Here is a 115,343-nt window from a genome sequence, read left to right as displayed (position 1 = left end):
GGAGCCCGGTGGGCCGACCATGAGCAGGTTGTGGCCCCCCGCTGCGGCGATAAGCAGTGCGCGCTTGGCGAGCTCATGCCCGGCAACGTCCCCAAAGTCGAGACCGTCACCGACGGTGGCAGCGGGGCGGTGTTTGGCGGGAGGAACGGACCGCAGCGGTGCCTTGAGTTGGGAGATGTGGTGAACTGGGCGGTAGTCGAGTCCCGGTAGCTCCAGTGCCCACTCGAACTCCGCAGGGCCGAGAAGCGGCCTGCCCTGCGACCGTGCAGCGAGGGCATGAGCCAGCATCCCGTGAACGCTTCGCACGCTACCGTCGAGCGATAGCTCGCCGACAACCGCGCAGTCTCGTGCGATCGCTGCGCTGATTTGGCCTGTTGCGGTCAGAAGCCCCACGGCGAGGGCCAGGTCGAAACCTGTCCCATGCTTTCGCAGGGGTCCCGGTGCGAGGTTGATCACCACGCGCGCGTTGGGCACATCAAAGCCAGCTGCGCGTATGGCGGAGCGGACCCGCTCACGCGCTTCCTGCACCGCGAGGTCCGGAAGTCCGACGATCGCGAATGTGGGGAGCCCTGCGCCTACGTCGACCTCGGCATCGACGGCAACCGCCTCGACGCCCACAAGCGTAGCGGTGCGCACTGTGCACTGGCCCATGTCTACTCCACCACAAACGCGGCGCGGTGGTGTCTCAGGAGAGCCCGGTCCGGTGCTATCACGAGAATTGAGATGACATCGAATCGAACCGACACCGGCTCAACCCCGGCCTCCTGCACGTAGGCAGCAGCAAGCCGTGCATACTTGCGCTGCTTAGCCGGCGTGACCGCCTCCTCGGGCAGCCCCTTTGCTGGGGTGCGCCGGGTCTTGACCTCGCAGAGAACGAGCGTCTCGTCCTCGAGCGCCACCACATCGATTTCGCCCGACTGAATCCGCCAGTTGCGCTCCACGACGGTGAATCCGCACCGCTCCAGATATGCGATCGCGGCATCCTCACCGCGCTCACCAAGCTTCCTGCGTCGCTGTGTCACGACGACCACCTCCTTGGAGGCGATCATGTCGCGGGCCCCTTCTCAGAACCTGACGAGAACCCAACCCTGCACAGCTAGAACAGCGTCATATCTCCCCCGCCGCCTGAGAAGCTGCGGCGGTGGTGCGGTGTGGGTCCGAGACGGCGCACAGCGTCCATGTGCTCGGCGGTGCCGTAGCCCTTGTTCACGGCGAACTCGAACTCAGGATAGAGCGGACCGAGTTCTCTCATGAGGTTGTCACGCGCGACCTTGGCAACAATGGATGCAGCAGCGATGGCGGCGACCTTGGAGTCGCCCTTCACGACGGCGGTCTCGGGGTCTGCGACACCCATGGGACGGCCGTCGATGATGACGTGGTCCGGAAGGCACGCAAGGCCATCGATCGCACGACGCATCGCAAGCCGCAACGCCGCTGTCATGCCGAGCACATCGATCTCGGCCGCCTCGACGTGCGCAATCGAGACCGCGACCGCCTCGGCATGTATTCGCACGGCGATCTCATCGCGTCTCGCGGGCGTCAGCCGCTTGCTGTCATCGAGCCCGGCTACCATCGGCGCCGCGTGCAGCACCACCGCGCCAACCGTGAGTGGGCCTGCAAGGGCGCCTCGGCCGACCTCGTCGACTCCGGCGACGAAACGGCACCCTGACTCGCGAAGCGAGTGCTCGAGCGCGTAGAGCGCCTCCATACGCGCCGCTTCACGGGTGATCGCCTCTTGGCGCCGAAGCGCGCCGGCCAGAGCCGAGACCACGCCGGAGCGCGGGTCATCTGCGAGGCGTTTGCACAGAGCGTCGAACTCGGCTCCGTTCGCGGTGGCTAGGAGCAAGCGAACCTCGGCTACGGAGAGTTCACTCATTGGCGTCCCTAAGAAACGCAACGAGCGAGGCGCCGCTTTCGCGACCCTCGCCCGTAGTGTGCGTGACTGCCGTCGTCATGGTGTGACGGCGAAGGGGGCCTAGTAGCCCTTCTCCTTGAGGCGGGCGGCCTTGCCGACCTTGTCGCGGAGGAAGTACAGCTTGCTGCGGCGGACCTTGCCGTGGCTCAGGATCTCGATTTTGTCGATCTTGGGCGAGTGGACCGGGAAGGTCCGCTCGACGCCGACCGCGAACGAGATCTTGCGGACGGTGAAGGTCTCACGGTTGCCTGCGCCGTGACGGCGGATGACGACACCCTGGAAGACCTGGGTACGCTCGCGGGTACCCTCGATGATCTTGTAGTGAACCTTGACTGAGTCACCGACGGCGACCTGAGGAAGGTCCTCGCGGATCTGCTGCTGCTCGATGGCGCGAATGATATCCATTGTTCCTACGGTTCCTGTTCTTCAGCGTGTAGGTCTTCTAAGGCCCACTGGGAAGTGGGCGCGAGTGGGTAGTATAGAGCACCGCACAGGGCGCGGCAATGCCGAGAATCCGCGCCATCGCGCGCGGTGCTCGACGGAGCCCGATCGAGACTACTGCAGCGCGCCGAACTTATCGGCAGGCCAGTAGGTCCACACCGCGTGTCCGATGATCATGCTGCGGTCCACGGGGCCGAACTCTCGGCTGTCTCCGCTGTTGGTGCGGTTGTCGCCCATCATCCAGAACTGGCCGTCAGGCACCTTGAACGGGTACTGAATCGCAGGATTGAGCGGATAGGTGGGCTTGCCGTGCGTGTACGGCTCCTCGATCTGCTCACCGTCGATGAGCACTTTGCCGTCCTTCAGGTCGATCGTCTGTCCTCCCACGGCGATGCAGCGCTTGATGAGGATCGGCGCGGCGGGGTCGTTGGTGGGGTTGTTGAACACGACGATCTCACCGTAGGCGGGATCGCGACTGAATCGGTACGTCAGTCGCTCGGCAAGCACGTAGTTGCGCAGGCCGATCGTCGGCTGCATCGAACCGGTCGGAATCACGAAGGGCTGTACCACGAAGGCCTTGATGCCCTGAGCCAGCGCGAAGGCGAGTAGCACGAGCAGCGCGGTTTCGATGAGCCAGCGCACCAGCGATGTCTCCTCGCTCTTCTGCGGTGTGTCGTTGTCGTTGCGCTCGTCGTAGTCGGACATGAGTTCCTTTCGGGTCGAACGTGCAGCGCCCCTAGGGCGGTGGAATGCTACGGGTACGATACGCGAACCTCACCCGCCGAGCGAGCGAACACGCGTCGACGACGCGACAGCTACGTCGCCGAGTCCTCATCCGGCCCCGCCAGCGCTCGCTCCGCTTCCGTGAGCGAAGCGCGCGCCAGAAGGTCGGGACGAGTCGCAGCGGTCTTGCGGATGGCCTGCTCTCTGCGCCAGGCTGCAATCTTCCCGTGGTCGCCCGAGCGCAGTACCTCAGGCACCTCAAGGCCCCGATACTCCATCGGCCGCGTGTACTGCGGGTACTCGAGCAGCCCGTCGGAGAACGACTCGTCAGCTGAGGACTGATCGTCGCCGAGAACCCCTGGCAGCAGCCGCGCCGCCGCGTCGATGGCGACCATCGCCGGCAGTTCCCCGCCGGTCAGCACGTAGTCGCCGATTGAGAGCTCGAGCTCGGCCAGTTCAAGCACGCGCTCGTCGAAGCCCTCGTAGCGCCCACAGACCATGACGAGGCGCTCGACTTCAGAGAGACGCTGCGCGATCTCCTGCGTGAGCGTTGTGCCGGCAGGCGTGAAGAAGATCACGAGGCCAGGGTCATCCTCAAGTGCTTGAACAGCCTCGACGGACTCGAAGATGGGCTCTGGCTTCATCACAAGGCCCGGGCCACCGCCGTAAGGGTAGTCGTCGGTGGTCCGATGGCGGTCGTGGGTCCAGTCACGAAGGTCGTGAGACCGGAACTCGAGCAACCCGCGCTCACGCGCGGAGCCGAGGATCGACGTGGACATCGGGCCGTCAAACATCGCCGGGAAGATGGTGATGACATCGACGATCATCCGTCACTCCCATCGTCGATGAGACCGGGCAGCAGATTGACTCGGATGTCTCCGGACCCGTCGATGCCGAGCACCACGTCGTCGATGACCGGGATCAGGACCTGGCCGAACGGCCCCTCGTCGACCACCCAGACGTCGTTGGCGCCTGTGACGATCACCTCGGCGATGACGCCGATCTCACCGCGAACCTCATCGACGACCAACACTCCGACGACACTCTCATCGTCAGCGGGGTTCTCCTCGACGACCGGAACCGCGCCGCGCACGACGAGCATCTCGGAGCCGCACAGCGCGCGCGCTTCATCGACGTTCGAGATGCCGTCCACAGCGATCAGCGGGCCCTTCGGGCCGGGCCTGACGGAACGGATGCGTCCCGACCTCGCCGAGCTGGGTGGCGGGACGAACCAGACCTCGAGCCCGACGAGTACGTCAAAGGGGAGGTCCGTGGCAAGTGCCACAGAGACCTCCCCTTTCAGTCCGTGCGTCTTGACGACACGCCCTATGGCTACATACGGCGTGGCAGACATCATGCTAGCCGATGATCTCGACCTCGACCTGACGGCCGGCCGTGCTGCCTGCGGCGCGAGCCAACGTGCGGATCGCCTTGATGATGCGACCCTGACGGCCGATCACTTTGCCGACATCGGCAGGATCAAGCGTGATCTCGAACGTGACCGAATCCTCTTCCTCGGTCGCAGCGATGCTGACGGCATCCGGCGACTCTACCAGCGAGGTGACGAGGTAGCGGACAAGCTCTTCGGTCTCCGCGGTCGTTGCCATAGCGAGACCTACTCGTCCTCGGCGGGGGCAGCCTCCTCGGCAGCCTCCTCGGGAGCGGCTTCTTCTACGACTTCCTCAGCGGCAGGCTCGTCAGCGGCGGGCTCCTCGGGAGCAGCCTCCTCGGCAGCCTCTTCGGCAGCGGCTTCCTCGACGGGCGCCTCTTCGACGACCTCTTCGGCAGCGGCTTCGTCGGCGGCGGCCTTGGCAGCAGCAGCCTCTTCGGCGGCGGCCTTCTTGGCCTCGGCGGCGTCTGCAACGGCCTTCTCGGCGGCAGCAGCGTCGTCGATTGCCTTCTGAGCAGCCTTCTTCGAGACCTTGGCGGCCTCGACGGGGGCTTCCTTCTCACCACGAGCGATGGCGATCAGCTTGGCAGCGGCCTCAGTCGGCTGCGCACCCTTGGCGATCCAGGCGTCGATCTTCTCGAGCTCGAGCTCGACCACCGAGGGCTCGGAGCGCGGGTTATAGCGACCGACGATCTCGATGAAGCGGCCGTCGCGGCGCGAGCGCTCGTCGGCGATGACTACGCGGTAGAACGGAGCCTTCTTGGCACCGTGGCGCGCGAGACGGATCTTGACTGACACCAGGTTCACCTCCGGATAAGGCGGCCGCATTTCGGCCGCACTGCAAGCAAGCAAAGCGGTTGCATATTCTACGACAGTACCCCGAGGCGGTCAAAGACACGCCGCCGGGCGTTTCTGCCCGCCGCCGAGTCAGTCTCGGACGGGTGGCCCTGCGGCCTAGAAACCGCCGGGCAGACCGGGGAACTTCATGCGGCGCTTTCCCTTCCCCGACATCCCCTGGAATTGCTTCATGACCTTGCGCATCTCGGTGAACTGCTTGAGCAGCTGGTTGACGTCGTAGACGCGCACGCCAGCACCGTTGGCGATCCGCTCGCGGCGCGAGCCGTTGATGATGGCAGGCTTGGCGCGCTCAGCCTTGGTCATCGAGAAGATGATCGCCTCGATGGAGTCCAGCGCACCCTCGTCAACCTGGCCGTCGAGGTCCTTGACCTTCGCTGCCCCGGGCAGCGACTTCATGATCGAGCCCAGGCCCCCCATCTTGCGGACCTGCTTGATCTGTCCGAGGAAGTCGTCAAGCGTGAACTCGGCCTTGCGCAGTCGCTCCTCGGCCTCTGCGTCCATCTCGGCAGCGCCGGCCTCCTGCGCCTTCTCGATGAGCGAGATGACGTCGCCCATTCCCAAGATGCGCTTGGCCATGCGGTCGGGGTGGAACTGCTCGAGGGCGTCGGCCTTCTCGCCCAGTGAAGCGAACTTGATGGGCTTGCCGGTCACCTGCCGGATCGACAAGGCGGCGCCTCCGCGCGCATCGCCGTCGAGCTTGCTCATGATGACGCCATCGAAGTCGACCTTCTCGGCGAACGCGGCGGCGACGTTGACGGCGTCCTGACCGGTCATGGCGTCGACGACCATCAGGATCTGGTCGGGACGCACCGCCGCCTTGATCGCAGCGGCTTCATCCATCATCTCGATGTCGACGTGCAGACGCCCCGCGGTGTCGACGATGACGAGGTCGCGCAGGGTATCGACAGCGTGCCGAACCCCCGCTTTGGCGATCTCGACCGGGTCGTTGCTCTCACCCCGGTACACGGGGATATCGAGCTCCTTGCCGAGTGCCTCAAGCTGGTCGATCGCGGCCGGGCGGTACACGTCGCACGCGACCATGAGCGGTCGCTTGCCCTGCTTGCGCATGAGGTTGGCGAGCTTGGCCGTCGCGGTCGTCTTACCCGAGCCCTGCAGTCCGACGAGCATGATCACGTTGGGAATGCGCCCGGAGAGCACGAGGTTGGATGCCGTACCGCCGAGCAGTTCGGTCATTTCCTCGACCACGATTTTGACGACCATCTGCCCGGGCGTGAGCGACTTCATCACGTCGGCTCCGACGGCACGCTCGCGCACCTTGGCCACGAACTCCTTGACGACCTTGTAGTTCACGTCGGCTTCGAGCAGCGCCATGCGAATTTCGCGCATAGCGGCATCTACGTCGGCCTCGGTCAGGCGGCCCTTGCTAGTGATACCCGAGAAGATCGACTGAAGCCGTTCGGAGAGGTTCTGGAACATCCGGGTGGATCCCTTCGGTGAGAAGCCGCGCCCGTGTGGGAGCGGGGTGAAGTCACACGGTAGTGAACGCGCTCATGCGCAGTCAACCGCTACCTGACGAGCCTGATCCTCTGGAAGGGCGCGTAGATTGCGACGACCCTGCCCATGGCGCCGCTGATCGGAACCGGTCCGATGTAGCGGCTGTCTTCTGACTCGAGCCGATTGTCGCCCATGACGTAGAGATGATCGGCGGGCACCGTGTACTTGTCGACAGAGTCGGAGTGCCGAGGCGAGATGACCTGACCGCGCGCCGGTTCGGCCTGTCCGTTGATGTAGGCGACGTCGTTTCGCACCTCTATGGTGTCTCCCGGCAGCGCGATCACCCGCTTGACGACCTCGATGCGCTGACCCTGCTCGTCGACCCACGTGAAGATGATGTCGCCACGACGCGGCGTATCGTAGCCCTTTGAGACGAGAACCATGTCTTCGTTGCGCAGAGTCGGCAGCATCGACGGACCGACAACGCGCCCCCGCTGGAAGAATACGTAGAAGATCAGGATGACGGCGACCAGGATCAATGCGAGCGGAATCACCAGCAACTGCGCAATCCGGTGGCCTGTTCCGGGCCCCTCAGGCGCCCCAGGCTCGAGTGCTGTGGGGCCGATGTAGAGCTCGTTGTCAGACATCGGCGACGAGGGCGCGTGCATACTCCGAGGCGACGAACGGCCTCAGGTCATCGATGCCCTCCCCTACGCCGATGCGCAGTATCGGAAGGCCCAACTCACGGACGACAGCGACGGCAATACCGCCCTTCGCGGTTCCGTCGAGCTTTGTGAGGATCAGGGCGTCCAGCCCGAGTGCTGCGTTGAACTCACGGGCCTGCTGCAGCCCGTTCTGCCCGGTTGTCGCGTCCATCACCAGGATCTTCTTCACCGGCGGCTTGCTGCGGTTCTCGGTGACGCGTACGACCTTCTGGAGCTCGCGCATGAGGTCGGCCGACGTGTGCAGGCGGCCGGCGGTGTCGATGAGCGTGAGGTCCGCGCCGGTCTCCTCGGCTTGCACGACCGTATCGAACGCGACCGCGGCGGGATCGGCACCGCGGTCGCGGCGTACCACCGGGACGTTGGCGCGCTCGGCCCACACGTCGAGTTGCTCGGATGCTGCAGCACGGAACGTGTCCGCGCTGCCGAGAATGACGCGTCGGCCGGCGTCTGACGCTTGCTTCGCGAGTTTGCCGCACGTCGTGGTCTTGCCGGTGCCGTTGACGCCCACCATGAGGATGGTGACCGGTGAGGTTTCGAGGAAGTCGATTGCGTCGGCGGGGAACTCGGCTGCAATCTGCTCGGCCAGCAGGGAGATCACGGCGGCGGCATCCGGCAGGGCCTTCGCGGATGCGTCCCGACGAAGCCGGGTGACGATTTCGTCGGTGGCGGTGAAGCCGATGTCACCCGCGATCAATGCGTCCTCGAGATCGCTCCAGAACGCCTCGTCAAGATCGGGCCCGCGCTTGAGCAGCACGTTGAGCTGCTCGCCGAGCCGCTCGCGGCTCTTGGAGAGCCCGTCTGACAGGCGCCTATACCACGGCGTCGTCATGCTCCTCCTCCGCCTCCTTGGCTTCGGCAAGCGCCCGGTCGAGCTTCTGGCTGACGACCTTGGAGACGCCGTCGGCCTGCATCGAGACGCCGTAGAGGACGTCCGCCATCTCCATGGTGCGGCGCTGATGGGTCACGACGATGAACTGCGTGAAGTGACGCATTGAGTCGGTGAACGCGACGAAGCGGCGCAGGTTGGTGTCGTCGAGTGCGGCCTCGACCTCATCGAGCACGTAGAACGGACACGGGCGCGTCCGGTACACGGCGAACAGAAGCGCCAGTGCGGTCAGCGACTTCTCGCCTCCGGACAGCAGGCTCATCTTCGCGAGCTTCTTGCCGCGAGGCTGTGCGATGACCTCAACGCCTGTGGTCTCTGGATCATCCGGCTCCGTGAGCTGCAGCTGTGAGGTCCCACCCGGGAACAGCACGCCGAAGATCTCCTGGAAGTGCTTGTCGACCTGCTCGAACGTCTCGAGGAAGCGCTCGCGCATCTTGCGGTCGATCGCAGCAACTACCTTGTGCAGCGACTTGCGACTGCCGTCGAGGTCCTCGATCTGCGACCCCATGAACTCGCGTCGCGTCTTGAGAGCATCAAACTCCTCCATGGCGATCGGGTTGACCGGCCCAAGGTTGCTGATCTGCTTGCGCAGCCGGTGCGCACGGTCCTCTGAGATTGAACGGCTCTCGAGGGCCTCAGAGGCCAACGCCGTCTCGATGGGCACACCAAGCTCCTCGACGATGCGACGGACGGCTTGGTTGACCTGGACCTCGAGCTGCCCCTTCTCGACGCGGATGTCACCGACGGCCGCGCTCTTCTCTTCGATCTCGGTGAGAACCTCGCGCACGGCGTCTTGCGCGCCATGGATGGTCTCGCGCAGGGTCTCGGAGTCCGCCTGCTCGAAGCGAGCGCGGTCCTTGAGCATGTGTGCCCAGTGCTCGGCACGCTCCTGCAGAACGCCGTACAGGTCGTGAACCGGCTGGATGCGCTGGCGCAACAGCTCCAGAGCATGTTCGGTCTCGCGTGACGCCCGCAGAGTATCTTCGAGCTCGCGCAGTTCAGCGTGAATCGTGTTGACCTGCTTCTTGAGATGGACCTCGCGCTCAGAGACCGTGGCGATCTCGACCTGGCACGTCGAGAGACGCTCGGAAGTCGCGCTTTCCTCGCGGAACCGGGCGTCGCGCTGCTCGCGCGAGACGGCTGACGCCTCCTCGAGTCGCTCGAGCTCGGCGATGGTTTCCTCGATGCGTCCCGACAACGTCTCAAGCGACGGCCGGTCCTTCGCCGTGCGCTCCTGGATATCTGAGATTCGCCGAGCAACGCCTGCGGTCTCGGCGTCGAGCGCCGTCATCTGCTGCTCGAGGCGTCCGACTTCCTCAAGCATGGAGTCGTGTTCGCCGGTCAGCGCTGCGGCCTTCTGTGAGAGATCCAGGGCGTCCTGCTGAGCCGCATTGAGTGCTTCCTCCGCCTCGGCGTGGACCGACTCGGCCTCACCGACCGCGGCGTTGAGCGCGATGACCTGGTCGTGTAGATCGTTGATGCGCCGCTTGCGAGCGAGCACTCCCTCGGTGTCACTTACCTGGGTGCCGAGCGTGAGTTTGCCGCTTGGCCAGACGACCGCGCCGTGCGTTGTGGCGAAGCGGGCGCCCGTGTCGTCCTTGGCCGAAGCCTTGAGCGCCGCTTCGATCGAGTCGACCACGTACACGTCGCCGAGCAACGCTTCGACTGCGGGGCGCAGCTTGGCGTCGCAGTCGAGGTCGTCAAGGAGGCGCGCACCCGTCTTTGGCGTACCGATGAGGCGCGAACGCATTCCCTTGACCGGAACGAGCGCGATCTCACCTTCGGAGTGCGACGTGAGCTCGGCTGCGATGGTGGCCGCTGCGGTCGCGTCCTCCACCAGAAGCCCGAACAGGTCCGCACCCAGCAGGCGCTCAACGAGCTGCTCGTACTTCTCGGGTGCGCGAACGACCTCGGCCAGCGGGCCGATCATGCCCGGGAGCTCCTTCTGGCGTGAGAGGGCCCACGCTAGTGCGGGTGACGCGCTCTCAAACGCGCGATCAACCTCCTCGAGGCCGCGCGATTCGGCGCGAGCCTCGGTCAGGCGATCGCGGTGAGTCTCGAGCTCGCGGCGCCGCGAGTCGAGGACCCGGACGCGCTTGTCGACGTCGGAGTCGGCCAGCGAGATCTCACGGCGTGCGTGCGCGAGCTGACCGGACAGCGACTCAAGCCGTGAGCGGCGCGCGGACAGGGTGGCCATAGCCGCCTGTCGCTGCTCGGCGATCTGCGCTGCCCGGTCTGCGAGCAGGTCTTGTTCGAGCGAGAACGCTGACAGCGCCTGCTCGGCCTTGGACGACTCGGCGCGGTCGTCTTCCAGAAGCTTGCGGTGGCGTCGGATGTCGGCTGTGATGCGCGAGAGGTCCTCATCGGCCGCGACACGCGCCTTGCGCATGCCCTCCGCCTCGCGCCGCACCTCGTTGAGTTGGCCGTAGAGTGCCTTGAGCCGCGACTCGGTTTCTGAACGCTGAGCGCTCAGTGACTCGAGCTCACCGCCGCGAGAAGCACTGCGCGTCTCGGACTGGTGCAGCTTCTGCCGAAGCTCGGAGAGACGGGCGATGAGGTTCTTGCCCTTCTCTTCCAACAGGAGCAGACCGGCATCGAGCCGCTCGAGGATCGACTGCATGCGGCGGCGCTGCTCAGACAGGTCGCCAACGAACAGCCCCTTCTCCTCAAGAAGCGACTGGAACTTCGCGAGCTCCTTTTCCTTCTCGGCAAGACGGTAGCGGGACAGATCTACCGTAGCGTCGGCTTCCTTCTCCCGCTTGGCGATCTCGTCCCACTCGGCTTGCAGGCGTCGAAGGTCATCAACGGCCAATGCGAGATCGAGTTCGCGCAACTCCGCAACGAGACCGACGTGCTGCTGGGCCTTGCTCGCCTGACGCTCGAGCGGTCGGAGCTGCCGGTCGATCTCCGCTGCGATGTCGCGAGCGCGAGCCAGGTGCGCATCCATCGTCGAGAGCTTGCGCAGCGCGCGCTCTTTGCGCTTCTTGTGCTTGAGAACGCCGGCGGCCTCCTCGATGAGCGAACGGCGCTCTTCAGGCCTCGAGTTCAGGACCTCGTCGAGACGGCCTTGGCTGATGATCGAGTGTGTATCGCGGCCAAGCCCGGAGTCATGCAGCAGATCCTGCACGTCCATGAGCCGGGCAGGAGCGTTGTTGATGAGGTACTCGGACTCGCCGTTGCGATACATCCGGCGCGAAATCGTGACCTCAGTGAACTCGAGCGGAAGCGTTCCATCCGAGTTGTCGAGCACGAGATCGACTTCGGCGACACCCACAGCCTGCCTCGCCGATGAACCGGCGAAGATGACGTCTTCCATCGCCGCACCGCGCAGTTGCTTCGCGGACTGCTCGCCAAGCACCCAGAGAATGGCGTCGGAAACGTTCGACTTGCCCGAACCGTTGGGGCCGACAACGACGGTCACACCCGGTTCGAGCTGCAGAACGCTTCTATCCGCGAAGGACTTGAACCCCTTGAGTGTGAGTGATTTGAGGTGCACGTTCCCCCTACAAAAGTGCTGGTGACGGGCGCGCCCAGACGAGGTGCGCGGGCGTCGGAAAGTGTATCACAGCGCCCGGTCCTTTCAGGCTCGGATCGAGCCCTTCCCCGAGCCACGCGAGCGGCGCCGAGCGAGCTTCTTCAGCCCGGCGGCGGCAGCTGCGGCTTCTGCCTCGCGCTTCGTGCGACCGACCCCGCTGCCGATCCGCTTGTCGTCCACGAACACCTCCACCGAGAAGGTGCGATCGTGGGGAGGACCTTCCTCGCCCACCGTTCGATACTCCGGGCTCGCACCCTTGGCTTGTACGAGTTCTTGAAGGGCGGACTTGGGGTTCTCGGGCGAATCAGCGGTCTCCTCGGTGATGAGATGTCCCAGCGTCTCAAGGACCCACTCCCGAGCCGCGTCGATCCCGGCATCGAGATAGATGGCGGCGGTCAGCGCCTCGAAGGTGTTTTCGAGGGCGGACTTCAGGCCGCGTCCACCGGTACCGCGCTCGCTGCGTCCCACGATGATGGCATCGGCCAGACCTAGGTCGCGTGCAGCGGCAGACAACACGCTTCCGGCCACGAGGGAGACCTTGATGCGGGTCATTCCGCCTTCGCGCATGTCCGGAAACCGCTTGAAGGTCTCCTCGGCGATGATGAAGCCGAGCAGCGAATCACCCAGGAACTCGAGTCGCTCGTAGAACCCCTCGGCCCCGTTCTCGGCCGCGGAAGGGTGCGTGAGCGCCAGTCGCAGAAGCTCGCGATCGGCAAAACGCCTCCCGAGAATCTGCTCGGCGAGCATGAGACGCGCGTCGTCGTCACCACTGGGGTGCTGTGTGCGTTGACGCGGCACGAGACGCCCTTACGGCTTCGCGAGGATGAGCGTGGCGTTATGCCCACCGAAACCGAAGGAGTTGCTCATGGTCACGCCCAGATCGGTCGGCCGAGCCACACCCGGGACGTAGTCAAGGTCGCATGCGGGATCCGGCTCGGTGAGGTTGATGGTGGGTGGCACGAGGCTGTTCTCCATGGCGAGCACGCACACGGCGGCTTCTGCCGCACCGGCGCCCCCGAGCATGTGGCCCATCATCGACTTCGTCGAGCTGACGAGAGGCACGCTGGTGCCGAAGACAGCCTTGATGGCGTTGGTCTCGGCGATGTCACCGGCGTCGGTAGATGTGCCGTGGGCGTTGATGTAGCCGATGTCCGACGCGCTGACACCCGCCTGCGCCATGGCTTGGCGCATCGCGCGAATGGCGCCGTTGCCGTCAGGTGCAGGAGACGTGATGTGGTACGCATCCGCGGTCGCACCGTATCCGACGACCTCGGCGCGGATCTTCGCACCGCGCGCGACGGCGTGGTCCCAGTCCTCGAGCACCAGCAACCCGCCGCCCTCGGCGATGACGAATCCGTCGCGATTGACGTCCCACGGGCGCGACGCGCCCTGCGGATCGTCGTTGCGCGTGGAAAGCGCCCGTGCCGAAGCGAATCCTGCGACGCCCAGTGGCGTGACCCCGGCGTCAAAGCCTCCGGCGACGATCACATCGGCGTCACCGCGGCGAATCGCCTCGGCGGCCTCGCCGATGGCGTGGGAGCCGGTGGCGCACGCCGACACAGGCGCGTAGTTGATGCCTTTGAGGTTGTGGCGGATTGAGACGAGTCCCGCAGCAAGGTCGACGATCATCATCGGGACGACGAAGGGGCTGACGCGGCTGGGGCCTCGCTCGAGGAGGATGGAGTACTGCTCCTCCATGGTGCCGATGCCGCCTATGCCCGAGCCGATGATGCATCCGGCACGCGGAGCAAGCTCGTCGTCGATCTTAGACAGACCGGCGTCACGCAACGCCTCATCAGCCGCGACAACCGCGAACTGCTGGAATCGCGACATGCGACGCGCTTCCTTCGCAGTGACGAGGTCTCCCATGTCGAAGTCGGTGACGTACCCGGCAAACCGGGTCGTGTACTCGGATGCGTCAAAGTGCGTGATTGGTGAGATGCCGCTGCGACCGTTGGAGAGCGAGTCCCACATAGCATCACATCCCACACCCGTGGGAGTGACGACGCCGAGGCCGGTAACCGCGATGCGCTTCATCTTCTAGTCCTCCTCGGCCTGCGCGTACTCGACTTCCAGACGCTGCATGAGCTCGGCAACCGACGGCACGTCGTGAATACGGGCAGCTGCCGAGCCCGAGAACACCAGGCCCTGCTCAACATCGCCACCCTGCGCCATCTCCAGCTCGCTCATGATGCAGTACTCCTTATGGCACTCCTTGAGGCAACTGATGCACTTGGGGATAGCCGGGTAGTCCTCACGCTGCGTGCGCTCCCAGAAGGGATTCTTCAGGGCGCGACCCGGCAGTCCGACGGGGCTCTTGACCAGGACGATTTCGTCGGGTGTCGCGTCGACGTACATCTGCTTGAACGCCTCAGGGGCGGAGGATTCGACAGTAGCGGCAAAGCGGCTGCCCATCTGCACGCCGGCGGCGCCGAGTTCGAGCACTTCCTTGATATCGGAACCGGTGACAACGCCACCAGCGCCGATGACGGGGATCGTGACTGCCTCGACGATCTCCGGGAGAAGTTCCTTCATGTAGCGGTCGGTACCGAGGTGACCGCCGGCCTCGAAGCCTTCAACGACCACGGCCGATGCACCGAACTTCTCGGCGAGTTTGGCGACGCGCGCGCTGCCCACGATGGGAACCATGGGGACGCCGGCGTCCTTGCACCACGTGAACACGTCGCGCGAGAAGCCGGCTCCGGCGATGACGAGGTCGATACCCTCATCAAGCGCCGCCTGAACGAGCTCCTTGAACTTGCGAACCGCGACCATGATGTTGACGCCGACGACTCCACCCTGCGCGATGGCGCGTGCCTGCCGGATCTCCTCGCGAAGCTCGTCAACGGTCAGGCCGCTGCCGGCGATGATGCCGATGCCACCGGCGGCCGCGACAGCCCCGGCAAGAGGTGCAAGCGAGATGCGCACGGCCATACCGCCCTGCACTATGGGCAGGCGTGCCGTGCGTTCGCCGATCTTCAAGGAAGGCATATCCACGTCAGTAACGCACCTTTCGCGCGGGATCACTGGTGTGTGCGAGCACACCCGGCGACGGTCAATCCGCCGCCGGGTGGAGATTACGCACGACTAGCTGTTCGACGAGATGTAGTTCACTGCATCGCCGACGGACTTGATGTTCTCGGCTTCCTCATCGGGAATCGAGATGCCGAACTCCTCTTCAAGCGCCATGACAAGCTCAACGATGTCGAGCGAGTCCGCACCGAGGTCATCGACGAACGATGCGTCCTCGTTGACGTCATCCTCATCGACACTGAGCTGCTCGACGATGACAGCCTTTACCTTCTCAAGCAGTTCTTCACGCTCCATACAGCACACTTCCCTCCTCCGGTACCGGATCCAAACGCACAGGGGCTGCAAGGCCCCGGATGCACTATGAGAATGTCATACCACCATCGACCGCAAGCGTCTGCCCGGTCACGTATGACGCCTCGTCACTCGCGAGAAACGCGATGGCCGACGCAACGTCGTCAACGGCGCCGAATCGCTTCATCGAGATGGTCGCCAGCGCACCTTCGCGCGCGGCTTCGGGCAACTCCGCGGTCATGTCGGTCTCGATGAAGCCCGGAGCGACCGCGTTGACGCGCACTCCCCTGCCGGCAAGTTCGCGTGCGACGCTCTTGGTGAGTCCGACAACTCCGGCCTTCGCAGCCGCGTAGTTGGCTTGCCCCGCGTTGCCGACAAGCCCGACTACGCTCGTCACGTTGACGATGGAGCCGCTGCGCTGCTTCATCATGACCTTGGAAGCGGCCCGAGTGACGTTGAAGACGCCGGTGAGATTCGTTGCGATGACCGCGCCCCAGTCCTCATCGGACATGCGGACAAGCAACCCGTCGCGGGTGATCCCCGCGTTGTTGATGACGACATCGAGTGCGCCGAGCTCTGCGATCGTGGAGTCGACCAGCGCAAGCGCCGCCGCCGAGTCGCTGACGTCACCCTGCAGTGCGACTGCGCGCCCGCCCAGAGCGACGATGCTTTCGACGACCGCGTCCGCAGAGGCCTTGGAGCCCGCGTAGTTCACCGCGACTGCGGCTCCGTCGGCGGCCAGACGCAGCGCGATAGCCGCGCCGATGCCACGGGACGCGCCGGTGACCAACGCCACCTTGCCGGAAAGATCAGGCATCCGAAGCGACCTCCTCAACGACCATCTCCAGGTCGGCTGATTCTATTGCGATGGCGGTGACACCGTCCACGCGCTTCGCCAGTCCGGTGAGCACCGCGCCCGGTCCGGCCTCGATGATTGTGATCGGACCTTCGGAGGCCAAAGCGGCGACCGTCTCGGTCCAGCGTACCGGCGACGTGATCTGCATGATGAGGCGAGCCCGAATCACCTCTGCGTCCGTAGCAGGCGTCGGGTCCGTGTTCTGAAGAACCGGGATGTGGGCGTTCGAGAAGGCGGCGCCCGCCAAAATTTCGGAGAACGCCGATCGGGCGGATTCCATGAGTGGCGAGTGGAATGGCCCCGCGACGGCAAGCGGCACCACCCGACGGGCCCCTGATTCGAGGAGTGCATCAGTAGCAGCAGCGATACCGTCGGTGCTGCCGGAGATGACAACCTGACCGGGTGCATTGTCGTTGGCGACCCACACGTCGTTGATCTCGGCGATAGCCGCGGAGATGGTGGCGCCGTCAAGCCCGAGCACCGCGGACATGCCACCGGGGGTGGCAGCTGCGGTACTCGCCATCAGCTTGCTGCGCTCCACGACGAGCTCGAGTCCGGCCTCCGGAGAGAAGACGCCGGCAACGGCCAGCGCGGCGATCTCGCCAAGCGAATGTCCTGCGACGGCAGCCGGGTGGATGCCACTGGAGATCAGTGTCACGCCCCACGCCCAGTCAGCGAGGTAGAGCAGCGGTTGCGCGATGCGTGTATCGGAGAGGTCCTCCGTCTCGCCCAAGCGTGCGACGGACGAGAGCTCGATACCCGACAACGCCTCTGCGGCGTCGAGCAGACGCTCGAGAGATTCGAGCTCGGGAACGCCATCAAGCATGCCCGCGCTCTGGGAGCCTTGTCCGGGGAATACGAATGCGGTCTTAGCAGGCACGCGACTACCCCGCGTCCGACAGCGATCCGAGCCGCGACATGACGTCCTCGGCCTCTGCCAGGAGCTCTGCGACGATGTCGGCCGCAGGCAGAACGTCGCAAACGAGCGCGGCGGCCTGGCCGGCCATCAGCGACCCCATGTCGGTATCGCCCTCGCGCATGGCCAGCGCAAGCTTCCCAGCGCCGAGAGCCTCGATCTCCTCGGGCTTGTTCTCGCGATCGAGCTCCATGATGGCCCGGGAGAGTCTGTTCTTGAGTACGCGTACAGGGTGCCCGGTGGAGCGGCCCGTTACCACGGTGTCGCGGTCCTTGGCCTTGACGACCTGGGCCTTGACGTCCGGATGGATGGTGCACTCCGTTGCGCACATGAAGCGGGTACCGATCTGAACACCCTCGGCACCCAACGCGAAGGCGGCAGCGACGCCGCGTCCGTCCGCGATGCCACCGGCTGCGATGACGGGAATCGACACGGCATCAGCGAGCTGGGGAGTGAGGACCATCGTCGTCAACTCGCCGATATGCCCGCCGGCTTCCATACCCTCGCCGATGACGGCGTCTGCGCCGATGGACTCCATGCGCTTCGCAAGAGCCACCGACGGCACGACGGTAAGCACCTTGATGCCCGCACCCTTGAGCCCGGCCATGTACTTGCCGGGATTGCCGGCGCCGGTGGTGACGGCGTGAACGCGTTCCTGAATGACCATCTCGACCAGTTCGTCGATGTGAGGGGTGAGCAACATGAGGTTCACGCCGAACGGTTTGTCGGTGAGCTCCTTGGCGCGTCGTATCTCGCCGCGAAGAATCTCGGTCGGCATGTGGCCGGCACCGATGATGCCGATCCCGCCCGCGTTGCTGACCGCCGCCGCGAGTTCCGCGGTCGCGGTCCAGGCCATCCCGCCCTGAATGATGGGATGCTCGATGCCCAACAGCTCGGTGAGCCGGGTGCGCAGCGCCATGAAGCCTATGCCTCCTCGTTCGGTACAGACATCGTCCAACGAATCACGGCGGCGCCCCACGTGAGGCCCGCGCCGAATCCGACGAGCGCAAGCAGGTCGCCGGGCGCGAGTCGCCCGCTAGTATACAGGTCGTCCAGGGCCATCGGTATCGACGCAGACGAGGTGTTTCCGGTGTGTGCCAAGTTGCAGTACACACGCTCATCCTCAATCCCCAGCCGCTCCTCGATCGTCTGGATGATGCGCTGATTCGCCTGATGCGGCACGAGCCAGCGCAGGTCGTCGAGGGTGTGGCCGGAGGCTTCAAGAACCTCGTTCGTCGCGCGCGGAATCACCCGTACCGCGAACTTGAACACCTCACTGCCATTCATCTTCACGTACTGCTGATGATCGTCGATCAGTTCGTGGGTTATCGGCTGAGTCGCGCCACCGGCGGGCATGATCAAGTGCTCTGCGCCGGTCCCATCGGCCCCGAGCACGATCGACTCGATGCCCGGTTCCTCGCTGACGCCCAAGACAACCGCGCCGGCGCCATCACCGAAGAGCACGCACGTCGAACGGTCGGTGAAGTCGATATAGCGGGTGAGCGCTTCGGTCCCGATGACGAGAACCTTGTTCGCTCGGCCGGATTCGATGACCGCAGTGCCGTACTGAAGACCGTAGATCCAGCTCGAGCAAGCTGCCATCAAATCGACGGCAGGGCACGTGAGGCCGAGCTTGGCCTGCGTAACGCACGCGGTGGACGGCATGATGTAGTCGGGACTCGTGGTGCCCAAGAGCAGCAAGTCGATGTCGTCGGGGCCAACACCGGCGCGATCCATGGCAATCCGGGCTGCGCGCGCAGCAAGATCCGAACACGTGTCGCCCTCGGCAACGACCCGCCGCTCGGCGATGCCGCTGCGGCTTCGGATCCACTCGTCGGATGTGTCGACCATGGTCTCGAGCTCGGCATTGGTCATGACCCGTTCGGGCAGGTACGAGCCGGTGCCTATGATCGTCGCGTGTCGTGTCATGAGGTGCGTGGTGTCTCCTTGTATCAAGTGCGGTGCGAAGGCGTGGTTGCACGCCCTGGGCCGCAAGTATCGGGGCAGTCTACCTGTGTGTCTTCCCTCAAAGAAGTACCGCTCAGTCTAGTTTGTCGCGACTGCTTCTGCGATGCGACCGGTGAGGTTCCCGCGGACGGCCTGCGCGGCGACGCGAATGGCGTTCTCCACAGCGACCTCGCCCGACGAGCCATGACCGATGATGCACACCCCATCGACTCCGAGGAGCGGGGCGCCACCGTAGGTATCGGGGTCCAAACGGCGCTTGAGATCGACCATGGCCGGCTTGAGTGTCGCCGCTGCGAGCCTGGTGAGCATGTTCGCCATCATCGCGTCCTTGACCTGCCCGAGCAGTACCTTGCTCGTACCCTCAAGCAGCTTGAGCGCGACATTGCCGGTGAAACCGTCGGTCACTATGACGTCTGCAGCGCCGGTCAACACGTCGCGTCCCTCGATGTTTCCGATAAAGGACGGCAGTGCCGCTGCGAGGAGAGCGTGGGCATCCTGTGCCAGCACGGAGCCCTTCGTTGCCTCCTCGCCGATGTTGAGCAACGCGACCCGTGGGGACGTGATGTCGAGCACGACGTTGGCGTAGGCCTCCCCCATCTCGGCGAATTGCAGGAGGTTCTCGGGTTTGCAGTCGGCGTTGGCGCCCACGTCGAGCAACACACACGGCGGACCGACGGTCGGTAGAACCGTGGCGATGGCAGGACGACTGACACCCTTGATGCGGCCCATGATCAGCGTTGCAGCCGCCATGGCTGCGCCGGTCGATCCCGCCGAGAAGAAGGCATCGGCGGTCCGCTCACGAACGAGCCTCGCACCCACGACGATAGAGGAGTCCTTCTTGGATCGCACCGCATTCGCCGGATGCTCATCCATGCCGATGACCTCTGTGGTCGACACCGCTTCAACACGACCGGGGAATCGAGCGGCGAACGGCTCAACGACGTCTGCGGGCCCGGTGAGCACGATGACGACATCGGCGAGCGAGCCAACGGCCCGCTCAACCCCACCGAGTATGCGACCGGGGGCGAAGTCCCCACCGATGGCGTCGACTACGACGCGTACGGTCCGCTCCGACATGTGAACTCCTCAGAAATCGACGTGATGATCGCGAGCGCATTCTACCAAGTGGCCCTCTGATCATGGTGCGGCACACGAAACGGTCGGCGCACCTGTGGGCACGCCGACCGTGTCACGCGTCTAGAGGGGTGACTGCAGGCCTCGACGACCGCAGTCTCACTCGTCGGGTCCGACTAATCGGTCTCGACGACTTCCTTGCCGTTGTAGTAGCCACAGTTGCCGCATACGCGGTGCGGAAGCTTGACTTCGTGGCACTGCGGGCACGTCGACTTGGCCGGAGCCTCGAGGACGTGAGAGGAACGGCGCGAGTTGGTCTTCGACCGGCCGGTCTTTCGCTTCGGAACAGCCATCTACCTTCAGATCCTTCCGCTTGGCACGTCAGCACGGTTAAGGGCTGCGTGCGTCATCTCAATGTCATTCGCCGACCGTGTCCGGTCGCACGAGCGACGATGATACCACGGGCAAATGCGGATGTGTACAGCCGACCTAATCCTCGTCGGCTGCCGGAGCAGTGAGCAGGTCCCCCAGCGAGGCGAAGGGATTGTCGGAATCGGGCTCCTCGTCGCAGCCGCACGGCTCGGTGTTCATGTCAGCACCGCACTCCGGGCAGATTCCCGCACAGTCGTCGGCGTGCAGCGGCGCGAAGGGCGCTTCAAGAACCAGCGCGCTCATGATCTCCGGGAGGATGTCGACGAAGCCTTCAGCGCCGATCTCCGCAAAGTCCTGCTCCTCGGGGATGTTCTCAGTATCGCCGGGGTGCACGAAATAGCCGTCGACGTCGGCCTCGATGACCAGTGGGAACTCGATGAGGCATCGTGCGCACGTAGCGACGGCATTCGCCACCACAGTGCCGAGTGCAACGACGCCCGTACCGCCGTTGGTGAGGGTGACGGTGAAGGATATCGGCTCGGTCAGCGCGAAGTGCTCGTCGCCGACGTCGAGCTCCGTGAGTGTGAGCGTATCGGACACGCTGATGCTCTCACCGAGCGTGTCGAGGATGCCTGCTATCTCGACCGGGTAGGACTCCATGGTGTTGGCCTCACGACGCGGGCGGACAGGAGCGCAGGTGCGCTACTGGCGCTGCCCACCGCCGCCACCGAGCTTGCCTTGGAGCCGATCACGGCCACGCTGCACAGCGGTGAGAAGCTTGCCGAGGTTGACCTCGAGATTCGCGAGCATCTCGTCGGCGTAGTCCTCTGCGCCCAGGCGAATCTCACGTTCCTGGGTGCGGGCCTTGTCAAGGATGTCCGCAGCCTGCGCCTCGGCCAGACGAACGACCTCTGTCTCGTTGGCGAGCGCCTGCGCGCGATCTCGTGCGTCCTCGAGAACCCGGTTAGCCTCTTTCTCGGCCTCCTCGAGCATCTCCTGGCGCTCCTTGACGATCCAGCGTGCCTGCTTGAGCTCGTCCGGATACTGCGCCCGGATCTCATCGACGATCTCGTAGACCTTCTCCTGGTCGACCATGCGAGTTCCCGTACGGAACGGGACGGTCCGAGAGTTATCAACGATCTCTTCGATGCGGTCGATCAGGGCCATGATGTCCATGAAAGCTGCCTCCCTAGCGGGGTTCGTTCATCTTGCGCTCAAGCGCATCGCATACGACGTCTGGTACAAGCCCACGCGCGGAACCACCGTGCCGGGCAATCTCCTTCACCGCTGACGAGCTAAGAAACATGTACTCCGGGATGGCCATGATGAACAGTGTCTCGACCTTGGAGTCGAGTCGCCAGTTCAAGGCGGCCATCTGGAACTCGCGCTCGAAGTCGGTCATCGCCCGCAACCCTTTCACGGCCACCGACGCCCCCACCTCATGAGCGAATTCTATCAATAGCGTATCAAAAGCCCGGACTGACACGTTTGAGAGGTGGGAAGTCGCGGTTTCGATGAACCCCACACGCTCCTCAACCGGGAACAAGGGCCCACCGTTCTTGGTCTTTGAGAACGCGACCCCGACCACAATCTCATCGAACAGCCCAGCTGCACGCTCGATGATGTCGAGGTGGCCGGAGGTTACCGGGTCAAAGGTGCCGGGAACGATGGCGCGCTTCACGTGGTGTGCTGCCCCCCTCGCACTGTCGCGATATCGACGTGCGTCTTGTTGTACGTCTTGGTCTTCTCCAACACGATCTGATCAGGCCAGTCGACCGAGACGTTTGATGCGTGCTCCCACACGATCAACGCTTCCTCAGTCAGCGACCCATGCTCGAGAAGGTCTCGGATGAATCCGACAACGGAAACCGGGTCAAGTCTATATGGAGGGTCGAGCAGAAGCAACGAATACGGACCGTTCGGGAGCGCGCCCCGCTGGGCCAACACAAGCGCGTCACCAGCGATGATGGTGGTCTCACCCGTGACGCCGAGCGCCGCGACGTTGGCACGCACGGCTGCCAGCGCGGTCTTCTCATGCTCGACCATGACAGCGTGGCTACAGCCCCTCGAGAGCGCCTCGAGTGCGAGAGCGCCGCTCCCTGCGAACGGGTCGAATACCGCACCTCCGCCGAGGTCCGCACCTGCCAGGGACGTCATCGAGCTGAACGTGGCCTCACGAACCCTGTCGGTCGTCGGCCTCGTTGTCAGGCCCGCTGGTGCCTTGAGAACACGCCCTCTGAATCTGCCGGCGATGATCCTCATCCACTACTCACCCACTTCCAGGCCTCTCGATACACACGCTTGGTCTCTGCAAGCAAGGGCCGATGCTCCGGTGACGTCAGGTGCGGATCGGAATCGATGATCTCCACGGCATCGGCACGCGCCTGTGCAATGAGTTCAGCGTGGTCGAGGACCGAGGCAAGCCGGAGTGCCGGCAGGCCGTGTTGGCGGTCGCCGAGGATGTGACCCTCACCCCGAAGACGCAGGTCGTGTTCGGCGAGAGCGAAACCATCCTCCGTCGATGCGATGGCCTGCATGCGCTCCTTGCCCTCGGCCGAGCGAGGATCGGCAAGCAGGTAGACTTCGCCCGGCTCCTCTCCCCGACCGACTCGCCCTCGGAGCTGGTGGAGCTGAGCGAGCCCGAATCGATCCGCATCCTCGATGATCATGACCGTCGCATTGGGCACATCGATGCCGACTTCGATCACCGTCGTGGCCACCAGCACGTCCACGACCCCGTCCCGAAACTCGCTCATCGTGCGCAGCTTCTCCGCAGAGCGCATCCGCCCGGTGAGCAGCCCGACGCGCAGGTCCGAGAACACCTGGCTGCTAAGGCGCTCCGCTTCGCGGTTGGCGGCCTTGGTGGCTGCGGCCGACTCTGACTCGTCAACCAGTGCGCACACGACAAACGCCTGCTGACCAGCGCGCACGGCGGCCCGCACCCGCTCGTATGCGCGGTCACGCTGCGCCGGCTTCAGCACCGTCGTGCGAACCGGTGCTCGCGAATTCGGCCTCTCGCGTAGATACGAAGGCTCAAGGTCGCCGTAGAGGGTCAGCGCGAGTGAACGAGGGATGGGCGTCGCGGTCATTACCAGCAGATCCGCACTCGCACCCTTGCCTCGGAGGCCGAGCCGCTGGTTGACGCCGAATCGGTGCTGTTCATCGACGATGGCGACAGAGAGTCGCTTGAACATCACACTGTCTTCGAGGAGTGCATGGGTGCCGAACGCGACGCTGAGCTCCCCTTCAGCGAGCCGTGTGAGTGTCTCCCGACGCTGTGCTGCCGGCGTCGAACCCGTGAGCAGGGCCCACGTCACGTTGGCGGCATCGAGAAGGGGGCCCACAGCGTTCGCGTACTGCTGGGCTAGTACCTCTGTGGGAGCCATCATCGCGCCCTGAGCTCCGGCATCCGCAGCGACCGCAAGCGCATGCGCAGCGATCACTGTCTTCCCCGTGCCGACATCGCCCAACAGCAGCCGATTCATGGGTCGCGGTTCGCTCATGTCGAAGAGAACCTCATGAATCGCCGCTATCTGATCACCGGTCAGGTCGAAACGGATGGCTCCGCGAAGCGCCGCAAGCGCCGCCCCGTCGAGCCGATGGGCGATGCCCGCCTGCTCGCGCGTGACACTATGGCGACGCATCCCCATGTAGAGCTGAAGTAGTAGCAGCTCGTCGTAGGTCAGCCGAAGCCTGGCCGCATCCGAATCGTGGCGAGTTGCCGGGAAGTGCACGTCACGCAGCGCGGCATGGAGTGGCACCAGCCCACGGCGCGACCTAAGCGCTGCGGGTATGTGGTCGCAGACATCTGAGTAGTCATCGACCACAGCGGCGACAAGGCGCCTGAGCCATGCGGTCGACAGACCCTCCGTGGCCGGATGGACCGGAAGAACCCGGCCGGCCTCGGCATCGTCTTGATCAGCGGCAAGTTTCTCGACGAAGGGGGTCTTGATTTGCTTGAAGCCGTAGTCGAGTTCCACTTTGCCCGCGAAAGCAACGCGGTCTCCCGCAGCGAACCGTTGCTGAATGTAGGGCTGGTTGAACCACACGCCGAGAAGCACGCCGGTGCCATCGACGATTGCGACCTCCGTGATCGTGAGTCGTGGACGAGGCTTCTTGACGCGGACCTCGTGCACGCGTCCAACGACGGTGACCTCACTGCCGGAACGAGCGTCTCGTAGCGTGGTGACGTCGGTCAGGTCGAGGTAGCGCATCGGATAGTGCCGAAGCAGCCCCCCGATGGTCGAGATGCCGAGTCTACTCAGGGCGGCCGCACGCGTGCCGTCGACGAACCTGGCGTCGGCGACGGGGGCCTCGTGAGCGGCAAGCCGGTACGCCCGGTCGCGAGTCTGGGCGTCGGGGCACATTCGCAGTTAGCTGGCCGGGTAGTAGGTGCAGCCGAGGGTTCCGGGGCCGGTGTAGACACCGATGACCGCACCGATCTCGCCATCTGCTTCCCACGCGACGTCCGCACCTGCGGCGGTGATGGCTGCTCGTAGCTCGTCAGCCGCAGTCGGAGTGCACGCATGGAGAAGGGCGATGCGCATACGACCGTTCGCCTTCGTGTCCGAGGCGACGTGCTCGGCGAGAGCCGCGATAGCCTGCTGCCGGCCGCGTACCTTCTTGAACGGCTCGATGATCCCGTCGTCGTTCACTCGGAGAACGGGCTTGATGTTGAGCAGTGAGGCGGCGAGCCCGGCGGCCTTTCCAGCACGGCCTCCCTTGACCAGGTTGTCGAGCGTGTCCAGGAGGAAGAACAGTCTGCACTCTGCGGACACAGCGAGCGCGCGAGCTTCGATAGCTGCAGCCTCCCCACCAGCGTCACGGACCTCGACTGCGGCCTTGACCATCAGCGCTGTGGCCTGGGACGCCTTCTTGCCGTCCACGACGCGAACCGGAACCGGCGAGGTCTTGGCGGCAAGCATCGCCGACTCGTAGGTACCGGATAGCGCAGCCGACAGATGAATCGAGACGATCTCCTCAACCCCGGAAGCTGCCAGGGCCTCGTACGCCGCAGTGAAATCAGCGGGTGAAGGCTGCGATGTGGTGGGAAGCGCCGAGAAGGACGCAAGCTTGGGATAGAACGCCTTGGGATCGAGATCGATCCAGTCGCGCACGTGTTCGTCGCCGAAATGGACGGTGAGCGGCACCATCGTCACGTTGAGTCCCGCAAGTATCTCAAGAGGCAGATCGCACGTGCTGTCCGTAACGATTCCGACGGCTGGCATGGGTCTCCTTACCTGAAGTTTGGATCGGCTATTCTGCCGACATGAGGACCGGGTAGAGCGGCTGTTCGCCGCGCAGGGCTTCGACGTCGATGCCTGGATTCGCTGCCTCGATCGCGTCGGCGAGTGCGGCAAGCGAGTCGTCATCGAAATCTTCGCCGGCAAGAAGCGTCAGAGTCTCCGCGCCGTCGGACAACAGAAGCGTAGCGAGTCCTGAAGCAACGGACGCCACATCATCGCCGACGATTTCGATCTCGTGGTCAGAGATGCCGATCACCTGGCCGGCCTTGATAGCGCCAGCCTTACCCTTGGCGTCCTTGACGGCGGTCGTAACCTCACCGGTGCGCACCGCTTGGGCAGCCTCGGTCATCTCAGCGACGATGGCCTCGGGATCTTCCTCGACCCCGTCGTAGCCCAGCATCGCCGAGAAGGCTTGGGGTACCGACGTCGTGGGCACAACGCCCACCGGCTTCTGGGCAACGGATGCCGCAGCCTGCGCAGCCATGATGATGTTCTTGTTGTTGGGAAGCACGATGACCGTCTTCGCCGGGACCTGTGCGATTGCGTCCGCGAGGTCCTTGGTCGAAGGGTTCATCGTCTGGCCGCCGCTCACGACCAGATCGACACCGAGCGAACCGAGAATCTCGGCGAGGCCCTCACCGGCGGCAACAGCAACGAATCCGACGGGCTTAAGCTCCTTGGGCGCTGCAGCCGACTTCTCCTTGGCAAGTCCCTCATCGCGATCTTGTGACTGCCGACGCATGTTGTGGATGTGAACGTCGGAAACCTCGCCGATGCCGGTCATATAGGCCAGCACGGATCCCGGGTCGTTGGTGTGCACGTGAACCTTGAACTCGCCGCCTGATCCGACGACGAGCTCGCTACCGCCGACACCAGCGACGTAGTCGTGGACCGCCTCGGAGTCGATACCTTCACCGAACAGCAGGAACTCCGTGCAATAGAGGTACTCATCGTCATCCCAGTCGTCGACAGGATCGACACTCAGGATGGGCGCCGACAACGAAGAGACGTCAGCGATGGCGATCTTCTCGCCCAACGCCGCGGCAACAAAGCCCTCAATGAGAATCGCAAGCCCGAAACCGCCGGCGTCGACGACACCGTTCTCCTTGAGGACGGGCAGAAGCTCAGGAGTTCGGCGTACGGAATCGAACGAAGCCGCCGACACCTGCCGAAGCGCGTCGGAGAGCTCAAGGTGCTGGTCGGCGGCGTGCCGTGCGGCTGTGGCCGCATCGCGCAGGACGGTGAGGATGGTGCCCTCGACCGGCTTGCGCACGGCCTGAAAGGCGACGGTGACGGAGCGCTCGAGCGCTGTAGCGAGGAGCTCGGAGTCTGCTGAGGCAGCACCGTCGATGCCCTCACACAAGCCCCGCAGTATCTGGCTCAGGATTACCCCGGAGTTGCCGCGTGCACCCATGAGAGATCCGTGGGTGATCGCGTGGCACGCGGCGGCGGTGTCGGCATCTGCCGGCAGAGCCGCTACCTCAGCGACGACCACGTCCATGGTGAGGGACATGTTGGTGCCGGTGTCTCCATCAGGAACGGGAAAGACGTTGAGCCGGTTGACTTCTTCCTTGCGCTCTTTGAGTGCCGCGGCGGCCGACGAGACGAGCGTCGCGTAGAGAGATGTGGTCATGTGGTCAGCTCCGGTTCACTGGGCGCTTCGTACTTTGACGCCCTGGACGTGAACATCGACAGTGGCCACTTTCACGTCGGCCATGTTGGTCAGTACGTATCGAACCCTATCAGCGAGGTTATGGGAGACCTCCGTCAGGTTCGTGCCGAACTCGATGACGACGAAGAGGTCCACGTGCACGCCGTCCTCCTCGGTGACGATCTTGATGCCCTTGCGCAGCTTAGCGGCCGGGAGCAACTGAGCGACTCCGTCACGGAGTGAGGGACTCGCCATACCAACGACCCCGTAGCTCTCCAAGCACGCATAGCCCGCGAGATCCATCAGGACGTCGTTGGCGATCTGGACTGTGCCGGCGACACGAGATGCCATCATCTACTCCTCTTCGGATGCGGACTCGGGTAGTGCGCTCAGGTCTTCAAGCAACGATCCGACCGCAACGTCATGCATGACAGCGACCTCGCGGATGCTCTCCATTCCCGCCGCCAAACAAGACGGGCAAGCAAGCCCGTGACGATCAAAAACGTCAGCGGCACCGTCTTTGAAGGCGAGGACATCCTTGATGAGCGTGTCCGGCGTGATACGGTCCATAGCGCGCCCTCCCCTCGCCGTTCGACAGACGATGGAGCAAGTATAGCCGAGGTGCCAACCCGCTCAAGACAACGCGCCGAGGCGCCGAGCCCTTGTTGCTTCCGACAGGCCTGTGGTAGCATTGCCTGCGTTTTGCACCCGATAGAAACGAGAACGGTCGATCACTCGTCGGCCGAGCAACGAACGAGGAGTCTACTGATGTCGAAGGTCTGCGCAGTCTGTGGCAAGCATCCGGTGGCCGGACGCAACGTCAGCCACTCGCACCGTGTCACCAACCGTATGTTCCGACCGAACATCCAGAAGGTCACCGCGGTCATCAAGGGTCACGTCAAGAAGGTCAACGTGTGCACCAAGTGCATGAAGGCCGGCAAGGTCACCCGCGCGTAACCGCTCTTCGCTAGCGATTCACTCCGACGGCCGTCCCACTGGGGCGGCCGTCGTGTCTTCAGGCTCGAAGGTCGATGCATCGGCCGCCGCCTCACCGGACTGCTCGACCACGTGCAGAAGTGCGCGCACCGCACGCGGGTCGAACTGCGAGCCTGAGCGCCGCTCCAGCTCCACAACCGCCTCGGCGTGAGAGAGTCCTCGTCGATACGGTCGGCGTGACGTCATCGCCACATAGGCATCAGCAACGGCGAGGATCCGGGCACCCAGCGGGATATCAGAGCCGGCCAGACCCGCCACGTACCCGGAGCCATCGAAGTGCTCGTGATGGTGGTAGACGAGCGGCAGAACATCACGCAGGGACGCCGACTCGGCGAGAATCTCGGAGGCGATGATCGGGTGGAGCTTGAGCATGGCCCACTCCGACGTCGAGAGCGGGCGGTCCGCCGCACCCACGACGGTTCCGGTCGCAGACATCCCGACGTCACGCAGCATCGCCGCGATGCGCAGTGCGGCTGCATCGTCTGCCGACAGGCCGTAGTACGCTGACATTGCCTCGCACAACTCAACGACCCGGTCCGTTCCACCGCGGGCGTACGGGTCGCGAGTCTCGAGCGCGACAGAGAGCGACCGAAGCGTATCGAAGTAGAGATCCTTGGACTCATGCGAGGTCCACGCCCGTCGCAAGGATGCCACCACCACACGCGCAAGAGCCTGCAAGGACTCAAGGTGGCGGGCGGATAGGCGGGCGTGAAACACCGCACTGCCGACGCACAGCACGCCCAGCACCGACTCCTCATCGGCAAGCGGAACGCACACCGCCGAGCGGATCCCGTGGCGACGGCTCCTGACTCCTGCATCCTTGAGGTCCTCGATTACGACGGGCTGCTGACTCGCTAGAACCCAGCCGGCAATCCCGTCGCCTTCGGCGACGTCGGTGTTGATGACGATGTCGTCGGGAAGGCCTCGGGCCGCAGCGATGTGCATCCGGTGCGTCGGCTCATCAAGGAGCATAATGCTGCCCGTCTGGGCCGAGGACAGTTGCATGGCACGGTCAAGGGCGGTGGCCAGAACATCGTCGGGGTCGAGAATCGTTGCAAGCTGGGCACAGGCGCGCGTGAGCATCTTGGCCGCACGAGCTTCGAGCCGTGCGACGTGAACGACCAGGGCCCCGGCGAGCGATCCACGAAGGGTCGCCATGGCCGACTCGATATCCTCACGGTTAGGTTGCTCGGGGCCGGAGAAGTCAACGAACGCCATCCCACGAACGTCCGTATCGTCCAACGCGAGCGCATAGCGCCACTCAGGACGAGTTGGGTCCCATTCATGACCACCCTCAATGGTTGCAAGCGCCCCGGCCGGTGTATCAAGCGCGAGCTTGGCGAGGCCACTGGTGGAGGGAATAGGCGTCTGCGCGGGGCTGACATCGCCCACGGACTCGACGAAGCGTAACGTGGACGTGGCCGGGTCATCCAGCCACAGATGGGCGCTGAGCACGTTGCCGGCTGCCCCTGCGGACTCCAGCAGTGCTGAGAGCACCTCCGGCGTGCGCAACGCGGCAGGAAGTCGTACAGGGGACACGTGGTGCTGGGCGACCTCCTCGACGACCGGCGGATCGTCGGACGCCACAGCGTCATTGTCGACACCGGAATCGGATGGAGGTAGCGCCGAGAAGGCTTCTCGGCGAGCATCCAGACCCACTGACGGCTCCACATCCCCAGCCGCCACCGCAAATGCAGGCTGGACCGACTGCGTCGATGCCGCAAACATCGCCACGACCGCGATTGCGGCGAAACACGCCGCTACGACTGCGAGTACCTGCGAATGTGCAACAACCGCAAGGGCACCACAGGCGATGGTGCCAACGATGAGTGCGGCTATCGAGTGACGTAACGAGCGATTCATGTGCGCAGCCCAGTCTGCCGAGCGCTCCAGTCGTTCGGAGTATACGCTGCTCTACCCTCGGCTGGCGGAGAAGACGGCCGCCGGAACCGATGTCTCGGGAGACATCACTATCACGGTACCTTGGTGAACCTGCACCTCAGCTCTGTCGTCGCCAGCGATGAGGTTGCTGATGCCACGCGCGGTCTCAGGTCCAAGCTCTGCTCGCGACAGCGGCCACCTCAGTCCACTGGCCGATACGAGCGCCACCCCACCCCACGCGATGATCGAGACGGTGGCACCTCTCCCCTTCAGGCGCACCCCGCGCTCACCGCGCCCGTCGAGCACCCACGCAGTCATGCCAGGTTCGATGATGCGTGGCGACATGTCCGCGGCCCCTGCGAGGGCCGCGAGTGCACCCATCCCGTGGTCGAGGCGTCCCCCAGAGACCGCCGTGACCGTGATGGCGGTCGCGCCGAGCCGTCGAGCCTCGACGATCGCCAGCTCAAGATCGGTGGCATCCTTCTCGGAGGGGAATCGCGTAACGGGCACGCCGAGACTCGCCAAGCGATCTACTGCGAGGGGCGTCGCGGAGTCCAGGTCGCCGACGAGGAGGTCGGGCGTCACCCCCGCTTCAAGACACAGATCGGCGCCACCGTCGACGGCGATGGTGAGGTCATGACCGACGCAGAGGCGCTCGATAAGCGCTGGCGTCCGGCCGTCTTCGCCCGCCGAACAGATGAGGAGCGCGTTCATGTCGCGCCGTGTTCGGTGCTGAGGGGTGAAGGCACGGCGCGCTCGATGGCGGGCAACACGACGCTCGCAACCGCGATTGAGAGTGCAATTGACGGAACGATGTAGCCCAGATTGTAGATCGCCGAGTAGAGCCAGATGGGTTGACCCGTCGGTGCGTTCTGGCCGAAGAAGACCATTCCGGATGTCCATGCCGCGAGGAATCTACCCGTCCCACCAAGGATGATGAATGGGATGCCGACAGCAGTGGCCCGGCCTCGGCCCGTGCCGAGAGCGGACAGGTACAGCGAGCTTCCCAGACCTGCGAGCCCGACTGCACCAAACGCCAGCGGGTAGTCCAGAAGCACCTGTATCGGCGCGACGAAGAAGGGCTCAATGAGGTAGTCGACGCAGCCGAACAACACTCCGGCAACCACACCGGGCACGACTCCGCGACGCAGCGCCAGCACGAGAATCGGCACCATCGATAGCGAAATGGTGCCGCCGGCGAAGTTGATAGGCAGCCTGACGGCGATGACACTGAGCACGGCACTGAGTGCAACGCACAGCGCAATTTCAACGAGAATCCGAGTTCTTTGCGATCGCACGCGCTCTCTCCTCATCGAGGTGCCGAGGGTACTCCGAGCTTAGCGGCGAACGGACGCTCGAGGCGTCAATCCGTCGTGCAGGCCCCGCATTACCGGAACCGTCATCTCGGTCGCGACGTTGCCGTCGCCTCTCAGCCGCCGCATTCCGGCAGCTCCCGACACGGTGTTCATTTGTCGTCTGATTGTCCCCCGGGGATCACGTGAACGCAACCGACCACGTCGCTGGGTTACCGCCTACGGAACTGCGGGGTTTCGGACGCCGAACACGCTCGCTATGCCCTGATACACAGCCCTCGCAACCTTGTCGGCCCATGCCGGGTCCTTGAAGCTGGCGAGATCCTCACGCGATGCAGTGGATCCGAGTGTGAGCCGGGTGTATGGCGATCCCGTGACGGAAAGCACAACGTCGGAGTTGCCTGCGGCCTGACGGGAGGTCATCCCCTGTCCCGCCAACGCGGAGGTGATCTGCGAAGAGAGGTTCTGCGAGGCAGTCGCGATGGTGGGCGCCACCGTCGAGTTCGGGTACGCAAGGGCCATACCGGGCGCGCCTGACGCAATAATGTCGAAACCAACGGCGACAGTGGGCGAGCCTTCCTTTGCTCGAAGCTGTCGCGCGGTCGCCGAACCCGTGGTCCCGGTATCCGTGATCGATCTGGTCGTGCGCACAGTCGCTCCGGATGCCTCCAGAAGTGACTGCAGTCGGCGAGTGACTTCAAGGGCTGTATCGGGCTGACCGGCGATTGGTGGCGCCGGGTCGAGAGTGATCTTCACGCCGTTGAGCGAGAAGGGAACCAGCGTCGCCGAGGTAGTCGTTGACGCCGTGGTGCCCGTTGCCACCGTGATCTTGATGATGTCCCCGGTGTGAACTGCCGCTCCGGCAGCAGGGTTCGTGAAGAGAACCGTGTCACTCGGCTGGTCCGAGAGCTGGGACTCGACCTGGACCTCCAGGCCCTTTTGCTCAAGCTGGCTCTTTGCGAGGGTAAGCCCCTGGCCGACTACATCCGGCATCGTGAACTCTTCCGTGCCCGCGGAAACCACGACCGTCACGGTCCCACCCCGCCTCAGCTCCGAGCCGGTCTCCGGTGACTGCGACAGTATGGTGTCGACCGGCAGCGTGGAGAATCTGCGATCCGACACCGTGAGCTTGAGTCCGACTGTCGCCAGGCGTTCCTTAGCCTCCTGCGTTTGAAGGCCGGCAACGGTAGGAACCTGGACGCGTGACCGAGCGGCTACAAACGCCGCGACACCCGCGGTAGCACCGCCGACGAGTAGCACAGCGAGCAACACCCACACGAGCCAGCGCGGCACAAGCGGCTTGCGCTTGGGCCGAATGCGATCGAGCCGACCCCCTTCGACGAGCACCGGGCCCTCTTCTGCCGGGACCGCGTTGGGAGCTGCAGCAAGCCACGCTGCCATCGCATCGTCCGCCTCGGCATCGGTCGGTGACCATGCCGAGGAACCCGGCGCGTCTCCGGCCTGCGAGAGCCACGCATCCATCTCGTCGACGGAGCCGACGGTCTTGGGTCCGGGCGGTGCGTCCGGTGCGGGTGATTCCGCCAGCGCGTCCTCGTGAACCGCAGTGTCGCTCCCTGCGGCAACGGGCTCATCCTGCGCGGGAGGCGCGGCCTCGGGCGGAGTGTCCGCCGAAGACGTGTCGCTCGCCGAGGGTTCGGTGCTGAAGAACGGTGAGTCCTGCGAGGGTGGGACGAGCGCCCCGGATCCAGCGTCGATTGCTGGAGAAGGTGGGGTGGCGGGCGTATCGTCATCAAATGCGTCGCCGAAGAGCGACGTGGGTTCAGGCGTCTTGTCCATACCGACTAGTGTATACGATGCGATGCGGCCATCGGGCTGGCATGTATGCTGCTTTTGTGAAGGTTCGTCCCGTCCGCATGTGGGTTGAAGGAGTACTCAAGAGCGATGGCTACTTATGACTTTCGCTGTAAGGCGTGCGATACCGAATTCGAAATCACGCGTTCAATGGGCTCGACAGACGATGTCTCCTGTCCTGAGTGCGGCTGCGAAGCGACCCGCGTATTCACGCCTGTTGGGGTCGCGTTCAAGGGTACGGGCTTCCACAACACCGACTACCGCCCGAAGCCACCATCGGAGGCGCCTTCTTGTCCTGCAGCCGACTCAGGTTCATGTGCTGGCTGCGCTTCTGCGGGCGACTAGCTCCGTCCACTCTCGACATACCGCTCCTGCAACACAAAGAGGACCCCGTAATGGGGTCCTCTTCATTTCTCGGCGGTGAAACAGGCGGGGCAGGACACGCGAGCGACTCGGGGCCGATTCCCGAAGGGCTGACCGGAGCTAGTCCATCCGGACCCAGAACTTCTCGGTGCCGGTGCGGTAGATCGTGTCGGTGAAACGCACGGTCTTGGAGCTTGCATCCATCGCGACCGAGTTGGTGCGCGATCCGGAGCCGAAGTACTTGACGCCACGCAGCATCTCGCCGTCGGTGACACCGGTCGCTATGAAGGCGGCTTCATCTGTAGCGACCAGGTCGTCCATGGTCAGGATGCCGTCGAGAAGCGGCGTGCCCATCTCGACCGCGCGGGCCTTCTCCTCCGGGCTGCGCCATGCGAAGCGGCCCATGAAGCAGCCGCCGATGCACTTCATGGCGGTACACGCCAAGACACCCTCAGGAGCTGCGCCGATTCCCAAATAGAGATGGATGCCCGTGCCCTCGATGGCGGTTGCGACTGCTCCGAAGACGTCGCCGTCGGAGATGAGTCGAATGCGGGCGCCCGCCTCTCGTACTTCCCGAATCAGGTCGACGTGCCGGTCACGCTCGAGAATGCATACGACGAGATCCTCAACGTCGCGCTTCAGCGCCTTCGCGACGTTACGAATGTTCTCGGTGGGTGATGCGTCGATGTGTACCGCCGAGGCCGCTTCGGGGCCGACGGCGATCTTGTTCATATAGGTATCGGGCGCGTGGAGCAGCGTGCCCTGAGGCGCGAATGCCAAGACCGCAAGCGAGTTGGACTGGCCGTACGCGGTGAGGTTGGTGCCCTCCAACGGATCGACCGCGATGTCGATGGCCTCTCCGCCACGACCGACCTTCTCGCCGATATAGAGCATTGGCGCCTCGTCGCGTTCGCCCTCTCCGATGACGATGGTGCCCGAGATGTCGACGTCGTTGAACGCGGCCCGCATGCCCTCGACAGCAGCGTCGTCCGCCGCGTGCTTATCGCCTTTACCCATCCAGCGACCTGCCGCCAGCGCGGCGGCCTCGGTGACCTCGAGCATCTCAACGATACGGGTGTTGCGCATGTTGCCTCCCTCGTGACGTCCGCAAGCGTGGTGCGGACGGTGCCGGACTACCTGAGCCGTACAAGACGGGCGGCAAAATGCCCGTCAGGTCCGTCGGGTTCTTGAATGGACTGGAACCAACCCTCGGACGCAACGCAGTGCTGCCACTCGTCCGGGACATCCGCGCGCACGGTATCAAGCGCGAACCCTCTCCCCTGCTCACTCGCCAAGAACGCGCTCACGACGTCGGAGTTCTCCTGGTTCGCAAGCGTGCAGGTGGAGTACACCACGAAACCTCCGGGACGAACAAGGGTCGCCGCGGTCGCCAAAAGACGCGATCCGAGTGCTGCCAGCGCGGCTACATCTTCTGGCGTGACGCGCCATCTCTTCTCCGGATGGCGCCGCAATGTACCCAGTCCCGAGCAGGGTGCGTCGATCAGCACCCGATCGGCCGTTCCTGGTCCGACCAAGGCCGAAACCGCAACGATGTCGGTGGCATCAGCAGTGTGCGCCATCACGCCGGGCACCCCGAGCTTCCTCATCCGCTCTGCCAGCAGACGTGTCTTGAAGTCGTGGTTGTCAATGGTGTGGAGCTGGCAGCTGCCGCCTGCGGCAACCGCTGCGGACTGCATGAGCAGCGTCTTGGTGCCCCTGCCCGCGCCGATCTCCACGACTGTGGACCCCGGAGCCGGCGCAACAAGACGAGCGACAAGTTGTGCCGCGGCGTCAACGGCAATAGCCTTGCCGGAGGCCAGCGTGGCGCCGCGGACGGCGTGCCCCGCCTCGCTGGCTCTGAGGCAGCCCTTCACCGGACACCGCGACGGCTTCGCGTGCTCCTGCTCGAGCAGGAGCACCACCTCGTCGAGTGATGAGCGGAACGGGTTCGCGGCCAGGAACAGCGGAGCCGGTTGATTGTCGGCGTCCATCGTCAGTGCGGCAGTGTCGCGTCCGAGCTCCGCGATCCAAAGGGCTGCAATCCACTCGGGATGGGCGTTCAGTCTGGCCAGTGCTGCATCGTCATGCGCAGGATCGCCCCATGGGAACGCGGGCGCTTCCTGGGCGACGCGGCGCAGGACCGCGTTGGCGAGTCCCGAGGCCTGGGGACGAACGGTCTTGACCAACTCCACGCCTTGATGGACTGCAGCTCGATCCTCGGTGTGCAGGAACACGATCTCGTAGGTGGCAACCTGAAGCGCGTCTCTGATCCGCGGCTCAAGGCGCTTGCCGGTGTGGCAGCGGTCGATGATTTCATCGAGTGTGCCGCTGGTCTGTAGCGCGCCGTAAGCGAGCCGAGTGGCGAACGAGGCGTCCTCAGCCGAAAGGCTCGTACGACCCAGCGCGGCAGACAGCACCTCGTGGCCGTACGACTGCGACTCCCGAACTCGGGTCAGAACCTCTCTCGCGAGCTTGCGCGCTGCCGATGCCGGCATCAGGCACCGGTCCAGGTGAGACTCGAACCCTGTTGCAGGCCTCGTGCCCAGTCGGCCGCCGCCATCGACCTCTTCCCATCAGGCTTGATGCGTTCAAGAAGCAGTGAGCCGCCCTGCAGGGAGATCACGAGTCCCTCCTTGGATGCACGGACTGCGCCGGGCGCCGCGAGATCATGATCAACCGGCGTTTCGATCATGCGTGCCGAGAGAACAGTCACGGGCCGTCCTGTGATCGAGATGCGGCATGGAGCCGCGTCCGAGGATGCCCGCACTCTGCGCAACGCATCCGGTGCGCTCATCTCGGGCTCGATCAACACGTCGCCCTTCGAGATCTTCTCGGCGTACGTGACGAGCGACTCGTCCTGCTCGACCCACGTGAGTTCAGGTGAGCCGAGTTTCGCAAGGCACGCAGTGAGTTCACGGGCACCGAGCATTGCGAGCTGGTGGGAAAGGTCGTCTGAATCCGCCTCACCGATCGTGACGGACGCCTGAGAGCAGTACGGCCCTGTATCGAGGCCGGCCTCCATACGCATGATGGAGACGCCAGCCAGCTCATCGCCCGCGAGGATGGCCCGCTGGATCGGCGCAGCGCCACGCCAACGGGGCAGGAGCGAGGCGTGCACGTTGATCGCGCCGTGTACGGCCACATCCAACACGGTTTGCGGAAGGATCGCACCGTACGCCGCGACCACAAGGACGTCCGGGGTCAGACTCGCGAGCGCTTCGACGACCTCGGGCGCCTTGAGAGACGACGGCTGCACGACCGGCAGCCCTGCCGAGAGGGCGGCTTCCTTCACTGCAGACGGGCGAACAGCACGCCCTCTGCCGGACGCGGCATCGGGTCGAGTGTAGACGGCAACAACCTCGTGGTTTTCGGCGAGTGACTCAAGCGTCGGTACGGCGAAAGTCGGCGTGCCCATGAAGACGACGCGCATTCCTGTTCCCCCTGTGCTCAGTGGCGTCAGATCGACACGTCGCCCGGCTGCGCGCCGGCATCTCGCGCCTCGCGGTAGCGCCGCAGCGCCGCCTTTCGCTCCTCGGCGGTGGCACGATCGATGATCAGCACACCGTCGAGATGATCGATCTCGTGCTGGAGCAGGCGTGCGTGCAGCCCCTCCGCCTCCAAGACGACGGGCGACCCCTTCATGCTGACGGCCTCACAGACCACCCGTACGGGACGCTCGACCGCGACCGTGATTCCCGGAAGCGAGAGACAGCCCTCGTCGTCGACCTCGAGTTCGTCGCCGGTCTCAATGATCCGCGGGTTGCACAAGGCGATCGGGTTGCCCTCGTCCTCGAGGTCGTACACGATCACGCGCTTGAGCACACCGATCTGAGGCGCCGCAATGCCGATGCCTGGAGCCTCGTACATGGCCTTCGCCATGGTGCGACACAGGTCGACGAGACTGTTGTCGTTCTGTGGGTCGACAGGCGCCGCGTGCTGCTTGAGCGCGGGACTGGGGTGGGTAAGCACATCCATCGAAGAGTAGTCCTTCGCTTGTGATCGGTTAACGAGCGCGTCCATGCGTACGCACATGACTGCAGCAATCATACCAGCCAGATGCGTCCGGAATGGGTCGGCCGTGGTGGTGCGAACGTCCCTACAAGAGGTCGAGTGGGTCGACATCGGCCGTCACGGTCACCTCGGCGGGGCTCTTGAGAGCGCCCAGTGCATGGCTCACCACTCCCGACACGGCCGCGCCCTCAGGCGCCTTGACCAGCACGTGCCAGCGCCACACGCCCTTGATTCGGGAGATGGGTGCGGGGCTCGGTCCCAAGATGCTCGAGCCGACAGGCAGTGAAGATTCGAGCGAAGCAGCGACTCGTGCGGCAAAATCCGCGACGACACCCGCATCCTTGCCCCATATCAGGACGTTGACGAGGCGCCCGAACGGCGGGTAGCCGAGCTCAGTTCGCTCAGACGCCTCCTGTGTGTAGAAGACGGAGGGGTCGTGTGCGGCCGCCGCCCGGATGGCGGGATGATCCGGCCAGTACGTTTGGACGATGACCCGACCTTCGTCCGAGCCACGCCCTGCACGACCGGCTACCTGCTCAAGGAGTTGGTAGGTCCGCTCACCGGCTCGGAAATCGGGCATGTGAAGTGTCGTGTCAGCGTTGATGACGCCGACAAGTGTCACCTCGGGGTAGTCGAGCCCTTTGGCGATCATCTGGGTACCGAGGAGAATGCCGCTTTCGAGGGCCTCGAACGCCAGCAGAGCCTTCTCATGCCCTCCCTTGCCCCGAGTCGTGTCCGCGTCCATTCGCACGATGGGAAGACCCTCGACGATTCCGGCGAGATCAGACTCGACCCGCTGGGTTCCGGCACCGAATTGGCGTAAGTAGGGACTGCTGCAACGAGGGCAGACAGCAGGCACGGGATGAACCGCACCACAGTGATGGCACTGGAGTCGCGTGCCGACCTCGTGGTACGTGAGTGAAACCGCGCACTCCTCGCACTCCGGCACGAATCCGCATTCCCGGCACAGGAGGAAGGATGCGAACCCTCGTCTGTTGAGAAACAGCACGGCCTTGCTACCTGCGGCAGCAACCTGCTGAAGCGCTGCGATCAATGGGCGCGAGAACATGGAACGGTGTCCCGCCTCGAACTCGGCAGCCATGTCGACGACTGTGACCGGCGGCAGCGGACGCCCTGTGACCCGGGCAGGAAGCGCGACGCGTTTCCACTCGCCCGTATCGCATCGGTGCCTCGACTCCATGGATGGGCTCGCGCTGCCCAGAACGACTACTGCGCCGGTGAGCTTCGCCATCTGCGCCGCGACGTCCCGAGCGTGATATCTCGGTGCGGAGCTCTGCTTGTAGCTGGACTCGTGTTCCTCGTCGATGACGATGAGCCGCAGGTCCGACAGTGGAGCAAAGATTGCCGACCGGGCGCCAACGACGACCGACGCTTCCCCGCGCCGGGTCAAATCCCACTGGTCGTAGCGCTCTCCTGCGGACAACCGTGAATGAAGAACGGCCACCTCGCCTCCGAAGCGCGACCGGAAACGGCCCACCGTCTGGGGTGTCAGCGAGATTTCAGGCACGAGCACGCATGCGGTACCCCCGCTGAGGCGAACCGCCTCGATTGCTTGCAAGTACACTTCGGTCTTTCCAGAGCCCGTCACGCCGTCTACGACGATGACCCCACCCGCACGGGCTTCAAGCGCCTCGCTGATGGCCTGAAGCGCGTCGGCCTGTCCCGCAGTGAGCTCTGTGTGACGCGGGGCGGCCTTCTCCCGCACCAGAGGATCGCGAAATCGCCTGCGCCGCTCGACCACAACCGCGCCTGCGACTTCGAGTCGCTTGAGGGCGCCGTCGATGCTTCCCAGATCCGCAGCGAGTTCCGCTGCGCGGCAGGGTCCCGCGGTCAGGGCCTCCAAGACGGCCCTTTGCATGGTCGCGCGGGTTCCCGGCACGAAGTCGCTCGGTTGGTCAGGCAGCCGAATCCAGCGGTCATCCACCGGACCTGCGCCGGCCCTGCGAAGCTCCCAGTCGCCGGTCTTGGATCGCACTGCCCGTGGCGCGCCGCCCGGCGGCATGAAGAGCCGCAAGGCCTCGGAGAGCGGGCAGAGGTAGGTGTCGGAAATCCAGTGCGCGAGCGCCGGCGCGTACTCCCCGAAGTACCCGGCGCCCAGCACCGCACGCAGAGGCTTGAGCCGCGGGAAGTCACTGTGGTCCGTCACTCCCACGACGTAGCCAACAACGGGCCGGTTAGCGAAGTCGACCAGGACGCAGTGGCCTACACCGACCTCACCGAGCTCCTCGGGGACGAGGTAGTCGAACGGCGTGTCGAGTTGCCGTGTTGCCACGTCCACGATGACCTGCGCGACCGCCATACGACCTCCTCTCCGACCACACGAACCCTGCGGACAAGCATACAGAAGGCCACCGACACCCTTGCGAGTGCCGGTGGCCGTTGTTTCGAGTGCGCGAAGCTCTACTAGGCGTGAAGACCCGCGGCGGCCGCGAGTTGGTCGGCGCGATCCGTGCGCTCCCACGTGAAGTCCTTGTCCGTGCGGCCGAAGTGGCCGTACGCCGAGGTCTTGCGGTAGATCGGTCGACGCAGATCGAGGTCGCGGATGATCGCACCAGGACGAAGGTCGAAGACCTGGTTGACAGCCTCTTCGATGCGCTCGACAGGCACCTTCTCGGTGCCGAACGTCTCGACCATGACCGAAAGCGGGTGCGCCACGCCTATGGCGTAGGCGAGCTGGATCTCGGCACGGTCCGCAAGACCGGCGGCCACGATGTTCTTGGCGACCCAGCGCGCGGCGTATGCGGCGGAGCGGTCGACCTTGGTCGCATCCTTGCCCGAGAACGCGCCGCCACCGTGACGGCCCATGCCACCGTACGTGTCGACGATGATCTTGCGTCCGGTGAGGCCGGTGTCGCCCATGGGACCGCCGATGACGAAGCGTCCGGTGGGGTTCACGAAGATCTCGGCGTCCTTGTACTCGAGGCCTTCAAGCTCGAAAACCGGCCTGATAACGTTCTCGATGAGGTCGGGGCGGAGCAGACCTTCGATGTCGACTCCATCTGCGTGCTGCGTGGAGATGAGGATCTTCTCGACCGAGACCGGCTTACCGTCGACGTAACGGACCGAGACCTGGGTCTTGCCGTCGGGGCGAAGGTAGTCGAGAACCTCGCCCTTGCGAACGGCGGTGAGGCGCTCAGCGAGACGATGCGCGAGGTAGATCGGCATCGGCATGTACTGCGACGTCTCGTTGCAGGCATAGCCGAACATCATGCCCTGGTCGCCAGCACCAACCAGATCGATCGGGTCGGTGCCCTGGCCGTGCTGAACCTCGAATGACTCGTCGACGCCCTGAGCGATGTCAGCGCTCTGCTCATGGATGCCGAGAACGACGCCGCATGTCTCGGCATCGAAACCGAACTTGGCGCGGGTGTAGCCGATCTCACCGACCACCTTGCGGGCGATCTGGATGATGTCGACGTAGCCGTGGGTGCGGATCTCGCCGCCGACCACGATCAGGCCTGTCGTCGTGAAGCACTCACATGCACAGCGTACGTACTCGGGGCTTGCGCCGGCGAGTCCAGCGGCCTGCGCGTCGATCTCGGCCTGAAGAATGGCATCGAGAACGGCGTCGGAGATGGCGTCGCACATCTTGTCGGGGTGTCCCTCGGTAACCGACTCCGAGGTGAACAGGTACTCGCGTTCCGGCACAACTACCTCCTTCTCGGCGGTCTTCGCTGAAGGCCGCGCACTCAAGGCGGGAACAAAAAGGCCCCCGCCAGGACCAGACAGGGGCTTCCCTCACGATGCGCACATCGGCGCACGGAGCTGTTCCCTCATCTTCCAGGCCATTTCGCCTGCCGAGATGTGGCACCGTACGACGTTTTCGACGCCGGTTGCCGGGGTGTCTACGGGCTCGGTCCCTCGACCCTCTGCAGCCACAGGGCTGCCTCTTGATGAGCCTGCCGAGTGTAGCGCGGTCAACCTCGCCCATCAAGTCAGGCTCACCATTCTCGGGTACCATGTGCGGTACGTACGCACACAAGGAGGCTTTCGTGGAACGGTTTCTCAAAGGCATGAACTGGGCGACGTTGTTCATTGAGGTTCTCGTCGCCGTTGCTCTGGTGGCCCTGGCGGGTGGCGCCCTGCTCGCGCTTGGCTCGGAGATGTACAACTTCGCGACGTCGGGGACGCTGCTGACCCCCGTGGAGTTCACCAAGATCATCAGCACCGTCTTGGAGATCTTCATCTTGGTTGAGCTGTTCCGTATCGCCATCGCATACATGAAGCACGAGAACGTGGTACCGACCGTGCTGGAAGCGGCGCTCGTCGCCGTGGCCCGGAAGTTCGTGGTGTTTGAGGCAGGGTCGAACTACCTGCAGACAGCCATCGGACTCTCAGCATTGTTGCTGGCGGTTTCCGTCTCGTGGTGGATGCTGTCGCGTTCCAACGCCTGCGACATCGCCGATCACTAGCGCGTCACCCCTTCAGCCGTCACATTCTGAGGAGCACGACACCGTGAACGACAACGTCCGGGTACGTTTCGCGCCCAGCCCCACCGGCTTCCTTCACATCGGGGGTGCCCGCACGGCGCTCTACAACTGGGCCTTCGCCCGTCGAAATGGCGGCGTGTTCGTCTTGCGCATCGAGGACACGGATCCCGAGCGTTCGACCGCCGAGAACACGCAAGCCATCCTGCGCGCCATGAAGTGGCTGGGGCTTGATTACGACGAGGGTCCTGACGTCGGCGGTGACTACGGGCCCTACTTTCAGACCCAGCGCTTCGATCGGTACTCCGAGGGACTCGAGGCCCTGAAGGCGTCGGGGCATGCCTACCCATGCTTCTGTAGCTCCGAGGAGCTCGAGCTCAAGCGGGAGGCTGCACGGGCCAAGGGCGGCGTTGCCGGGTATGACCGCTCCTGCCGCGCCCTGGATGCTGAGCAGTCGGCGTCACGCGTCTTAGCGGGGGAACCTCACGTCTGGCGACTTAGGGTGCCGCAGGACCGCGGCGACATAGTCTTTGACGACGCCGTGCGAGGAGAGGTCGCTTTCCCGGAGTCAGCCGTTGACGACTTCGTTCTCGCGCGCAGTGACGGCTCCCCCACCTACAACTTCGCAGTCGTAATGGACGACGTTGACATGCGCATCACTCACGTCATCCGCGGTGACGACCACCTGAGCAATACCCCGAAACAGATCGTGGTGTACGAGGCCCTCGGGCTGCCAGTGCCGACCTTCGCCCACCTCTCGATGATCTGGGGCCCGGACGGCAAACGGCTCTCGAAGCGCCACGGTGCGACCAGCGTCGAAGCGTACGCTGAGCTGGGCTACGTACCCGAGGCGATCATGAACTACCTCGCGCTGCTCGGCTGGTCGCTCGACGGGGAGACCACGATCCTTGACGCCGAGACCCTCAAGCGGGAGTTCTCGCTGGACCGAATCTCCAAGAACCCTGCCATCTTCGACGTCGAGAAGCTCGACTGGATGAACGGGGTCTACCTGCGTGAGATGCCCGCCGAGGACTTCGTGGACAGAGTGATTCCGTGGCTCGAGGAAGCGGGGCTACTGTCGGCCGGATCGGTGGATGCAGAGCGCAGAGAGTGGCTTGTCGCCCTTGCCCCCATCGTCGCCGAGCGAACCAAGCGGCTTGCAGAAGTCGCGCCTATGGTGCGATTCCTTTTCGAGCGGCCCGCGATAGACGCAGCCGCGCAGGAGAAGGTGCTCGACAAGGAAGGTGCCGGATCCGCACTTGACGCCGCGAGCGCCGCGCTCACCGGATTGACAACTTTCGCGAGCGACGCCATCGAGGCTGCGCTGCGCGAGGTACCCGAGCGGATCGGGGCGAAGCCCAAGGCCGTGTTCCAGGCCGTCCGCGTGGCGGTGGCCGGGTCAACCGTCTCGCTGCCTCTCTTCGAGTCGATCGAGCTGCTCGGCAAGGAGCGGACGCTTGAGCGACTTGCGGCTGCGCGATCCCTGGCGGCGGACTGAGCGCGGCGGTTTGTGCGAGGTCGTGAATGAGGGTTGACACCCCATCTGACCGCCCGTAACATACCTTCTCGCGCCGCACCTGGGGCGCTACGGTACTGGGGTATGGTGTAACTGGCAACACGTCGGATTCTGGTTCCGAAGAGTCTAGGTTCGAGCCCTAGTACCCCAGCCAGCATGGCCCGTTCGTCTAGCGGTTAGGACACCGCCCTCTCAAGGCGGAGATCACGGGTTCGAATCCCGTACGGGCTACCAAAGTGAACCCCCCGCTCCGGTCATCCGGCGCGGGGGTTTTTCGTTTGTGGGCCACGTGCGCCGCGGGCCCCTGTGCTATCGTCGCGTGCTATGGATACTCACACACCACCCACACCCGAACGATCCGACTTCATACGCGACATCGTCTCGGCTGACGTGCGAGAGGGTCGCACGCAGACCGTTGTCACACGGTTCCCTCCGGAGCCCAACGGCTACCTCCATATCGGGCACGCAAAGTCCATCTGTCTGAACTTCGGTGTGGCCGCTGAGTTTGACGGTCGCTGCAACCTCAGATTCGACGACACCAACCCCGTCAAGGAGGAGCAGGAGTACATCGACGCGATCATGACCGACGTGCGATGGCTCGGCTTTGAGTGGGGTGAGAATCTCTTCTACGCGTCCGACTACTTCGCTCAACTCTACGAGTGGGCCGAGTATCTGATCGGTCAGGGCAAGGCCTATGTCGACGACCTGAGCGCTGAGGAGATGCGGGAGTACCGCGGGACGCTGACGGAGCCTGGTCGCGAGAGCCCGTTCCGCGAGCGGTCGGTTGAGGAGAATCTCGACCTGTTCCGTCGAATGCGCGCCGGTGAGTTCGAGAACGGGGCGCGCGTGCTACGCGCAAAGATCGACATGGCCGCGGGCAACATCAACCTGCGCGACCCAGCCCTGTATCGGATCCTTCACGCCGAGCACCCCCGGACCGGTGACGCATGGTGCATCTACCCCACGTATGACTTCGCGCATGGGCAGTCTGACGCCATCGAGGGTGTCAGCCACTCCATCTGTACGCTCGAGTTTCAGGATCACCGGCCCTTGTACGACTGGTTCATCGAGAACCTACCGGTTCCCTCCAAGCCACATCAGTACGAGTTCGCCCGGCTCAACCTCACCCACACAGTGCTCTCGAAGCGCGTTCTCATTCGGCTCGTGACCGAGGGCCACGTTCACGGTTGGGACGACCCCCGGATGCCCACGATGTCCGGCTTGAGACGACGGGGCTTCCCGGCTCAGGGCGTTCGTGACTTCGCGACGACGGTGGGAGTCGCCAGGGCAGACAGCGTCATCGAGTTCGGCGTGCTCGAGCACACCGTTCGGGATGTGCTGAACCGCACCGCGCAGCGTCGCTTCGCCGTCTTGGATCCGATCAAAGTGGTCATCGAGAACTACCCTGTCGATCAGGTGGAGCTCATGGAGGTCACCAACAATCCGGAAGACGAGTCCGCGGGTGTGCGCTCAGTGCACTTCACCCGGGAGCTCTGGATTGAGCGGGACGACTTCATGGAGGATCCGCCCAAGAAGTTCTTCCGGCTCGCCCCCGGCAGAGAAGTTCGTCTGCGGTCCGCGTACTTCATCACCTGCAACGACGTGATCAAGGATGCCGATGGCAACGTCGTCGAGTTGCGTTGCACGTACGATCCGGCGACCAAGGGCGGCGCAAGCCCTGACGGGCGCAAGGTCAAGGCCACCCTGCACTGGGTCTCGGCTTCGCACGGTATCCCGGCGGAGGTGCGGATGTACGACCACCTGTTCGAGGATCCGATCCCAGGTAGCGATGGCCGAGACTTGTTTGACTCGCTCAACCCGGTGTCGGAGGTCGTTCGAACCGCGTGCGTGGTCGAACCATCGCTCGCCGAGTCTCCCGTCGGCGAGACGGTCCAGTTCGAGCGACTCGGCTACTTCTGTGTCGATTCCGACAGCAGCGATGGTCATCTCGTCTTCAATCGGACGCTGACCCTCAAGGACACCTGGGCCAAGGTTCAAGCGCAGGGCAAGCAGGACTAGGTCACCGCAGTATGAGCTTGGAATCGCGGGCACCCGATTGGGTGCCCGCTCCCTGTGTGCTGCTAAGATGGACGCGGAGTGGGCTGGGCGGCCGCGCGTCTCTCGGGGCGTGAGGAAAGTCCGGACTCCACAGGGCAGGATGCCAGCTAACGGCTGGGCGGCGTGAGCCGACGGAAAGTGCCACAGAAAAGAAGACTCCCCCGCTGGTCCGCCAACGGGAGAAAAGCTGAAACGGTGTGGTAAGAGCGCACCAGCGTCACGGCAACGTGGCGGCTTGGCAAACCCCATCCGGAGCAAGAGCGAATAGGAGCGGCTAAGGTCGGCCCGACCGACGCTCGGGTTAGCTCGCGCGAGGCCAACGGCGACGTTGGCCCCAGATAGATGGTCGTCTTCAACAGAATCCGGCTTATAGGCCCACTCCACACATTAAGCGAAGCAGGCGGCCCCAATCGGGACCGCCTGCTCTGTACTGTGTGAGGATCGACTACCTCGGAATGACCTTGACCTTGCTCGAACTGACGCGAACCAGCTGGTAGTTCCTGATGCGCGTGGACAGCGAGCCGGTCGAAGCGGTACTGCCTACGGAGTCCGTCACCTTGATCCGGTACGTGTAGGTTCCAATATGGGCTTTGCCGTCGCTCGTCCACTTCCCGTTCCAGATGAACTTGTGCGAGCCGGCCCCAACACTGGAGGTAATGGTGCGAACCGTAGCTCCAGTCGACTGCTTCTTGATGGTCAGCACCGCCGTGCACGGCTTGTTGGTCTTGTAGGAGATGGTCGCATTGTCCTTGTAGCCGTCTCGCAGAATCGGGTAGAACAGCTCGGGTGTGCGGCTGAAGCCGCTGACCGTCACCGGCGTCTTGTCGAGTGTGACTGTGGTGGTCGCCGTCGCTGACCGCTGGTACTTGTCGTAGACGGTCGCGGTAAGCGTGTGCGTGCCCGCCGTGAAGGTACTCAGGTTAGGCCAGAGGTCGTATGGCGACGCCCAGTTCGTACCGATGGCAACCGCGTCGAGCGCATAGACCACTCGGTCGATTCCGCCCTCATCGGCTACGTTCACCGTGAACTTCGGCGTCGTGCTGATCGTCCTGGAGAATGAACCGAACGAAATCGTGGGGACGTCGGGGTCGGAGAAGAACGTCGTGACAGTCGACGGACCCTCGTTGCCCGCGCGGTCCACTGCTGCCACCGAGATCCGATGTGCTCCGGCCGGCATGTTCTCAACGGTGAACGAGAAGGGCGTACGACCTTCGACCTCCACGACCCTGCCCAATCCCCCGGTCGTCGGGATCACGCCATCGATGCGGTACTGGTAGTAGTTCACTCCCGAGAGATCGTCGTAGACGCCCGGCGTCCACGTCACATGCGCACGCGAGGCCGCGGTCCATGAACCGTTGTACGCCATATCGGTCGTGGGCGAAGACTTCAGACCCGAAACCGCTCTCGGCGGCGTGACGTCGATACCGAACGGAATGGACTGCGTTTGCGTGCCGGCATATCCATCGTCTGTGTAGAAGATGTAGTGCAGGTACCACTGGCCCTCAAGCACCGACGTCTCATTCGCGAACGGAGTCGGCCATCCTCCGACAGGCGGGTATGCGAGGACTCCCAGCAGGTCGATCTGCTCTTCTAGGTCAACACCTGAGGAATGCGTGCTACGGAAGTAGTCGGATCCGGCGATGTTGAGCGTCGTATCCTCGGACTTATCGACGCGATACAGAAGCCCGGTGGTGTTGCCGATGTCGGGACCTGAAGGCGCCTGGATGCTGAACTGCGGCCAGACGCTGTTACCCCACGCCAGCGTCGGCTTTTCGGCCGGGTTCGTGGTTGATGTATAGGCATGGAGAGCGTCGAGGGCTCCAGAATCGTCGTACTGGAAGCCCGATGACGTGGTGCCGAGGGTCGAGACCGTCTTGGTCACTGTGACGCTGCGGTTGAGGTGGTCGGTGACCGTCGCGGTGATTACGTGGTCGCCTGCGGTCACCGTGGTGAGGTCGGGCTTGAAGTTGTAAGGCGGGGCAGCCAGCGTAGTCGCCGGCACGCTGTCGAACGCAAAGGTCACGAGCGGATCACCCGCCGCATCCGACGCATCGACCGAGACGAGCGTGCGCGAGTTCAGGAAGTTCGTGACGGGCGATGTGAACTCGATGGTCGGAGTATCCGGATCCGAGTAGAAGTACGCGCTGGTGACCGTCGACTCGTTGGTTGCGCGGTCAACGGCGACGATCGAGACAAGATGCTTGCCCGGAGGCATGCTCTCGATGGTGATGGATGAAGGATTGGGCCAACCGGAGATGACATACGCGCGCCCTCGTGCCGGCTCTTCCTCCGCTTCAGGCAAGAACGGCTTGCCGTCAATCAGTACAGCGTAGTAGCCGACGCCAGCCCGATCATCGTGGGAATCAGGCGTCCACTTCGCCCACATTCGGCTTGAGGCCTGCCACGTCGTGACCTCCGATGAGGTGGGCCAACTGTACAGATGGAGATTCTCGACAGGTCGTGGGGGCACTGTGTCGATACCGAAGTCGATCTGGTGAACTCGGTCCGAGAACGGTTGAACGGTACGGGATGACATGAAGCGATAGTGGTAGTACCAACGACCTTCGACGGACTCTGAGCGACTCTCGGCGATGGTCCGCATATCCAAGGTGTAGTCGACGTCCGTGCCGTACGGTCCCGTATTGGGCGTGCTGATGCCCATCCAGCCCGTGTAGTACTCATCAGGAGTCGTGGGGTCTATTACGGCCTCACCAGTCACTCCCGTGACGTCGCCTTCGTCGGTACGATCGACCGAGTAGAGAATGCCCGCTATCCACCCCTCAGTAGTCCAGTCCATGCCTTCGGGTGGGTTCAACATGAAGTCCGGGTTGAGCGAACGGCCCCACCCTTGCCTCCACCAGTAGTCAGGACCCGCACTCGGGTTAGTGGATGTCGTTCCGTGAATGCCCTGAGCTGGCTCACTGTCGAGATTGCCGTATGCGGGAGTAACCGCGAAGGCGGCGATGACAAGAATCGCACAGAGTAGAATCCCATACCTGCGTACCGCGTGATTCATAGCCAGACTTCCCCTCGGTCATATGCAACGATTTCTGGCGCGTCTGCATGATTGTATCGGCTAATGCGTCAGCTTGCCTTATCCATCCTCGCGAAGACCGTTGCGGACGGCCTGTCCGAGTGAGTCTCCGGTCAGGGACTCAAGCTTGATATAGCGCGCATCAGCGGCCCGAGCAAGTGAGATGGCGGCTTCTGAGCGTCCTCGCTGTGACGAGTCTATGACGACGCACGCAATGCCCTCGGACCGAATGCGCTCTGCGGCCGTCAAGGCATCCGTGCTCCCGACTCCCCCGTCCAGGCCAACGTTTCCGCGACCATCCGTGATGATCACAATCCAGGGGATCGTATCGGTGGACCTGCGAAGTTCCGACTTGACGACGTCGATGGCCTTAACCAAGCCGGCGGCCAGAGGAGTCGCCCCCCCGGTTGGAAGATCACGAAGTCTCAGTGACGCGAGTTCCACGCTCGCCGTCGGTGCGAGTACCGTGCGCGCGTCGTCCCCGCGGAAGGTGACCAGCGCGACTCGATCCCGTCTCTGATACGCGTCGGTCAGCAGCCCCAGCACCGCCGACTTGACGCTCTGCATTCGGTCTGCGGCGCCCATGCTGCCGCTGGCATCGACGCAGAACACGATGGATGCACCGACCTTGCGAGAGCGCACCTTACGCCGCACCTCATGCGGAGCAATCGAGATTGCGAGGTCTGTGTCGTCGCGTCGCCCGGACTGACTGGATGCGGCAGCCCTGATCGATGCGTCAAAGGCGATGTCGGACGTACTCGTCACTCCCGAGCTCTCGGCCGCCCGAACGTATCGGCCACGCGTCTCAGACGTCGTGGTCAGGCGGCGCCCGCCCTGGCTGCGTCGGGTGTCGTCCATGGCCCGGTCGAGACGTGCGGCTTCTGCGGTGGGCGCAGCATCCTCGGATGGGACCTCGGGCGCCTGGTCGAAGATGCTCCACTGGCCCAAGCCCACGACACCCGGCTGTGGAGCCGAGTCCTCATCTGAGTGCGACAGACCAAGGGTCTCCCGGACGAGAACGGACAGCGCCGTCGAATCAAGGCGCGGCTCCTCGAACAGGGTGCGCCGAGTCCGATGCGCGAGGACGAGAGGCGCGACAACTCCCACATCCGCGATCGTGGTCTCGGTTCGACCGTCCAGTGCCGCCAAGGCCGCAGCGCCACGGGCCATGACCTGGTCCGCGCGATGGCCATCCACACCGGCGGTAAGTGCAAGATTCGCAATCGCGTAGAGAACGTCGTCACCGATGCGCACACGCGGCAGCAGCTCACGGGCCTGGGCTATGAGCGCAGTCACCCGCAACTCCTCGTCGGCCCATCGCGCTCGAAAGACATCGGGTGCGTCCTCATACTCCTGCCTGCGGCGAACGATCTCGACTCGCGCCTCTGGCTCACGGACGCCCTGAACATCGACGCAAAGCCCGAAGCGGTCGAGCAGCTGAGGGCGAAGCTCCCCCTCTTCAGGATTCATGGTGCCCACAAGAATGAACCGAGCCGGGTGGCTGAACGACACACCCTCACGCTCAACGGTGTTGACTCCCATGGCGGCGGCATCCAGCAGCGTGTCGACGAGGTGATCGTCGAGCAAGTTGACCTCATCGACGTAGAGGATGGCGCGATTGGCGTCGGCGAGCAGCCCGGGCTCGAAGACCTTCTCGCCGTGCTTGAGCGCATGCTCTAAGTCGAGCGTCCCGACCACACGATCCTCAGTCGCTGAGACCGGCAGTTCGATGACGCGCGCGGCGCGCACGCTCGGTCGCAGCGCCGCATCGGCGCCACGGGCCCGGCACTCGCTGCACCAGCCTGCGGCGTCCTCGGGGTCACAGCTGAACCGGCACCCATCGTTGAAGCGGAGTTGAGGCAGCAGTGTCGCCAAGGCGCGGACGGCGGTGGACTTGGCTGTCCCCTTCTCGCCCCGGACGACCAGTCCGCCGACCCGTGAGTCGACGGCGTTGAGCAGGAGCGCTGTCTTGAGGGTCTCCTGGCCAACAATCGCGGAGAACGGGAACGGTGCGCGAGGTGACTGGGAGTCCGTCACGCTATCTCCACTGGAACGAGCCGCAGTCCTCAGGTCGCCGCTGGTCCTTGTTCGGGCATGTGTCTACGTAGACACAGTCACTACATGTATAGCCGCCGAGAAGCTCGGCGGTACGCGCATCAACGGGAGCCTCCACCGGAGCTGGGACCTCCACTGCCACCGGTTCCGCGCCGGCGGGCTGCTCAGGAGCCGCGGGCGCTTCGAGCACGATGAAGTCCGATTCGTCGTCAGAGTCGACCATGGGCGCCTCCGCTGCCTCTTCGACGAAGGCAGCGACCTCGACAGGCTCCACTGCAACCTCATCGACCTCGACGGCGACGAAGTCGGGCATCTCGATCTCCGGATGCTCTGCCGGCAATGCGGTGATGATCAAACCGCCTCGGTCATCGATGGCAGGGTCCTCGAGACCCTCAAGAATCGTACCGACTGAAGCCTCGTGCTGCGGCTCCGCATCACTGACAGCCCAGGGCCACTCACCGCCATCGGTGACGAGTGACGCTTCCGGCTGATCGACGTCGGGGGAGGCCGCTTCCGACTCGGGCACGATCTCATCCACAGCCGGTTCAATCGCTTCCTCGACGACGGCCGAAGAGTCTTCGCTGTGACCGGGAACCGACTCCGGAACGACGATTCCCGACGACTCCATCTCGGCCATTGAACGCGCGATCGCATCGCGCAGGTCGTTGGAGGGGCCGTGCTCGGAGGCCGGCTCCGATGCGGAATCACTCGCAGCCGCGGGCTCGGTGTCGAGCGCAAGCTCATCGTCGTCCGCAAGCGCGGCGAACACCGCCTCATCAACAGGCTGTGTCACGACGACGTCGGCAGCGGCGTCCTGGTGGTCGGCCGTGCTGGGACGCACCAGCAATACCGGCGTGCCCAAGCCCAGGTCCACCAGAACGACTTCGCTCTCCCAGTCGCTGAAACCGGGGTCGCCTGTGATCGTGCCGAGCGCCGCGAGTGCCTCTTGGCGGTCTGTAAACACAGTGGAACTCAGCAAAGAGACTGTGTCACCGGAACGTGAGAGCAGGATGAACGACATCGAACCCCTCGCTAACGTGGACGCGGTGGTGCGCCGCCGACCGGCACCAATTGCACTGTACGGCGCAGTGGTGAACGCGGCAACCGTTCAGTGACGGGTGAACGCGACATTCAGGAGGAGCAAGCGTCACGAAGTGCCGAAAGCCGCCCGATGTTGACCGCGTCCTTCTCGGGGACTTCGCCAGGCATCTCGGTGACGGCACACACGCCTGCGAGTTCCGGGACGCAGACCATGGCCTCGAATCCGCTCGAACCGATGTGCCCGTCCCCGATCCACGCGTGCCTGTCTCGCCGAGACCCGCGTTCGAACAGACAGTCGTTCGCGTGGATGAGTCCGAGCCGTTCGACCCCACAATGCGTCTCGATCTGCGACACGACTTCACGCCATCCTTCGGGTGTCGCGACATCCATTCCGAACGCCCACGCATGGCAGGTGTCCAAGCACACCCCGAGACGGTCGACGGGCAGGCCTGACTCCGCGATTGAGGCCCCGAGCTGGTCGAAGTCCGAGCCGAAGGTACGCCCAGCGCCCGCCGTGTTCTCCAGCAGAAGCCGGGTCTTGCACTCCGCGCCACCAGCTCGCTCGAACGCCTCGACACATGCGCTGCCGACACGCGCGGCCGCCGCCGCAGGATCTCCGGCAGGGTCGTTACCGACGTGCGTGACAACGCCGGCCGCCCCAAGCAGTGATCCGCGCACGAGCTCATCCGCGAGCGCGGCGATCGACTTCTCCCGAAGCTCGGGATCGTTCGTGGCCGGATTGATGAGGTAGGCAGTATGGGTGAAGACCGGACCGAATCCACGCGCCATGCGCGACTCGATGAATCGTGCGGCGACCTCAGGGTCGAGTGAGGGACCGCGCCATTGCCGCGGACTCTTCGCGAATATCTGGGCGCACTCGCACCCAACCTCGAGGGCGTAGTCGAGGGCCTTGGGGTAACCGCCAGCAACAGAGACGTGGGCACCGAGCAGCATCTTCATCCTTACCGAGAAGGTCGAGTCAGAACTGAGCGTTACACTCGTAGCATGACGGATTCCACACACCCCTGCGAAGCGACACCGTGGTCCGGCAAGGCCATCTTGCACGTCGACCTCGATGCGTTCTTTGCTGCGGTGGAGCAACTGGACCACCCCGAGTGGCGGGGAAGGCCGGTGATCGTGGGCGGTGATCCTGGGCGCCGCGGTGTTGTCTCGACGTGCAGCTACGAGGCCCGCGTCTTCGGTGTGCGCTCCGCGATGTCGTCAATCCGAGCTGCGCAGCTGTGCCCTGACGCGATCTGGACTCATGGGAGTTTCGACCGGTACCGCGAGATGTCGAGGGCCGTGCGCGCGATCTTTGCAGACGAGACCCCCCGTTTCCAGCCTGTCTCGATCGACGAAGCCTATCTTGACGTGACTCCCGGCGCCTTCACCTCAGAGCACCCTGTCGCGATCGCTCGTCGGATTCGTGCTCGCGTAGCTGCACTCGGCGTCACCTGCTCTGTGGGCGTGTCTGCGGTGAAGTCGGTGGCCAAGATCGCCAGTGACCATGACAAGCCGGACGGGCTGACCGTCGTGTGTGTAGGCCACGAGGCGCAGTTTCTCGCCCCGCTCCCCGTGCGCGCCATGCCCGGTATCGGGCCCAAGACGGCAGAGAGACTGGCGAGCCTGGGGGTTCGCACGCTCGGGCAACTCGCGGCCCTTGATGATGTGACCGCCCGAGAAGTGCTTGGGCAACACGGCACCGGTCTCGTCGCTCGAGCGCGCGGCATCGATGTGCGTGATGTTCACGACAACGCCCCGGTTAAGTCGGTTTCGAACGAGCGCACTTTCGCTACCGATGTCCGTAGTCCGGCCGAAGTCCACGATGCGATCGCGGCTCTTGCAGCCAAGGTCGGTCGCCGGCTCCGGGAGAAGGCGCTTGCCGGCCGAACCGTGAGTGTGAAGCTACGGTTCGCGGACTTCTCAACCAAGACCGTCAGACGCACGCTTGTCACTCCCACAGACGACGAGGCGGTCATCGGTCCGATCGCCGAGGACCTCATCGCGCAGGCATGGTCGCCCGGCATCGGTCTTCGGTTGCTCGGGGTGGGTGTTTCTGGCTTTGATGAGCGTTCCGAGCAGCTCGAACTGCTTGCCGATGCCACTCCGTCGCCGCTCAATGCCAGCGGCCGAACCACGCGCGAAGAGCTCGTGCGCGGTCTGGATGCGGTACGAGAGCGGTTTGGAGACGGTGCCGTGCGGTTTGGCCGAGAGTTGAAGGCGTCCCCGGAGTCGACGGGCACGCCGGCAGGCGATGACCCCGACAGTCGAGACGAGCGCTAGGTCGCGTACTCCCCTGCATCCTCTGCTGCCAAAGCAGCCTCCGCTGCTGCCCAACTCTCCTCTTCCTCCGCGCCTGCGCCGCCGAGTGCCGGTCCCATCGGACCGCTCGGAACCCCACGTCGCAACCGAACCCGCTCGCCCTCACCCGTGCATACGACGTAGGGCTTCACGATGTCGGCGACGACCGCCAGTCCTCGTTCGCAGTTGTTCTGCAAGACGCCTTCGACCAGGTATGCCCGATGCTTGACGATGGCCTCACCACTTCGCGCGAGCGCGTCCGAGAACACCACCACATCAAGCAGCCCGGTAGGGTCCTCGAGAGTGAGGAAACACGTACGTTTGCCTGAACGCGTGCGGGGCGTCTGCGCGCGCTCGCGTACGCCTGCGACGATGACACGCGAACGGTCCGGCAACGCACGCAGATCTCGCGCCCATGTGACGCCGCGCGCCATGAGATCGCGCTGCGCGAGTGTGAGCGGGTGGGCGGTAAGCGACAGTCCGGTGAGCTCGAGCTCCGCCGAGAGCCGCCGCGCCACACCCCATCCGCTGACGTGCGACGGATCCTCCGCGGGACGTACCGGAGCCGGGGCAAGACAAAGCGTGTCATCACCGGCGACCCCTTCGCGGGCAAGCACAGCCTTGATCTCGGGGAGCAGCGCAAGGTACTCATCTCGCGTGGGGGGTCTACCTGCTTCCGTGATCCCGAGTCCATCGAGTGCACCAAGTCGCACAAGAGACTCAGCGGCAGGGAGCTCAGCTCTTGTACGGCGAAGGAAATCGGCCAAGTCGCGGAAGGGCCGTATCGCCTGCTCCTGTTCGATCACCTGAAGCAGGCGAGCGGTCATACGGTGGACGTCGCGCAGTCCAACCCGGATAGCACCCCCGTCTCGCGCAACGGAGTGACGAGCGCGGCTTTCGTTGACGTGCGGCGGCAGAATCTCGATGCCGTGCCGACGGGCATCGTTGAGAACAAGACGTGCTGAATAGAATCCCATCGGCTCGTTGTTGAGAATGGCGGTTGCGAACTCCGCGGGGTAATACGTGCGCAACCATGCACTCGCGTAACTGACCACGGCAAAACACGCTGCATGCGCCTTGTTGAACCCGTACGCAGCAAATCCTTCAAGTTGCCGGAACACCTCGTTGGCTACGGATGCATCGACTCCTCGGCCAAGCGCACGTTCAAGAAAGTGCGCTCGTATGCGCTCCATCTCCTCACGACTTCTCCCTTTCGTCATCGCACGGCGAAGCGAGTCGGCTTCCGCAAGATCGAACCCGGCGACCGCGCGCGCAACGAGTAGGACCTGCTCCTGGTAGACGATGACCCCGTAGGAGTCCGCAAGCACCTCCGCCATCGCCGGATGCGGCACGATCACGGGCTCAAGACCGTGGCGGCGGCGAATGAACGGCGTGATCATCTCGGCCTCGAGCGGGCCGGGTCGGAACAGCGATATCTGCGCGATGATGTCTTCGAATGTCGACGACTTCAGACGGGTCGACAGATTGCGCTGCCCGCTTGATTCAAGCTGGAACATGCCGACGGTATCTGCCGAGGAAACCTGCTCGAAGACGCGTGGGTCGTCGGGCGGGAGCTCGAATGGCTCAGGAACCGCATCCTCGCCCACTCTCGCACGCGCAAGTGAGACCGCCTCGCTGATCGCTGAGTGCATGCGCAAGCCGAGGATGTCCATCTTCACAAGCCCAAGTGCTTCGATGTCGTCCTTGTCGTACTGGGAGACGACCGTTCCCTTTGCAGCCCACTGCAATGGAGTCCAGCCTGCAATAGGGTCTCGAGTGATGATGAAGCCTCCAAGGTGGGTTCCGAGGTGCATGGGACAGTGGTCGAGCTGTTCTGCGAGGTCGATGAGCATGCCCCAGGTCCGCTCGTCTCTCAGCGGATGGTGCGCGCATTCCGGGTAGGTCGCGAGCACTTCACGTAGACGTCGAGCCCCGACCCACGGCAGGTGGCGCGAAAGACGGTTGACCTCAGCTATAGGGAGCCCCATCGAGCGTGCAACGACCCGCACCGCGCTTCGAGCGGTCATGGTGTTGACGGTGGCCACCATCGCCACGTGCTCACGCCCGAACCGGCGATAGATGAAGTCGATGATCTCGTCACGGCGTGCAGAGTCGAAGTCAACATCGATGTCAGGCATCTGACGCCGTGCCGGGTTGAGGAACCGCTCGAAGAGCAGGTCGTGGCGCACCGGGTCGGCATCGGTGATTCCCAGTGCGTAGCTGACGATGCTGTCACCCGCACTTCCACGCCCCGAACAGCGGATTCCCTGTGACTTTGCGAAGTCCACGATCTCTTTGACCACAAGGAAGTACTCCGAGAACCCCATGTCATCGATGAGCGCGAGTTCGTGCTGAAGTCGGGATATCGCAGCGGGGGTCATGGGCGCATAGCGGCGCTCGAGGCCGCGCCACGACTCCTTGGCCAGCACCGAGTATGGCGTTTCTGCAGCAGGGATCTCAGCGGAGGGAAAGTGGAACTGCCCAAGCGGAAGTTCGAGCTGACAGCGCGCGGCGATCTCGAGCGTCGCGTCGCACGCACGCGGGAGCCCTTCAAACAGTCTGCGCATCTCGTTTCCGGGCTTGAGTGAGAGTTCGGCGTTGGGCCGGTCGAACGGACCCGGTAGCGATGCGCGCGCGCCGGCAGACGAAAGCACGTCGTGGATCCGATGGTCGTCCGACCGCACATAGTGGACGTTGTTGGTCGCGACGACGGGTAACCCGAGTTCGTCAGCAAGCGTCACAAGACCGCCTATGAGACGCGGACCATCCGGCGTGAGCGGATGCACGAGCTCGACGTAGAAGTCGCCCTGAGCGAAACAGGACGCAAGACGGCTCAGCGCCTCACGAGCTCGCCCGGGCGCACGCGCGAGGACCGCTTTGGCCGCCTCGCCATTCCCGCATCCCGATAAGCCGATGAGTCCCTCGCTGTACGCCGCAAGGTCGCTGAGCGTCACGATGCTCGGAACGTGTGGCCCTCGCAGGTGCGTCTTGGAGAGCAGCTGACACAGGTTGCGATACCCGCTGAAGTCCTGACAGAGGAGCGTGAGGTGGTACCCCACGCCGGCTGCTCGACCGAACCCCACACTCGCCGGCAGTACGAGGCGCTTCTCAGGCGGCAGATCGTCTTCGACACCGAGAACCCCCGCGGTTTCGACGACTACCTCACATCCGATGATGGGAGCGATGCCCGCATCACGACAGCGACGGTAGAACCGAATAGCCCCCGAGAGCCCTTGGTGGTCGGTGAGCGCAAGCGCAGGCATCTCGAGTTCACAGGCGCGACCTACAAGCCCATCAAGAGATGCGGCGCCGTCCATGAAACTGAAATGAGAATGCACGTGTAGATGCACGAAGCCCCGGGACATGGCCGCCCACTAGTCCTGGATGCCGATGAGAAGCCACGTGTCGCGCACGCGGTCGTATGCGAGGTCGTAGACGCCACCACGCGATAACACCCGCCAGAATCGCCGAGAGACGCGTTTGCGCGGGTCCCACCATGCCCGCTCTGAGGCCCATATCTGGACAACAGCATCGATCCGATAGACGCGCCCGGCACGCGAGAACGAAGCGGGTAGCTGATGCGCTGCATCCCAGATGACGTCGACGGCCTCATCGGTTTGCTTAGCAGCGCACGAACCGCCCTTTCGCGAAAGTTCCGATGCTCGAACGATCCATGGGCTCGCCATGAGTTCTATGACCATAGGCAGCCGACTGCGCCTGCTCTCGAACAACTCAAGTGGCTGCCCTGATGGCGTTGCGGAGAATCGTTTGATTGCTGAATTGCGGCCCACGCGCGTTTGCAGCTCCCCGGTCGAATCGAGTGATATCCGCCAGACGGCGTACATCCACTATACGAACATATGTTCGATTCGACAATCTACAACAGGGTTCTGACACGCACGCGGAACGGGCTCGCTACACCGCTTCTACGGTGACCAGTGCGGCGATCTTGGGCGCGATGACGGCGCTCTCCCCTGCCACGAGCAAGGTGATGGGGCCATCAAACGGAGCACGCTCCACAACAGAAACGACGGTTCCCGGAAGAAGACCAAGATCGCCCATGTAGGAAAGCATGTCGTCGTCGTCCTCGGAGACCCGAACGACCCGAACAGTCGACCCGGTCTCGACATCACAGAGCGGCTCGCCAGTGGCAGCGGCGACGACTCCATCCGAACTCGGAATCGGATGACCGTGAGGGCAGACCTCGGGGTTGTCGAGAAAACGCTCGAGGGCCGTGAGTACTCTGGGCGACAGAGCATGCTCCAGCAGACAAGCGTCCTCATGGACCTCGTTCCAGGGGAGCCCAAGCGTTTGCACCAGGAACGTCTCAGCAATGCGATGCCGGCGCACCACCTCGAGGGCACGAGCGAGGCCCGTGTCCGTGAGAAGCACATCGGTGCCTGCTCGCGACACGAGACCGTGCGCTTCAAGGCGCCGGATGGTTGCGGTAACAGTCGGTCCGGAGACTCCGATGGCCTCGGCGATCGCGGTAGGACGAACCACCCCGTCCTGCGAAAGCTTATAGATCGTTTCCAAGTACTCTTGCAGCGTCGCTGTGGGCATTCCGATATCTCCCGTTCGGTCGGCCGAAGCGCGCTACCCCCGTTTTCCCATGCGTAGCATACACGGTGCAACGTGAAGATGACGAGTCTACGCCGGACGATTCGCAGACTACCACTAATCGTAGCATTGGTTCCGTTTAGCGCCGAAATGCAACCTCTGGTCAGGAACATCGGCAAATTGCCCAAAACGCGTTGACAGCAACTTTCCGCATGACTAGAGTACGTCTTGTCCCGAGAGGTCGGACGCAGCGGACTCCGAAAGACGGCGTACCAGTAGCTGCCGGAGAGGGTTCCGAGGAAGTCGGTCAAACCGTGAGGTGGATCGGCGGAAACGGAACCGCGAAGGTAAGAAATGGGAAGCCGGTGCGGTAGGAGGATCCCGTAGGCGAGGTCTCTCGGGACACTTGTATTCTCAGGCGATCCCTCGCCACACTCCCCCGTCACGCCGAGCCGAGTACCGCTACGGCCGGTACACCAGTTTCGCGATCGGCGACTCCCACACCACGACCTCAACGACGGTCACTTTCGGGTCGACCTTATCGGTGAGGCGCTCGTAGAGAACGCGCGCAAGGTTCTCGGCGGTGGGTGTGAGCTGGTCAAACGGCGGCACATCGTTGATGAAGACGTGATCGTAGTCAGCGAGGATCGAGTTCAGATCATCTTTGAGCGTCTTGAAGTCGTAGACGATGCCAATCTCATCGAGCTCAGTCCCGCCCACCGTCACCTCGACGTCCCACGTGTGCCCGTGGAGATTCCTGCATTCACCCGGGTAGTCTCGAAGTGCATGCGCCGCATCGAAATGGGACTTGATCGTCAATTCGTACATGGAATCCTCCGTGATAGTGAGACTAGAAGAGTGTGCCGGCTGCCGCACCGGGCTCGACGGGTGCGTCCCCAACGGTCGCCCGAGCGTCCATGGCCTGGTTGGCCATCTCGTCGGCATCGACGTTCATCTCACGCCGGACATGCGTGACACGATGCGCCGAGAAGCGCCGAAGCTCGGTAAGTGCCTCCAGGAACAGCGGCTTGAGACCCGGATTCTTCACCCGGTACTGGCCGTTGATCTGCTTGACGAGCAGCTCACTGTCGGCGAATACGCTCACGCGGTCATGGCCAAGGGCGAGTACGTTCTTGAGACCCCAGATGAAGGCTTCGTATTCAGCCTGATTGTTGGTGGCGAGATCGATGAACTTGCCGCCCCGGCAGACGATAGCGCCATCGACCTCGATGACGAATCCGGCCCCGGCGGGTCCGGGGTTTCCTCGAGAGCCACCGTCGGTACGCAGCACGGCCTCACTCATCAGGACTCGCTCGTCCGCACGACGATCAGTCGCCGGCACTGAGGACAGACGCCGATATCGTCACCGGTCTCGAGCTCCAGCACACGCTCGGCAGGCAGCGACATCCTGCAGGCCGAGCACGCGGTCCCATCGAGGCGACCAACGCCCACGCCGCCCTTCGACTCCCGGATCTGGTCGTAGCGCGATACAGTAGCCGGCTCTATGACGGCCGCAGTCGCGGCGCGCTTGGATGCAAGATCGGCGATCTCACCTTGGAGAGCACCGCCGACCTGCTTGAAGCGCGCTACGAGCGCAGCGTCCTTGTGCGCAAGTTGGATCAGTGCCTCATCGATCTTGGTCGTCTGAGCAGCCGCCTTGTCGATGCGCTCCATGATCCCGAGCGACTCCATCTCCATCTTGTCCTGACGACGACGCAGGCCATCCATCTCGCGTGTCATGGACTGAACGGCGCGGTGGTCGGTCGTTTCCATGATCTTCGTCTGCTCGCTGGCGATCTTCTCGGTCAGGGTCGTGATCTCATCCTGATGGGCCTTGAGGTCAGCCTGGAGCTTCTTGAGTAGCAGGTCCGCCTTGCCGCGCAGATCGGTGACATCCTTGATCTTCTGACGAACTCCGAGAATCTCACGCTTCTCCGGCAGCTCGTCGAGACGCTTGCGGGCGCGGAGAATCTCGATGTCGAGCTCCTGCAGTTCGAGCAGCGATGCTGCCTGGGTCATCCGTGACTCCTTGTCAGGGGGTCCACCAGCCGGGGGTGGACGGCAGGACGTGTACCGTATCCGGTCCGATTCCGGGAATGCCCCGCACGACGTCTTCAAGCAGACTCACGAGCGGCCATTCCGAGACATCGTGACCCACCTCGATAATCGAGAGGCCGGACTCGACGGCGTCCAGAGCGTCATGATAACGCACCTCACCGGCCAGCAACGCTGCGGCCCCCGAAGACAGCGCGTCCCCGATCAACGATCCGGCAGAACCCGTCGCCGTCACCACGCGGTCCATCCGCGCATCGGGGTCGCCCCAGATCCTCGGCGTGACATCGAATGTGTTGGCGGCAAGCGCGGCCAGTCCGCGAAGCGTCAGGCCGACCGTTGCATCGCAGAGCATTCCCATGCGTGCAGCCGAGCGGCCGATCTCCGCATCGGTGGCCACGATGAGTGGCTCCTCGTACGGATGGGCCGACCGGGCGGCCGAGACGACGCCGCGAGCCTTGGCCCGTGGCGCCACCATCTCCACGCGGACCTCTTGGGCATGCGAGGGAGCTCCGGGTGAGCCGATGAGCGGGCTCGATGACTTATCCGGGGTGAAAGAGCCGGTCCCCTCGGCTGACGTGAAGGCGCAGCACTCGTAGTCGCCGATCCTCCCCGCTCCAGCTCCCGCCATTGCAGCGGTGACGGCATCTGCAGTAGACCGCGGAACGAACACCGTGATGAGGGCCATCGGCATGGTGGACCGCTCGAGCGGCCTTACGGGCTCCAATCCCAGCGCCGCCGGCAGGAGCGTGCCTGCCAGAGGCGAACGGTCCAGATTCGTGTGGGCGTTGATGAGCGCAACGCCTGCGTCGAGCGCGGTGAAAACGACGCCGGCCGAGCCCCGTCCGGGCGTAAGCCACTTGGGTGGCGTGAGAAACGCCGGGTGATGCGTAAGGAGCACGTTCGCACCATGCCGGGCAGCGTACTCGATGGCACCTCGCGTTGGATCCAGGGCAAGCGCAACGCCCGTGACCTCGCGCTCCGGATCACCCGCGAGCAGCCCGACGCGGTCCCAGTCCTCGGCCCACTCCTGCGGAAACCGCTGAGAGACCGCGCGGTCGATGTCGCCGATCCGGATGGGCCTCATAGTTGGATCGCCCTCCAAGCTCCTCGGACTCCTGGAAACGTGATCTCCGTGTAGCCGGCTCGGGCCGCTGCATCGTATGCGGCGTCGATCCTGAAACCGACTTCGGAGGGATCGTGCGCATCAGACCCCACGGTGACGCCGACCCCCGCCGAGTGAAATGCCGCGAGAAGTTCCGGCGCAGGGTACAGCTCCCCCACCGGTTTGCGCAGACCCGCCGTAGAGATCTCAATCAGCACGCCGCCACCAGCTGCCGCACGTGCCGCTTCCGCGTACATCTCTGCCGGGTCAAACGACGGACGATGCCCGAACTTCTTTGGCAGGTCCGGGTGTGCCATGCAGTCGAACACGCCGCTGCGCGCCGCGTCGCACCAGTGGTCGAAGTACTCGCGCCATACCCAGTCGACATCTACCGAGTCCCACGCCTCGACGTGATGCGGATCGTCAAAGGCCCAGTCCCCGAGAAAGTGCACGCTGCCCAGCACAAAGCTGACGCCGTCGTGCCGGTCACGGGCCTCCTGGACGGCCTTGATGGTCTCGTCGATTCGGCCGGGCAGGTAGTCCGCCTCAAGACCGGCGACTATCTGCAGGGTCGGATGCTTCTGTGCTACGCGAGCAACGTCGTCGAGGTAGCCATCGAGATCCTCGGGACGCATGGAGAGATGCTGCTGTGGGTCGAACTCCTTGGGGAGGGCAAGATGCTCAGTGAAGACCATGCCGACAACCCCTGCGGCAAGGGCCGCGGCGACGTATTCGGCGACGGAGCCGGTCGCGTGCCCGCACCGTGCCGTGTGTACGTGGCAGTCAATCAGCTCGCGCACTCGATAACCCCTCCGCCGAGAACTGCATCTCCCTGGTAGCATACGACAGCCTGACCCGGGGCAACCGCGCGAACCGGTCGCTCGAATTCGACGACGAGGGAGTCGCCCTCGCGCCTCGCCTGGGCCGCCTGCGGCTCCATGCGATAACGAATCATCGCGGCCGCGGCGCGGGCGGGCTGGCCGTGCCAGACCACATCCGATGCCTGAATCCGCGAGACGTCGAGGTGCGACACGGGTCCTACCGTGACCGTGGCGGTATCCGGATCCACCCCGAGCACGTAACTCGGGACAGGTCCCGCGACTCCGAGGCCCTTGCGCTGACCCACCGTGAAACCGGCTATCCCGCCGTGGGTACCGACGACCCGTCCGTCGACATCCACGATCGGACCGGCCGTCATAGCGTCAGGTCGCAGCCGCCCCACGACCTCAGCGTGACGTCCCGCTGCAGCGAAGCACACCTCCTGGCTGTCAGGCTTGCTTGCCACGTGAAGCCCGAGCCTGCCTGCGATCTTCCGAACCTCAGACTTCTCGAGTTCTCCGACCGGGAAGAGTACGTGATTCATCTGGGCGTGGGTCAGCCGGTACAGGAAGTAGCTCTGGTCCTTGAGCGGATCCAGACCTCGCGAAAGCGTCGGCACTGAATCGTCCTGGCGCACAATGCGTGCGTAGTGCCCCGTCGCGAGAAAGTCCGCCCCCTGAGTGCACACGCGTGCGAGCAGGTCTTCGAACTTCAAGACGTCGTTGCATCGCACGCATGGATTGGGGGTGCGTCCTGCGGCGTATTCATCAGCGAACGGGACGACGACCTGCGCCTGGAACGCCTCGCGGAAGTTCAGGACGTAGTGCGCAATGCCGAGAAGATCGCACACCCGACGCGCATCACGTACCGCCGAGACCGAGCAGCAGCCGCCCTCGTCGTCCGAGGATGGCCAGAGCTGCATCGTCACGCCGGTCACGTGGTGGCCCTGCTCGAGGAGAAGCGCAGCGGCGACGCTGGAATCAACGCCGCCGCTCATCGCAACGAATACTCGGGACATCAGCACGCGTCCGTCTGACGCGACATGCTAGATCTGCTGGCAGCAGACGCTGCACTCGCCGTCAGGGCCGGCGCTGTCGTGAACGTGCCCGGTGCCCTCGTCATCGTGATCGTGGTCGTCCTCATCGGCGTGCGGGTCGAAGTTGGGGTCGGCCGACTTGACCTCACCCGCGATCGGCTCGCGGCCGTGCTTCTTCAGGTAGTCGTCGACGGCGACCTTCAGTCCGTCGGTCGCAAGCACGCTGCAGTGCATCTTCGCCGGCGGCAACCCGCCGAGCTCGTCGGCGACCTGCTGCTTGCTGATGGCGACCGCCTCTTCCAGAGAGAGGCCCTTGGCCATCTCGGTGACGATCGACGACGTCGCGATAGCTGCGCCGCAACCCAGCGTCTGGAACTTGACGTCATCGATGTGGTCGGAGTCGTTGACGGTGATGGTGATCTTCATCATGTCGCCGCAAACGGGATTGCCGACCTCGCCGACGCCGTCGGCATCTTCGATGACACCCACGTTGCGCGGGTTGTTGAAGTGATCCATGACCTTGTCGGAATACAGCACGGGAGTCTCCTTAGGTGTGTGTCGGTATCGGCACGGCTACTTGGAGCCGAACATCTTCTGGTAGACGGGCGACATGGCGCGCAGTCGCTCTACGATCGGCGGGAACTCGGCGAGGAAGAAGTCGATGTCCTCCTTGGTGGTGAAGCGTCCGAGCGAGATTCTCAGCGAGCCATGTGCGATCTCCGGCGGGCAGCCGATAGAGAGCAGAACGTGGCTGGGCTCGAGTGAACCCGATGAGCAGGCCGAGCCGGTCGAAACCGAGATGCCCTTGTTGTCGAGCTGGAGCAGCATGGCCTCGCCCTCGACGCCCTTGATGAGCAGCGACGCGATATGGGGAAGTCTTTCACCCGCCGAGACGCTCGGTTCGGTGTTCTCGAGAACCGAGGTGACACCGTCGATCACGCGATCTCGGAGTGCGGAGAGTCGAGCGCCTTCCTCGGCCTGCTCGGCCACCATGATCTCAAGCGCCTTCGCAAAGCCGATCGCTCCGGGGGTGTTCTGTGTGCCCGAGCGCTTCTTGAACTCCTGGCCACCGCCCTTGAGGTACGCATTGAAAGGGGTGCGCTTCTTCAGGTACAGAGCGCCAAATCCCTTGGGGCCGTAGATCTTGTGGCTCGAGAACGATGCAGCGTCGATGCCGAGCTCGACCACGTCGAACGGAATCTTGCCGAGGGTCTGCGCGGCATCCGTATGGAAGAGCGCGCGCCCCTCGTGGGCGACCGCGGCGAGTTCCTTGATCGGATTGATGGTCCCGATCTCGTTGTTCGCATGCATGATCGAGACGAGTTTGGTGTTGGGGCGCATCTCAGCACGAAGGTCATCCGGGTGGATGTGGCCATCGGCACGAGGCTTGAGCACTGACACCTCGTATCCCTGCTTCTCAAGGAAGTGCGCCGGCTCGAGGATGGCGTGGTGCTCGAACGCCGAGACGATGAGGTGTGCACCACCATCCGGGGCGACCTTCGTCATGATCCCGATGAGGGCGGCGTTGTCTGACTCGGTGCCGCCACCGGTGAAGATGATCTCGTCGGGGCGCTCGGCGTGAATGCTCTTGGCAACGGACTCGCGGGCCTCTTCGAGAGCGCGATAGGCGTCGCGTCCGATGGCATAGAGCGAGTTTGCGTTGCCGAACCGCTCGGTGAAGAAGGGCATCATCGCGTCGAGGACGCGCTCATCGACCGGGGTGGTGGCTGCATAGTCGAAATACGTGGTCATGGGATCTCAGTCTCCCCTACTCGTGGTCGGCCGCGTTGCGGTCAAAAGTCTCTTGGGTGCCCGCAAGAGATGCGAGCGTGGTCGAATCGAACACATCCTTCAGTGCAGCGGTGGCGCGCGCCCACACGGGGCCGGCTGCACACGAACCGCTCTTCACGCATCCGGACTCGCGTCCGCTGTCGCACACACTGGCTTGGAGCGGCCCCTCGAGTGCCTCGACGACATCGAGCACCGTGATCTCGGAAGGATCCCGAGTGAGAACGAAGCCTCCCTTAGCGCCGCGAACCGCGGTGACGATACCCGCACGCCGCAAGGCAACGAAGAGCTGCTCCAGGAATCTCGGCGGAATCGCACGACGCTCGGCTATCTCCCGCGCACTCACGGGGCCGTCACCGAAGTTGCATGCCAAGTCGATCGAGGCAAGCACGCCGTACTCGCTCTTGGCTGTCAGTCGCACTGTCTTTCCGCCTCCCTTCGTAATCCCTACTGTTTCTGTAATGATTGCATAGTACCCCGTCACGACGAGGTGTCAACGCGGCATGTTGCGCGATCGGCTGGCACGGCGCACGCCAAGCGTCAATTTGGGTCCTCTGGGTAGCGAGGACTCGCCGTTTGGCGTGCGGCACAAGCCGCTTGTCAGATAGAACAAATGTCCGATTGCGGACAGCCCTGTAGTGCGCATACGATGAGCCCCCGCCTCATGAGGGAGTCAGCCGCACGTGGCTGGCCCGCGAGGGACCCGGGTCCACGGTTGACAGCCACCAGGGTGGCGAGAGCCCACTGAGCCCGAGAAGCGTTGAGCCCCAGCCGCGATTCATCGCGACCGGGGCTCCGCTGTATTCCGGGTGATTCTAGCCGAGCGACTTGCTCAGATTCGCCATCTCGATGGCGGCCTCGGCAGCCTCCCAGCCCTTGTTGCCGGCCTTGGTACCCGCACGCTCAACAGCCTGGTCGATCGTGTCGGCGGTGATCACGCCGAACATCACCGGGACGCCGGTATCCAGCGACACCTTGGCGACGCCCTTGCTAACCTCGGCCGAGACGTATTCGAAGTGCGGCGTGCCGCCACGGATGACGACTCCGAGAGCGACGACAGCATCGTATCGGCCTGTCGCAGCGAACTTGCCTGCTACGAGCGGGATCTCGAACGCACCGGGGACCCAGGCGACGTCGATGTCGTCGGCCGAGAGGCCGTGGCGGACGAACGCGTCCTGTGCGCCCGCGAGCAAGCGGCTCGAGAGCAGCTCATTGAAGCGGGCGACCACGATAGCTACCTTGAGACCAGTTCCAACCAGATGTCCTTCGTACGTGCTCATGAAGCGTTCCCTTCACTTGTTGGCGACTGCCCCGGAAGCGACAGCGTGTGCGCCAGCTTCTCCTTCTTGGTGGTCAGGTACTTGATGTTGGTGTCGCACGACTCGACCTCGAGCGGTACCTGCTCGGTAACCTTGAGTCCGTAGCCCTCAAGTCCGACGATCTTGCGCGGATTGTTCGTCAGGAGGCGAATCGAGTGCAGCCCCAGATCGCACAGGATCTGCGCTCCGATCCCGTAGTCGCGAAGGTCGGCGGGGAAACCGAGCGCCTCGTTGGCCTCGACGGTGTCCGCCCCCTGCTCCTGTAGTTCGTATGCCTTGAGTTTGTTGGCAAGCCCGATGCCACGGCCCTCGTGCCCCACGATATAGAGGATGACACCCTCCCCGCGCACCTGAACACGGCGCATGGCCTCCTCGAGCTGAGCGCCGCAGTCGCAACGCAGCGAATGGAAGACGTCACCGGTCAAACACTCCGAGTGAACCCGAACGAGCACGTCAGGCTTGTCGGCGACGTCACCGACAACGAGTGCCATGTGGGTTCGATCGTCGGTGAGGCTTCGGTAGCCGTAGCCGGTGAAGTCACCGAACCGAGTGGGCAGGACGACCACGGAATCGCGGACGACGAGCTTCTCGCTTCCTCGTCGATATCTGATCAGGTCCGCGACGGTGATCATCTTGAGGCCGTGTTCTGCGGCGAAGGTCTCAAGTTGCGGACGCCGAGCCATGGTACCGTCCTCGTTCATGATCTCGCAGATGACCCCGGCGGGCGCCAGCCCGGCCATCCGTGCCAGATCGACTGCGGCCTCGGTGTGCCCAGCGCGCTCGAGAACGCCCCCGGCCCGAGCCTGCAGCGGGAAGACGTGCCCGGGCATCGAGATGTCATCCGGCGTCGTCCCTGCGGCGATGGCTGTTGTGATCGTCACCGCCCGGTCAGCCGCCGAGATGCCCGTGGTGATGCGGCCCTTAGCGCCGATCGAGCAGTGAAACGCCGTACCCTGCTCGGAGGTGTTCTCATCGGCCATGGGCGGGATGCCAAGCTGGCCAAGCCGTTCTGCCGTCATCGGCATGCAGATCAGGCCGCGACCGTGGCGAGCCATGAAGTTGACCGCCTCGGGGGTGACGAGCTCTGCTGCCATGACGAGGTCGCCCTCGTTCTCGCGATCCTCGTCGTCGACGACGACCAGCATGCGGCCGGCGCGTATCTCTGCGATCCCCTCTTCGATCGTTGAGAAGGGAGGGTGCGGTGCGGCGGCGTTCATCGGCCCCCCTCCGCAAACTCACGAAGCATGTCGCCTAGCCCGCGACGACCGGTACTGTCGCCGCCCTCGCCGGTGTTGGCGTAGAGGTCGACGAAGCGCTTGACGTACTTCGCCATGAGGTCGATCTCGATGTTCACACCGGACCCGATGGGCTTCTCCTTGAGCGTCGTGGACGCCTCGGTGTGCGGCACCACTGCCGCAGCGAAGCTATCGCCCCGAATCTGAGCGACCGTCAGTGAGATGCCGTCGACGGCTATCGAGCCCTTCGGGATGATGAACTCCATGAGCGAAGACGGAACCTGGAACTGGTAGATCGTGGAGTTGCCGGCGGGATGCCGAAGAAGAAGCCGCCCGATACCGTCAACGTGGCCAGAGACGATGTGACCCCCGAGCCTGTCAGACATGCGCAGCGCGCGCTCGAGGTTGACCTTCGTCCCCTGCTTGGCCGACGCCAGCGTCGTGCGTGCGAGTGTCTCCTCGCTCACGTCAGCGACGAATGCGCCACGTGCGAAGTTGGCGATCGTAAGGCAGGCACCGTCAACCGCGACCGAATCGCCCAGTCCCATGTCGCGACCGAAGTCCGGGGCGTAGATCTCAAGCTGCGCCCCGGAAGAGACGCGGTCTGCCCGCATCACGATTCCTTGTGACTCAATGATTCCGGTGAACATGCGAAGCACCCTTTCCTATCGCAGGTCGGCGGGCGCGGTGGCACCCCAGACCGTAACGGCTACATCTCCGATAATGCCTGCTTCGAGCGGCCTCATGCGGTGTACCAACGAGGAACCTTCACGGTCGGGGGGCCCGATGAAGATGGGAACCGCAGTCCCGCCCATGCCGCCCGCGGTAACGCAGACGAGCTCGTCGATGAGGTCCTCGGTCCACAGCGACGACAAGAGCCGAGGACCAGCCTCGACGAGCACCTCGCCGATCCCGATCCAGCCCAGTGCCCTCAACGCCCCGGCAAGACCGTCCGCGGCCTTCCACGGCACAACCCGAACAGACTGTGAGTCCGAGTCCCACCCCGAGAGATCAGCGCGCTCGCTCGCGAGAAGCACCGTCTCGGCGGCTCCGTCCGAAAAGACCCGGGCGCTGCGCGGCGGAAGCGTCTGGTGTGCGAGGACGACACGAAGAGGTTGCTCGGTGGCCAAGGCTCCGTCGGCCGTGCGTACCGTGAGTGCGGGATCATCGGCCTGAACCGTCACGGCCGAGACAAGCACTGCGTCCGTGTGCGCCCTGAGACGCCGCGTCACGCCCGAACCCGACTCTCCCGTCATCGTGGCCCGTTCGCCGAGTGCGAAGGCCACACGGGCGTCCAGAGAGGTGCCGACTTTGACGCTCACCCGAGGCACGCCTGTCGCGAGCCGTTTGATCCAACCGGAGTTGAGCTCAGCGAAGGGGCGCGGGTCCGAGGCGAACCCGACGACCACGCCCGCTTCGGCGAGACGCGCTGCACCGCCCGACGCGTCGGTAGTGGGATCGCGCATTCCGATATCCACCCGCGACACACCTGCAGCCAGCAGCGCGTCGACGCAGGGCGGGGTCTTGCCGTGATGGGCGCACGGCTCCAACGTGACGTACGCGTGTGCCCCGCGAGCAGCTGTGCCCGCATCCCGAAGCGCGAGAACCTCCGCGTGTGGCTCGCCCGCACGATGATGGAATCCCTCACCGACGATCACACCGTCGCGCACCACAACACAACCCACGATGGGATTGGGCCACGTACGACCGAAAGCGCGCGCTGCAAGCGAAGCAGCGTGCGCGAGGAACGGGTCATCGACCCGATCTGCAACGTCTGAGAACAGACGCACTGAGGCGACCTTCCTTCTCCCATCCGGACTGTAACCGTCGGCCCCGGAATCACACCGGGTCGGCCCCTTGCGGGGTTCGCGGGCTCTAACCGCCGGTGGGGAGTCTCACCCCGCCCTGAAGAAAGCGTCGTAAGTATAGCGTATCGAGGCCGAAAGCCGCAGGTCAGGCAGTGGCGGACTCCGCAGACGCGCGGATAGCGGCAATTGCTGCACCTGGATCATCCGTGCCGAAGACGGCATTCCCCGCCACCAGACAGGTGGCACCCGCCTTCGCAACCACAGCAGCGGTGTCGACGTTGATTCCGCCATCGACCTGAATGATCGGAGCGGCGTCGAGCTTCTCACACATCCAGGTCAGTTCCGTGATCTTCTCGACACTGCGCTCAATGAACGACTGCCCACCGAAGCCGGGATTCACACTCATCACGAGCACCATGTCGACCATGTGGATGACGTCGATGATCGAATCCACAGACGTGCCCGGGTTGAGCGCGACGCCAGCCTTCGCCCCGCGTGCCCGAATCTCCGAGAGCGTTCGGTGCATGTGCGGCGAGGCTTCTGCGTGGATGGTTATCCAGTCAGCTCCTGCGTCGATGTACCAGCCGATCGTGGCATCGACGTTGTCGATCATGAGGTGAACGTCGAGCGGCTTCGTGGCTACACGCTTCAATGCCGCGATCACCGGCGGCCCAATTGTCAGGTTCGGGACGAAATGACCATCCATGACGTCGACGTGGATGAAGTCAGCACCACCTTGCTCGGCGATGGCCACGGCATCAGCAAGCCGCGTGAAGTCGGATGAGAGGATCGAGGGCGCAATCTGTATACGGTTCGACACTCAGGTCCTCCTCGGTGAAGCGGGGTCAGTCCTGCAGGAAGCCCAGCCCATGGAGCTCGTCCTTGGCTTCGCGATCGAGCAGCGCACGTTCGCCCTGCTCGACGGGCATCCCTTCGTAGAGTACCGCACGCACCTGACGCGTGATGGGCAGCTCGAGACCCTCTCGGGTGGCCAACTCGTCGACGGTGACACATGCGACGGCACCCTCGGCAACCATGTGGGTGCGCTCCACGAACTCCTCGAGCGTGCCGCCCTGGGCGAGAAGCTCGCCGAGCCCACGGTTGCGAGAATGGCGGCTCGTACAGGTGACGATGAGGTCGCCCATTCCGGCGAGCCCCATAAAGGTCATGGGGTTCGCCCCGAGTGCAGCGCCCAGTCGTGTCATCTCAGCGAGCCCGCGGGTCATGAGTGTGGCCTTGGTGTTATCGCCGTAGCCGAGTCCATCACAGATACCTGCCGCAATCGCGACGACGTTCTTGCTCGCGCCACACAGCTCGACTCCAACGACATCGGGATTCGTATAGACCCGGAAGAACGGGGTCATGAAAGCGTCCTGGAAGAGTTCGCCCACCTTGGGGTCGTACGCGGCAACCACCGTCGCCGAAGGAACGCCCTTGCTGACTTCCTCGGCGTGGTTGGGACCGGAAAGACCCGCGATCCGATTCTTGTTCCCGAAGACGTCGGCGAGCACCTCTGTCATGAGCATGTTCGACCCGCCCTCGACGCCCTTCGAGAGGATGACGACCGGCGTATCCGACCCGAGGAACGGCTGCATGTTCGTCGCAGTCTCGCGGACGCCGACCGACGGCGTGACCATGACGACCGCCTCGGCACCGCGAAGCACGGGCTCCATGTCCGGCGACGCGAAGACGCCGGCTGAGAGATCGACCTCCGGCAGATACAGCGGGTTGCGCTTGTTCTCGTTGATTCCTTCTGCGATCTCAGGCTCGCGAGACCACAGCGCCACGTCGTGGCCCTTACCCGACAGAACCCATGAAACCGCGGTCCCCCACGACCCGGCACCGATTACGGCGATGCGCATCAGTCGCTCTCCTTCTCTGTGGTGGCGGAACCCTTGCCGCCAAACGATATCTTAGGCTCTTCGCCCCGCCAGATGCGGACGATGTTGGCGCGATGTCGCCATATCACCAGGGCGGCGGCGACCGTCGCGAATCCGACGATCGTCCAGTCCCCCGGATAGAAGATGAAGCACAGCACCGGATAGGCCAGCGCGATGAGGACCGAACCGAGTGAAACCATCCTCGAAGTCACCACGATGACAACGAAGATGCCGAGCAGAAAGGGCCACGGGTACGGTGTCAGAATGAGCAGCGCACCCGCTGCGGTGGCGACCCCCTTACCGCCGCGTAGCTTGATGTAGGGCGAATACGAGTGTCCGAGAATCGCAGCCATGGTCGCCAGAATCATCGCCCACGTGTTCGCGACCGGTCCGAATGAGCCGATTGACACTATCAAAGCCGCGACGGCGACGGCAGCCGAACCCTTCGCGGCATCAAGCAGCAGACACAGGATCGCGGAGCGAGCACCCAGGGTGCGGTAGACGTTCGTCGCTCCGAGGTTGCCTGAGCCGTGCTGGCGAACGTCCACGTTGTGCAGACGCAGCCCGATGATCAGCGCCCACGGGATGCCCCCGAGGAGGTAGCCAACGGCTACAGCCGCAAGCAGTCTGACTGCCAGCATCACATTCACGCGCTAGTCCTTCTTGCGGAACTTGAGCACGATCGGTGTACCGATAAGGTCGAAACGCTCGCGAAGCCTGTTCTCGAGATAGCGCTTGAAGTTGTCATCGACAAGCGTGGGGTGATTCGCGAAGAACGTGAACCCGGGAGGTGCGGTGCGCGTCTGCGTCACGTAGTGGAGCCTCAGCGTCTGCTTGCCCTTGCTCACGGTGTGGCCGAACTCACGCATCTCGGTGAGCAGCTTGTTCAGCGCGCTCGTTGGTATCTCCTGCATGTAGTTCTCGTACGCGGTGTCCACGGCATCCCAGATGCGTGCGACACCGCGGCCGGTGAGAGCGCTGATCTTGAGCACCGGGGCGTAGCCGACGAAGTTGAGGCGCTCGGCAACTCGAGTGTCGATCGCCTCCTTCTCTTCGGCCGTCTCCAGGGCGTCCCACTTGTTCAGGAGCACCACGAGTGCACAGCCGCGCTCGGAGGCGAAGTTGGCGACACGCTGATCCTGGTCGGTGAGACCGATGGTGGCGTCGATGACGAGCAGGGCGACATGTGCGCGATCGATCGCACGCATCGCGCGCACGAAACCGTAGTACTCGACGTCTTGATCGATGAGTGACTTGCGGCGGATGCCAGCCGTGTCGACCAGACGGTACTGAACGCCGTCGCGCTCGAAATCCATGTCGATGGCGTCACGCGTGGTGCCGGCGACATCCGAGACGATGGCACGCTCTACGCCGGTCAGTCGGTTGAGCAGCGAGGACTTGCCGGCGTTCGGGCGTCCGATGATGGCGACGTCGATCGCATTGCTTTCCACGATGGGCTCTGACTCCGGCAGCACCTTGACGACCTCATCGAGGAGGTCGCCCGTGCCGTGCCCATGCGTCGCCGAGACGGGCCACGGGGTGTCCAACCCGAGCGCCCAGAACTCGTGGGCCTCATCATCGCGGCCCGGAGTGTCCATCTTGTTGACGGCAAGAAACGTCGGGCGGCCGGCACGCTTAAGGATGCGAGCGACTTCCTCGTCCTCCGGCGTGAGCCCCGCCTTGCCGTCCACGAGGAAGACGATGGCATCGGCCTCTTCGGCAGCCATGAGTGCCTGCGAGCGGATCGAGCTTTGGAACTCATCGGCCGACTTGCCCGACTCGATACCGCCGGTGTCGATCAAAAGGAAGTCGACACCGTTCCAGTCGGCGTGGTGGTAACTGCGATCACGGGTGACGCCACGCATCTCGTGCACGATGGCGTCAGCGGTCTGCGTGATTCGGTTGACGAAGGTCGACTTGCCCACATTGGGGCGTCCGACGACGGCGACGATAGGCAGCGCCATGGGCGCGTCACTCCTTATGTTGGTGCGGGTGGGCGGCCACATCCTGTAGCCCAGCCAGCAGCCCCGCGGCGTCACAGGATACCAGACGGACGTCTCGACCCGTGAGCCGAGGCAGGTCCGCGCACGCCATCCCGTCAAGCAACAGACCATCGGCGTTCGCCACGATGTCGGGTATGAGAACGGTCGTCTCGGCGGATAGCGTGCCGATCTCGGCGACGAGATCGGCGCCACACAGGAGCCCGGAAACGCTGACATTGCCGCCGAAGAACGCGTTCTCGACTGCAAGCACATCAATGCGACCGCTGAGGTCGGCCTCAAGTGACCGCCTCAGCACAGGAGCGAACAGAGCCCCCGTGACGAGAGTGACCGGCGTCGAGATCGAGGGGCCGAGCTCTCCCAGTTCATAGGCCACGCGCCCGAGACCATCCAGCCAGTCGCGGACAAGCCCGATGCCGTTCTCGTATTGAGGGAAGCCGTCGTAGCGCTCGGCGTCGGGCACATCGCACCCGGCGTTCAGGTAGAACTCATCGGCAAGGTAGACGAAGTCGATGCCGTCTCGCTCCCGAAACGCGGTCTGCCACTCCTCGACCTGAGCGACTACGACGCGGGCATCTTGGCGACCTTCGTAGCCCTTAGCGAACTTCACCTGATGTGCGGTGAAGCCAAGCGGCACGATTCCTACACTCGCGACGCCCTCGCGCTCAGCAAGCCACGCAAGCGTCGCATCGAGCTGCGGACCGTCGTTGACGTCCGGCACAAGCACAATCTGAACGTGAAACTCGATTCCCGCAGCAAGCAACTCGTCGATGCGCTCCAGCGCCCGGTCCTCCCGTGCACACACGAGCTGCTCTCGCACCGCCGAGTCGGCTGAGTGCAGTGAGACGTAGAGCGGTGAGAGCTGCTGCTCGATGATCCGATCGACATCGCCGTCGGACAGGTTCGTGAGCGAGACGAAGTTGCCCTGCAGAAAGGACAGCCGATAGTCGTCGTCGCGCAGGTAGAGCGCTCTGCGCATGCCGGTGGGAAGCTGAGTCATGAAGCAGAATGCGCAGTGGTTGCGACACGTCTTGACGCCATCGAACACGGTTTCGGTGAACGTGACACCCCACGATTCGCCGGAATCGCGAACGAGGGACACGGTGTCGGCGGCACTCCCCCGTCGTTGGACGACGATGTCGACCTCCGCCTCATCCGCATGCCACTGCCAGTCGATGACGTCGTGAAGAGGAGCGCCCGCGGCCATAACGACGATGTCACCCTCGGCCAGGCCTGCACGCGACGCCGGTGAACCATCGGCCACAGACGCGATGACGCCGCCGCCCGTTGCCGGGGGTACGCGCCGTCCATATTCGGCGCGGACACTCACGGCCTAGTCCATCGCTTCGATCGCGTGGATCACGCCTTGCATCTGCTCGCTTGGGGTGGACGCTCCGGCAGTGACGCCGACCGTCGAGGCACCCGAGAACCACTCTCGCTGCAGCTCATCTGCGGTCTCCACCTGATGCACGCGCTGATTGACGGCGCTGCAGATCTCGGTCAGGCGCGTGGTGTTGCCCGAGTTGTGTCCGCCCACGACGATCATGACGTCCACGTGGCCGGCGAGCTCCTCGGCGGACTGCTGGCGCTTCGCCGTCGCCGAGCAGATCGTATTGAAGACCCGGACTTCACTGGCGCGTTCTGTGACCGCGTCGACGACTTCGCGAAGTCGCGAAAGCGATTGGGTGGTTTGAACGACGATGCCGACGCGACGCGACGGGAGGCGGTCCGGCAGCTCTGCAGCGGTCGAAACGACGAGCGCCTGTCCGCCCGCATGCGCCATGATCCCTTCGACTTCGGGGTGATCGGCTTCGCCCACGATGATGACTGTGTAGCCGCCGAGCTTCAGCTCCTCGGCGGCCTCGTGCGCCTTGCTGACGTGAGGGCACGTTGCGTCGACGACGTCGAGACCGCGCTCACGCGCGTCATCGATGATCGCGGGGTCGACACCGTGGCTGCGGATCACGAGCGTTCCGGAGGGTGCCTCATCGAGCGTCTGTGCGACCTCGACGCCCTGATCCCTGAGCGCGGCAACAGCCTGCGGATTGTGAATCAGAGGACCCAGCGTGTGCACGACACTGCTGCCCGCGGCAGCCTCCTCGGCGAGTTTGAGCGCGCGCTCCACCCCGTAGCAGACACCGGCATAGCGTGCGACCTCGACGCGCATGGGTTACTCCCTTCCCGCAGCGTCACGCGCTGCGGCCACGCGTCGCATTATCTCACTCGTCATCGCAGCCGTCCGCTCCTTGCGCCCGCCCTCCTGAAACAAGTCGGGCCACACCGGCTCGCCGAACGTGAGCGTGACACGCGGGAACCGAGGGATCTTGGCGCCGGCCGGCAGCGCGAGGTCGGTGTTCGCGATTCCCACGGGGACGACTGGCACAGCGGCCCTCATCGCGATGAACGCGACGCCCGAATGCGCCTCTCCAAGCGCTGCATCGTCGACCGGCGCCCCTGCGCGACGCCGCGTCCCCTCAGGAAACATCCCAACGGGCTCACCACGGCCAAGAAGCGATGTCGCACGCTGAATCGCCTCACGGTCGGCACTGTCGCGCGCGATCGGAAACACCCACACCCGGGAGAGCAGCCACTTGAGCGGCTTGACTTCGAACAGCTCGCTCTTGGCGATGAAGTGCGTCTCCCGTGGTGCCGCACACCACATGAGGACCGGATCCAGATAGCTGACGTGGTTGCCGGCCAGGATGTAGCCGCCATCGGCGGGCACGTTCTCGATACCGATAATGCGGGTGCGGTACGTTGCGAGGATCAGCGGTCCGACCGTGCGGCGCAGTAGCCTGGCCAGCCTCCACGACGGCGCGCCGTCTCCGGTTGCCGGAAGCCCCGTGAACTCGCGCGTCACCCGTGCAACTCCCGTGCAAGCCCCGCTATCTGATCGATGACCTGCTCCAGCGTCATCCCGGTCGTGTCGATCTCGACTGCTCCAGACGCACGCGTGAGCGGCGAGTGATCTCTCTTTGAGTCCGCCTCATCACGGCGGACAAGCGCCTCTTGCACCGCATTTGCATCCGCCGCTATACCAGCGTCCGACTGCTGAGCAGCCCTGCGTCGCGCTCGCTCTTCCGGCGATGCGGTGAGAAAGACCTTGAGCTCTGCGTCAGGAAACACAACCGAGCCGATGTCACGACCTTCGACTACGACATCGCCTGCGTGCGCAAGCTCGCGCTGCTGGGCGACCATAGCCTCCCGCACGCGCGGAAGACGCGCAACGGCGCTTACCGCCTCATCGATAGCGGGCGTCCGGATGGCTTCAGTGACGTCGACGCCGGCGATCGAGACGAGGCTCGGCAACGCCTCTCCGGGCTCGTGGGCGAACTCAACACGGTCGGTGGCAGCGATGTGAGCCAGCGAGGACTCGTCATCAAGCGCGACACTGAGGTCGGCAGCCCGGCACGCGAGTGCGCGGTACATCGCTCCGGTGTCGAGATAGTGGAAGTCCAGTGCCTGCGCGAGCTGCTTGGCAACCGTTGACTTGCCCGATCCAGCGGGCCCGTCGATGGCGATGATCAAAGTCGGCAGAGCTCCCTCAAGTCGCCTACAAAGCGCGCGTATCGTACCACGCAGCGAGTCCTAATCGGCGCGAGCCTGGAGCCCGAGGAGGTCGGTCTCAAACCCCGGATAGCTCACGCTGACCGCCTCAAAAGTGTCGATGGACACCGGCTGCGCCGCTACCAGTCCTGCGACTGCCCATGTCATGGCCAACCGATGGTCTCCGAGCGAATCCAACGTCGCGCCCTGAAGAGCAGCTGGACCTCGAACCACGAGCGTCTCCCCTTCAGCACGGGCGTGAGCTCCCAGCGCGGTCAGCCCACCGACGATCGCCTCGAAACGATCCGACTCCTTGACACGAAGCTCGCCGACAGACTCGAAGCGGGTCTCCCCCTCGATCTGCGATGCGACGAGCGCGAGGATCGGTATCTCATCGACGAGCGAGGGAATCTCGGCCGCGGTGACGGTTGTCGGCTGCATGGAGGGAGAGAATCGAACCTCGATCTCGCCAACCCGCTCGTTGCCGGCCTCCGGGAAGGGAACGACGCGTACCTGCGCACCCATTCGTTCAAGCACCGCCAAGAAGCCGGTTCTCGTTTCGTTGAGCGACACACCCGGCAGCCGCAAATCGGATCCCGGAACCATAAGGCCTGCAGCCACGAGGAATGCCGCGCTGGACGGATCGCGCGGCACTGCGAATGACCCTGGAGATGTGAGGGTAGCCGGACCGGTCACCGAGGCTCGGCAGCGGCTCGCGTCGACACCCACGCCCACTCCGAAGGCGGGCAGCATGCGTTCTGTGTGGTCACGAGAAAGGGCAGGTTCCTCCACGCTCGTGACGCCATGCGCACGGAGTCCAGCCAGAAGCACGGCGGTCTTGACCTGTGCAGAAGCAACAGGCGACACGAACACCAGAGGCTCGACGACGGCGGTTGGGAGAACGGTGATGGGTAGCGTACCGCTCTCGGAGGTCGCGATTCGCACCCCCATGGACTCGAGCGGATCGGTGACGCGACGCATGGGACGCCGAGAGAGGGATTCATCGCCGGTCAAGGCGACCTCCACCGGCCAGCCGGCAAGAACGCCAAGGAGCAACCGCGCCGTGGTGCCGCTGTTGCCGCAGTCTATGGGTGAGTGTGGGCACCGCGGCCCTCTCACTCCCCATCCCCGGATACTTCCCGCAAGCGAGCCATCTTCCACCGGAGAGAGTTCCACGTGCGCTCCAAGCGCACGAACCGCGTGGATGGTGGCCTGCACGTCCTCAGAGTCCAGAACGCCCGTGAGCTCGGTCGTTCCTTCAGCCATCGCCGAGAACAACACGGCGCGATGCGACAGCGACTTGTCGCCCGGGACATGAACCTCCCCTACGAGCGAGGGGCAGCCTCCTCCGAATGTGCGCTTCACGAGCCCTCCTTGGTCTCGGCCAGCGGGGACACGCGGGGCTCGTACCCACGCCCGGCGAGGTCCGCCACGAGCGACGCGGTATCGCCCTCATCGGTAAGAACCAGAACGAGTACGGCGGAATCCTCGGTTTCGTGATCGATGTCGATGCCTTCGATATTGCATCCCGCACGCGAGACGGCGCCTGTGATCTCTGCGACCACACCGGGACGGTCCAACATCGGGACGCTGAGCTCTGTGAGCTGAGCGGTTGCCGGCACCCACTGCGCCGGCAGCGAACGCCGGACCTCGGCAGCAGCCTCCAGCCACGAGCGAATCGCCTCGGAATCACGCGTCCGCACGAGCGCCTCGAACCTGCCGAGGCGTTCTCGCAACTCCTCGAGACCCTCGGAGAGAGCGTCCGCGTTGTCCAGGCAGATGCCCGTCCATAGGTCGGAGCTACCCGCCGCGATGCGAGTCGTGTCCTTGAACCCGCCCGCCGCCAAGCGCATCAGCTCGCCGCGCTCACCCGCGTGAGCCGCAGCAAGGTCGACGAGCGCCGCAGCGGCGATGTGGGGCACGTGACTGACGATGGCGACCGCCTCGTCGTGGGCCTCAGCGTCAACGGACACGACCCGAGCGCCGATGGAAGTCACCAGAGCGTGAACGGCTGTGTAGACGTCCGGGTCGCTGTCGTGTGTAGGCGTGAGCAACCAGTACGCGCCGTCGAAGAGATCCGCCCGCGCCGCGGCCACACCGGACCGCTCGCTGCCGGCCATCGGATGGCCGCCCACGAACCGCCCTGGTTCACGCAACGCAGTACGCGCTGCAGCAAGGACGCCGGCCTTGGTCGAAGCGACGTCAGTGATCGCTCCGACGAAGCCGGCTTCTCCGAGTCCGGTCAGCCACGAGCCAGCGAAGCGTGCCGGTGTCGCGATCACCGCAAGATCCACTCCGTGCACGCCAAGCCACTGAGCCGCCTGATCGCTCGAATCAACCGCACCCTCGTCGATGATGCCGTGCTCGAGCGCGTAGCCGATGGTATCGGCGTCCGTGTCTATGCCGATGACAAGCGGCGGGTCTTCAAGCCCACGAAGCGCGGCCGCCAGCGAACCGCCGATCAGCCCGACGCCGATGACGGCGATGCGGTCGAATCCACCGGGCTTGCTCACGCGATCTCAACTCCCAGGTGCTTTCCCTCGAGCCCGAGAAGCGGGGCCACACCGGCCATCAGATCGCCGAAGCCGTCAGGCGTCAGGGACTGCGGTCCATCGCACTTGGCCCGCTCCGGATTGGGGTGCACCTCGACCATGAGTCCGTCGGCGCCAGCCGTAATCGAAGCCCGCGACATCGGTGCGACGAGGTCGCGCCTGCCAGTTGCATGTGAGGGATCCGAGATCACGGGCAGATGCGTGAGCGCCTTGAATGCGGCCACAGCAGCGAGATCAAGCGTGTTGCGAGTGTAGGTCTCGAAGGTGCGGATGCCACGCTCGCAGATCATGATGTCCCGGTTGCCGCCCTTCAGGAGGTACTCAGCGGCCGAAAGGGTCTCCTCGATCGTCGCCGACATCCCTCGCTTGAGGAGCACGGGGCGATGCATCTTGCCCAACTCGTCGAGCATCATGAAGTTCTGCATGTTGCGAGCGCCGACCTGCAATACGTCGGCCCACTCTGCGACCGTCTCGGCGTCGCGGACATCGAGGACCTCCGTCACGACGGGAAGCCCAACGGAATCCCCGGCCGAACGAAGAAGCTTGAGCCCCTCGAGTCCCATGCCCTGGAACACGTATGGGCTCGTACGCGGCTTGAATGCCCCGCCCCGGATCATCGTGGCACCGGATGCGGCAGATGACGCCGCCACAGACATCATCTGCTCCTCCGATTCGATGGAGCACGGGCCCGCCATGACCGCGAAAGCCCCGCCGCCAACCGATGACCGCCCGATGGTGATGACGGTGTCCTCGGACTGAAACTCCCTTGTGACCAACTTGTATGGCTTGAGGACTCGGACGACTTCCTCGACACCGGGGAGTCCATCAAGCTCGAGCTGGTAGATGATCTCGCGTTCGCCGATGACGCCGATGACCGTCTTGACCTCGCCCTGTGAAAGATGCGCTTCTGCACCGTGCGAACGCAGGACTTCAACGACGTGGTCGACCGTCTCCTGGGACGCGTGATCCTTCATGACTACGAGCATGTGTCTCTCCCTGATCCGTCGCGCTTCGAATGAGCCGCGCTCGTTGGTGATGACGCTGCGGACAATCCGCTAGAACGAACCGAGCGCCTTGGAAGTCGCATCGATAGCGGCAATCGTGGCCTTGGTATCGCTGGGAGTCCCGACCCCGACGCGTAGCGCGGGCGCTGTGCCAAAGTCGCGCACGATGATGCCCTCGTTCAGTAGCGCCTCGAACACCTCGGCCGGCCGCTGCGTCTTCATCCAGACGAAGTTCGTCTCCGACACGGCATACCCGATGCCGAGCCGGTCAAAGCAGGAATACAGGTGCGTCTTCTGTTCCTGGTTCTCTTGGCGGCGTCGCCGTACTTCAGCCTGATCGGAGAGCGAGTAAAACGCGCCGACTTGCGCGACTGTGTTGACGTTGAAGGGCTCACGCACCTTGTCGACCGCGGAGATCATCTGGGTGGGAAGCGCGCCGTAACCGACTCGAGCACCGGCCAGCGAGTAGATTTTGGAGAACGTGCGAAGGACGCAGATCCGTCCGTCAGGGTCGAAGTAGTCCAGCCCGTTCGGGAACCGCTCATCGGTGACGTACTCGAAGTACGCCTCATCAAGCACCACGAGAACGTGATGCGGAACCGCCGCAATGAAGGCGTCGAACGCCTCTGCATCGTAGATGGTTCCCGTGGGGTTGTTGGGGTTGCAGAGGAATAGCAGACGGGTCTTGTCGGTGATTGCCGCAAGCATGGCATCGAGGTCGTGGACGAGTCGGTCCGTGAGAGGGACCTTGACCGCAGTTGCACCCATGAGCTGCGTGACCATCGGGTAGACCACGAAACTCGGCCATGCGAACACAACCTCGTCACCCGGCCTGAGCACGCACTGCGCAATCAGACGGATGAGTTCGTTGCTGCCATTGGTGACCGACACGTTCTCGAACGAAACGCCGAGATGCCCCGCAAGCCGCTCACGCAATGCCCGAACGGAGCCATCGGAATAGACGTTGAGCCGACCCAGCACCGCGCTCATCGCATCGAGCGCCACCGGAAACGGCCCGTAGGGGTTCTCGTTGCTCGAGAGCTTGCGGATGGTGTCCACACCGGAACGCTCACGAACCTCGCTCGCCCGCAGACCCGGTGCGTAAGGCACCATCGGGCCGAGTTCAGATCGTATGAGAGCTTCGAAATCCATGAGACCCTCGTTGGGCGGGCGCCGCATCCGACGCGTCGGTGGTGCGGACGATTGTCGCAGGTGAGAACCGTCGCGGCAACCGCATTCCTACCCCTGGCGATACTCAACGAGGGTCGCGTAGTCGCTTCCCACCCGGATCAGTGCCAGTTGCGCGGTCGCGATCTCAAAACTCCAGAGCTGCTCGGACGACAGCGCGAACAGGTGCGCGAATGCCGCGCGCATGACGCCCGCGTGGCACACGAGGGCGTGTCGACCGCCGACCGCCCGCACCTCGCCGACAACAGCGGCGACGCGCCGCTGCAGATCGAGTCGGGACTCCCCGCCGGGTGCGACAGGCGCGTCGTAGGAGCGGTAGTCGAGCGGCACCCCCGCTGCAATCGCCTCGTCCCAGGTCAGCCCATGCGCGGCGCCAAAGTCCAACTCGAGTAGCCGATCATCGAGGAGCATCGGGGCGCCGGTGAGGCGTGCAGCTCTCTGGGCCACGACGCGCGCACGCAGCAGTGGTGACGTGCGGATGGTCTCGGGCGCGAATGCTGCAATCTTCCCAGGCAGCCGCCGTGCCTGGAGCTGTCCACGATGCGTGTAGGGGGTCTCGCCTTGACCCACGAAACGGCGACTCACGTTGGCTTCAGTCTCAGGATGCCTGACGACGAGCAGGAGTGTCTCGGGCACACTCACACCGCCAGTGCGAAGGTGGCGAAGAGCAACGCCTCTGTGAGCACGACGCTGGCGCCCATGACGTCACCTGTCACGCCGCCGAAGCGCAGCGACAGGACGTGCGGGATGGCGAGTGCGTAGAACACGCCGACTCCCACGAGAACCATTCCGACGACAGAGTATCCGGGCCACATGAGTGCGCACACGCCCGCGAGCGTCGCCACACATGCAATCGCCGAGACAGCGGACGGCCGGCCCATGACCGAACGGCCCAGTCCCCCGCCCTTCGCTGGCCTGCCGAGCCACGCCGCCGCTGTGGCCGCGAATCGCGCAATGATCGGGACGACGAGAACGGGCAGCTGGTGGCGCGTGATGAACGAACCCATGCCTGCCACCTCGAAGACCACGATGAGCGCGACCGCTGCGGCACCGAACGCCCCGACCGAACTGTCGCTCATGATCTCGAGCCGCCGCTCACGATCCTCTGAGCCCCAGTAGCCATCAGCGACGTCGGCGAGCCCATCCCAGTGCAGCAGTCGGGTCATCACGGCCCACACGATGATGACGAACGCCGCTGCCGCGTACTGTGCGCGCTGAAGCGCCCCCGCGTATTCGGCAAGCTTGATGATGCCGTAGCCTACCGAGCCGATCAGCGCGCCCACGAGCGGGAACCAGCCAGCTGCGTGCGTGCGTCCACTCTCGGGCCATCGCGCGCGCAGCGGAACCGATGTCAGCAGGGTAAGCGCGATGCCCGCGTCAGTGAGTGGTGTGGATGTCGAACGCTCCGCCACTGCGTCAGCCTTCCGCGCCCGAAACGCCAGCCTCGGCAAACGTCGCCATACCCGACATCATCTCGCACGCGGCGTCGATCACCGCCATCGCCAACGCTGCGCCGGTGCCCTCCCCCAGACGCATGTCCAGTTCGAACACGGGGCCGAGTCCGAGCGCCGCAAGCGCAATCCGGTGCCCTGGCTCGGCCGAGACGTGTGATGCGAACACGTAGTCGAGTGCCGCCGGGCAGAGCGCGCGTGCCGCCAGCGTGGCTGAGCCGGCGATGAAGCCGTCCGAGACGACGGCCACCCGCTCACTGGCGGCGCCGATGATCACGCCTGCAAGCGCGGCGATCTCCAGACCTCCCACGGCGCTGAGAACGCCGAGCGGGTCTTGCTCGGCGACGCGGTTGAACGCGAGTGCGTCGCGAACGACGTGTGCCTTGTGGCTGACCCCTGCCGCGTCGAGACCCGTACCCGGACCCACTACGTCGTCGACGGACGCGTCCGTGAAAGCCGCGGTCAGTGCCGCTGCCGCCGTGGAGTTCCCGATTCCCATCTCCCCGGTTCCGATGAGCGATGCGCCCTGACGGACCGCCTTGCGAGCCGCCTCCACGCCCACCAGCACCGCCTGTGCGCACTGCTCGCGGGTCATGGCCGGGCCCTTCGCCATGTTCGCAGTGCCCAAAGCGACCTTCGTGTGGCCGATTCCCTGGAACTCGGCCAGGTCACGTGCGACGCCTACGTCGTACACGTCGACATCCGCTCCCACGGAACGTGCGATCTGGTTGATCGCGGCACCCGCCTGGGCGAAGTTCGCAACCATCTGCCACGTCACATCCTGCGGATACGGCGAGACTCCCTCGGCGACCACTCCATGGTCACCGGCCATAAGCAGAATCCGCTTGGCTGCGACGGAAGGGTGCACCGTGTCCTGAACCCGAGCCACCCGGGCCGCGATCTGCTCGAGTCTCCCCAGTGATCGAGGCGGCTTGGTGAGGCTATCCAGGCGCTCCCAGGCGCGCACTTCCGCATCCTCGGCCGTGCGTTCAACCGAAGCGGTGACCGCCACGAGGCTCGATTCGAAGTCGCTGTCGGAGATGAGCATACAAGTCCCTTCAGGGTGATCAGTCGGTAGGCCACTCAGCGTCTCGCGGCAGCCGTTCAAGGTCGAGTAGCCGGCCGCCGATGGCGACGTAGGCACGGTCGGCGGAGCCGATGAGCCGGGCGTTGGCTCGACCGAGCACGTCACGGAAGAGCCGACCGGTGGCAAAGGCGGGCACAACGCCGGATCCGACTTCGTTGGTCACCACAATCGTGTGCCCGTCACGAACGAGCAGGACATCAACCGCCGCTGACACCATCGCCTCGAATCGCTCCGCAAGTTGCGGCGCAATCTCATCCGCACTGCCGAGACTTTCGCCGGGTGACTCCGATTCCCATGCCTGCTGCATCAAGTCACCCGCATAGGTTCCCAAGCAGTCGAGTAGCACAATCGACTCGTCGGGCACCTGCGCTAGCCAGCCCGCATCGCCCGCCGCTTCAATGACTGCAAAGCCAGCGGGTCGATCGTACTGGTGGGCAGCGATTCGATCGGCCATCTCGGGGTCGGAAGCGGTCGCGAAGACAGCGACCACGACGTCCTCGCCGAGAGCAAGCCGGCGCTCCGCAAGTCGCTGCGCAGCCGCAGACTTGCCGCTGCGGGCGCCACCAGTGATCACGACAAGCGCCATCAGCGCACTCCTCCGTCATCGGGCATGTCGACGGCCCTACGCAAGGCAACGACCTCCGCAGGCGTCAGTGCCCGCCAAGCGGCGCGTCCGATACCCTCGATGGCAATCGGCCCAAACGTCACGCGGTGCAGCTCGAGTACCGGGTGACCGATCTTCGAGAACATGCGACGGACCTGCCGCTTACGCCCCTCTCGAATGGCGATCTCAACATAGGTGGTGGCTCCGGATGAACGCAGCGTCTTGACGCGCGCGGGCGCCGTCACCCCGTCGTCGAGAGCTACTCCGTCGCGAAGTCGCTGCAGCGAAGCCTCGGAAGCGCGGCCATCGCATAGCACGCGGTAGACCTTCTCAACGTGACGGCTCGGATGAAGCAGCCGGTGGGCGATTTCCCCGTCTGTCGTGAAGAGAAGCAGCCCCGTGGTGTCAAAGTCCAGACGCCCCACCGGAAAGAGGCCCGGATTCTGTGCGACTGGAACGAACTGAGCCACGGTGGGCCTGCCTTGTGGGTCGCTCATGGTGGTGACGACGCCTGCGGGCTTGTTGAACGCAAGATAGACGGGAGCCGATGCGACCGATACCCGGCGCCCGTCCACCGTCACGGTATCGACAAGCGGATCGACCTTCACCCCTAGTTCGGTGACCACGACGCCGTTCACTGCCACCCTGCCAGCGGTCATGAGGTCCTCGCTCCCCCGCCGAGAGGCAGCGCCTGAACGGGCGAGAAACTTCTGGAGTCGCATCGGGACCACACGCTCTGCCGATTCGCTCGGCACCTCGCGTCCGGTCTCCCGACGGTCGCTGTTGTCCGCTGTCACGAGATCAGTCGACCAATTCGACTTCGTCGTCCGCGGCGTCTTCGGCGCCGAACACCGGGCCTTCGCCGGTCGAGAGACGATCGCGAATGGCTCGCTCGGTCTCCTCATCGGGGGCGAACTCCGCCAGAGGCGGAAGCTCCCCGATCTCCTTGAGCCCGAACTTCTCAAGAAACGTCCGGGTCGTCCCGTACAGGATCGCGTTGCCGGCGTTCTTGTCGCGGCCGATCTCTCGCACCAGGCCCTTCTCGACGAGCGAGGACACGACGCCTTCACTGTTGACGCCACGGACCGCATTGACTCCGTTGCGGGTCACAGGCTGGTGGTAGGCGATCACGGCGAGCGCTTCCAGCGCGGCCTGCGAGAGCCGACGCGTATCCCACGACAGCACGTACTGCTCGATGACGTCATGAAACGCCGGGTGCGTGTAGAACCGCCACCCACCTGCGACTTCGCGCAGCTGAAAGCCGCGATCACTCTCGCGGTACTCCTCGGCGATGTTGGAGAGCGCAGTATCGATATCGGCCGGCGATGCATCGAGCACCTTGGCCAGTCGCGCTGCCGATACAGGCTCATCGGAGACGAAGAGCAGCGCCTCGAGGCCGCCACGCAGATTCTGGTCTACGGTCATGCGTTACTCCCGGTCCTCAGGAAGACCGCGGCGAGCGGCCTCCTCGTCGTCGATGTGCGTGATCACGATGTCACCGAAGATCTGGTCTTGCGTGATGTCGGCTAGTCCGCGCTTGTACAGCTCGAGGATCGCGAGCAGGGTCACGACCACAATCTCGGGGTCGGGATCAGCCGACACGATCTCGGAGAAGCGCATGGTCTTGTGGCGCATGAGCTGCCGATGAACGCTCTCTGCGTGCAGCTCAAGCGATATGGGCATCGATGCGACGTGCTCTGCCTCCAGCAAGAACACCTCGCGACGGTGCAGCAGGTCGGCGCATATCACTGCGAGCCCGCGCAGTGTCACCCCCTCGAGATAGTCCGGCATGAGCGTGAGGAAGTCGTGCTCTAGGCCGGCCTGGCGCGGATGCATACGGTCCTCGGACTCCATGCGGGCCGAGATCTCGGCAGCGGCGTTCTTGAACTGCTTGTAGGCGATGAGTCGGGCCACGAGGATGTCTCGGGCCTCATCGGGCGAAAGGTCATCCAGGTCGTCGCCGAAGTACTGCTCTTCCTTCGGCAACAGCGACGAAGCCTTGATCTCGAGGAGGGTCGCCGCGACAAGTAGGAAGTCACTCGCAATGTCGAGATCGAGATCGGTCATCCGGTCGATGTAGGACAGGTACTGATCGGCGACGGTCGATATCGAGATCGCCGAAACATCGAGCTTCTGGCGCGACACGAGGTGCAACAGGAGATCGAATGGCCCCTCGAACACGTCCGTCTTTACGGTGTAGCCCGACACGGCGCGCGACCCTACTGACCGTCGAGGTAGCTCGGCGCGGAGTACTCGCGGGGGGTGTCAGGATCGCGGCGCTCGATGCCGGCGGTCAGCTCGGTGCGCTCGTCGATTCCGATCAGCTCGCGGCAGGCCGCAACGACCTGTGAGGTGATGGGTCGGGCCTTGGTGGCGCCACAGGCAAGAACGTCCCATGCGAAGTTGGGAATCGCCGCCAACTCGGCGCGGCGCGTCTGGAACGGCGCGAAGTACTCGACGAGGTCCTCGGCCAGCTTCTTCTTGTGAGCGACGCAGCCGCACTCCGCGGTCCTGCAGGCGCGATCCCACTCGCCGATCTCATCGGCGGGCGCGAATAGCTTGTGCACCTGGTGCAGCGGACAGATGTCCGGATCGCCGGGGTCGGTCTTGAGCTTGCGCTGCGGGTCGGTGACGAACGACATGACCTTCGTGCGCATCTCCTCAGGCGAGTCGCTGATGTAGATCGCGTTGCCGTAGCTCTTGCTCATCTTGCGGCCGTCAGTGCCCGGGACGCGAGCGCCCTCCTTGGCGATGATGGCTTTGGGCTCGACGAGGTACTCGCCGTACGCGTTGTTGAAACGGCGGACGACTTCGCGAGTGAGCTCGAGGTGCGGCAGCTGGTCCTCGCCTACCGGAACCGCATCGGCGAGCACGATCGTGATGTCGGCAGCCTGAAGCAGCGGATAGAGGAAGAATCCGGCGTTGCCGAGGTCCTTATCGGAGACCTGCTCGCGCTGCTCCTTGTAGCTTGGAACGCGCTCGAGCCACGACATCGGTGTGACCATGGAGAAGAAGAGGTTGAGCTGCGAGACCTCGGGGACGTCTGACTGGCGATAGACGGTGCAGATCTCGGGATCGAGACCCGCAGCGCACCAGTCGAGCACCATCTCTTCGGTGCTCGCACGCACGTCGCTCGGGTCGGCCCAGTGCGTCGTGAGCGCATGGAAGTCGGCAATGAAGTAGTACGCGTCGTACTCGTGCTGCATAGCCAGCATGTTCTGCAGGTTCCCGAACCAGTGTCCGATGTGCAGCTTGCCCGTGGGGCGGTATCCGGTGAGCGTGCGCTTCTTGGAAGTCATGCGGGAAGTGTCTCCTCGCCAATGGGACAGTACGAACGCTCAAGCATGATACCGCAGCAGCCCGACACAGGACCGCGATTGCGTCAGCTCACGCCGGTAAGCAGCGAGAATATCGGCCAGACGGTAAGGGCGAGGTACGAATTGAACAGCCCCGGAACGAACCAGGTCAGCGCCACCAGAATCAGGAACCCATAGCGCTCCAGTGAGTGGTACGCATCGCGCGCGGCGTCGGGCAGCAGCCATTGCACCACGCGGGACCCGTCAAGCGGCGGAATCGGAATGAGGTTGAAGAACGCAAGCATGAGGTTCGCGAAGCTGAAGTAGAGAAGCAGCGACCCGATCGAGTTGAAACTCGAGGGATCCCACACGTTGCCCGGCACCGAGAAGAAGCGTGAGGCGAAACCGAACACCACCGCCAGGAGCACGTTGGTGACGGGCCCGGCGATCCCGGTGAGAAGCATCCCCGTTCGCTCGTTCTTGAAGTTGCGCGGGTTGAACGGCACCGGCTTCGCGTAGCCGAAGAAGAACGCCCCACCCGAGAGGAACAGCAAGACCAGCGGCATGATGACCGTGCCGACGGGATCGATGTGCGCGAGCGGGTTCAGGGTGAGGCGACCCATGCGCTTGGCCGTGGGGTCACCCAGCAGGTACGCGACGTACCCGTGCGAGATCTCGTGCAGGATGATGGCCGGGAAAAGGATGGCGAAGTGCAACATGACCTCGAAAACGCGAGAGAGGTCCATGCTGCCCTTGTTGAGGACCACCGCTGCAGCGACCAGAAGGCCGATGATTATCCAGCGAGGCTCGATGCGGCGGGACTGGTCCACAGACAGGCTCCTCCGAGCGGAAATGGGTAGCAAACGACAGGCGCAAGTATAGACGACCTCCGTCAGCCGAAGTCGAACCGCGTCTACAGCTCGTGAATCAGCGGGGGGACCTCAACCGGGACGTCCGAGAACTGGACGGAGTGCCGGAACCGCTCCTCGGCGGAGTCAAAGAGGTCCTCCGACGACGCCCACATGGTGCACAGCTCGTCACCCATGCCGACGCGATCCCCCACCCGGACTGCCAACACGAGTCCGGCGCCAGCATCGATCACATCGTCGACCCTCGCCCTGCCGGCGCCAAGCAGCATCGCAGCCCGACCGACGCCTTCGGCGTCGAAGTGGCCCACGTACCCGACCTCCGTCGCCTTGACGACCCGCGAGAAGGGGCACGCCGGCAGCCTCGATGGATCCGCCACCACTGACGCGTCCCCACCCTGCGCCGCAATCCATTCCGCCAGCTTCGCGCTGGCCGCGCCGGAGTCGATGGCGGCTCGGAGCATTTCGCGCGCCTGGGTCTCATCGGCAGCGCGCTCGCCGAGCACCAGCATCTTGGCGCCGAACACCAGACACAGTTCAGTGAGAGCCGCCGGGCCATCGCCACGCAGGGTCTCGATTGCTTCGACCACTTCCAACGAGTTGCCCACGGCCATACCCAAGGGCTGATCCATATCGGTCAGCAGGCACGTGACCTTGCGGCCGAGTGCCTCGCCGACCCGGGTCAGCTCAGTCGCCAGCGCCCGGGCGTCAGCCTCCGTCTTCATGAACGCCCCGGAGCCGACCTTGACGTCGAGAACGATGGCGTCGGCACCACCGGCGACCTTTTTGCTGATGATCGACCCGACGATGAGCGGAATGGAGGGAACCGTCGCCGTCACGTCGCGTAGCGCGTACATCTTCTTGTCCGCCGGATCGATATCCGGCGACTGTGCGATGACGGCAATGCCGACCCGTCGAACCTGTTCAAGGAACTCGTCCGGGTCCAGCGCGATTCGAAAGCCTGGGATGGACTCGAGTTTGTCGAGTGTTCCTCCCGTATGCCCAAGCCCTCGTCCGCTCATTTTCGCGACAGGGACGCCGCAGGCGGCGACCAGGGGCGCGAGAACGAGGGTGGTCGTGTCGGCGACCCCTCCGGTCGAATGCTTGTCGACCTTCACGCCGGGGATGGACGACAGGTCCACGACCCGCCCGGAGCGGACCATCGCGTCGGTGAGCGCCACCGTCTCTTCCGAGGACATGCCGCGAAGGTAGGTCGCCATGAGCCAAGCCGCCATCTGGTAGTCGGGCATCTCCCCCGCCGCGTAACCGAGAACGATGCGGTCGATCTCAGCGGGCAGATGCTCGTGGCCGTCTCGCTTGCGCTCGATGAGCTCTTCGAAGGTGGGCGTCACGCTCATGCGTCGCGTACCTCCGAGAGGAACGAGGTGCCTCGCTGACACGTCCCCGCGAGGCCGTAGAAGTCCGCGACCGTCTCTCCGATGTCTGCGAAGGTCTCGCGAATCCCCAGGTCCACGCCCTCATCGACGCCCTTGATGTACGCCAGAAGTGGAGTGTACTCGCGTGAGTGGTCAGTCGATTCAGTCGTGGGATCGCAGCCGTGGTCGGCGGTGATGATCAGGAGGTCGCCCTCGATCATGGCAGCAAGCAGGTCCGGGATGCGCCCATCGACCTCTTCGAGGCCACGCGCGTAGCCCTCCACGTCGTTTCGGTGCCCCCAGACCATGTCGAAGTCCACGAGATTCGCGAACACAAACCCGTTGTCGTCGTCACTTGAGACGCGGGCAACGATATTGTCGAACCCGTGCATGTTGTTCTGCGAGTGCGGAGACTCGCAGATACCTCGCCACGCGAATATCTCACCGATCTTGCCGATGCCGTAGCTCTCGATCCCAGCTGCGAGCAACGCATCGAGCACGGTGGGCTCGAACGGCTCGACAGCGAAGTCACGCCGCCTATGCGTGCGCGTGAATACCCCGGCGTCATCGGGGCCGATGAACGGGCGAGCGATGACCCGACCCACCGCATGCTCGCCGACCACAACCTCATCACGCGAGACTTTGCAGATGCGGTACAGCTCTTCGATCGGAATGACGTCTTCGTGCGCCGCTATCTGGAAGACGCTATCCGCACTGGTGTAGATGATCGGCTTGCCGGTGGCCACGTGCTCGGCTCCCAGCTCCTGGATGATGGCGGTACCGCTGGCCGGATAGTTGCCGAGCCACCCGAGTCCGGTCCGAGCCGTGAACTCGTCCATGACCTGACTTGGGAACCCTTCCGGGTAGGCTGGAAACGCCCGGTCGAGAACCATCCCGACCATCTCCCAGTGTCCTGTGGTGGTGTCCTTGCCGGCCGAACGTTCGGCGTTTCGACCCCACGAAGCGGTTGGGGTCTCGCACGGTGCGACCCCGGCTATCGGAATGATGTTTCCGAGTCCCATGGCTTGAAGGTTGGGCATGCTCAGTCCACCGACAGCCGCTGCTGTGTTCCCGAGCGTATTGCTGCCCTGATCTCCGTACTCGGCTGCATCGGGCAGCTCGCCCGCACCGACGCTGTCGAGCACCAAGACGATAGCTCGCGGATCTCTTGCCACCTCAGACCACCACCCGGTTGACTTCGTCCAGACTCGTCGTGCCCAACGCAACACGATTCAAGGCGTCGGCGCGCATAGTTGTCATACCCATCTGCTGCGCGGTCTCGCGCAGGACCTCCCCGGGTGCGTTGCTCAGATACAGCGCAGCGATGTCCTCGTCCATCTCAAGCACTTCGAACACACCCATGCGCCCGGTGTAGCCGGTGAGATGACACGACGGACAGCCAACCGGACCGTAGGTGACGAGACTCTTGGCAACCTTCGCCGAGAATCCGGCGGCTATGAGCGTCTCCTGGGGAATACTCACGGGCTTCTTGCACTGCGGACAGAGCACTCGAACGAGCCGTTGTGCAACGACTCCAAGCAATGCGGATGACGTGATATAGGGCTCGACACCCATTTCCGTGAGCCGGGAGACGGCTGCGGGCGCATCATTCGTATGGATGGAAGAGAGCACGTAGTGCCCGGTCAACGCAGCCCGAACCGCGATGGACGCCGTTTCCGCGTCACGAATCTCACCGACCATAACGACGTCCGGATCGAGTCTCAGCACGTTACGCAGTCCAGCGGCGAAAGTGAGTCCCACACGCTTGTTCACCGCAATCTGGGTGACTCCCGTCAAGGTGTACTCGATGGGGTCTTCGATGGTGACGATCTTTCGCTGGGGGCTATTGAGCGCTGTGAGTGCCGTGTACAGGGTGGTGGTCTTGCCCGATCCCGTGGGACCCGAGATGAGCACGGCCCCGTACGGCTTGGAGAGCATCCGCCTCAATACGGTGCTGTCGCGCTCGGACATGCCGAGCCCCTCGATCGAGCCAACAGCGATTCCGCGATGAAGGACGCGGATGACGACACCCTCGCCGGCCGGAGTGGGAACCGTCGCAACACGAAGGTCCACCAGCTCCGTAGCCGCACGGAACGCGATTCGCCCGTCCTGCGGACGCCGACGCTCCGCGATGTCCATGTCGGCCATGATCTTGAGTCGCGAGACCAGCCCTGACTGAGAGCCCTTGGGTAGGCGGGTTACGTCACGTAGGACGCCGTCGATGCGGAACCGCACCCGGATCCCGGTCTCTTCAGGCTCGAAGTGGACGTCACTGGCTCCCTCGCGCACTGCATCGCGCAACACCTGGTTGACGATGCCGACGACCGGGGCGTCCTTCTCGCCCGCCGCAAACGCGGCGGCGACATCATCAGCAGTCGTGGCGGATCCGAAGTCCGCCTCAAGCTGGTGCAGAACTCCCATACCGATCACGGTGGTCTCTATCGCGTGGTCTATCTGTCGGGCCGTAGCCACAATGGGCGTCACACGGTAGCCGGTCAGCATCTCGGTCTCGTCAATCGCCTCAACATCGAGTGGGTCGGACATCGCGAGAACCAGACGCCCGTCATCAAACCCGACCGGCAGGATGGACTTGCGCTGCAGGAAGTGGGCCGGCAGGAGATTCGCAGCAACATCATCAATCGTCAGGCTGCTGAGGCTGACGTATTCAAGGCCCTTCTGTTCGGCGAGCCCGGCGGCAAGCTGATCCTCGGTCACCGCACCGCCACGAACCAGGACATCGCCAAGGCGGCCGCCCGACGATGCTTGCTCATCCAACGCGCCGCGCAACTGCTCCTCAGAGATCATTCCGATCCTGACGAGCACCTCTCCCATACGTTCGTTCGAGAACATCGGCTGTCCACCCCCGGGGCAGTCATCAGAGCAGATGAAGGTACGCGGACGTCAGGCCCGATCGCGGATGCCGGCGAGAACCCACTCTCCGACCAGTAGCCCGCAGACCATGAGCGCTGCGTTCACGTCGAAGACGCCCCCATAGGGTGTCTTGATGTCTTTGAGTCCGAACGGGATCACCAGCGGGTCAGTTATCGCGATGATCGCCTCGCCCCATGACTTGGCGGAGAGCTGCCCGAAGAACTCGACAGCCAAGCGCGCTGTCAATGCGATAGCAGCCGCGATGACCAGATTCATGATGATGGTAATGACTGTCCGAGCCGGTCTACTGCTCACGTGCTACCTCCATGTACGGTGTAGCGTGTCTGAACGATTATGCGTCCAGACGACGGGCAGTACCAGCGCGAACTTGTTCAGCGGAGCGAATCGGACATGATGCGGTTGATCATCATGTCTGCGACCGCACGAGGGTCGGTCACATGAGATGCCACGTACGCCATCCCATCGGCCATGCGCTCCGGGTCGAGGTCCGGCGTCTCCATCACTCGCGCGAGAGCCGCGGCCAGAACCTCGGAGGACACTGCCGCTCGGCAACGCTCGGATTCGCACGCTGCGCGCGCTCTGAGGAGCGCTGCGGCGGCCTCTGCTTGTTCCGGTGAGATTCTCATGCCGCTACTATCGGGCGCGCGGCACGCCGACTCAAGGACGACAGTAGGATGTCCCTCTGTGTGCTGTGACAGCGGTTACAGCGTCGAGGTGATGAATCGCACAACCCACGCGCTTTGTGCCGATCGACGGCAACCGGAGACCCGCAAACACCCCGGGAAAAGGGGGAGCCCCAAGGCCGGCACCTTGAGGCTCAGGGGTAAGGGGTTGCATTTGCATGCAACACATAACGGAATATACCACCCGCTAAACAGCGGTGCAACGAATCGTGATTCGAATCACACGGGCCATCGATGCTGAGGCGCACCTCACCGAGCGGCGAAGTACTCGAACAGACCCGTTGGGCCTAGTACCAGCGGCAACACGCTCAAGACGATGATGAGCAGGGCCAGCACGGCAACAGTCCTCGCCGAGGAACTCGAAGTGGCCACATCAGCCGGGGCATCGGGAGCCGATTCGAAGTAGAGCGACTTGAGCACGGCACCGTAGTAACCGAGTGAGATGACAGAACCCACCAGTGCCACCACGACCGCGGTGATCACCGCCCACCCGTGCACAGGCGACTGCTCCAACGCAGCGATGCCGAAGCTCAGACCGGAGCCGAACACCGTGAGCTTGGCCCAGAATCCCAGCAACGGCGGTAGGCCGGCAAGCGAAACGAACAGTACCGCCAGAGAGCCGCTGAGAATCGGTGACTTTCGCCCTAGACCCGCGAGGCCACCGACTGTCCCGTCCCACGACGGTCGAACTCGTGCGAACGCATCGGCCGCCAGGAAGGTGCCTGCGGACGCGATGGCGTAGGTCGACGCAAAGAACACCGCCAGCGGAGCGATCGGAAGGCACACAGCGACCAACGCGTAGCCCGCTTGGGCGATTCCCGCGTACGCCAGCATGCGCCGATAGTTGACCTGAGCGAGAGCCGTGATCGATCCGACCAGAACCGAGAGAGCCGAAATCGCAGCAACGACAACGAGTACGTTGCGAGCGGTACCCGAGGTCGCCACGGCGGTGACGAAGATCGACGTGGCGCCGATCGCCCCCAACTTCGCCCCGCTCGCCAGATAGGCGGCGGCCGGGACCGGCGCGACCTCATAGGCATCCGGGGCCCATGAGTGAAACGGCACCGCACCTACCTTAAAGGCCATACCTGCCAGCACGAGTACCGCGGCGCCCAATGCAGCGAATGACGGCGGCTGACCGGAGAGCGATTCAGTGAGCGCCGAGTACTGCCCACTCGGGGCGTACACGCCGATCAAAACCGCCATTCCAAAGAGGAAGAGTCCTGTGGCAACCGCTCCCTGGACGAAGTACTTCATCGCGGCCTCTGCGGAACGAGCATCGTCAGACAGCGAGACGAGCGCGTAGCCGGCCAACGCCATGGTCTCGAGCAACAGCAGCACCGTGACCAGATCGAGCGCCGCCGCGGCCGCGCCTGCACACACAGCTGAGAGCGCTATCAGGGCCGCGATGGAGCCCCCATGCGAGCGCTCCCTCAGCGAGTCCGACCCGCCGATGATCGCAGCAGCGCCAACGAGAGCGACCACTCCGAACACCATGGATGCAGGGCCGCCAACCCCCACGCCGGCAAACGAGGACTGAGCGGTGCGCATCACGCCGGCAGTCAGCCCGGCGATCGACCCGAGAGCGAGCCCTGCTGCGGCGTAGGCGACGCCACTTGACCGTCGGCCCGTAGCGTCAAGCGTCAACGCGATCAGGCTGCCGAGAACCGCAGCCCCGTACGTAAGGGAGATGGTGAGAGCCGTGTTCATCTCAGACTCCCCCTCCCACGATTGCAGCGATCCCTGACAGGGCCTGCTCGGCGACTCCAAGAACCAGAACCGGCCGCACTCCGAGCACCACGATGCCCGTCGCGAAGGCAAGCACGAGGGCAGACTCGCGAACCGTCAAGTCCGGGAGCACTGCGAATTCGCCGACCGGCCCTTGAACGGTGCCGCGTACCGCTCGCAGGTTGTACGCCGCTCCGAGTACAAGACCGACCGTCGCGGCGGTGGTCCACCAGCCGAACGCCGAGAAGCCCTCGATAACCGATACGAGTTCACCGGGAAAGCCCGAGAGCCCAGGCAGGCCGAGGGACGCGAGCGAGCCGAAGACGAAGGCAACAGACCACATCGGGACGACAGAGCCGAAACCGCCCATCCGACCGAGCTCCCGAGTGTGCGTTCGCTCGTAGACCGTTCCCACCAGGAGGAACAGAAGCCCCGCAACGAATCCGTGACTCACCATGACCAGCATGGCAGCCCCAAGACCGGCGGTTGTCCCGGCCGCGACGCCGAGGAGGACGAAGCCCATGTGCGCAACCGAGGAGTAGGCGACAAGCCGCTTGAGGTCGGTCTGCACCAGCGCCATGGCGGCGCCGTAGATGATGCCAACGACACCAAGAATAGCGAGGATGAACCGGGCCTCGCCAAACGCCGCCGGCGCGAACGGCAGAGCAATCCGGATGATTCCATAGCCACCCATCTTGAGCATCACGCCCGCAAGGATGATCGACCCGGCGGTCGGAGCTTCGGTGTGGGCGTCGGGCAGCCACGTGTGGAAGGGTACCGCTGGAAGCTTGACTAAGAAGCCGGCCATGAAGAGCCAGAACACCGTGGCCTGTACGGGCAGAGGCACGCCGGATTGCGAGATTGCTCCGATCGAGGTCGCCCCACCGGTCCAGACCAGGGCGAGGATGACGCCGAGCAGCATCACCGCGCCGGCCGCAAACGTGTAGATGAGGAACTTGGATGCGGCATGTTTGCGATTCGACGATCCCCACCCACCGATGAGGAAGAACATCGGGATGAGAACGCACTCCCACGCGACGTAGAACAGGATCAGGCTCTCGGCCAAGAACACGCCTGTCAGCGCCGCCTGCAACGCAAGGATGAGAGCGAAGTAGCTGCCCGGACGCTCCTCGAGCTTCCACGAGGCGATGACGGCGACAAGCCCGATGAACACGGTCAGAAGGACCAGCGGCAGCGACAGACCGTCGACGACCGTCTGCCAAGCCCCGCGCGTGACCCCTCCATCAAGGCCCATGATTCTCTGACCAGAGAAGACACCTTGCGAGCCGAGCGCCAGGAGAAGCCCGATCTGGGCCCCAATGCTCGCCAAAGCAGCCCACTTGGCGAAGCCACCCGAACTACGGCCGATGACGAGTGCTATCAGCGCGCCAACAGCCGGAGCAACGATGAGCAGGTCAACTTGGATCATCCTGCCCACCTCCCCAGTACCAAGAGGGCGCAGATCATCAGAACCATGCCGATCGCCATCAACGTTGCGTAGCTCTGCGCGCCTCCGGAATGAGAGCGTGACAAGACCCGAGCAAGCGACTTGGTGGCCAGAGCCGAGCCCTCGACGATGCCGTCGATGACGAAACGATCGACGACAGCCCACACACCTCGCGACGTCGCGACCGTTGGGCCGACGATCCAACGCATGATGGCGGAGTCGTAACCGAAGCCGACGAATAGCACGCCCGCAACGCCGTGTGGAGGCGTTAACGATCCTTCGATCGCTTCCGGCTTGACGGTGACCCATGCGCCCACCAACCCGAGCGCGCCAAGGGTCAACGCGGCAGCGGAAAGCGGTAGCGAGAGCGGCTCGGGATGCTCACCTAGCATGGTCGAAACCGCGCCGGCCCCGAAGCCCAAGAGCGCCGCGGGAACCGCGAGAATCACGAGCGGCGCCAACATGGAGACCGGACTCTCGTGCGCGTGACCCGTCCCCCGCCAGGTACCAAAGAAGGCGAGCTTGGTGGCGCGCATCGTGTAGTACGCGGTGAGCAATACGGTCACGAACAGCGCAACACCCGCCACGGGGTTATCGAGCCACACCGCGTCGAGGACGGCATCCTTGGAGAAGAAGCCTGCCAGGGGCCAGATTCCAACGAGCGCTCCCGCGCCGATCAACCACACACCGAAGGTGACCGGCATCGAGGTTCGCAGACCGCCCATCTCGGCGAGGTCCTGGGTCCCCGAGCCATGGATGACGCTTCCGGAGGCAAGGAACAGCAGTGCCTTGAACGCCGCGTGAGCGACCAAGTGGAAGAACGCGACCTCCCACTTTCCCGCACCAAGGGCAGCGAACATGAACCCGAGCTGGCTGATGGTGGAGTACGCCAGAACCTTCTTGATGTCACGCTGGGGGACGGCTATGAGGGCGGCCCCCAGCGCAGAGATGACACCTACGGCGAGCAGGAGCGACTGCGCCGTCTCCGAGGCGCCGAACAGGGGCCACGTCCTGGCAACGAGATACACGCCGGCTGCGACCATGGTCGCAGCGTGGATGAGTGCGGATACCGGCGTGGGGCCCTCCATCGCGTCGGGCAGCCAGATGTGAAGCGGGAACTGCGCTGACTTCCCGATGGCCCCCACCGCCACGAGAATCGCAGCGATGGTGATGGTCGCCGGAGCGATCTCGGGCAGCGCTTCCACCACGGCGGCGTACTGGAGGGAGCCGGTAGCCTTCCAGAGCACGGCGATTCCAACGAGCAGCCCGAGGTCGCCGATGCGCGTCGTGAGGAACGCCTTGATGGCAGCGGCCGCGGCCGAAGGCTTCTCGTACCAGAACCCGATGAGCAGATACGAGCACGCCCCCACAAGCTCCCAACCCACGAACAGTGCGGTGAAGGAGTCACCGATGACGAGCAGCGTCATCGAGCCGGTGAACATGGAGAGCAGCGCGTAGTACCTCACCCACCCCCGGTCGCCGGCCATGTAGCCGACCGAGAAGATCATGACCATCAGGGCAACCACGCCGACCACGATCAGCATCAGGCCTGCGAGGGAGTCGATGGACCAGCCGAGCGAGAGTGACATCTCCCCCGCTTGGAACCACGTCATCGAACCAGTGGAGGCCACGGCGCTCGTCCACGGCTCTACAACAGCGCCCTCTGCACCCGCGGTCTCCATCAAAGCGCGGACACCGATGGCGACAACCGCGAGCGGCCCAAGTGAGGCGACCCACGGCACGACCGTCCTCGAGGTGCGGCCAAAGAGCGCGAGCAATCCGGCGAGCACGAAGGGCCCGATGACGGCGATCCACGGATTCCCGAGAAGCGCGCTCATCAGCCCTTCACCTCCGTGAGGTCATCCAGAGCCGTGGACCGGGTCTTGCGGGCCACGCTGACGAGCAGCGCAAGCCCGACAGCCGCCTCGGCAGCGATCACGACGACAACCAGAAGTGCGATGCCCTCGATGTGCACGGCGGCCCCTGCCGGTTGCATCGATCCACCGGCGAGCGCCACGAGCAGAAGCAGCGGACCACCGAGCATGACTTCAACGCTGGCCAGGATCGCGACGGTGTCCCTGCGTGCAAGTACTCCGAAGAGCCCGACGCTGAACAGCGCGCAGGCGAGAATGACGACGCTCACGAGCGGTCACCCCCACTGATCGCGACCACCGCAACGAGCGCCACCAGCAACAACGCGCCGGCGAGTTCGAACTGCGGCAGGAGTGGCCCGAGTAGTGTGGATGCGAGAGCTGCGCTCGTGCCGCTGGATCCGGACAGAGCTGCGTCCGGGGCAACGATGCCGTCGGTCACCCTCCACAGCGCGATGAACGTCAGGACCGATACGACGGCAGGTGTGAACGGATCTCGCAAGACCAGACTGGTGGACCCGTTCTGACCACGGTGCACGAGCATGATTGCGAAGAGTATGAGAATGAGAACGCCGCCGACGTAAACGAATAGTTCAGCCAAGGCGAGGAATCCGAATCCGAGATACGCGAACAACCCCGCAAGCGCCAGGAGGAACGCGCCCAGGCCCAGAGCCATGCGCATCACTTCTCGACTGAGAACGACCGCGAGAGCCCCGGCGACCGCGACCGCGGCAAGCGGCCAGTAGACCGCGACCGACACAAAGTCACTCATCGGGTCACCTCCGCTTGCGTCAGTTCGTCTTCTGGGTTGGATGGCGCGAGTTCGAGCTTCTCGGCACCGGTAGGCGAGCATGGTGCGCCGCCAGACAAGCTCGAACGCACTTCCACACCGGTAGCGCGGGTCCCGTCCCCGGACCGAACCATCTCGTCCTTATCGAAGAGCGTGTACTCGCGGGAGTAGAACGACAGCTCGTACTGTCCGGTGTGCTTGAGCGCACCGGTCGGACACTGCTCCGCGCACAGCCCGCAGAAGCAGCACTTCGAAAGATCGAAGTCGTAGCGCGTGACACATCGCTTGCCGGGGTCATCGATGCGTTCGACCCGGATCGCGTAGTCCGGACACGTCCGAGCGCAGAACGTGCAACCGACGCAGACCCCCGATGAGCAGCGCAAACACCGAGCGGCCTCGGACAATCCCTCCAGATGCGTGAATCCCAGCTCCACGGTGCGGAAGTCCGTCGCGCGCTCCTCGCCCTTGGCCATCGGCATCTTGGCGCGACGCCGACCCGACTCGATACCTTCGGTGCTGGCGGCGTCGTAACGCGGGTACACGGGCACCGGACGAAACGCGCGGTCCTCGCTCAGGTCCTGCCCGGAGAGGTGCCGATGGATGGACGTGGCCGCCTCGTGCCCGCTGGCTATCGACCCGATGGCCGACCCCGGGCCCGTCACGACCTCGCCGCACGCGAATACGCCGGAAACGTTGGTCGTCAACAACGTGCCATCGACGAACAGCAATCCGCGCTCGGAGAGCAGGATGTCGGACCCGGCAACAATCGGTCCAAGCTTGGGCGCCTGGCCGATCGCAAACACGATGACATCGGCGGCGAGGTCGGTGAACTCATCGGCGAACTGAGGCGAGAACCGACCCTGAGCATCGAACACCGACAGACAGCTCTGCAGACGCAAACCTACGACCTTGCCATCCTCGGTGAGTACTTCCTTGGGACCCCATGAGCAGTTGGCGATGATGCCTTCGTCGAGTGCCTCCTCGATCTCCCAGGGATGGGCGGGAAGCTCACTCATGGACTCGAGGGCCGTAAGGGTCACTTCGACCGCGCCGACACGCTTGGCGACCCGTGCACAGTCGACGGCGACGTTGCCCCCGCCCACAACCAGAACGCGCTTACCCTTCACGCCGGCATCGTTCTTCCAGTTCCCGGCACGCAGGAACGGCAGTGCGCCAACCACGCCGTCGGCATCCGCACCCGGAAGCGGCAAAATGCGGCTGTCCTGGAGACCCGCGGCGATGAGCACAGCGTCGTACTCCCCGACCAGGTGGTCGATGGGCACGTCCTCGCCAACCGCCACATTGAGGCGCAGGTCCATGCCCATGGCGCACAGGTCGTCGACTTCCTGCTTCAGGACATCACGCGGCAGACGGTACGCGGGCACGCCCGAGTACAGTGCGCCACCGGGATGGTGGTCCTTCTCGTACACCGTCACACCGTATCCGAGCCGCATGAGGTCGTGAGCGGCGGTCAGACCGCTCGGCCCGGAGCCCACGATGGCGATCTCCTCGTCGCGCGTCCGGGGTAGCAGCGTGACCCGTTCCTCACGAAACTCGCTGTAGCGTTCATACGCCACACGGTGAAGTGGACGAATCGCGATCGCTTCGTCGTAGTAGTTTCGCTTGCACGCCGTCTCGCAGGGGTGATGGCATATGCGACCAAGGACCCCCGGCAACGTGTTGCGCTCACGCACAAGCTCGTAGGCCTCGGCTGGCTTGTCTTCGGCGAGGAAGTACGACTGCCCGCGAGCGTCCACGTTGGCGGGACAGTTACCCACACAGGGGGGCAGCGCCTCTTTGGCATAAAGCGACTCGATGTGGGCGTTGTACTCAGGCGGGAGCGTCGTGATGGGCTCGATCTCATCGGACCCGAGCACACCCGTCAGGCGTAGCGGGCCACGCCAACGCTCGGGCATCGTCAGCTTGACTATGGGATAGCGCAGCGTGTCCGGCTTCGTGAACGCCCGTTTGCCGGTGATCGCTAGGCCGGTCCATACACTTCCCCACCGCTCAAGGAAGCCACGAACACCCGGGGAGAAGTCGTTCGTCGCATTGACCGTGTTCACAGGCTCAGTCCCCGAAGCACCACCGGGACTCTCGGCGCCCGTGCTGATCGGTTCATTGTGGGTCGTATCACTCATGCGATCACCACCGCGAACACTCCTGCGATCAGAAGCTGCACGAGCGCCATCGGCGTCAGAACCTTCCACGCCAACGTCATCAGCTGGTCGGGACGCATACGCGGATAGGTCCACTTAGCCCAGATCATGGCGACCGAGATAGCAACCGCTATGGCCGCATATATGAGGGCACCGATGGGCCCTCGAATGCCGAGGCCACCTCCGAAGAAGGCCGCAGCACCGAACAGCGCCGCGGCGATCATCCCCCCGTACTCGACCATCATGAAGATGGACCAACGGATACCCGAGTAATCAGCGAAATATCCGGCGACCAGCTCGGACTCCGCCTCAGGAAGATCGAACGGTCCACGATTGAGTTCCGCGAGTGAGGCGATGAAGTAGACGAGAAAGCCGATAGCGTTGACCGGGATCCACCACCAGCGAAACGAGTCGTGGATGGAAACCGCGGATATGCTGCCCGCCAAGATGCACAGCGAGAGCACGGAGAGCGTGCGCGGAAGCTCGTAGGAGATCATCTGGGTCGCTCCGCGGATACCTCCGATGGACGCGTAGGTGTTTCGCGACGACCATCCCGCGACCAGGATGCCGATGACCGAGAGCGCGGGAACCGCTATGAAGAACAGTGCGCTCGTCTCGGTGTTCAGCGGTGCCCACCCGTAGGCGAACGGAATCACGGCAAGGCCTGCGGCGCATGGTACGAAGACCATGAACGGAGCCATACGGAAGATACGGACGTCAGCCTGATCAGGCGTGATGTCCTCTTTCAAGATGAGCTTCAGCGTGTCCGCTAGCGTCTGCAGCAACCCGAAGGGCCCAGCCTCCTGAGGTCCAAGTCGCATCTGAACACGCGCGGAAACCTTGCGCTCCGCCCACACGCCCACGAGCGCAGCAAGCGCGATCACGAGACCCGCCGCAAGGCCGACGATGAGCCCCCAGACGTACGAACTCATCGGTCCACCTCCCCGAAGACGGGGTCAAGTGAGCCGAGCACTACGACGAGGTCCGAAAGTGTGTGTCCTACCGCGAGCTTAGGCAGCAGCGCGAGGTTGCAGAAGGCGGGTGACCGGACCTTCATACGATACGGCCGTGGCGTGCCATCCGACACGAGGTACACACCGAGCGACCCACGGGCCGATTCGATGTGGTCGTATGCGTCGCCTACCGGCGGTGCGATGAGACGCGCCATACCATCGTTCTTCACAAGCCCGCCGGGCATCTGTGCAACGGCCTGTTCGATGATGCGCGCGGATTCGTAACACTCGAGCAGCCGGACGCGGTTACGGTCGTAGGAGTCGCCGTTCTCGCCGATGACGACGTCGAACTCAAGGCGCGGATACACCGAGTAGGGATCGTGCTTGCGAAGATCCCACTCGACACCGCTCGCCCGCGCGGTCGGTCCGGAGGCTCCCCACGCAACGGCGTCGTCTGCGGTCAGAACGCCGACACCTTTGAGCCGCCCCCGCGCGATGGTGTTGCCGAAGAACAGGCTGTCCATCTCATCGAGATTCGGGCGGACTCTCTGCGTGAACGCAATCACGTCATCGGTCCAGCCATCCGGAGCGTCCATGGAGACTCCGCCCGGACGTACGTAGTTGTAGGTGAGCCGAGAACCACACAGCGTCTCGAACAGCTCGACGACACGCTCGCGAACGTCGAAGGCGTAGATGAACATCGTGAACGCGCCGGTATCAGCCGCAGCGGCCCCAATACCCATCATATGGCTCGCGATGCGCTGAAGTTCGCAGACGATGACTCGCAGGTACTCGGCGCGCTCCGGAACGCGGATGTCGGCAAGGCGCTCCACCGCTCGGCAGTAGGCCCAGTTCGCGTACATGGAACCCACGTAGTCCAGCCGGTCGGTGAGCGGCACGACCTGCAGGTATGTGCGATTCTCGGCCATCTTCTCGATGCCGCGGTGCAGGTAGCCGACGATCATGTCGGCCTTCACGACGACGTCGCCGTCGAGGTGGACAAGCACGCGCCCGACCCCGTGGGTCGAGGGATGCGAAGGGCCGACGTTGACGACGAGTTCTTCGACCGGCAGCCCGTCATCGGAGATGGCGGGCGAACGGGATTCGATCTGCAGCGTCATATCGGCCCTCCTCTCGTCAGATGTAGTCGGGGCGCCGGATCAGGCCCGGTGCGTCAAAGTCCTTGCGAAGCGGATGCCCCTCGAACTCCTCGGGAAGCATGATTCGTCGCATATCGGGGTGGCCGACGAAATCGATACCAAACAGATCGAAGACCTCGCGCTCCTGCCAATCCGCTGCAGGCCACACCGAGTACATCGAGTCGATGACAGGGTTGTCTCGAGGCACCTTCGTCTTCACGAAAACCGCGGTGGCCAACTCGCGCGACTGCAGTCGGTAGACCATGAGGAAGTACTCGTCACGGTCGACTGCAGTGACCATACCGAGCCGATCAAAGCCGAGTTCTCGCAGCTCGCGGGCGGTGGACAACACCGAGTCGCGCTGTACCCCGATGACCGCGTCGCCGAACTCCAGCGAGAACATCGGCGCGAGCAGCGGCGAGAGATCGGCCAGGCGCTGGTGCAACTCCTCGTGATTCACTCCGCGTCACCGTCCTCGACCGGCATCGGCAGAAGGGTCGACCGCTCGCGGCGCTTGCCGGGCGAGATCGACTCCATGCGAACCAGCTCCCGAAGCTGGACGATCCCGTCCTGCAGCGCCTCCGGGCGCGGAGGACATCCGCTGATGTAGACGTCAACGGGCAGGAAGGTATCTGCTCCGCGAACGACAGAGTAGGTGTCGTAGTAGAAGATCCCACCCGAGACCGTGCAGTTGCCCATCGCGATGACCCACTTCGGATCAGGCATCTGCTCATAGAGGCGCAACACCGCCGGCTTCATCTTCTCGGTGATCGTCCCTGCGAGGATCATGACGTCGGTGTGGCGCGGATCAGGACGCGGAAACGTCCCGAGACGATCGAAGTCGAACTTGTTGAACGAGGCCGCAATGAGCTCCATGGCGCAACATGCAGTGCCCATGGGAAAAGCCCAGAGCGACTGCCCCCTCGACCAGTTCGCAAGCGCATCGACGCTGGTCAAGATGACGCCGCCGAACCCGTTGTCGAGCGACTCGCCTACCTTGTCTACGATCGCCACTCCAGCGCCCCCTTCCGCCAGGCGTACACAAGCCCGAACGCAAGGAAGAACACAAAAGTACCGATCTCCAACAGAGCGATAGGGCTGCCCTTGAGGCCGCTCGCAACCGCAAACAGCAGAATCGCTTCCGCATCAAACAGAACGAACAGCATCGCGAGGGTGGAGAATCGGAGTCGCGGCGGCGCCCACGGTTCGCCGGCCTGCTCCATGCCGCACTCGAAGGGCGTGTTCTTCTCCGGGTTGGGAGTTCGGGGCGACAGAACGGCATTGACGAGGAAGACCACGAGAATGAAGCCCGTCGCAGCCGTTGCCAGGCCGAGAACGAACAGGACTCCGTGCGTGGCAGCTCCCTGCATCCATCCCCCTACCGCACACCTGCGTTGCTCTCCAACACACGCGCGCGCCGGTCGGAAACACGTACTCGCCACCGAGGATTCTGGTGGCCCCCGCAAGTGTAGAGAGCCAGAATCCGCTTGTAAAGATTGTTACAAAGTCCGTCTGTCAGCGAGCAGAATCGATGGTCAGACGGCGTGTGAACGCCACTCAGCCTGATTCCGAAGCCAGTCGGTCAATGCGCTCGGTGAGCTCCAACCACTCCTCTTCCAGCTTCGGAAGCAGCGACTTCAGACCTGAATACTCGGCCAACGCCCCTTCGAATGCGACAGGATCCGCGTACAGCTCCGGAGTCGCCATAAGCTCGATGAGTTCCTCATGCCGTGCCTGCGAAGTTCCCAGTTCCCGCTCCAGGACTCCGAGACGGTCCTTCAGGTCGCGGGTCACCCGATACGAGCGGTTGCGTGCCTCTGCTTGGGCGCGCTTCATCTCTTTGGTCTTTGGACCGGGAACCCCTGGAACCGAAACCTCCACTGGCGTGGTCGCATGACTGCGCCGTGGTGTACCACGCCCCGCGGCGCTGCCCCCTGTAGACGCGACCACCGGAGACGCAGCCCCGGGTGGTTTCACGGTACCGATACTCCGGCTGGGTGTGGCCGCCCGCGAAGCAGGTGCGGTCGCCTGCGCCTCGCGCGCAGCCTTCTTGGACAGGTAGTAGTCGTAGTCGCCGTCGAACAGTGTGACTCCGCCGTCGACAACTTCGACGATCTTGTTGGCGATCGCCCGAATGAGATGCCTGTCGTGCGTGATCAGGGCTATCGTGCCCTCGTACCGTGCAAGTGCCTGCTCCAGCACGTCGCTAGAAGCGATGTCGAGATGGTTTGTCGGCTCGTCGAGACAGAGGAACGGTGCAGGCTTGACCAGCATCTTCGCGAGAGCAAGCCGTCCCTTCTCGCCACCGGACAGAACGCGCACCTTCTTCTCGACGTCGTCGCCGCGGAACAGAAACGCCCCGAGCAACGCGCGCACCTCGGACTGGGTCCAGCCGGGCGCCACACCGTCGATCTCCTGGAACACGGACTGATCGAGATGCAGCGCCTGGAGTTGGTGCTGTGCGAAGTATGCGATGTCGACGTGATGGCCAAGTGAACGAGTACCCGTGTCAGGATCGAGCACCCCCGCCAGCATCTTGAGGAGGGTCGACTTGCCCGCACCGTTTGGTCCTACGAGCGCGACCTTATCGCCCCGATACAGCGAGAATGAAAGATCGCGGTACACGATCGTCTCGCCGTATGCCTTGTCCACGGAATCAAGTGATATCACCAGGTCACCCGACCTGACCGGTTGCGGAAACTTGAACCGAACGACCTTGCGCGCCTCAGGCAGAACGATCCGCTCCATCTTGTCCAGCTTCTTGACCCGGTCCTGAGCCTGTTTGGACTTGGTGTTCTTGTACCGGAAGCGCTCGACGAACGCCTCCATGTGGGCGATTTCCTTCTGTTGAGCGTCGTACGCAGCCTTGAGTTGCTCCAGCGCGAGTTCGCGAGCCGCGATGTACTGCGAGTAGGTGCCCGTATAGGTTCTGACTTGGCCTAGGTCAATCTCGGCCACGTGATCAACGAGCGCCTCCATAAAGGCGCGGTCGTGGCTGACGATGACGATCGCACCCTCGTAGTTGCGCAAGAACCCCTCGAGCCACGTGACGGACTCGAGGTCGAGGTGGTTGGTGGGCTCATCGAGCAGCAGCACGTCCGGTTGCGTGAGAAGCAGCTTGGCCAGGGCCAGTCGCATCTGCCAACCACCCGAGAACTCCTCGGCAAGGCGCTCGAGATCGCGCTCGCGAAAACCGAGACCGAACAGAACCGCGCGAGCATCCGACTCGAGCGTGTAGCCTCCGAGGGCCTCGTACCGATCGTGGAGACGACCGTACTCGTCGAGCAACCGCTTCTGATCGACGTCGTCGGTCACCGACTCAAGCTCGCTCGCCAGCACCTGAAGTCGATGCTCAAGTGAGGTCACGTGGTCGGCCGCACTGAGCGCTTCCTGCAAGACGCTACGACCGTGCATCTCGATAGCCTCTTGTTCGAGGTATCCCAGTACCGCATCGCGCGCAAGGGCGACCGTGCCCTCATCCGGGCTCTGGCGACCTGCGAGAATCTCGAGCAGTGTCGTCTTGCCGGCGCCGTTCGGTCCGACCAGAGCGATCCTATCGCGTGCCCCAACGCGCAAACGCGCGTCCTTGAACAGGACGCGCGCACCGAAGGACTTCGAGACGTTTTCGAGGGATACAATCACAGCGCCAAGTCTAACACTCGGGTGCCGGTCGTCGGCCGGGACTACTGCGGTGTAGTCGTCATCATCTAGGGCACGCTGACGGGCGACGGCGTGAACTCGACGGTCTGCAGGTCCCGATCTTCCAATACGAGCTCCTGAAGCGCCGTCACCACCTGCCTGTCATACAACGTCCCCGCGCCGCTCTTCAGCTCCAACATGGCGTCCTCGAGGTTCCGCTCGGAGCTGTGGTACGTGCGGTGGGTCATGCTGTCGTATACCTCGCATACTGCGACGACGCGGGCCTCCATGGGAATTTCGGTGCCCTTGAGCCCGAGCGGGTAACCCGAGCCGTCCATTCGCTCGTGATGACCGGCAACCGCATCCTGGACCATCTGACCGAAGTTCGCCGCCTTCGCGATCTCGCTTCCGACTCGCGAATGCTGCCTGACAACCAACCACTCTTCTTCAGTGAGCGCATGACCCGCATCGGCCACATCATCACGTAGGTTCATCATGCCGACATCGTGCACGAGCCCGGCAAGGCGCAACTGCTTGCGGGTCTGCGGCGGCAGCCCAAGGCGCTGTCCGATCGAAGATGCCAGCTCTGCGACACCCACGGCGTGACGCGAGTAGTCGGGGCGCTTATCGGCGACAAGATACTGAAGAACACGGAGCGTACCCTCGAGCTGATCCTGCGCTTCCTTGAGGGACTCCTCCCGCTCCATGGCGAGTTCTACCATGCGTCCCATCAGTCCCAGCGCATCGAGCTGATCTTCATGGAAGACGGCCGTGCGCTTCCACAGCGCAAGCACGTATCTCAACTCGCCCTGCACACGCAGTGGAACCGCGATAGCCTGCCCCTCCTCGGTGCCGAGAGACTGAATATGCAGAGGTGTGCCCTTGCCCGCAGCGACCAGGGCGACGTGCGTCAGCGCCCTCTCCGCCTCCGCGACGGGAGCATCGTCGGCGATGAATACATGCTCGTCGTCCTCGCCGAGAACCGCAGCGGCATCGGCTTTAAAGAGCGTCGTCGCGTCTTGGAGAACGACTTGCAGCGACTCCTCGACACCGGCGTCGCCGAGCCGAGACGCGGCCTGATGCGAGAAGGCCAGGTACTGAACGGTCTGGTCGAGTTCACTGCGCGCAGTCTCCGCTTCACTCAGCGCGCTGTTGACCTGTGTGCGCAGCCTGCGACGCTGGTCCCACAGGTATGCCACAACCAACAGAACGAACGCGCTCAGGAGAATGCGCTCGAGGTAGTTGGCGAGAGGCAGTGTCGCTGGGAGAGCAATACCGTTTGACGACAAGAAGTAGAGCAGCAGACCGACGACGGCAGCCATTGCGATGATGAGGAGACTCGATATGGCATCGAGTTGAAGCTCGCGTCGGTTCGTTTCGCGCAGTCCGGCCATGATAACCGTCCATTCCCCTCGTCGGACATGGGGGCATCGCGCAATGCGCACGCCCAAACCCCATACTGAACGAAACTAATCCCCTGTTTGGGGATACCCCAGTCACCCGGTCTATAACAGCATTGGTGCACGCCAACATGGAAAACGCCCCTTCGAGTATCTCCGGAGAGACCCCAAAGGGGCGTTCTGTCATTCATGGTGGGCGATGTAGGATTTGAACCTACGACTTCTTCCGTGTGAAGGTTGACCGTGCTCACCGCCGATGTTCGCCACTGTTCAGAAACCGCAGGTCAGCGAGTTGCGCGGTCACAAACGAACGTCAGCGAACGTCAGCGAAATAGACCCATTGGCTACACGATTGGCTACACAGAAACGAAGGAGAATCACGATGCAGATTGAGACCATCACCCTACCCGCAGAGCAGAGCCTCGCCCTGGACTGCATGCCGCTCGACGTGCTGACGCGCGTCGAGGTCACGCCCACCTCTGGCTGGATGATCGCGGGGCGTCCCGTCGCAGAGTGGCCGGCCGAGACCGTCCGACTCAAGGCCGCGCTGGAGTACCTCGCACGCAAGATCGCGGGAGACGACGAGGTCCGCGCGATGGAGCTTGAGGACGAGGCGCTGGAGTACGCCGACCGCGCGTAGCCTCACCCGCTCGAACACTGAAGCCCGGTGCGTCTTGCCGGGCTTCTTTGCGTCCGAAAACGGCCAGAAACGGGCGAAAACGGGCGAAAACGGCCTGAATCAGGCGACATCCTCAGTGCTCATACCTACACGGGGCTCGCGGGATTCCTATCCGCCTTCATTGAGCCCCCTCTACTCGGTCTCCCTGCGGAGGTGCCATTTTTGCGCGATAGGGGGCCGTGGTGGGCACGCAGAAGCCCCAGCTGCGCGGAGACACAACCGGGGCTTGCGGGCCGTCCTCTTTACGGCAGGACGGCGTGGCGGCGAAAGGAAGGAGTAGCCTCCGCAACCGTAGCGCTATGTGATCGTGGCTTCTGTCGCCTTGTAGGCAGGCATGGCCACGATGGACAACTCGAGCACGTCGGCGCTGAGGATCTCGCGCACGACGGTGGCGCCGTCGACGTAGAACTCGTCAGCGTTGACGATCATCGCGAAGGAGCACTGGCACACGTCGCCACGAGCCATGCTCGCCGCCAGATCGCGGGCGTACACGGTATCGGGCAACTCTGCCTCGAACAGGACGCCAGCGCCGTCCTGCCACGCTCTGGCGGTGCCTGAGTTGACACGACCGAGCACGTGCTGGTGGTCGTGCCCTGCCAGTACCAGGAGGTCGTCACGCAGTCGGATTGAGCCGGGGCGTATGACCTCGCGGTACGTGCCCTCGAGCAGCTCGCTTCGGCTGTCGTAGACGATGGCTCGGCCACTGATCAGGCCAGGGCCAGGTGCCGAAGCACCCGGCCCGATACCGGCCCCACGCAGTTCGATAGACCTGCGCTCGATCATGACTAGGCCGACGCTTCGTCGGCGAGCTCGATGCCGCTGACACGACAGAAGGCCGTGGGATCCGTGGGCACGCCGCCGAAGCGGACGTATGCGCGGATCTGGACCATACCGCGCTTGAAGCCGGTGCCGGTGCGGCTGATCTCAAGCGTGATGTTCGTGCGGGTTCCGTAGAGCCACTTCGACCAGTCGGCGACGATGGCGTTGCCGTCCGGCAGGAAGTCCGTCACGTGCTCGCTGAGATCGGTGTAGGCCTTTGGCGGCTGGATGGGCTGTCCGGTGGTGTCGGCCAGCATCGCCAGCTCGGTCCATGCGCCAGAGCCGATCATCACGCTCGAAGGCGTGTGATGCTTGGCGAAGACCGTACCGGCCGCCCGGATGAACGGCGTGTGATCCGCGAGCAGACCCGTGTTGGTCAGCTCGTTGATGCCGTCGTCGGCGAAGGTCATGGCACCGATGCCGAGCGGCATGTCGGTACCCGTACCGGCGAGAGCGGCCTGATCGTAGAGGCTGGCGAGCTGCTGCGCGAACGCGTTAGTGATGGCTTCCTCAAGGCCGGTGGCGTCCTCAAGGGTCTCGATGCCGCATTCCGTGAAGAGCCAAGCGCTGTACGCGGTCAGATCCGCAGGCTCGATGGTGATCGTCTGATCGGTGAGCTCGCGATCTACCGCCTCGGGCTTCCACTCAGGGGTGCCCGTCGAGATGACGCGTGCGACCTTCTCGGTCGGGCGGTCGATGGCCACGATGCGCGCGCCGGCCTTGAACACGACCGACTGCTGCATGGCCTTCTCGACGATCTCCAGCACCGAAGCGCCGGGGATGGCTGCGGCCGCACCCGAGGAGATCAGCGTGCGCTGCTCAGCCGGGACGTGCGACCAGTCGCCGGTGGCCATGCCGCGTACGACAGCGGCGAGGTTGGCCTCGCGGGTGTTGACCGCCGTCGCCGTGCGCAGGTCATCGGCAACGCCGAAGCTGCGAAACTCGACGGGGCCCTGTGCCGGTGCGCCGCCGTCGACGCGCGAGCCGTCTGCACCAGCGAACTGGGCACGGAACTCGCCGCCCGCGAACGGGCTGATCGTCTGGTTGCCGCCGAGCGAGGCGATGACCGCAGACCGGCGCTCGGTCGCGATCGAGTCGGCGGCGCGAGCTTCGGCGATCTGCTCGTCCAGCTCGGCGACCTGCTCCTGGTACTTCTCGAGCGCCTTGACCTGGTTGGTCGACAGCGCCTGCTTGGCCTTGAGATCCTCGAGGCCGCGAACGCTCGCGTGAATCGACGACCGCAGTTCCATCAGCTGTTCAAGATTCATGGTTGTCTCGCTTCCGCGCCCGGTCAGAGGGCGCTCGTCAGTTGGTGTAAGGAGAGTCTTCGGATTCGGTGTCGCACGGCTCTGCACCGCGCTCCCCTGTCGGTCGTGGCTCTGCACCACGCAGGGGGCGAATCTCGAAAGGATTGCCAGGCGCGTGGCTCGCCACTCCACGTGGCCACGCTTCGGGGATCACTCCGTCCCCTTTCCGGCTCACAGCCGGCCGGATCACTCCGTCCGCCGCTGCGCTTCCAGACGGTACACGCGATGTCACCCGCCAATGCCCGCGGCTCTGTCGGCGGACTGCTGCTTCTGTGCGATCTGCTCGGCGATCTTCGTGATGTCGGCGTCCTCACGCACGACGGTTCCTCGGAAGTCGTTGTTCACGTTGACGACTCGGCTCGAGGTAGAGCTAGCGAGCGCTGAGGCGCCCGCTGTGCCCTTGTCCAGGTACTGGCGGGGATTGCCCAGGGACATGCGGCCATCCTTGAGCAGCCCCGACAGCAGCGCCTTCTGGCGGGCGTCACCACGAGCTAGGCGCGCGGCGTTGATGACGTACTCGCGCTCGCGCGTCTCGCCGATCAGCGCGTACGTGGGCGTGTTGTACATGCCGCCCTGGGCGTTGACGACGAAGCGGGTCAGCTGGCCGTCGAGCACGGCGCGCAGTGTGCCACCTCCTGAGGCGACGACCTTGAGCTTGAACACCTTGCCGTCCGGTATGCCCTTCGCCTTGCGGTTGAAGCGGTCGATGGCGTCGGCGGCCTCGTTGGCGTGCTTGCGTGACTCGCCGAACTTCTTGGAGATGATGCCCTGCTTGACCGCGGCGTCGATCTGCTTGTCGGTCATCTCGGCGGTCTGGAGCTTCAGCAGCGCCATGGCGTCCTTCTGCTTGCCCAGTAGGTCGTAATACTCGGCGCCTGACTTCTTGCCGCCGCCCTTGAGGTAGTCGGCGAGGTTGCGCTGGGCGTCGCGCAGGGCGAGCACGTTCTGGATAACCGAGCGCCGGTTGTTCTGCCCGGCGGTCAGCTCGAGCTTCTGAGCCGCCCACGCTTCGGTGGTGTCGTCGGTCGCGTTGGCGAGATCCTTCTGAGACGCGGCGAGGTCTGCGGTGCTCTTGTCCGCCGAGTCGTTGGCCAAGCCGAGTTCGGCCAGCTTGTCGTTGTACTGGTCCTGGGTGATGAGCCCCTTCTCCAGGTTGTAGTCCAGGGCGTAGCGGGCGCCCACGAGTTGCCACTGCTTCAGCGCCGCCTCGTTGGTCGTGTCGGAGAAGTAGTTCAGCGACGCCGACAGCATGTCGATGTTGCCGATCGCGCCGGCGTTGACCAGCGCCGCGCCGCCCGACTCCTTGAGGTTGTCCAGCGAGACCATGAGCCGGTCTATCTTGCCCTGCGTCGAATCGACGTAGGCGTCGGCCTGCCCGGCGTAGCGCCGTTCGACCTCGGCGAGCACTTCCATGGACGTGGCGTTCTTGTCGATGGTGATGCCGAACTTCTTGGCCGCGGCGGTGTTGCCGTTGTAGACCTTGCCCAGCATCACCGACGTCTTGATGAGGTCAGCGCCCGGCGTGCCGCGCGTCACGTCCATCGCGATGGTGAGCAGCTTCTCGGCCTCGGCGCGGTCCTGCGTCATCTGGATCAGGCGGGCCATCGCGTCGATCTGCTCTTCATCGTCGAACGCCTTGGCCATGCCGCGTGATATCGCGTTGTCGATAGCCGCGGCTTGAGAGTCGTAGCTCTTGCCGGTCGCCTCGACAGCGGCCCGCAGGCGGATCTCCGACTTCTCGGAGTTGGCGTACGTCTTGATGAGGTCGAGCGCCGCCACGCCGATGCCGGCCAGAGTCGCGCCGACGACGGTCAGCTCGCCCCACATGGCCTTCGCGCCTTCGACGAATCCGACGGAGGTCTTCTTGCCCGTCGACTGCAGGCGCTTGAGTTCGGACTCCGTCTTGACGATCTCGCGATTGAACGCGCGGTATTGCTTCTCGCCGATGTCGCCGCGCTTGAACTGAGCCTCTACCTGAGACTGAGCGGCCTTGAGGGCGGCCAGCTTGGCGCGCGTGTTCTCGGTGGCCTGTGCCAGCAGCTTCTGCTTCTGAGCCAGCAGCTCGGTGTTCTTCGGGTCCAGCTTGAGGAGGCGCTCGACCTGGCGGAGTTCGACCTGCGTCTCACGAGCGCGGCGGTTGACTTCGGACAGCGCCTTGTCCAGTCCGGTGGTCTCAGCCCCGATCCTGATGTTGATGCCCTTGAGGTTCATGTGGTGGATCCCTTCTTCGGTCGACGGCTTCTATCGGGGTCGAGATCGTCACGCAGGCGCTGCACGCCCTTCTTGAGCCTGTCGGCCTCGCGCTTCGCTTCAAGCTCGACGATGGTCTTCTCGAATGCCTCGTTCATCGCTTTGCGAGCACACGTCCAGCACAGGCCGAGGGACTCGTGGTCCACTTCGCGGACCGAGCAGCTGGGGCAGAGTTCGCCGGTGCTCGGCCGCGTCAACCGCTCCAGCACCTGGTCTAGCTCCACGTCGCCTCTCGCGATCGCCTGCTGCATCTTCACCGGCAGATGTTCGAAGAGGTCATCGAACTCGGTGTCGGGGATCTCTGCGGGATGGGTCATCGTTCCGATTCTCTTTCGATTTCGGGGATGTCCAATGCGGGGCTGTGGTTGGTGGTTGGTGGTGGGCCCCCTTTAGGGGGACCCCCCCCATCACCATCGACCCCGCCGCTGCTGTGTGTTGGGGGGTTGTTGTTGGTTGTCCTCACTTCGCCCCCAACATTCGGCGCCAACACGATTCCGCGCTTGATGGAGTAGCCGTACTTCTTGACCCGCTCGGTGATGGTGGAGCGGTGCTTGCCGAGGAAGTCCGCAAGCTCCTGGACCTTCACCGGGCCGAGCTTGGACAGTTCGGCGATGGCGGCCCGCGTCACAGACTCGTTGGGATCCAGCGGCACCTCTGTGATCTCGTCGTCTGCATCGCACTCGATGAACCGCGAACCCTCTGCCCGGTACATGCGGCCTTTCACGTCGTGGCAGTCGTGTCGGCGGGCGGTGATGTTCAGCTCGACACGGCTACCACGCGGCGTGAGCGTGGCGATGACCTCAGGACTGCGGGAGATGGTGCCGGCGCCCGCGATCCGGTCAGCGTGGACG

At 64.1% G+C, this 115,343-nt stretch carries 113 protein-coding genes, 2 tRNA genes, 1 other RNA gene, 1 pseudogene and 1 riboswitch (2 of these 118 only partly in view); of the genes and pseudogenes, 10 read left to right on the top strand and 107 right to left on the bottom strand.

Annotation, left to right across the window (positions count from 1 at the left end):
• The 32 genes from HGB10_00870 to HGB10_00715 form a co-directional block, all read right to left on the bottom strand.
• A protein-coding gene (locus HGB10_00870; GenBank protein ID NTU70366.1) for a YifB family Mg chelatase-like AAA ATPase crosses the window boundary here: on the bottom strand, positions 1 to 651 show its start. 837 nt of this gene lie to the left of the window's left edge; only the first 651 of its 1,488 coding nucleotides appear in the window; it begins with the start codon at positions 649 to 651; the stop codon falls past the left edge of the window.
• Positions 652 to 653: 2 nt separating this feature from the next.
• Positions 654 to 1,049, bottom strand: a complete 396-nt coding sequence (locus HGB10_00865) for a YraN family protein (protein NTU70365.1) — start codon at positions 1,047 to 1,049, stop codon at positions 654 to 656.
• Between the two features lie 47 nt (positions 1,050 to 1,096).
• Positions 1,097 to 1,876, bottom strand: coding sequence for a ribonuclease HII (locus HGB10_00860; GenBank protein NTU70364.1), 780 nt, complete (start codon positions 1,874 to 1,876; stop codon positions 1,097 to 1,099).
• A 99-nt stretch (positions 1,877 to 1,975) separates the two neighbouring features.
• Positions 1,976 to 2,320: a 50S ribosomal protein L19 gene (rplS, locus tag HGB10_00855; protein ID NTU70363.1), complete on the bottom strand. Its 345-nt coding sequence runs from the start codon at positions 2,318 to 2,320 to the stop codon at positions 1,976 to 1,978.
• A gap of 150 nt (positions 2,321 to 2,470) precedes the next feature.
• Positions 2,471 to 3,061 (bottom strand): signal peptidase I, encoded by a 591-nt coding sequence (gene lepB / locus HGB10_00850; protein ID NTU70362.1) that lies wholly within the window; start codon positions 3,059 to 3,061, stop codon positions 2,471 to 2,473.
• Between the two features lie 110 nt (positions 3,062 to 3,171).
• Complete coding sequence (trmD, locus tag HGB10_00845) at positions 3,172 to 3,906, bottom strand: tRNA (guanosine(37)-N1)-methyltransferase TrmD (protein NTU70361.1); 735 nt, start codon at positions 3,904 to 3,906, stop codon at positions 3,172 to 3,174.
• The gene (gene rimM, locus HGB10_00840; protein NTU70360.1) at positions 3,903 to 4,433 is read right to left on the bottom strand and encodes a 16S rRNA processing protein RimM; all 531 of its coding nucleotides are present in this window, start codon (positions 4,431 to 4,433) and stop codon (positions 3,903 to 3,905) included. Before rimM ends, trmD begins: the two co-directional genes overlap by 4 nt.
• 4 nt (positions 4,434 to 4,437) lie before the next feature.
• Entirely contained in the window at positions 4,438 to 4,686 is a 249-nt protein-coding gene (locus HGB10_00835) for a KH domain-containing protein (protein NTU70359.1), read from the bottom strand.
• An 8-nt stretch (positions 4,687 to 4,694) separates the two neighbouring features.
• Positions 4,695 to 5,267, bottom strand: coding sequence for a 30S ribosomal protein S16 (rpsP, locus tag HGB10_00830; GenBank protein NTU70358.1), 573 nt, complete (start codon positions 5,265 to 5,267; stop codon positions 4,695 to 4,697).
• A gap of 156 nt (positions 5,268 to 5,423) precedes the next feature.
• A complete protein-coding gene (ffh, locus tag HGB10_00825) occupies positions 5,424 to 6,764 on the bottom strand; it encodes a signal recognition particle protein (protein NTU70357.1) in 1,341 nt (446 codons plus the stop codon).
• Between the two features lie 89 nt (positions 6,765 to 6,853).
• Entirely contained in the window at positions 6,854 to 7,429 is a 576-nt protein-coding gene (gene lepB / locus HGB10_00820) for a signal peptidase I (protein NTU70356.1), read from the bottom strand.
• A complete protein-coding gene (ftsY, locus tag HGB10_00815; protein ID NTU70355.1) occupies positions 7,422 to 8,336 on the bottom strand; it encodes a signal recognition particle-docking protein FtsY in 915 nt (304 codons plus the stop codon). Before ftsY ends, lepB (HGB10_00820) begins: the two co-directional genes overlap by 8 nt.
• Complete coding sequence (gene smc, locus HGB10_00810; protein ID NTU70354.1) at positions 8,317 to 11,889, bottom strand: chromosome segregation protein SMC; 3,573 nt, start codon at positions 11,887 to 11,889, stop codon at positions 8,317 to 8,319. Before smc ends, ftsY begins: the two co-directional genes overlap by 20 nt.
• 84 nt (positions 11,890 to 11,973) lie before the next feature.
• Positions 11,974 to 12,675: a ribonuclease III gene (rnc, locus tag HGB10_00805; GenBank protein ID NTU70353.1), complete on the bottom strand. Its 702-nt coding sequence runs from the start codon at positions 12,673 to 12,675 to the stop codon at positions 11,974 to 11,976.
• Positions 12,676 to 12,735: 60 nt separating this feature from the next.
• On the bottom strand, positions 12,736 to 13,965 hold the full coding sequence (gene fabF, locus HGB10_00800; protein ID NTU70352.1) for a beta-ketoacyl-ACP synthase II: 1,230 nt from the start codon (positions 13,963 to 13,965) through the stop codon (positions 12,736 to 12,738).
• 3 nt (positions 13,966 to 13,968) lie between these two features.
• Entirely contained in the window at positions 13,969 to 14,919 is a 951-nt protein-coding gene (locus HGB10_00795) for a nitronate monooxygenase (protein NTU70351.1), read from the bottom strand.
• A gap of 96 nt (positions 14,920 to 15,015) precedes the next feature.
• Positions 15,016 to 15,255, bottom strand: a complete 240-nt coding sequence (gene acpP, locus HGB10_00790; GenBank protein ID NTU70350.1) for an acyl carrier protein — start codon at positions 15,253 to 15,255, stop codon at positions 15,016 to 15,018.
• A gap of 64 nt (positions 15,256 to 15,319) precedes the next feature.
• Positions 15,320 to 16,069 carry a 3-oxoacyl-[acyl-carrier-protein] reductase gene (gene fabG / locus HGB10_00785; GenBank protein NTU70349.1) on the bottom strand — a complete coding sequence of 250 codons (750 nt, stop codon included), beginning with the start codon at positions 16,067 to 16,069 and terminating at the stop codon, positions 15,320 to 15,322.
• Positions 16,062 to 16,988: an ACP S-malonyltransferase gene (fabD, locus tag HGB10_00780; protein ID NTU70348.1), complete on the bottom strand. Its 927-nt coding sequence runs from the start codon at positions 16,986 to 16,988 to the stop codon at positions 16,062 to 16,064. Before fabD ends, fabG begins: the two co-directional genes overlap by 8 nt.
• Positions 16,989 to 16,992: 4 nt before the next feature.
• Positions 16,993 to 17,943, bottom strand: coding sequence for an enoyl-[acyl-carrier-protein] reductase FabK (gene fabK, locus HGB10_00775; protein NTU70347.1), 951 nt, complete (start codon positions 17,941 to 17,943; stop codon positions 16,993 to 16,995).
• A gap of 5 nt (positions 17,944 to 17,948) precedes the next feature.
• Positions 17,949 to 18,953, bottom strand: a complete 1,005-nt coding sequence (locus HGB10_00770; protein ID NTU70346.1) for a ketoacyl-ACP synthase III — start codon at positions 18,951 to 18,953, stop codon at positions 17,949 to 17,951.
• Between the two features lie 117 nt (positions 18,954 to 19,070).
• Complete coding sequence (gene plsX, locus HGB10_00765) at positions 19,071 to 20,069, bottom strand: phosphate acyltransferase PlsX (protein NTU70345.1); 999 nt, start codon at positions 20,067 to 20,069, stop codon at positions 19,071 to 19,073.
• 173 nt (positions 20,070 to 20,242) lie between these two features.
• On the bottom strand, positions 20,243 to 20,419 hold the full coding sequence (rpmF, locus tag HGB10_00760) for a 50S ribosomal protein L32 (GenBank protein ID NTU70344.1): 177 nt from the start codon (positions 20,417 to 20,419) through the stop codon (positions 20,243 to 20,245).
• 136 nt (positions 20,420 to 20,555) lie between these two features.
• The gene (locus HGB10_00755; GenBank protein NTU70343.1) at positions 20,556 to 21,098 is read right to left on the bottom strand and encodes a DUF177 domain-containing protein; all 543 of its coding nucleotides are present in this window, start codon (positions 21,096 to 21,098) and stop codon (positions 20,556 to 20,558) included.
• A 42-nt stretch (positions 21,099 to 21,140) separates the two neighbouring features.
• Positions 21,141 to 21,614 (bottom strand): ATPase, encoded by a 474-nt coding sequence (locus tag HGB10_00750; GenBank protein ID NTU70342.1) that lies wholly within the window; start codon positions 21,612 to 21,614, stop codon positions 21,141 to 21,143.
• 13 nt (positions 21,615 to 21,627) lie between these two features.
• On the bottom strand, positions 21,628 to 22,119 hold the full coding sequence (gene coaD / locus HGB10_00745) for a pantetheine-phosphate adenylyltransferase (GenBank protein ID NTU70341.1): 492 nt from the start codon (positions 22,117 to 22,119) through the stop codon (positions 21,628 to 21,630).
• Entirely contained in the window at positions 22,116 to 22,700 is a 585-nt protein-coding gene (gene rsmD / locus HGB10_00740; GenBank protein NTU70340.1) for a 16S rRNA (guanine(966)-N(2))-methyltransferase RsmD, read from the bottom strand. The genes coaD and rsmD overlap by 4 nt, the downstream gene beginning before the upstream one ends.
• The gene (recG, locus tag HGB10_00735) at positions 22,697 to 24,805 is read right to left on the bottom strand and encodes an ATP-dependent DNA helicase RecG (GenBank protein NTU70339.1); all 2,109 of its coding nucleotides are present in this window, start codon (positions 24,803 to 24,805) and stop codon (positions 22,697 to 22,699) included. Before recG ends, rsmD begins: the two co-directional genes overlap by 4 nt.
• 6 nt (positions 24,806 to 24,811) lie before the next feature.
• Positions 24,812 to 25,666: a DegV family protein gene (locus HGB10_00730; protein NTU70338.1), complete on the bottom strand. Its 855-nt coding sequence runs from the start codon at positions 25,664 to 25,666 to the stop codon at positions 24,812 to 24,814.
• Between the two features lie 28 nt (positions 25,667 to 25,694).
• Positions 25,695 to 27,317, bottom strand: coding sequence for a DAK2 domain-containing protein (locus HGB10_00725; protein ID NTU70337.1), 1,623 nt, complete (start codon positions 27,315 to 27,317; stop codon positions 25,695 to 25,697).
• Positions 27,318 to 27,332: 15 nt separating this feature from the next.
• Entirely contained in the window at positions 27,333 to 27,686 is a 354-nt protein-coding gene (locus tag HGB10_00720; protein NTU70336.1) for an Asp23/Gls24 family envelope stress response protein, read from the bottom strand.
• 3 nt (positions 27,687 to 27,689) lie between these two features.
• On the bottom strand, positions 27,690 to 27,905 hold the full coding sequence (locus HGB10_00715; protein ID NTU70335.1) for a DUF1858 domain-containing protein: 216 nt from the start codon (positions 27,903 to 27,905) through the stop codon (positions 27,690 to 27,692).
• 198 nt (positions 27,906 to 28,103) lie between these two features.
• Between HGB10_00715 and HGB10_00710 the strand changes: the two genes are divergently transcribed.
• On the top strand, positions 28,104 to 28,292 hold the full coding sequence (locus HGB10_00710) for a 50S ribosomal protein L28 (GenBank protein NTU70334.1): 189 nt from the start codon (positions 28,104 to 28,106) through the stop codon (positions 28,290 to 28,292).
• An 18-nt stretch (positions 28,293 to 28,310) separates the two neighbouring features.
• Here HGB10_00710 and HGB10_00705 read toward each other — a convergent pair whose 3' ends face one another.
• The 4 genes from HGB10_00705 to HGB10_00690 form a co-directional block, all read right to left on the bottom strand.
• Positions 28,311 to 30,194 (bottom strand): GAF domain-containing protein, encoded by a 1,884-nt coding sequence (locus tag HGB10_00705; GenBank protein ID NTU70333.1) that lies wholly within the window; start codon positions 30,192 to 30,194, stop codon positions 28,311 to 28,313.
• Positions 30,195 to 30,245: 51 nt separating this feature from the next.
• Positions 30,246 to 30,926 carry a thiamine diphosphokinase gene (locus HGB10_00700; GenBank protein NTU70332.1) on the bottom strand — a complete coding sequence of 227 codons (681 nt, stop codon included), beginning with the start codon at positions 30,924 to 30,926 and terminating at the stop codon, positions 30,246 to 30,248.
• Positions 30,923 to 31,525 (bottom strand): energy-coupled thiamine transporter ThiT, encoded by a 603-nt coding sequence (thiT, locus tag HGB10_00695; protein ID NTU70331.1) that lies wholly within the window; start codon positions 31,523 to 31,525, stop codon positions 30,923 to 30,925. The genes HGB10_00700 and thiT overlap by 4 nt, the downstream gene beginning before the upstream one ends.
• Before the next feature lie 219 nt (positions 31,526 to 31,744).
• Entirely contained in the window at positions 31,745 to 33,322 is a 1,578-nt protein-coding gene (locus HGB10_00690) for a PASTA domain-containing protein (GenBank protein ID NTU70330.1), read from the bottom strand.
• 105 nt (positions 33,323 to 33,427) lie between these two features.
• On the opposite strand from HGB10_00690, the gene HGB10_00685 reads away from it, so the two are divergent.
• Complete coding sequence (locus HGB10_00685; GenBank protein NTU70329.1) at positions 33,428 to 33,682, top strand: FmdB family transcriptional regulator; 255 nt, start codon at positions 33,428 to 33,430, stop codon at positions 33,680 to 33,682.
• A 138-nt stretch (positions 33,683 to 33,820) separates the two neighbouring features.
• Here the strand turns inward: HGB10_00685 and glpX are convergent, their stop codons facing one another.
• The 6 genes from glpX to HGB10_00655 form a co-directional block, all read right to left on the bottom strand.
• Positions 33,821 to 34,786 carry a class II fructose-bisphosphatase gene (gene glpX / locus HGB10_00680; protein NTU70328.1) on the bottom strand — a complete coding sequence of 322 codons (966 nt, stop codon included), beginning with the start codon at positions 34,784 to 34,786 and terminating at the stop codon, positions 33,821 to 33,823.
• Between the two features lie 47 nt (positions 34,787 to 34,833).
• Positions 34,834 to 36,195 (bottom strand): antitermination protein NusB, encoded by a 1,362-nt coding sequence (locus HGB10_00675; protein ID NTU70327.1) that lies wholly within the window; start codon positions 36,193 to 36,195, stop codon positions 34,834 to 34,836.
• The gene (locus HGB10_00670; protein ID NTU70326.1) at positions 36,195 to 37,130 is read right to left on the bottom strand and encodes a methionyl-tRNA formyltransferase; all 936 of its coding nucleotides are present in this window, start codon (positions 37,128 to 37,130) and stop codon (positions 36,195 to 36,197) included. The genes HGB10_00675 and HGB10_00670 overlap by 1 nt, the downstream gene beginning before the upstream one ends.
• Positions 37,131 to 37,156: 26 nt before the next feature.
• Entirely contained in the window at positions 37,157 to 37,675 is a 519-nt protein-coding gene (gene def, locus HGB10_00665; protein NTU70325.1) for a peptide deformylase, read from the bottom strand.
• 121 nt (positions 37,676 to 37,796) lie between these two features.
• Entirely contained in the window at positions 37,797 to 40,031 is a 2,235-nt protein-coding gene (priA, locus tag HGB10_00660; protein NTU70324.1) for a primosomal protein N', read from the bottom strand.
• A gap of 104 nt (positions 40,032 to 40,135) precedes the next feature.
• Entirely contained in the window at positions 40,136 to 41,380 is a 1,245-nt protein-coding gene (locus HGB10_00655) for a methionine adenosyltransferase (protein ID NTU70323.1), read from the bottom strand.
• A 344-nt stretch (positions 41,381 to 41,724) separates the two neighbouring features.
• On the opposite strand from HGB10_00655, the gene HGB10_00650 reads away from it, so the two are divergent.
• The 6 genes from HGB10_00650 to rnpB all read left to right on the top strand — a co-directional run bounded on the left by HGB10_00650 (position 41,725) and on the right by rnpB (position 46,119).
• Positions 41,725 to 42,144 carry a phosphate-starvation-inducible PsiE family protein gene (locus tag HGB10_00650; GenBank protein NTU70322.1) on the top strand — a complete coding sequence of 140 codons (420 nt, stop codon included), beginning with the start codon at positions 41,725 to 41,727 and terminating at the stop codon, positions 42,142 to 42,144.
• 43 nt (positions 42,145 to 42,187) lie between these two features.
• Positions 42,188 to 43,657, top strand: coding sequence for a glutamate--tRNA ligase (locus HGB10_00645; GenBank protein NTU70321.1), 1,470 nt, complete (start codon positions 42,188 to 42,190; stop codon positions 43,655 to 43,657).
• Positions 43,658 to 43,753: 96 nt separating this feature from the next.
• A tRNA-Gln gene (locus tag HGB10_00640) sits at positions 43,754 to 43,829 on the top strand.
• A gap of 4 nt (positions 43,830 to 43,833) precedes the next feature.
• Positions 43,834 to 43,909 (top strand) — tRNA-Glu (locus HGB10_00635).
• Between the two features lie 90 nt (positions 43,910 to 43,999).
• Positions 44,000 to 45,694 carry a glutamine--tRNA ligase/YqeY domain fusion protein gene (locus HGB10_00630; protein ID NTU70320.1) on the top strand — a complete coding sequence of 565 codons (1,695 nt, stop codon included), beginning with the start codon at positions 44,000 to 44,002 and terminating at the stop codon, positions 45,692 to 45,694.
• Between the two features lie 75 nt (positions 45,695 to 45,769).
• Positions 45,770 to 46,119: RNase P RNA component class A (gene rnpB / locus HGB10_00625), an RNA gene on the top strand.
• A 59-nt stretch (positions 46,120 to 46,178) separates the two neighbouring features.
• Here rnpB and HGB10_00620 read toward each other — a convergent pair.
• The 4 genes from HGB10_00620 to HGB10_00605 form a co-directional block, all read right to left on the bottom strand.
• Entirely contained in the window at positions 46,179 to 48,749 is a 2,571-nt protein-coding gene (locus HGB10_00620) for a hypothetical protein (protein ID NTU70319.1), read from the bottom strand.
• Positions 48,750 to 48,827: 78 nt separating this feature from the next.
• Positions 48,828 to 50,804, bottom strand: coding sequence for a magnesium chelatase subunit D family protein (locus HGB10_00615; protein ID NTU70318.1), 1,977 nt, complete (start codon positions 50,802 to 50,804; stop codon positions 48,828 to 48,830).
• Position 50,805: 1 nt separating this feature from the next.
• Positions 50,806 to 51,786, bottom strand: coding sequence for a hypothetical protein (locus tag HGB10_00610; GenBank protein ID NTU70317.1), 981 nt, complete (start codon positions 51,784 to 51,786; stop codon positions 50,806 to 50,808).
• Positions 51,787 to 51,953: 167 nt separating this feature from the next.
• Positions 51,954 to 52,817: a deoxyribonuclease IV gene (locus tag HGB10_00605; protein NTU70316.1), complete on the bottom strand. Its 864-nt coding sequence runs from the start codon at positions 52,815 to 52,817 to the stop codon at positions 51,954 to 51,956.
• A gap of 51 nt (positions 52,818 to 52,868) precedes the next feature.
• On the opposite strand from HGB10_00605, the gene dinB reads away from it, so the two are divergent.
• Entirely contained in the window at positions 52,869 to 54,146 is a 1,278-nt protein-coding gene (dinB, locus tag HGB10_00600; protein ID NTU70315.1) for a DNA polymerase IV, read from the top strand.
• Here the strand turns inward: dinB and HGB10_00595 are convergent.
• From HGB10_00595 to HGB10_00325, 55 genes are all read right to left on the bottom strand, one after another.
• On the bottom strand, positions 54,143 to 57,502 hold the full coding sequence (locus tag HGB10_00595; GenBank protein NTU70314.1) for a DNA polymerase III subunit alpha: 3,360 nt from the start codon (positions 57,500 to 57,502) through the stop codon (positions 54,143 to 54,145). The genes dinB and HGB10_00595 overlap by 4 nt on opposite strands.
• Before the next feature lie 36 nt (positions 57,503 to 57,538).
• On the bottom strand, positions 57,539 to 57,865 hold the full coding sequence (locus HGB10_00590; GenBank protein NTU70313.1) for a hypothetical protein: 327 nt from the start codon (positions 57,863 to 57,865) through the stop codon (positions 57,539 to 57,541).
• 214 nt (positions 57,866 to 58,079) lie between these two features.
• The gene (locus HGB10_00585; GenBank protein NTU70312.1) at positions 58,080 to 58,727 is read right to left on the bottom strand and encodes a metal-dependent transcriptional regulator; all 648 of its coding nucleotides are present in this window, start codon (positions 58,725 to 58,727) and stop codon (positions 58,080 to 58,082) included.
• A 459-nt stretch (positions 58,728 to 59,186) separates the two neighbouring features.
• Positions 59,187 to 59,552 carry a 6-carboxytetrahydropterin synthase QueD gene (gene queD, locus HGB10_00580; protein ID NTU70311.1) on the bottom strand — a complete coding sequence of 122 codons (366 nt, stop codon included), beginning with the start codon at positions 59,550 to 59,552 and terminating at the stop codon, positions 59,187 to 59,189.
• A gap of 22 nt (positions 59,553 to 59,574) precedes the next feature.
• Complete coding sequence (locus tag HGB10_00575) at positions 59,575 to 60,027, bottom strand: ribonuclease HI family protein (protein ID NTU70310.1); 453 nt, start codon at positions 60,025 to 60,027, stop codon at positions 59,575 to 59,577.
• A complete protein-coding gene (locus HGB10_00570) occupies positions 60,027 to 60,743 on the bottom strand; it encodes a hypothetical protein (protein NTU70309.1) in 717 nt (238 codons plus the stop codon). Before HGB10_00570 ends, HGB10_00575 begins: the two co-directional genes overlap by 1 nt.
• 13 nt (positions 60,744 to 60,756) lie before the next feature.
• Positions 60,757 to 61,863, bottom strand: a complete 1,107-nt coding sequence (locus HGB10_00565) for a hypothetical protein (protein ID NTU70308.1) — start codon at positions 61,861 to 61,863, stop codon at positions 60,757 to 60,759.
• Positions 61,860 to 62,681, bottom strand: a complete 822-nt coding sequence (locus HGB10_00560; protein ID NTU70307.1) for a histidinol-phosphatase HisJ family protein — start codon at positions 62,679 to 62,681, stop codon at positions 61,860 to 61,862. Before HGB10_00560 ends, HGB10_00565 begins: the two co-directional genes overlap by 4 nt.
• Positions 62,669 to 63,718 (bottom strand): tRNA 2-thiouridine(34) synthase MnmA, encoded by a 1,050-nt coding sequence (gene mnmA, locus HGB10_00555; protein NTU70306.1) that lies wholly within the window; start codon positions 63,716 to 63,718, stop codon positions 62,669 to 62,671. The genes HGB10_00560 and mnmA overlap by 13 nt, the downstream gene beginning before the upstream one ends.
• A gap of 27 nt (positions 63,719 to 63,745) precedes the next feature.
• The gene (gene nifU, locus HGB10_00550) at positions 63,746 to 64,273 is read right to left on the bottom strand and encodes a Fe-S cluster assembly scaffold protein NifU (GenBank protein NTU70305.1); all 528 of its coding nucleotides are present in this window, start codon (positions 64,271 to 64,273) and stop codon (positions 63,746 to 63,748) included.
• A gap of 36 nt (positions 64,274 to 64,309) precedes the next feature.
• Positions 64,310 to 65,488, bottom strand: a complete 1,179-nt coding sequence (locus HGB10_00545; protein NTU70304.1) for a cysteine desulfurase — start codon at positions 65,486 to 65,488, stop codon at positions 64,310 to 64,312.
• A gap of 16 nt (positions 65,489 to 65,504) precedes the next feature.
• Positions 65,505 to 65,945 carry an Rrf2 family transcriptional regulator gene (locus tag HGB10_00540; GenBank protein ID NTU70303.1) on the bottom strand — a complete coding sequence of 147 codons (441 nt, stop codon included), beginning with the start codon at positions 65,943 to 65,945 and terminating at the stop codon, positions 65,505 to 65,507.
• Between the two features lie 394 nt (positions 65,946 to 66,339).
• Positions 66,340 to 66,804, bottom strand: a complete 465-nt coding sequence (locus HGB10_00535) for a 6,7-dimethyl-8-ribityllumazine synthase (GenBank protein NTU70302.1) — start codon at positions 66,802 to 66,804, stop codon at positions 66,340 to 66,342.
• On the bottom strand, positions 66,801 to 68,060 hold the full coding sequence (locus HGB10_00530; protein ID NTU70301.1) for a bifunctional 3,4-dihydroxy-2-butanone-4-phosphate synthase/GTP cyclohydrolase II: 1,260 nt from the start codon (positions 68,058 to 68,060) through the stop codon (positions 66,801 to 66,803). Before HGB10_00530 ends, HGB10_00535 begins: the two co-directional genes overlap by 4 nt.
• The gene (locus HGB10_00525) at positions 68,057 to 68,728 is read right to left on the bottom strand and encodes a riboflavin synthase (protein ID NTU70300.1); all 672 of its coding nucleotides are present in this window, start codon (positions 68,726 to 68,728) and stop codon (positions 68,057 to 68,059) included. Before HGB10_00525 ends, HGB10_00530 begins: the two co-directional genes overlap by 4 nt.
• Positions 68,729 to 68,743: 15 nt before the next feature.
• Positions 68,744 to 69,868 (bottom strand): bifunctional diaminohydroxyphosphoribosylaminopyrimidine deaminase/5-amino-6-(5-phosphoribosylamino)uracil reductase RibD, encoded by a 1,125-nt coding sequence (ribD, locus tag HGB10_00520; GenBank protein NTU70299.1) that lies wholly within the window; start codon positions 69,866 to 69,868, stop codon positions 68,744 to 68,746.
• A gap of 7 nt (positions 69,869 to 69,875) precedes the next feature.
• A riboswitch (FMN riboswitch) is annotated at positions 69,876 to 69,995 on the bottom strand.
• A 36-nt stretch (positions 69,996 to 70,031) separates the two neighbouring features.
• Positions 70,032 to 70,706 (bottom strand): ribulose-phosphate 3-epimerase, encoded by a 675-nt coding sequence (locus tag HGB10_00515; protein NTU70298.1) that lies wholly within the window; start codon positions 70,704 to 70,706, stop codon positions 70,032 to 70,034.
• Positions 70,707 to 70,731: 25 nt separating this feature from the next.
• Positions 70,732 to 71,751 carry an NAD(P)-dependent glycerol-3-phosphate dehydrogenase gene (locus HGB10_00510; GenBank protein NTU70297.1) on the bottom strand — a complete coding sequence of 340 codons (1,020 nt, stop codon included), beginning with the start codon at positions 71,749 to 71,751 and terminating at the stop codon, positions 70,732 to 70,734.
• The gene (plsY, locus tag HGB10_00505) at positions 71,748 to 72,416 is read right to left on the bottom strand and encodes a glycerol-3-phosphate 1-O-acyltransferase PlsY (protein ID NTU70296.1); all 669 of its coding nucleotides are present in this window, start codon (positions 72,414 to 72,416) and stop codon (positions 71,748 to 71,750) included. The genes HGB10_00510 and plsY overlap by 4 nt, the downstream gene beginning before the upstream one ends.
• Before the next feature lie 3 nt (positions 72,417 to 72,419).
• Positions 72,420 to 73,730, bottom strand: coding sequence for a ribosome biogenesis GTPase Der (locus HGB10_00500; GenBank protein NTU70295.1), 1,311 nt, complete (start codon positions 73,728 to 73,730; stop codon positions 72,420 to 72,422).
• Between the two features lie 7 nt (positions 73,731 to 73,737).
• The gene (locus tag HGB10_00495) at positions 73,738 to 75,096 is read right to left on the bottom strand and encodes a DUF512 domain-containing protein (protein NTU70294.1); all 1,359 of its coding nucleotides are present in this window, start codon (positions 75,094 to 75,096) and stop codon (positions 73,738 to 73,740) included.
• Between the two features lie 3 nt (positions 75,097 to 75,099).
• On the bottom strand, positions 75,100 to 75,933 hold the full coding sequence (locus tag HGB10_00490) for a 4-hydroxy-3-methylbut-2-enyl diphosphate reductase (protein ID NTU70293.1): 834 nt from the start codon (positions 75,931 to 75,933) through the stop codon (positions 75,100 to 75,102).
• A 3-nt stretch (positions 75,934 to 75,936) separates the two neighbouring features.
• Positions 75,937 to 76,626, bottom strand: a complete 690-nt coding sequence (locus HGB10_00485) for a 1-acyl-sn-glycerol-3-phosphate acyltransferase (GenBank protein ID NTU70292.1) — start codon at positions 76,624 to 76,626, stop codon at positions 75,937 to 75,939.
• Positions 76,623 to 77,294: a (d)CMP kinase gene (locus HGB10_00480; GenBank protein ID NTU70291.1), complete on the bottom strand. Its 672-nt coding sequence runs from the start codon at positions 77,292 to 77,294 to the stop codon at positions 76,623 to 76,625. Before HGB10_00480 ends, HGB10_00485 begins: the two co-directional genes overlap by 4 nt.
• Before the next feature lie 60 nt (positions 77,295 to 77,354).
• Positions 77,355 to 78,677 (bottom strand): 3-phosphoshikimate 1-carboxyvinyltransferase, encoded by a 1,323-nt coding sequence (aroA, locus tag HGB10_00475; GenBank protein ID NTU70290.1) that lies wholly within the window; start codon positions 78,675 to 78,677, stop codon positions 77,355 to 77,357.
• On the bottom strand, positions 78,674 to 79,825 hold the full coding sequence (locus tag HGB10_00470) for a prephenate dehydrogenase/arogenate dehydrogenase family protein (GenBank protein ID NTU70289.1): 1,152 nt from the start codon (positions 79,823 to 79,825) through the stop codon (positions 78,674 to 78,676). Before HGB10_00470 ends, aroA begins: the two co-directional genes overlap by 4 nt.
• Complete coding sequence (gene aroF / locus HGB10_00465) at positions 79,822 to 80,850, bottom strand: 3-deoxy-7-phosphoheptulonate synthase (protein NTU70288.1); 1,029 nt, start codon at positions 80,848 to 80,850, stop codon at positions 79,822 to 79,824. Before aroF ends, HGB10_00470 begins: the two co-directional genes overlap by 4 nt.
• A gap of 69 nt (positions 80,851 to 80,919) precedes the next feature.
• Positions 80,920 to 82,020: a histidinol-phosphate transaminase gene (gene hisC, locus HGB10_00460; GenBank protein NTU70287.1), complete on the bottom strand. Its 1,101-nt coding sequence runs from the start codon at positions 82,018 to 82,020 to the stop codon at positions 80,920 to 80,922.
• An 87-nt stretch (positions 82,021 to 82,107) separates the two neighbouring features.
• Complete coding sequence (locus HGB10_00455; GenBank protein ID NTU70286.1) at positions 82,108 to 82,692, bottom strand: histidine phosphatase family protein; 585 nt, start codon at positions 82,690 to 82,692, stop codon at positions 82,108 to 82,110.
• A gap of 2 nt (positions 82,693 to 82,694) precedes the next feature.
• The gene (locus HGB10_00450; protein ID NTU70285.1) at positions 82,695 to 83,468 is read right to left on the bottom strand and encodes an adenosylcobinamide-GDP ribazoletransferase; all 774 of its coding nucleotides are present in this window, start codon (positions 83,466 to 83,468) and stop codon (positions 82,695 to 82,697) included.
• Positions 83,469 to 83,472: 4 nt separating this feature from the next.
• Positions 83,473 to 84,555, bottom strand: a complete 1,083-nt coding sequence (cobT, locus tag HGB10_00445) for a nicotinate-nucleotide--dimethylbenzimidazole phosphoribosyltransferase (GenBank protein NTU70284.1) — start codon at positions 84,553 to 84,555, stop codon at positions 83,473 to 83,475.
• Between the two features lie 19 nt (positions 84,556 to 84,574).
• Positions 84,575 to 85,180 (bottom strand): bifunctional adenosylcobinamide kinase/adenosylcobinamide-phosphate guanylyltransferase, encoded by a 606-nt coding sequence (locus HGB10_00440; GenBank protein NTU70283.1) that lies wholly within the window; start codon positions 85,178 to 85,180, stop codon positions 84,575 to 84,577.
• Positions 85,180 to 86,103, bottom strand: coding sequence for an rRNA pseudouridine synthase (locus HGB10_00435; protein NTU70282.1), 924 nt, complete (start codon positions 86,101 to 86,103; stop codon positions 85,180 to 85,182). Before HGB10_00435 ends, HGB10_00440 begins: the two co-directional genes overlap by 1 nt.
• A complete protein-coding gene (scpB, locus tag HGB10_00430) occupies positions 86,000 to 86,623 on the bottom strand; it encodes an SMC-Scp complex subunit ScpB (GenBank protein NTU70281.1) in 624 nt (207 codons plus the stop codon). Before scpB ends, HGB10_00435 begins: the two co-directional genes overlap by 104 nt.
• Positions 86,624 to 86,626: 3 nt before the next feature.
• Complete coding sequence (locus HGB10_00425) at positions 86,627 to 87,406, bottom strand: segregation/condensation protein A (GenBank protein ID NTU70280.1); 780 nt, start codon at positions 87,404 to 87,406, stop codon at positions 86,627 to 86,629.
• A gap of 11 nt (positions 87,407 to 87,417) precedes the next feature.
• Positions 87,418 to 88,497: a tryptophan--tRNA ligase gene (gene trpS / locus HGB10_00420; GenBank protein ID NTU70279.1), complete on the bottom strand. Its 1,080-nt coding sequence runs from the start codon at positions 88,495 to 88,497 to the stop codon at positions 87,418 to 87,420.
• Between the two features lie 83 nt (positions 88,498 to 88,580).
• Entirely contained in the window at positions 88,581 to 89,324 is a 744-nt protein-coding gene (locus HGB10_00415; GenBank protein ID NTU70278.1) for a site-2 protease family protein, read from the bottom strand.
• Between the two features lie 83 nt (positions 89,325 to 89,407).
• Complete coding sequence (locus HGB10_00410; GenBank protein ID NTU70277.1) at positions 89,408 to 90,718, bottom strand: thymidine phosphorylase; 1,311 nt, start codon at positions 90,716 to 90,718, stop codon at positions 89,408 to 89,410.
• Positions 90,715 to 91,911 carry a phosphopentomutase gene (locus tag HGB10_00405; protein ID NTU70276.1) on the bottom strand — a complete coding sequence of 399 codons (1,197 nt, stop codon included), beginning with the start codon at positions 91,909 to 91,911 and terminating at the stop codon, positions 90,715 to 90,717. Before HGB10_00405 ends, HGB10_00410 begins: the two co-directional genes overlap by 4 nt.
• Position 91,912: 1 nt before the next feature.
• On the bottom strand, positions 91,913 to 93,586 hold the full coding sequence (tadA, locus tag HGB10_00400; protein NTU70275.1) for a Flp pilus assembly complex ATPase component TadA: 1,674 nt from the start codon (positions 93,584 to 93,586) through the stop codon (positions 91,913 to 91,915).
• A gap of 51 nt (positions 93,587 to 93,637) precedes the next feature.
• A complete protein-coding gene (locus HGB10_00395; protein ID NTU70274.1) occupies positions 93,638 to 93,922 on the bottom strand; it encodes a hypothetical protein in 285 nt (94 codons plus the stop codon).
• Between the two features lie 77 nt (positions 93,923 to 93,999).
• On the bottom strand, positions 94,000 to 94,167 hold the full coding sequence (locus HGB10_00390; GenBank protein ID NTU70273.1) for a hypothetical protein: 168 nt from the start codon (positions 94,165 to 94,167) through the stop codon (positions 94,000 to 94,002).
• A 393-nt stretch (positions 94,168 to 94,560) separates the two neighbouring features.
• Positions 94,561 to 96,021: a hypothetical protein gene (locus tag HGB10_00385; protein NTU70272.1), complete on the bottom strand. Its 1,461-nt coding sequence runs from the start codon at positions 96,019 to 96,021 to the stop codon at positions 94,561 to 94,563.
• A gap of 1 nt (position 96,022) precedes the next feature.
• Positions 96,023 to 97,468, bottom strand: coding sequence for an NADH-quinone oxidoreductase subunit M (locus HGB10_00380; protein NTU70271.1), 1,446 nt, complete (start codon positions 97,466 to 97,468; stop codon positions 96,023 to 96,025).
• Positions 97,465 to 99,324, bottom strand: coding sequence for an NADH-quinone oxidoreductase subunit L (nuoL, locus tag HGB10_00375; protein NTU70270.1), 1,860 nt, complete (start codon positions 99,322 to 99,324; stop codon positions 97,465 to 97,467). Before nuoL ends, HGB10_00380 begins: the two co-directional genes overlap by 4 nt.
• A complete protein-coding gene (gene nuoK / locus HGB10_00370; protein NTU70269.1) occupies positions 99,324 to 99,629 on the bottom strand; it encodes an NADH-quinone oxidoreductase subunit NuoK in 306 nt (101 codons plus the stop codon). The genes nuoL and nuoK overlap by 1 nt, the downstream gene beginning before the upstream one ends.
• The gene (locus HGB10_00365) at positions 99,626 to 100,129 is read right to left on the bottom strand and encodes an NADH-quinone oxidoreductase subunit J (protein NTU70268.1); all 504 of its coding nucleotides are present in this window, start codon (positions 100,127 to 100,129) and stop codon (positions 99,626 to 99,628) included. Before HGB10_00365 ends, nuoK begins: the two co-directional genes overlap by 4 nt.
• Positions 100,126 to 102,288, bottom strand: coding sequence for an FAD-dependent oxidoreductase (locus tag HGB10_00360; protein ID NTU70267.1), 2,163 nt, complete (start codon positions 102,286 to 102,288; stop codon positions 100,126 to 100,128). Before HGB10_00360 ends, HGB10_00365 begins: the two co-directional genes overlap by 4 nt.
• A complete protein-coding gene (nuoH, locus tag HGB10_00355) occupies positions 102,285 to 103,238 on the bottom strand; it encodes an NADH-quinone oxidoreductase subunit NuoH (GenBank protein ID NTU70266.1) in 954 nt (317 codons plus the stop codon). Before nuoH ends, HGB10_00360 begins: the two co-directional genes overlap by 4 nt.
• Positions 103,235 to 104,380, bottom strand: coding sequence for an NADH-quinone oxidoreductase subunit D (locus tag HGB10_00350; protein ID NTU70265.1), 1,146 nt, complete (start codon positions 104,378 to 104,380; stop codon positions 103,235 to 103,237). Before HGB10_00350 ends, nuoH begins: the two co-directional genes overlap by 4 nt.
• A 16-nt stretch (positions 104,381 to 104,396) precedes the next feature.
• Positions 104,397 to 104,801 carry an NADH-quinone oxidoreductase subunit C gene (locus tag HGB10_00345; GenBank protein NTU70264.1) on the bottom strand — a complete coding sequence of 135 codons (405 nt, stop codon included), beginning with the start codon at positions 104,799 to 104,801 and terminating at the stop codon, positions 104,397 to 104,399.
• Positions 104,802 to 104,854: 53 nt separating this feature from the next.
• Positions 104,855 to 105,433 carry an NADH-quinone oxidoreductase subunit B gene (locus HGB10_00340; protein ID NTU70263.1) on the bottom strand — a complete coding sequence of 193 codons (579 nt, stop codon included), beginning with the start codon at positions 105,431 to 105,433 and terminating at the stop codon, positions 104,855 to 104,857.
• Positions 105,400 to 105,768: an NADH-quinone oxidoreductase subunit A gene (locus tag HGB10_00335; protein NTU70262.1), complete on the bottom strand. Its 369-nt coding sequence runs from the start codon at positions 105,766 to 105,768 to the stop codon at positions 105,400 to 105,402. The genes HGB10_00340 and HGB10_00335 overlap by 34 nt, the downstream gene beginning before the upstream one ends.
• A 187-nt stretch (positions 105,769 to 105,955) precedes the next feature.
• On the bottom strand, positions 105,956 to 108,040 hold the full coding sequence (locus HGB10_00330; protein ID NTU70261.1) for an ABC-F family ATP-binding cassette domain-containing protein: 2,085 nt from the start codon (positions 108,038 to 108,040) through the stop codon (positions 105,956 to 105,958).
• Between the two features lie 65 nt (positions 108,041 to 108,105).
• Positions 108,106 to 109,431: an HD domain-containing protein gene (locus tag HGB10_00325; protein ID NTU70260.1), complete on the bottom strand. Its 1,326-nt coding sequence runs from the start codon at positions 109,429 to 109,431 to the stop codon at positions 108,106 to 108,108.
• 388 nt (positions 109,432 to 109,819) lie between these two features.
• Here HGB10_00325 and HGB10_00320 point away from each other — a divergent pair, with 388 nt between their 5' ends.
• A complete protein-coding gene (locus HGB10_00320) occupies positions 109,820 to 110,077 on the top strand; it encodes a hypothetical protein (GenBank protein ID NTU70259.1) in 258 nt (85 codons plus the stop codon).
• 336 nt (positions 110,078 to 110,413) lie between these two features.
• On the opposite strand, the gene HGB10_00315 is transcribed toward HGB10_00320, so the two are convergent.
• The 6 genes and pseudogenes from HGB10_00315 to HGB10_00290 all read right to left on the bottom strand — a co-directional run.
• Positions 110,414 to 110,899, bottom strand: coding sequence for an HK97 family phage prohead protease (locus HGB10_00315; protein NTU70258.1), 486 nt, complete (start codon positions 110,897 to 110,899; stop codon positions 110,414 to 110,416).
• Between the two features lie 2 nt (positions 110,900 to 110,901).
• The gene (locus HGB10_00310) at positions 110,902 to 112,203 is read right to left on the bottom strand and encodes a phage major capsid protein (protein NTU70257.1); all 1,302 of its coding nucleotides are present in this window, start codon (positions 112,201 to 112,203) and stop codon (positions 110,902 to 110,904) included.
• A gap of 267 nt (positions 112,204 to 112,470) precedes the next feature.
• On the bottom strand, positions 112,471 to 114,453 hold the full coding sequence (locus HGB10_00305; GenBank protein NTU70256.1) for a hypothetical protein: 1,983 nt from the start codon (positions 114,451 to 114,453) through the stop codon (positions 112,471 to 112,473).
• The gene (locus HGB10_00300; GenBank protein NTU70255.1) at positions 114,450 to 114,809 is read right to left on the bottom strand and encodes a hypothetical protein; all 360 of its coding nucleotides are present in this window, start codon (positions 114,807 to 114,809) and stop codon (positions 114,450 to 114,452) included. The genes HGB10_00305 and HGB10_00300 overlap by 4 nt, the downstream gene beginning before the upstream one ends.
• Entirely contained in the window at positions 114,806 to 115,204 is a 399-nt protein-coding gene (locus HGB10_00295) for a hypothetical protein (protein NTU70254.1), read from the bottom strand. The genes HGB10_00300 and HGB10_00295 overlap by 4 nt, the downstream gene beginning before the upstream one ends.
• 44 nt (positions 115,205 to 115,248) lie before the next feature.
• Positions 115,249 to 115,343, bottom strand: a pseudogene (locus HGB10_00290) (AAA family ATPase); it runs 577 nt beyond the window's last position.

It is taken from the genome of Coriobacteriia bacterium (assembly GCA_013334745.1).
Taxonomy (GTDB): Bacteria; Actinomycetota; Coriobacteriia; order Anaerosomatales; family JAAXUF01; genus JAAXWY01.
The sequence above is the reverse complement of the archived record's forward strand: the minus strand, read 5'-3'. Positions and strand labels throughout refer to the sequence as shown.

Coding starts and splice junctions, on each gene's coding strand:
- HGB10_00865 (NTU70365.1), bottom strand. CDS start 1,049: ATGATCGCCTCCAAGGAGGTGGTCGTCGTGACACAGCGACGCAGGAAG.
- HGB10_00860 (NTU70364.1), bottom strand. CDS start 1,876: ATGAGTGAACTCTCCGTAGCCGAGGTTCGCTTGCTCCTAGCCACCGCG.
- rplS (NTU70363.1), bottom strand. CDS start 2,320: ATGGATATCATTCGCGCCATCGAGCAGCAGCAGATCCGCGAGGACCTT.
- lepB (NTU70362.1), bottom strand. CDS start 3,061: ATGTCCGACTACGACGAGCGCAACGACAACGACACACCGCAGAAGAGC.
- trmD (NTU70361.1), bottom strand. CDS start 3,906: ATGATCGTCGATGTCATCACCATCTTCCCGGCGATGTTTGACGGCCCG.
- rimM (NTU70360.1), bottom strand. CDS start 4,433: ATGTCTGCCACGCCGTATGTAGCCATAGGGCGTGTCGTCAAGACGCAC.
- HGB10_00835 (NTU70359.1), bottom strand. CDS start 4,686: ATGGCAACGACCGCGGAGACCGAAGAGCTTGTCCGCTACCTCGTCACC.
- ffh (NTU70357.1), bottom strand. CDS start 6,764: ATGTTCCAGAACCTCTCCGAACGGCTTCAGTCGATCTTCTCGGGTATC.
- lepB (NTU70356.1), bottom strand. CDS start 7,429: ATGTCTGACAACGAGCTCTACATCGGCCCCACAGCACTCGAGCCTGGG.
- ftsY (NTU70355.1), bottom strand. CDS start 8,336: ATGACGACGCCGTGGTATAGGCGCCTGTCAGACGGGCTCTCCAAGAGC.
- rnc (NTU70353.1), bottom strand. CDS start 12,675: ATGCTCGCCGAGCAGATTCTCGGGAGGCGTTTTGCCGATCGCGAGCTT.
- fabF (NTU70352.1), bottom strand. CDS start 13,965: ATGAAGCGCATCGCGGTTACCGGCCTCGGCGTCGTCACTCCCACGGGT.
- HGB10_00795 (NTU70351.1), bottom strand. CDS start 14,919: ATGCCTTCCTTGAAGATCGGCGAACGCACGGCACGCCTGCCCATAGTG.
- acpP (NTU70350.1), bottom strand. CDS start 15,255: ATGGAGCGTGAAGAACTGCTTGAGAAGGTAAAGGCTGTCATCGTCGAG.
- fabG (NTU70349.1), bottom strand. CDS start 16,069: ATGCCTGATCTTTCCGGCAAGGTGGCGTTGGTCACCGGCGCGTCCCGT.
- fabK (NTU70347.1), bottom strand. CDS start 17,943: ATGGCGCTGCGCACCCGGCTCACCGAGCTGTTGGGCATCGAGCATCCC.
- HGB10_00770 (NTU70346.1), bottom strand. CDS start 18,953: ATGACACGACACGCGACGATCATAGGCACCGGCTCGTACCTGCCCGAA.
- plsX (NTU70345.1), bottom strand. CDS start 20,069: ATGTCGGAGCGGACCGTACGCGTCGTAGTCGACGCCATCGGTGGGGAC.
- rpmF (NTU70344.1), bottom strand. CDS start 20,419: ATGGCTGTTCCGAAGCGAAAGACCGGCCGGTCGAAGACCAACTCGCGC.
- HGB10_00755 (NTU70343.1), bottom strand. CDS start 21,098: ATGGAGTCCTACCCGGTCGAGATAGCAGGCATCCTCGACACGCTCGGT.
- HGB10_00750 (NTU70342.1), bottom strand. CDS start 21,614: ATGGACATCATGGCCCTGATCGACCGCATCGAAGAGATCGTTGATAAC.
- rsmD (NTU70340.1), bottom strand. CDS start 22,700: ATGAGGATCATCGCCGGCAGATTCAGAGGGCGTGTTCTCAAGGCACCA.
- recG (NTU70339.1), bottom strand. CDS start 24,805: ATGTGCCCCGACGCCCAGACTCGCGACCGGGCGTACCGGCTTGCCGCT.
- HGB10_00730 (NTU70338.1), bottom strand. CDS start 25,666: ATGCCAGCCGTCGGAATCGTTACGGACAGCACGTGCGATCTGCCTCTT.
- HGB10_00725 (NTU70337.1), bottom strand. CDS start 27,317: ATGACCACATCTCTCTACGCGACGCTCGTCTCGTCGGCCGCCGCGGCA.
- HGB10_00720 (NTU70336.1), bottom strand. CDS start 27,686: ATGGCATCTCGTGTCGCCGGCACAGTCCAGATCGCCAACGACGTCCTG.
- HGB10_00715 (NTU70335.1), bottom strand. CDS start 27,905: ATGGACCGTATCACGCCGGACACGCTCATCAAGGATGTCCTCGCCTTC.
- HGB10_00710 (NTU70334.1), top strand. CDS start 28,104: ATGTCGAAGGTCTGCGCAGTCTGTGGCAAGCATCCGGTGGCCGGACGC.
- HGB10_00705 (NTU70333.1), bottom strand. CDS start 30,194: ATGAATCGCTCGTTACGTCACTCGATAGCCGCACTCATCGTTGGCACC.
- HGB10_00700 (NTU70332.1), bottom strand. CDS start 30,926: ATGAACGCGCTCCTCATCTGTTCGGCGGGCGAAGACGGCCGGACGCCA.
- thiT (NTU70331.1), bottom strand. CDS start 31,525: ATGAGGAGAGAGCGCGTGCGATCGCAAAGAACTCGGATTCTCGTTGAA.
- HGB10_00690 (NTU70330.1), bottom strand. CDS start 33,322: ATGGACAAGACGCCTGAACCCACGTCGCTCTTCGGCGACGCATTTGAT.
- HGB10_00685 (NTU70329.1), top strand. CDS start 33,428: ATGGCTACTTATGACTTTCGCTGTAAGGCGTGCGATACCGAATTCGAA.
- glpX (NTU70328.1), bottom strand. CDS start 34,786: ATGCGCAACACCCGTATCGTTGAGATGCTCGAGGTCACCGAGGCCGCC.
- HGB10_00675 (NTU70327.1), bottom strand. CDS start 36,195: ATGCCGGCATCGGCAGCGCGCAAGCTCGCGAGAGAGGTTCTGACCCGA.
- HGB10_00670 (NTU70326.1), bottom strand. CDS start 37,130: ATGCGCGTCGTCTTCATGGGCACGCCGACTTTCGCCGTACCGACGCTT.
- def (NTU70325.1), bottom strand. CDS start 37,675: ATGGATGTGCTTACCCACCCCAGTCCCGCGCTCAAGCAGCACGCGGCG.
- priA (NTU70324.1), bottom strand. CDS start 40,031: ATGGCGGTCGCGCAGGTCATCGTGGACGTGGCAACACGGCAACTCGAC.
- HGB10_00630 (NTU70320.1), top strand. CDS start 44,000: ATGGATACTCACACACCACCCACACCCGAACGATCCGACTTCATACGC.
- HGB10_00620 (NTU70319.1), bottom strand. CDS start 48,749: ATGAATCACGCGGTACGCAGGTATGGGATTCTACTCTGTGCGATTCTT.
- HGB10_00605 (NTU70316.1), bottom strand. CDS start 52,817: ATGCTGCTCGGTGCCCACGTCTCTGTTGCTGGCGGTTACCCCAAGGCC.
- dinB (NTU70315.1), top strand. CDS start 52,869: ATGACGGATTCCACACACCCCTGCGAAGCGACACCGTGGTCCGGCAAG.
- HGB10_00590 (NTU70313.1), bottom strand. CDS start 57,865: ATGGTCATAGAACTCATGGCGAGCCCATGGATCGTTCGAGCATCGGAA.
- HGB10_00585 (NTU70312.1), bottom strand. CDS start 58,727: ATGCCCACAGCGACGCTGCAAGAGTACTTGGAAACGATCTATAAGCTT.
- queD (NTU70311.1), bottom strand. CDS start 59,552: ATGTACGAATTGACGATCAAGTCCCATTTCGATGCGGCGCATGCACTT.
- HGB10_00575 (NTU70310.1), bottom strand. CDS start 60,027: ATGAGTGAGGCCGTGCTGCGTACCGACGGTGGCTCTCGAGGAAACCCC.
- HGB10_00570 (NTU70309.1), bottom strand. CDS start 60,743: ATGACCCAGGCAGCATCGCTGCTCGAACTGCAGGAGCTCGACATCGAG.
- HGB10_00565 (NTU70308.1), bottom strand. CDS start 61,863: ATGAGGCCCATCCGGATCGGCGACATCGACCGCGCGGTCTCTCAGCGG.
- mnmA (NTU70306.1), bottom strand. CDS start 63,718: ATGTCCCGAGTATTCGTTGCGATGAGCGGCGGCGTTGATTCCAGCGTC.
- HGB10_00545 (NTU70304.1), bottom strand. CDS start 65,488: ATGACCACGTATTTCGACTATGCAGCCACCACCCCGGTCGATGAGCGC.
- HGB10_00535 (NTU70302.1), bottom strand. CDS start 66,804: ATGAGCACGTACGAAGGACATCTGGTTGGAACTGGTCTCAAGGTAGCT.
- HGB10_00530 (NTU70301.1), bottom strand. CDS start 68,060: ATGAACGCCGCCGCACCGCACCCTCCCTTCTCAACGATCGAAGAGGGG.
- HGB10_00525 (NTU70300.1), bottom strand. CDS start 68,728: ATGTTCACCGGAATCATTGAGTCACAAGGAATCGTGATGCGGGCAGAC.
- HGB10_00500 (NTU70295.1), bottom strand. CDS start 73,730: ATGGCGCTGCCTATCGTCGCCGTCGTCGGACGCCCCAATGTGGGCAAG.
- HGB10_00490 (NTU70293.1), bottom strand. CDS start 75,933: ATGCGCGTCGAGGTCGCACGCTATGCCGGTGTCTGCTACGGGGTGGAG.
- aroF (NTU70288.1), bottom strand. CDS start 80,850: ATGCTCGTAGTCATGAAGGATCACGCGTCCCAGGAGACGGTCGACCAC.
- hisC (NTU70287.1), bottom strand. CDS start 82,020: ATGGATTTCGAAGCTCTCATACGATCTGAACTCGGCCCGATGGTGCCT.
- cobT (NTU70284.1), bottom strand. CDS start 84,555: ATGCTCATCTCCGACAGCGACTTCGAATCGAGCCTCGTGGCGGTCACC.
- HGB10_00440 (NTU70283.1), bottom strand. CDS start 85,180: ATGGCGCTTGTCGTGATCACTGGTGGCGCCCGCAGCGGCAAGTCTGCG.
- HGB10_00435 (NTU70282.1), bottom strand. CDS start 86,103: ATGAGGAGACCGAGCGAGCCATTCGCGATCGTCTCTCGACCGGCGAAG.
- scpB (NTU70281.1), bottom strand. CDS start 86,623: ATGACCGTAGACCAGAATCTGCGTGGCGGCCTCGAGGCGCTGCTCTTC.
- trpS (NTU70279.1), bottom strand. CDS start 88,497: ATGACTTCCAAGAAGCGCACGCTCACCGGATACCGCCCCACGGGCAAG.
- HGB10_00410 (NTU70277.1), bottom strand. CDS start 90,718: ATGAGCGTGACGCCCACCTTCGAAGAGCTCATCGAGCGCAAGCGAGAC.
- tadA (NTU70275.1), bottom strand. CDS start 93,586: ATGTTCTCGAACGAACGTATGGGAGAGGTGCTCGTCAGGATCGGAATG.
- HGB10_00385 (NTU70272.1), bottom strand. CDS start 96,021: ATGAACACGGCTCTCACCATCTCCCTTACGTACGGGGCTGCGGTTCTC.
- HGB10_00380 (NTU70271.1), bottom strand. CDS start 97,468: ATGATCCAAGTTGACCTGCTCATCGTTGCTCCGGCTGTTGGCGCGCTG.
- nuoL (NTU70270.1), bottom strand. CDS start 99,324: ATGAGCGCGCTTCTCGGGAATCCGTGGATCGCCGTCATCGGGCCCTTC.
- HGB10_00365 (NTU70268.1), bottom strand. CDS start 100,129: ATGAGTGACTTTGTGTCGGTCGCGGTCTACTGGCCGCTTGCCGCGGTC.
- HGB10_00360 (NTU70267.1), bottom strand. CDS start 102,288: ATGAGTGATACGACCCACAATGAACCGATCAGCACGGGCGCCGAGAGT.
- nuoH (NTU70266.1), bottom strand. CDS start 103,238: ATGAGTTCGTACGTCTGGGGGCTCATCGTCGGCCTTGCGGCGGGTCTC.
- HGB10_00350 (NTU70265.1), bottom strand. CDS start 104,380: ATGACGCTGCAGATCGAATCCCGTTCGCCCGCCATCTCCGATGACGGG.
- HGB10_00345 (NTU70264.1), bottom strand. CDS start 104,801: ATGTTCTCGCTGGAGTTCGGCGACGCGGTCATCGGGGTACAGCGCGAC.
- HGB10_00335 (NTU70262.1), bottom strand. CDS start 105,768: ATGCAGGGAGCTGCCACGCACGGAGTCCTGTTCGTTCTCGGCCTGGCA.
- HGB10_00325 (NTU70260.1), bottom strand. CDS start 109,431: ATGGCCGGACTGCGCGAAACGAACCGACGCGAGCTTCAACTCGATGCC.
- HGB10_00320 (NTU70259.1), top strand. CDS start 109,820: ATGCAGATTGAGACCATCACCCTACCCGCAGAGCAGAGCCTCGCCCTG.
- HGB10_00315 (NTU70258.1), bottom strand. CDS start 110,899: ATGATCGAGCGCAGGTCTATCGAACTGCGTGGGGCCGGTATCGGGCCG.
- HGB10_00310 (NTU70257.1), bottom strand. CDS start 112,203: ATGAATCTTGAACAGCTGATGGAACTGCGGTCGTCGATTCACGCGAGC.
- HGB10_00305 (NTU70256.1), bottom strand. CDS start 114,453: ATGAACCTCAAGGGCATCAACATCAGGATCGGGGCTGAGACCACCGGA.
- HGB10_00300 (NTU70255.1), bottom strand. CDS start 114,809: ATGACCCATCCCGCAGAGATCCCCGACACCGAGTTCGATGACCTCTTC.
- HGB10_00295 (NTU70254.1), bottom strand. CDS start 115,204: ATGTACCGGGCAGAGGGTTCGCGGTTCATCGAGTGCGATGCAGACGAC.